Here is a 113,699-nt window from a genome sequence, read left to right on the forward strand (position 1 = left end):
CGGTACGGGTGCCGAAGGTCGTGTCGTCGCGGGAGATGCCGACGCCCTTGCGGCCGATGGCGTCCCGGGCGCCGGGCGCCTCCGCGACGCCGGGGATCCGCGCCGCCGCCCGGTAGAGCGCGGCGGCCGTCCTCGGCGGCATCACCGTGCCGACCAGGGAACCGATCTGGTCGAAGACGGCCTGGTCCCGCTCCTCGCCGCGGAACTTCGGCGTCTTGGCGTACAGGTAGGCGAGCAGCTTGTCGGGGTCGGTGGGCAGGGAGGCCAGCCAGGTGTAGGTGGGGCGGCTGAGACCGGCGGGGGTGCCGTGGGTGTCGCCCAGCTCGGCGTTGACGGGAAGCGTCCGGCCGTCGGTCCTGGTGATCCCGAGCCGGTGCAGCGGGCCCGGCTGCTGCGCGGTCCACGACTCGGTCTCCTCCAGGGGGCCGACGACCGCCTTGCCGCTGGTCAGGTCGGCGCCCGTGGTCCGGGACCGGACGTAGACGAACTGGTCGTCCCGCACCTCCAGCGCGTCGCCCCTGCCCGCGGCGAGGGAGATCCGGTCCAGCAGCGCCGTCGCGGCCGGGGTGCGGGCGGTGCCGTGCTGCCGGGTCGCCGTGGTGGCGGGCGCGTCGTCGCCGCCCGCGACGACGACACCCGCGACGAGCACGGCGCCGAGGGCGAGCGCCGACAGCGGCACCAGGAGGGCGGGGCGCGGCAGGCGCCGGGCGGGGCGGGGGCGGGCGGTGTGCCGGTCCTGGTCGGTGCGCCGGTCCTGGTCGATGCGCTGCATCAGTCGTTCCTCGTGCCGGAGGTACTGCTCGCGGGAGAGGTCCTGGCGGGCCGGGGCCGGCAGCAGTCGCGCGATCTCCGCGACGTCGCTGTCACGCTCCCCCGGTGCGGCGGCGCCGCGCTCGTGGTCCACGTTCCGGTCGTTCATGCCGTTTCCTCCCTCACGGGCAGGGCCGCGAGTGCGGCTTCATCCGTCATCTCTCCGCGGGCGGGGCCGGGTTCCGGTCCTTTCCGCGCCCTCTCCCGGCGCTGCTCCTCGTCGGCGAACCGGGCGAGCTTCGCCCGGGCCCGCGACAGCCGCGAGCGCACGGTGCCGACGGGGATCCCGAGGGCCTCGGCGGTCTGCCGGTAGTCGAGGCCCGACCACACGCACAGGGTGAGCACCTCGCGCTCGGGGCGGCGCAGCCGGTCGAGGGAGTCGCGCACGGCGTCGAGTCGGCGCGCGTCGTCGATGCGGGCGGCGGTCTCGGGGGCGAAGTCCGCGACCACCCCGGTCTCCCGCTGCCGGGCGAGGAAGGCGCTGCGGCGGCGCCGTCCGCGCCGGGCGTTCTCCGCCTTGTGGGTGGCGATCCCCAGCAGCCAGGGGCGCAGGGAGCCGCCCTCGGCGTGCAGCCGCTCCCGTGCCCGCCACGCGGTCAGGAACGTCTCCGACATGATGTCCTCGGCCGTCGACCAGTCCCCCGTCAGCCACAGGGCGTGCTGGTACACGGGCCGGGCGCACTGCTCGTACAGCTCCGCGAACGCACCGCGTTCCCCGGCCCGTACGCGTCCGCGCAGATCGTTCTCTGAGTCGCTCACACCGAACACCTCTCCGCCGCCCCGGCGGAGTTCCTGTGATCTGCGCCATGTCCGTGTCCGAGGGTCCGTGCCGGCCGGCCGCCCACCCCGCTGAGCTGCCCCTCGGTTCGGAGCCGACCCTGTCAGGCGGAACCCTGTGCGGCTAGCATGTTCCAGCTGTCACGACCCGTTGCGTCATCTGTTCTTCACCAGAACCTCATGCCCGCCGCCCGCACCCGATGAGCCGGACCATTGACGACCTCACCCTCTCGAATACCCCCGTCCGATCACCCCGGACCGCCGTGGCGGCGCCCGCGCTTCGTGCTGTGGACCGCGGCCGGGGTGGCGACCGCCGGGTTCCTCCTCGCGCTGGAGTTCGCGGCCCGCCGCTACGGCCAGCCGGGCCCGCTGACGGTCGAGGCGCAGGAGCTGGTCCTCGCCCCGCACTCGGGTCCGCTGCTGTACGCCGGGCTCGCGCTGGCGATGGTGGTGCTCACCTGGCGCGAGCGCGTGATCGCGGCAATCACCGCGGTCGCCGTCGACGTCGTGTTCCTGCTCGTGCGCCTGCTGGTCGGCGCCGATCTGAACTTCGGCAACGGCGCGCTGTGGGTGGTCCTCGGCCTCGCGGTCGTCGCCCTCACGCGCCGCACCGGTGCGGACCGCTCCCTGCTGCTCAAGGGCTGCGGTCTGGGCATGCTGCTGGTGTTCGGCCACAAGACGGGTGACACCTGGCTGCTCATCACCGCCAAGGAGCACCCGCAGGTCCTCGACCCGTACGTGGCCCTCGCCGACCACGCGCTCGGCAACCCGTCCTGGGTGGCGGGCCGGATCCTGGAGGCGATCGGGCCGGCCGGCAGCCACCTCCTCGACCTGGTCTACGGTCAGCTCCCCCTCGCGGCCGCCCTGGTGGGCCTCTACCAGCTGCGCAACGTGGCGGCGGAACGCCGCTTCCCGGCCCACCACCTGGTGCGTACGTTCCTGGTCATCGGCCTCGTCGGCCCCGCGATCTACATGATCTTCCCGGTCGTCGGCCCGGTCTACGCGTACGGCGCCGAGGGCGGGGCCTGGGCCGTCTCGCACGGGTGGCCCGACGTGCTCCCGGCGATCGGCACGCCGCACCCGGTCCTGTTCGACGGGATCACCCCGCGCAACTGCATGCCCAGCCTGCACACGGCCTGGGCCACCTCGCTGTTCATCCACACCCGCAAGGGCGCGCGCCCCATGCGGTACGCGGGCGCGTTCTGGCTGGTGGCGACGCTCAGCGCGACCCTCGGCTTCGGCTACCACTACGGGGTGGACCTGGTCGCGGGTGTGGTGTTCGCGCTGACGATCGAGGCGGCGATGCGTGCCTTCGCCCGCGGCTGGGACCTGTCGGCGGTCCGGCTGGTCTCGTACGGCACGGTGGTCTTCGCCGCGCTCCTGACGGCCTACCGGCTGCTGCCCCGCGAGCTGGCCGCCCACCCGTGGCTGTCCGGCCCGCTGCTGCTGCTGGCGATGGCCTCGGTGATCGTGTACTTCGTCCGCACCACCCGGTCCTGGGAGCCGGGACCGGCCCTGCCGCGCCAGCGCGAGCCCCGGGCGCCGGAGCCGCAGCCGGAACCGGCACCGGAACCGGCCTGAGGTGCCGTCCCGGCGATCTCAGCGAGTTGTCCGCCCGACCGGAGCAGGGAGTTGAACGTGCGGCACGACGAGGTGGACCCGGTCGCCCACAACCGGGCGGCCTGGGACAGGTACGTCCACGAGGGCAACGAGTGGTCGAGGCCGGTGAGCACCGAGGTGGTCGAGCGCGCCCGCACGGGCGACTGGTCGGTCGTCCTCGTCGGGCGCGAGCCGGTCGACCGCTCCTGGCTGCCGGCGGACCTGACCGGCAGCGACGTGCTGTGCCTGGCCTCCGGCGGCGGCCAGCAGGGTCCGGTCCTCGCCGCCGCGGGGGCGCGGGTCACCGTGTTCGACAACTCGCCCCGCCAGCTCGGCCAGGACCGGATGGTGGCGGCCCGCGACGGGCTCGAACTGCGCACCGTCCTCGGTGACATGCGCGACCTCGGCGCCTTCGGCGACGCGGCGTTCGACGTCGTGTTCCAGCCGGTCTCCAACCAGTTCGTCCCGGACCTGGACGCGATGTGGCGCGAGTGCTTCCGCGTGCTGCGGCCGGGCGGCACGCTGCTGGTGGGCTTCCTCAACCCCGACGCCTACCTCTTCGACCACGAGGCGCTCGACGAGCGCGGCGAGCTGATCGTCGTGCATCGGCTGCCCTACAGCGATGTGGCGCGGTACTCCGCCGAGGAGCGGGCCGCGAAGTTCGGCGCGGACGCCGCCCTGGAGTACAGCCACACCCTCGCCGGGCAGATCGGCGGGCAGCTCGCCGCGGGGTTCGTCGTCACCGGCTTCGCGGAGGCGCCGCACCAGTCCAACGCCTCCGCCGCCTACCTGCCGGGCTACTTCGCGACCCGGGCGGTCAAGCCGGGCTGAGCCGGCCGCGGGGCCGTCCGTCCTACAGCCCCGCGATCGCGTTCCACCGCTTGGCGAACCCGGTGCGCTCCTCGGAGGTGATGTCGCGGGCGATCGCCAGCCGGGAGCGCATCGCGTCGTCCGGGAAGATCAGGGGGTCCTCCGCCAGGGCCGCCGTCTCCTTGTCCTTGGCGTCGGCGAGGATGTCGCGGGCGGCCGGGACCGGACAGACGTAGTTGACCCAGGCGGCCAGTTCGGCGGCGACCTCGGGGCGGTAGTAGTAGTCGATCAGCCGCTCGGCGTTGGCCTTGTGGTCGGCGAGGTTGGGGATCATCAGGGACTCCGCCCACAGCTCCGCGCCCTCCTCGGGCACGACGAACTCGATGTCGGGGTCGTCGGCCTGGAGCTGGATGATGTCGCCGCTGTAGGCCTGGCAGGCGAGGACGTCGCCGCTGGAGAGGTCCTTGATGTAGTCGTTGCCGGTGAAGCGGCGGATGTGCTTCGAGCGCACGAGCTTCTCGACCTGGTCGCAGATCCGGTCGAAGTCGGCGGCGGTCCACCGGGTGATGTCGACGCCGTTGCCCTGCATGAGCAGCGCGAACGACTCGTCGAGTCCGGAGAGCAGCGTGACGCGGCCGGCGAGGTCGTGCGCCCAGAGGTCCGAGACGTGCTTGATCTCGCGGCCCAGGCGCCGCTTGTTGTACGCGATGCCGGTGATGCCGGACTGCCACGGCACGGTGTACTTGCGGCCCGGGTCGAAGGCCGGGGAGCGCAGCAGCGGGTCGAGGTACTCGGCGACGTGGGGCTGGCGGGCGCGGTCCATCTCCTGGACCCAGCCGAGCCGCACGAAGCGGGCGCACATCCAGTCGGAGATGACGATGAGGTCCCGGCCGGTCTTCTGGTGGTTCATCAGCGACGGGCTGATCTTGCCGAAGAACTCGTCGTTGTCGTTGATCTCCTCGGTGTACTTGACCCGGATGCCGCTGCGCTTCTCGAACGCGTCGAGGGTCGGCCGCTTCGAGGTGTCGTCGTCGTCCACGTCGATGTAGAGCGGCCAGTTCGCCCAGGTGAGCCGGTTGTCGGCGGAGGACAGGTCGCGGGCGCCGCGGTCGCCCGGCGCGACGTAGGCGGCGGGCACCCCGCAGCCGGTGGCGAGGGCGCCGACCGCCGTGGCCGTGGCGCCGCCGCCGAGGGCGCGCAGCAGGGATCGACGGGTGACTGCGGGGCTGCTCATGTTGGCTCGCACCACCGAAGGATGCCGCCGCGGCACGGGCGCGGACAATGGACGCTGCGTCGAGCGCGGCGGTCCGCGGCCGGTCACCCTGTCGATGGTCCCCGGCCGGGTGGGCGTCACCCGGTCCCGGAGCGCTCCACGGCTTGTACGAGCGCCCGCAGATAGCGCCGGGTCACCGCTCGCTGCACGGCGCGGGCCACCGGGCCGCCGGCCCGCACGAACCAGCGTCCGGGGCGGGAGAACGCCCGGATCCGGAACCACACCGTGCCGTCGGCGTCCCGTTCGGCGAGGAACGCCTCCTCGCCGCACTCGGGGTGCCCGGGCAGTGTCCCGTAGGCGAATCCGATCCGGTCCGCCGCGCGCACGACCCGCACCACCCGGCAGGGGATCCGCAGCAGGGGCGCGGTGACCAGGACGTCGACGCCCTCCCGGGCGGGTCCGTCCGGCGTCACGGTGAAACCGGCGCCCCGGTGCGCCGCCCACGACAGGACCGCCGCGCCCGCCCGCTCGAAGCAGTCGCTGCCCGAGCCGAGACGGACGCGGCGGTCCAGGTGGTGGTACCCCGGCGGCAGGTCGCCGTCCGCCAGGGTCGCGCCGGCCTCCCGATAGGTGAGCGGCGCCGCGGGACTCACGCGTCCAGCGCCGTCATCACGTGCTTGATGCGGGTGTAGTCCTCGAAGCCGTAGCCGGAGAGGTCCTTGCCGTAGCCGGACTTCTTGAAGCCGCCGTGCGGCATCTCGGCGACCAGCGGGATGTGGGTGTTGATCCACACGCAGCCGAAGTCGAGCACCTTGGACATCCGCATGGCGCGGCCGTGGTCTTTGGTCCACACCGACGACGCCAGCGCGTAGTCCACGCCGTTCGCGTACGCCACGGCCTGCGCCTCGTCCGTGAAGGACTGGACGGTGATGACCGGGCCGAAGACCTCGTTCTGGATGATCTCGTCGTCCTGCTGGAGGCCCGAGACGACGGTCGCGGCGTAGAAGTAGCCCTTGTCGCCGACGCGGTGGCCGCCGGCCTCGACCTTGGCGTGGGCCGGAAGGCGCTCGATGAACCCGGAGACCTGCCGGAGCTGGTTCGGGTTGTTCAGCGGGCCGTACAGCACGTCCTCGTCGTCCGGCTGCCCGGTCTTCGTCTCGGCGGCGATCTTGGCGAGCGCGGTGACGAACTCGTCGTGGACCGAGGCGTGGACCAGGACGCGGGTGGCGGCGGTGCAGTCCTGTCCCGCGTTGAAGTACCCGGCCTCCGCGATGCCCTCGGCGGCCTTGGCGATGTCGGCGTCCTCGAAGACGACGACGGGGGCCTTGCCGCCCAGCTCCAGGTGGACCCGCTTGAGGTCCTTGGAGGCGGACTCGGCGACGGCCATGCCGGCCCGCACGGAACCGGTGATGGAGGCCATCGCCGGGGTCGGGTGCTCGACCATCAGGCGGCCCGTGTCGCGGTCGCCGCACACGACGTTGAAGACGCCCTTGGGCACGATGGAGCCGATGATCTCGGCGAACAGCACGGTCGAGGCGGGGGTGGTGTCCGACGGCTTGAGCACCACCGTGTTGCCCGCGGCGAGGGCCGGGGCGAACTTCCACACGGCCATCATCATCGGGTAGTTCCAGGGCGCGACCTGGGCGCAGACGCCGATCGGCTCACGGCGGACGATGGAGGTGAGGCCCTCCATGTACTCGCCCGCGGAGCGCCCCTCCAGCATGCGCGCGGCGCCCGCGAAGAAGCGGATCTGGTCGACCATCGGCGGAATCTCCTCGCTCCGCGTCAGGCCGATCGGCTTGCCCGTGTTCTCCACCTCGGCGGCGATGAGCTCCTCGGCGCGCTCCTCGAACGCGTCGGCGATCTTGAGGAGGTGGCGCTGGCGCTCGCCCGGGGTCAGGTCGCGCCACGCCGGGAAGGCGGCCTCGGCGGCGGCCATGGCGGCGTCGATGTCGTCCTGCCCGGACAGCGGCGCGGTCGCGTACGCCTCGCCCGTCGCGGGGTTGACCACCTCGGTGGTCCGTCCGTCGGCGGCGTCCCGGAACTCGCCGTCGATGTAGTTCCGCAGTCGACGCAGCTCACTGGTGCTCACTGCCGGCCCTCCTGAGTAGGTGTAGCTGAAGCTCTGGCTGTCCAAGGTTTGAGACACCCACCCTAGTCCGAGCACCGACGTTTTCGACACCCCCCGGCACCCCACACCTACGGAATCCGTGAGTATTGAAGACGTAAACAACGAATTACATCGATCCAGGGTTGCGAAAGCGACGACTCCTCATGCAGAGTGAGAGCGTGGCCAGTCGCAGTGCAGACCCCAAGGGATCCAGTTCGAAGAACGGCAGCGGCGCCCCGTCGCTGGACTCCGTCTCCCTCGCGATCATCGAGCAGCTCCAGGAGGACGGCAGGCGTCCGTATGCGGCCATCGGGAAGGCCGTGGGCCTGTCCGAGGCGGCCGTGCGCCAGCGCGTGCAGAAGCTGCTCGACCAGGGCGTGATGCAGATCGTCGCCGTCACCGACCCGCTCACCGTGGGATTTCGGCGGCAGGCGATGGTCGGGATCAACGTCGAGGGCGTCCTGGACCCCGTGGCGGATGCGCTGACGGCCATGCCGGAGTGCGAGTACGTCGTGATGACGGCGGGCTCGTTCGACCTGATGGTGGAGGTCGTCTGCGAGGACGACGACCACCTTCTGGAAGTGATCAACCAACGCATCCGGGCCCTGCCCGGAGTGCGCTCCACCGAGAGCTTCGTCTACCTCAAGCTCAAGAAGCAGACCTACATGTGGGGAACCCGATAGCCGTGAGCAAGGACCTCAGCCAGAGCGCGTACGACCACCTGTGGATGCACTTCACCCGCATGTCGTCGTACGAGAACGCACCCGTTCCCACCATCGTGCGTGGCGAGGGAACCTACATCTACGACGACAAGGGCAAGAAGTACCTCGACGGCCTCGCCGGCCTGTTCGTGGTGCAGGCCGGCCACGGCCGCCGCGAGCTCGCCGAGGTCGCCGCCAAGCAGGCGGCCGAGCTGGCCTTCTTCCCGATCTGGTCGTATGCCCACCCCAAGGCCGTGGAGCTGGCCGAGCGCCTGGCCCACTACGCTCCGGGCGACCTGAACAAGGTCTTCTTCACCACCGGTGGCGGCGAGGCCGTCGAGACCGCGTGGAAGCTGGCGAAGCAGTACCACAAGCTCACCGGCAACCACACGAAGTACAAGGTCATCTCGCGCGCGGTCGCCTACCACGGCACCCCGCAGGGCGCCCTGTCCATCACCGGCCTGCCGGCCCTCAAGGCCCCCTTCGAGCCGCTCGTCCCGGGCGCGCACAAGGTGCCGAACACGAACATCTACCGCGCCCCGATCCACGGCGACGACCCGGAGGCCTTCGGCCGCTGGGCCGCCGACCAGATCGAGCAGGAGATCCTGTTCGAGGGCCCGGAGACGGTCGCGGCCGTCTTCCTGGAGCCGGTGCAGAACGCCGGCGGCTGCTTCCCGCCCCCGCCCGGCTACTTCCAGCGGGTGCGCGAGATCTGCGACCAGTACGGCGTGCTGCTCGTCTCGGACGAGGTCATCTGCGCCTTCGGCCGCCTCGGCACGATGTTCGCCTGTGACAAGTTCGGCTACGTGCCCGACATCATCACCTGCGCCAAGGGCATGACGTCCGGCTACTCGCCGATCGGTGCCGCCATCGTGTCCGACCGGATCGCGGAGCCGTTCTACAAGGGCGACAACACGTTCCTGCACGGCTACACCTTCGGCGGCCACCCGGTCTCCGCGGCCGTGGGCCTCGCCAACCTCGACATCTTCGAGCGCGAGGGCCTCAACCAGCACGTGCTGGACAACGAGGCGAACTTCCTCAACACGTTGCAGAAGCTCAACGACCTGCCGATCGTCGGCGACGTCCGCGGCAACGGCTTCTTCTACGGCATCGAGCTGGTGAAGGACAAGACCACCAAGGAGTCCTTCACGGACGAGGAGTCGGAGCGGATCCTCTACGGCTACGTCTCGAAGAAGCTCTTCGAGTACGGCCTGTACTGCCGCGCCGACGACCGTGGCGACCCGGTCATCCAGCTCTCGCCGCCGCTGATCTCGGACCAGGCCACGTTCGACGAGATCGAGGGGATCATCCGCCAGGTCCTCACGGAGGCCTGGACGAAGATCTGATCCCGCTCCGCGCCACGGCCCGGCTGCCCCATCCGAGTGAGATGGGAGCGGCCGGGCCGCGTCCTTTTCCTCCGCTCCGCCCACGCGTACCTACGGTGCCCAGTGACCGATCGGCCCCGCCTTCGTTCCCTCGTACGGGGGAAGGCAACTGATCTGAACCGAGGTGTACGCCATGGTGGCCCCACCGGACAACGACGTGCTCTGGGCGCGCGCCCTGCACTTCTCCCACAGCGGCTCGCCCGCGCTCACCGGGGTCTCCCTCGGTGTCCGCGAGGGCGAGATCCTCGCCGTCACCGGCCCGCGCGGCGCCGGCAAGACGACGCTCCTGCAATGCCTGTCGGGCCAGCTGCTGCCCGACCCGGGCGGGGAGGTGTGGTTCAACAGCGCCCCCGTGCACACCATGGGGGCGCTCGTGCGCGAACGGCTGCGCCGGGACCGGTTCGGCTGGATCGACCCGGAGCCGGTCCTCGTCCCGGAGCTGAACGTCTGGGAGAACACCGCGCTGCCGCTGATGCTGCGCGGCACCGGCCGCCGCCCCGCCAAGGCCGCCGCCCACGAGTGGCTGGACCGGCTCGACGTCGGCCGGCTCGCCCGCAAGCGCCCGCACACCCTGGCCATGGCCGAGCGCCAGCGCGTCGCCATCGCCCGCGCCCTGGTGCACGGACCCGACGTGGTCTTCGCCGACGAGCCGACGGCGACCCTGCACCGCGCCGACCGCGCGCACGTGCTGCGCACCCTGACGGCGGCGGCCCGCTCGCACTCCGTCACCGTCGTCCTCGCCACGCACGACAGCGAGGTCAGCGCGCTCGCCGACCGCACGGTGTCGCTGCTCGACGGGCGCCGGGTCACCACCGTGCACCTGCCGGCCGCGCCCGCCGACCCGAAGAACCCCGAAGAGACGGGGGGCCGGGCCGCGTGCTCAGTCTCCGTCTAGCCCGCGGCGCCCATCCCCTGGTCCAGCTGCGCAGACTGCTGGTGGCCGCCGCGTCCGCCGGCACCGGCTTCCTGCTGCTGTGCACGCTGGGCCACGCGATGGGCCACCCCGACGCCTCCGGCGGCTCCCTGCTGCGGCTCGCCTGGTGCGCGGTCCCGCTGGCCGCCACGGTCTACTTCGCGGTCGCCGTGGCCCGCTCCGACCCGGGCACGAAGCCGCGCACCGGCCTGTCGGCGGTCGGCCTCGGCCCGGCCCGGCTCACCCTGCTCTCGGCGATCTCCACCGCCATCGCCTGCACCCTGGGCTCGATGCTGGCGCTGCTGTTCTTCCTGCACCTGCGGGGCGATCTGTCGGGGCTGCCCTTCGACGGCGCGGCCCGCGACCTGCTCGCCGCCGGCAAGCCGCTGCCGCTGGCCGCCGCGCTGACCCTGCTCACCTTCGTGCCGCTCGCCGCGTCGGCGGCCTCCGCCGTCGTGCTGCGCCCGCGGCCCAGGAAGGCGGGCGAGGCCGAGGAGGCGCCGCGCGAGCCGTCCCCCGCGCCCACCGGACTGCCCTGGGGCATCGCGCTGCTCGCCGCGGGACTCGCCGTGGAGACCTACGCCTCGCACGCGCGCGGCGACCGCGGCTTCCCCATGCCGGGCGGCCTCGGCGGCTCCTCCTCCGGGGTGCTGGCCGGCTGGGCGCTGACCGCGCTCGGCCTCGCCCTCGCCGGGCCCGCCCTCACCTACCACTGCGGACGGGCCCTCCAGGCGGTGCGGCCCGGCGCGGTGCGGCTGCTCGCGGGGCGCGTGCTCCAGGAGGAGGCGCGGCGCATCGGAGCACCGATCGGCGTGCTGTGCGCCGTCGCCTCCGGCGCGTACGCGGCGGTCGTGCTGTACGCGGGCCTGGGCCCCGATCCTGGTCCGCTCTCCACGCTCGGCTCGGTCCTGGTGGTCGGCTGCGCCGTCGCCACCCTCGTCACGGCGGCGGTCGAGTCCCGGCAGGAGCGCCACGAGACGACGGCGGCGCTGCTGCGCCTCGGCGCCCCCGCGACGATGCTGCGCGGCGCCGCGGCCCTGCGCGCGGGCGCGCTGTTCGCCCTGTTCGCCCCACTGACCTGGGCCGTCGCGGAAATCTCGGCGATTCCGCTGATCCCGCGATGAGTTTCACCCCCGGGGTGCGTCTAACTCTGCGTACGGCAGGAACCGACCTCCTCCGACCGACTCAGAAGGCGACGGACACCCCATGTACCAGCAGATGATCTTCGTGAACCTGGCCGTGAGCGACCTGGACGCCGCCAAGAAGTTCTTCACGGAGCTGGGCTTCACCATCAACCAGCAGTTCACGGACGAGACGGCCTCCGCGGTGGTCGTCAGCGACACCATCGTCCTCATGGTGATGACGAAGGAGAAGTACGGCAGCTTCACCCACAAGGCCATCGTCGACTCGACCACCAGCAGCGAGGTGCTGCTGTGTCTGAGCGCGGAGAGCCGCGAGAAGGTCGACGAGCTGGTCGAGAAGGCGCTCGCGGCGGGCGGCACCGAGACCGGCGAGAAGCAGGACCACGGATTCATGTACGGCCGCGCCTTCGACGACATCGACGGCCACACCTTCGAGATCACGTGGATGGACCCCTCGGTGGTCGAGGGCTGACCGTCGCGGACCGGCCGTCGAGGGCGCCCAATTCGCCTGCGGACAGCGGTGCTTAAGCTGGGCGGGTGCCGACACCCACTGATCCCGCCACGCCCAGCACCACGACCGACCACGAGATCGAGACGCTCACCGAGTTCGACCGGGTCGTCGGGGACGCCGGCAGCCTGACCGGACACCGCGTCCAGGCCGTCGACCTGACGGCCCGGACCGCGGAGCTGCTCGACGTCGACGTCCAGGGCGCCATATTCCTCGGCTGCCCGATGGAGCCCGAGGCCGCCGCGCGCGTCAGAGCGCGCGGCGCCCTCGTCTTCCCGCCCGTCCCCGGCCTGCCCTTCGACCCGTACCGCGGCCATGTCTACGCGCCCGGCGAGCTCTTCGACGGCCTGACGACGGACGAGGGCTACGAGGCGACGCCGGACGCGCGCGCCTACCGGTGGTTCCAGCGGACCAAGGCCGACGGCGACGTGTTCGCCTCGATGCTGCGGGCCGTGCACGACGACTCGGTCTCCGACGCCCTGGACGAACTCCTCGTCGGCGCCCGGGTGGTGGGCGTCATGGGCGGTCACGCCATGGCACGCGGCACGGAGGCGTTCGCGGGTGCCGCCCGGCTGGGCCGGACGCTCGCGCGCGCCGGACTCACCGTGGCGACCGGCGGCGGCCCGGGCGCCATGGAGGCGGCGAACCTGGGCGCGTACGCGGCGCCCTTCGCCGACACCATGCTCGCCGAGGCGCTGCGACTCGTCGCGAAGGCACCGTCGTTCACGCCGTCGGTGACGGAGTGGGCGCGGGCGGCCTTCGCCGTCCGGGACCGCTGGCCGGACGGCGGCTCCTCGGTCGGCATCCCGACCTGGTTCTACGGCCACGAGCCGCCCAATCCGTTCGCCTCGCACCTCGCCAAGTACTTCGCGAACGCCACCCGCGAAGACGGGCTCCTCGCCCGCTCCAACGCGGGCGTCATCTTCCTGCCCGGCGCGGCCGGCACCGTCCAGGAGATCTTCGACAACGCCACGCCGAACTACTACGAGTCGCGGGGCGGGCCCACGCCGATGGTTCTGGTCGACCGGGCGCACTGGACACAGGAGTTGCCGGCGTGGCCGCTGTTGCAGGCGCTCGCGCGGGGGCGCTCCATGGAGTCGCGGATCGCGCTCGTCGACACCGTCGAGGAGGCCGGAGAGGCGTTGAAACGGATCACCGGGTCAAGTGAGGGTCAAGACTGACCACTGTGCCCAGTTTGTGCATTGACGTTGCGTCACGTGCACTTGTAAACGTGAGGTGACCGTGGGGGTTCAGTGGCGAGAGCCATGTGCGTCCCACAGCACCCCCCTTCATCTCCACGAGATCCCGTGAAGGACAACAGTGTCCGTACCCCCCTCCCTTTCCTCCCGCATATCCGGCCGCGCCGGACGTCTCGCCGGTGTCACGTGCGCCGCGACCGTGCTGGCCCTCGGTGCCGCGGGCACCGCGTCGGCGTGCAACATCTCGGAGTTCACCGCCGCGGCGAGCTGCAACGGCGACAAGGGTGTCATCACTGTCACCGACAAGGACAGCTCGGGCACCCCGGCGCTCGTCACCGTCTACCTCCAGTCGAACGGCGCGGAGAAGCAGATCGGTGCGAAGACCGTGAACGGCACCCGTGAGGGCGCCACCCTCACGTTCGAAGAGAACTGGGCGCCGAACGCGACGTACCGCATCCACGTCAAGACGGACAAGTACGACGTCGACGAGGACATCAAGGGCGGCGTCACCACGCCCGCCACGGCGTGCGCCACCGAGAAGCCGACCGAGAAGCCGACCCCGACCGCGACGCCGACCTCGCCGGCGCCGAGCACCCCGGCCGAGACGGCCGAGCCGAGCGCTTCGACGTCCACCTCGGCGGCGGCCCCGGCCCCCGCCAACTCGGCCTCCCCGGCCGGTGACTCGAACCTGGCGGAGACCGGAGCCAGCTCCAACACCGGTCTGTTCGCGGGCATCGCGGCGGCGCTGGTCGTCGCGGGCGGCGGCGTGGTGTTCGCGCTGCGCAAGCGCGGCGCCAAGGCCTGATCCACACGCGCGGCCGTACGCGGCGCCGGCGGAGCGGTATCGCCGGTGCCGGGTGCGGCCGCATCTGTGTGGAGCGGCCCCTCCGGGCGACGGGACGGTCAGCCGGTCAGCCGGTCAGCGCGACGATCTCCTCCGCGGCGAAGGCGACGCCCACCTCGTGACCCACGTCGGGAGCCTCCCGCAGCGCGCACGCCGCTTCGAGCCGGGGCGCGTCCGCGGGCTGGAGGTGCAGCGCGACATGGGTGCCCCGGAAGGTGCGGGCGGCGACGGTGCACGTCACCTGCGCCTCGTCGGCGGGCACCAGGCGCACCCCGGCCGGCCGGACGAGGAGGTGCCCCGCCCCCTGCGCCGTGCCGGCGGGCACCGGCAGCTTGCCCCACGGCGTGTCGGCGACCTCCCCGGAGACGCTCGCCGCGACGACGTTGTCGAAGCCGAGGAACCGCGCCACGAACTCGTCGGCGGGCCGCTGCCACACGTCGAGGGGCGTCCCGGACTGGGCGATCCGCCCGTCCCGCATCACCACGACCCGGTCGGCCAGCGCGAACGCCTCCCCCTGGTCGTGGGTGACGGCGAGCACGGTGGTCCCCAGCTCGCCGAACAGCTCACGGAGTTCGACCACCAGCCGCTCCCGCAGCGACCGGTCGAGCTGCCCGAGCGGCTCGTCCAGCATGAGCAGCCGGGGCCGCGGCGCGAGCGCCCGGGCCAGGGCGACGCGCTGCTGCTCGCCGCCGGAGAGCGCGGCGACGGCCCGCCGTTCGGCGCCGGGCAGCCCGACGAGGGCGAGCAGTTCCCGTACCCGGTCGGCCTGTTCGGACCTCGGGGCGCCGTGCATGCGCAGCCCGAAGGCGACGTTGCCGCCGACATCGCGCTGCGGGAACAGCTGGTGGTCCTGGAACATCAGGCCCACGCCCCGCTTGTGCGCGGGCACCCCGCGCTGGTCCCGCCCGCCGAGCAGCACCCGCCCCGCGTCGAGGTCCTGGAGGCCCGCGACGGCCCGCAGCAGCGTCGACTTCCCGCTGCCGCTCGGCCCGAGGACACAGACGATCTCGTGCTCGGCGACCTCCAGGCCGACGGTATCGAGCACGGCGCGCCCGCCGAACCGCACGGTGGCGTCGCCCAGTTCCAGCAGTGGCGGCAGTGGCGGCAGTGGCGGCATCAGAACTCCCCGGTCGTGGCCCGCGCGGGCCGGATGCGTTCGAGCAGCAGCAGGCAGACGGCGCAGACGAGCATCAGGATCGTCGAGAGGGCCATCGCCTGCCCGTAGTTGAGGTCGCCGGCCCGCCCGAGGAGGCGGGCCACGGCGACGGGCAGGGTCGGGTTGTCGGGCCGCGCGATGAACACGGTCGCCCCGAACTCGCCCAGCGACACGGCGAAGGCGAAGCCCGCGGCGACCAGCAGCGCCCGCCGCACCATCGGCAGGTCGACCTCGCGCCAGGCCCGCAGCGGCGAGGCGCCCAGGACGGCGGCGGCCTCGCGCAGCCGCCCGTCGACGGCGCGCAGCACCGGCAGCATGGTCCGGACGACGAAGGGCACGCCGACGAGCGCCTGCGCGAGCGGCACCAGGATCCAGGAGGCCCGCAGATCGAGCGGCGGCCTGTCGAGGGTGATGAGGAACCCGAATCCGACGGTCACCGCGGACACGCCCAGCGGGAGCATCAGCAGGGCGTCGAACCCGCGCACGAGCCGCCCGGCCCTGCGGGTGAGCGCCGCCGCGGCGAGGCCGCCGATCAGCAGCGCGATGGCGGTGGCGGCGAGCGCGTACTCCAGGGAGTTGCCGATGGCGTCGATGGGCGGGACGAGGAAGGTGCCGCCGTCGGACGACAGCAGCGCCCGGTAGTAGCCGAGGCCGAACCCGTCCGCCGTGTCGAACGACCGCGCCACCAGCACGCCCAGCGGCAGCAGGACCAGCACGACGACACATCCCAGCACCCCGCCCAGCAGGGCCCACTGCCCGGCGCCGCGCGGCCTGCGGGCCGTCTGCGCGGCGTCGACGAGCCGCAGGGCGCTCTCCCGGCGGCGCACGGTCCAGGCGTGCACGGCGAGGATCAGCCCGACGGCGGCGAACTGCACGAGGGTGAGCACGGCGGCGGTCGGCAGGTCGAAGATCTGCGCGGTCTGCCGGTAGATCTCGACCTCCAGCGTCGAGAACCCGGGCCCGCCGAGGATCTGCACGACGCCGAACGAGGTGAAGGTGAACAGGAACACCATCAGCGCGGCGGCGGCCACGGCGGGCCCGAGCGCGGGCAGGGTGACCCGGCGCCAGGCGGCGAGCCGCGAGGCGCCGAGCATCCGCGCGGCCTCCTCCTGGCGGGGGTCGAGCTGCGCCCACAGACCGCCCACGGTCCGCACGACGACCGCGTAGTTGAAGAAGACGTGGGCGAGCAGGATCGCCCACACCGTGGTGTCGAGCCGCACGCCCCACAGCTCGTCGAGCAGCCCGCCGCGCCCGAGGAGGGCGAGGAAGGCGGTGCCGACGACGACGGTCGGCAGCACGAAGGGCACGGTGACGACGGCCCGCAGCACCTGCTTGCCGGGGAAGTCGAGGCGGGCGAAGACGTAGGCGCCGGGCAGCGCGAGCAGCAGGGTCAGCGCGGTGGACGCGAGCGCCTGCCACACGGTGAACCACAGCACGTGCCGGATGTCGGACTGTCCGAGCACCTCGGTGATCCGCCCGAGCTGCCAGCCGCCGTCCACGTGCAGCCCGCGCCCGACGATCGCGACGACGGGGTAGGCGAAGAAGACCCCGAAGAACACGACGGGCAGGACCATCAGGCCGAGCCGCGCCGCGTTCCGCGAGGGCGCCTTCGCGGCTACTTCAGTACGAGCGAGGTCCACGACTTGACCCAGTCGTCGCGGTGGTCCGCGATGGCGCGCGGTGCCAGCGTCTCGGGGTCGTCGACCGGGACCGCGTACTTGGTGTACGCGGCGGGCGCGGTGGCGTTCTTCGTCACCGGGTCGACGAACATGTTGAGCGGCATGTCCTCCTGGAACTTCTTCGAGATCAGGAAGTCGACGAGCGCCTGCCCGCCCTTCGCGTTCTTCGCGCCGTCGAGCAGCCCGGCGAACTCGATCTGCCGGAAGCAGGTCCCCTTCGCCACGCCGACCGGCGAGGTCTTCGGCTGCGGGTCGGCGTAGATGGCCTCGACCGGCGGCGAGGACGCGTAGCTCACGACGAGCGGCCGGTCGCCGCCGGCCTTCTTCCCGCCGGCGCTCCCGCTGAACTCCTCGTTGTAGGCCTGCTCCCAGCCGTCGACGACCTTCACGCCGTTGGCCTTGAGCTTCTTCCAGTACGCCTGCCAGCCGTCGTCGCCGTACCGCGCGGCCGTACCGAGCAGGAAGCCGAGGCCGGGCGAGGAGGTGGACGCGTTCTCGGTGACGAGGAGGTTCTTGTACGCGGGCTCGGCCAGGTCGGCGAAGGAGGCCGGCGGGGTCAGCCGGTGGTCGGCGAAGTACTTCTTGTCGTAGTTGACGCAGATGTCGCCGGTGTCGATCGGCGTGACCCGGTTCCTGCCCGCGTCGAGCTGGTAGCGGCGCTCGACCTGGTCCAGGCCCTTGGCCTTGTACGGGGCGAAGACGCCGTTGTCGAGGGCGCGGGAGAGCAGGGTGTTGTCGACGCCGAAGAAGACGTCGCCCTGCGGGTTGCCCTTGGACAGGATGGCCTTGTTGACGGCCTGCCCGGCGTCGCCGTCCTTGAGGACCCTGACCCGGTAGCCGGACGACTTCTCGAAGTCGGCGAGCACGTCCTTGGAGACGGCCCACGAGTCGTGGCTGACGAGCGTGACGGTCTTGGAGCCGCCGCCCCCGCCCGCGGTGTCCGAGGACGACCCGCACGCGGACAGCGAGACCAGGCCGAGGCCGACCGCCACGGCCACGTATGTCTTCTTGCTCACTTGGTTTTCCTCCTGGGGGTGTCCAGGAAGAGACGCGGCCCTGCCCGGGGACCTCGACGGTCCCGGGGCAGGGCGCAACAGCTTGAGTGGTGACCGAACTTCCTACCCAGAATGACCTGGGCAAGGTTCAGAGGGTCTGCGGCCCGCCATGTGTCTGGCTACCGCACTCTCAGCGCTGTGGCGCTCCCCTGTCGGAATATGAAGATGTGTGTACGGGTCCCAGGCTACCGCTCGGTCGCGGCGAGCTGGCCACACGCCCCGTCGATCTCCTGACCGCGGGTGTCGCGGACGGTCACGGGCACCCCGTGCGCGGCGATGGCCTCGACGAACGCCTTCTCGTCCTCGGGCCGCGACGCCGTCCACTTCGACCCGGGCGTCGGGTTCAGCGGGATGAGGTTGACGTGCACCGGCTTGCCGCGCAGCAGCCGGCCGAGCCGGTCACCGCGCCACGCCTGGTCGTTGATGTCCCGGATGAGCGCGTATTCGATGGAGAGCCGGCGCCCGGACTTGGCCGCGTACTCCCATCCGGCGTCGAGGACCTCGCGCACCTTCCACCGGGTGTTGACCGGTACGAGGGTGTCGCGCAGCTCGTCGTCGGGCGCGTGCAGCGAGATGGCGAGCCGGCACTTGAAGCCCTCGTCGGAGAACCGGTGGATCGCGGGCACGAGCCCCACGGTCGACACGGTGATCCCGCGCTGGCTCAGCCCGAGGCCGTCCGGCTCGGGGTCGGTGAGCGCGCGAATGGACTGCACGACCCGCTTGTAGTTGGCGAGCGGCTCGCCCATCCCCATGAACACGATGTTGGACAGCCGCGCGGGACCGCCCGGGATCTCCCCGTCGCGCAGGGCGCGCATCCCGTCGACGATCTGGTGCACGATCTCGCCGGTCGACAGGTTCCGGTCGAGGCCGGCCTGCCCGGTGGCGCAGAACGGGCAGTTCATCCCGCACCCGGCCTGCGACGAGATGCACATCGTCACCCGGTCCGGGTACCGCATGAGGACCGACTCGACGAGCGTGCCGTCGAACAGGCGCCACAGCGTCTTGCGCGTGGTGTCCTGGTCGGTCGACAGGTGCCGCACGACGGTCATCAGCTCGGGCAGCAGCGCCTCCCGCAGCTTCTCGCGCGACGCGGCGGGGATGTCGGTCCACTGCTCGGGGTCGTGCGCGTACCGCGCGAAGTAGTGCGTCGACAGCTGCTTGGCACGGAACGGCTTCTCGCCGACAGCGGCGACAGCCTCCTTCCGCTCCGCAGGAGTCATATCGGCAAGGTGCCGCGGCGGCTTCTTGGCTCCGCGGGGGGCGACAAAGGTGAGTTCTCCGGGCTTAGGCATGGCTGTACCAGTGTCGCAGATGGATGGGGGTGACCTGGGGCCGTCGCGCTGGGGGCCGGTCACTGTCGGTCGCCGGTGGTCGCGGACGCACGACTTCGGAGTCCCGACCCGCTCGGCTCATCCATGCTCGGACCAGCCGGCATCGCGGTCGACGGCACGACGTACCGCTAACGCCTGCGCGGCCGGCCGACGACGTACAGCCGGGGCCTTCGGGGGTCGCGCGGCCCCCGAAGACGGCAGGGCCCGGACCACGCGTCGTGGTCCGGGCCCTGCCCCGTGCGCTGCCGTCCCGCGGCGGGGGCGCGTCAGCTCTGTGCGGTGTCGTCGTCCGCCGGTGCGGCACCCTCGGCCGCGCCCGCCTTCTCGCGCATCTTGCGCACCAGCTCCGCCTTCTGGTCGGCCGCGCGCTGGCGGTCGAGGTTGCGGTGCGGGCCGTTGTTCTGGCGTTCGGCGCGCGACTGCTTCTTGCGCTGGCCGCCGCCCTGGCCCACGGGGTTGTTGATGTTCTTGCTGTCGGTCACGGGGTCTCCCGGCGGTGAGGTGAGGTGGTCTACGGATTCAGCTGTGGAGGACGGTCGCCGACGCCGGGGCATCGAGACGGCGCAGGACGTCGGCGGCGGGTGCGGTGAGGGGCGGGCACCCGACCGGGTGCCCGCCCCTCAAAGTCCGCTCAGGCCGATCCGACGAACAGGACGAGCAGCAGCCACACCACCGGCGCGGTGGGCAGCAGGGAGTCCAGGCGGTCCATGATGCCGCCGTGGCCCGGGAGCAGGGTTCCCATGTCCTTGATGCCCAGGTCACGCTTGATCATGGACTCGCCGAGGTCGCCCAGGGTGGCGCTGGCCGCGACGCAGGCGCCGATCACCAGGCCCTGCCACCAGGTCCCGTCGTCGATCAGGAACTGCATGCACAGCACGCCCGCCACCATCGCGAACAGCACGGCGCCGAAGAGCCCCTCGCGGGTCTTGCCGGGGCTGATGCGCGGCGCCAGCTTGTGCTTGCCGAAGCGCCAGCCGATCGCGTACGCGCCGGTGTCGCTGACCACGGTCAGGATCAGGAAGGTCAGGACCCGCCAGGCCCCGTCGTCGGCGGTGAGCATCATCGCGACGAACGTCGCGAGGAACGGGACGTAGAACGCCGCGAAGACCCCGGCCGTCACGTCCTTCAGATAGCCGTCGGGCGGCTCGGTCATCCGCCACACCAGGACCGCGAGCGCGGTCAGCGCCATCGCCACCCACGCGCCCTCGGGCCCGCGGACGTAACCGGCGACGACCATCGCCGCGCCACCGACGGCCAGCGGCACGAGCGGCGCCCTGATGCCCTTGCGCTCGTCGAGCCGCGAGGTGAGCTCCCACAGCCCCACCACGACGGCGACCGCTATCACCCCGACGAACACCGCCTTGACGATGAACAGCGACGCGATGATCACGGCGCCGAGCCCGACGCCGACCCCTATGGCCGCACCGAGGTCCCGGCCCGCACTCTTCTTCTGCTGAGGCTGAGGCTGAGGCTGGAGGTGCGGCTGGGGCTGGGGCTCGGGCTCGGGCTCGGACGGGGACGCTGCGCCGGTCATGGGCTCCTGTGGGCCGGTCCGCGGCTCGGGCGACGCCTGCGGAGCGGCCGCCTCGTCGCGGAACAGGGGACCGCTCAGCCGAGCAGCCCCCCGGTCGTCCTGGTTGTCACCGCCACCGGCGGGCACGTCGGGCATATCGGGCACGATGGGCATGGGCCGAGTCTCCTCAACCGCGTGCCGTTCGTACGCGGGACCCGCCGGAGCGCGTCCCTGGTCGTACGAGGGGCCCTGACCGTATGCGGGACCTGCCGGGGCGCGATCCTGATCAGCGGGCCCCCAGTACCCGGGCCCGGTCTGCGGCGCCCCCCAGGAAGAGTCGTTCACGGATTCCTCGAACCTCGATGTTCCGTGCTCGCTCAGACTTCGAGCAGCTCGGCTTCCTTGTGCTTGAGCAGCTCGTCCACCTGGGTCACGTACTTGGCGGTGGTGTCGTCCAGCTCCTTCTCGCCGCGACGGCCCTCGTCCTCGCCGATGTCGCCGTCCTTGATCGCCTTGTCGATGGCTTCCTTGGCCTTGCGACGGACGGAACGGATGGACACCTTGCTGTCCTCCGCCTTGCCCTTGGCGACCTTGATGTAGTCGCGGCGGCGCTCCTCGGTGAGCTCGGGGAACGTCACACGAATGATGTTGCCGTCGTTGCTCGGGTTGACGCCCAGGTCCGAGTCACGGATCGCCTGCTCGATGTTGCGCAGCGCGCTCTTGTCGAACGGGGTCACCACGGCCATCCGCGGCTCCGGCACCGAGAACGAGGCCAGCTGGTTGATCGGCGTCAGCGCGCCGTAGTAGTCCGCCACGATCTTGTTGAACATCGCCGGGTGCGCACGGCCGGTGCGGATCGCGGCGAAGTCCTCCTTGGCGACCACGACGGCCTTCTCCATCTTCTCCTCGGCCTCGAGGAGGGTCTCTTCGATCACCACTTGCTCCTGCGTGTCTTGAGTGAGGCCCGGCGTGCACGGGGCGGCCGGCTGCGTCGCGTCTGTTGCTTCCCGCGCGGTGGGCCCACGCGGTTTCCTGCGGTGTCCTGCGGTGTCCTGCGATACCGAGCGGTGTCGTGCGGTGTCGTGCGGTGTCCTTGCACGGTGTCCGACCGGCAGGACATTGTCCATCCCCCGCGGGGTGTCACGGACCTGAGGGTCAGGCGCGGGTGCCCTGCTCGCCCACCAGCGTCCCGATCTTCTCACCCTTGACGGCGCGCGCGATATTGCCGGACGTGAGGAGCTCGAAGACGAGGATCGGCAGCTTGTTGTCGCGGCACAGGGTGATGGCGGTCATGTCGGCGACCTTGAGGTCGCGGGTGATGACCTCGCCGTAGCTGAGCGCGTCGAACTTCACGGCCCCGGGGTTGGTCTTCGGGTCCGAGTCGTAGACGCCGTCGACACCGTTCTTGCCCATCAGCAGCGCCTCGGCGTCGATCTCCAGGGCGCGCTGCGCGGCGGTGGTGTCGGTGGAGAAGTACGGCATGCCCATGCCGGCGCCGAAGATCACGACGCGCCCCTTCTCCAGGTGGCGCACGGCGCGCAGCGGGATGTACGGCTCGGCGACCTGGCCCATCGTGATGGCGGTCTGGACGCGGCTGTCGATGCCTTCCTTCTCCAGGAAGTCCTGGAGGGCCAGGCAGTTCATGACCGTGCCGAGCATGCCCATGTAGTCGGAGCGGGCCCGGTCCATGCCGCGCTGCTGGAGCTCGGCACCGCGGAAGAAGTTGCCGCCGCCGATGACGACGGCGATCTGCCACCCGTCGCGGACCACGGCCGCGATCTCCCGGGCGATGGCATGCACCACGTCGGGGTCGACACCCAGACCCCCGCCCCCGGCGAACGCCTCACCGGAGAGCTTCAGCAGAAAGCGCCCCGCGCCTTTGCCGACGTCGCTCTTGTCGCCCTTGTCTGCAGCCTGGGTGCTGGTCATGGATTCTCGCCTCTTCTTGCTTGGCACACATACGAAGAAGACCATTGCCGATGGGGTGTTTCGCATCCCATGTGCGGCAATGGCCTCCTCGTCACATCTGCGGTCGTCCGGTGCGTACCCGGACGACTGCTGTCGACCCTAGCCGGGTCTCGCGTCGGGCGCGGTACGGACTCAGATGCCGACCTTGATGCGCGAGAAGCGCTTCAGGGTGACACCGGCCTCCTGGAGGACCTTCTCGACCGACTTCTTGTTGTCGAGCGCGTACGGCTGACCGAGGAGGGTGGCCTCCTTGAAGAAGCCGTTGACGCGACCCTCGACGATCTTCGGGAGCGCGGCCTCGGGCTTGCCCTCGGCGCGGGTGGTCTCCTCGGCGACGCGACGCTCGGACTCGACGACCTCGGCCGGGACGTCGTCCTTGGTGAGGTACTTCGGCGCGAAGGCGGCGATGTGCTGCGCGACACCCTTGGCGAGGTCGGCGTCGGCCTTGTCGAGCTCGACCAGCACACCGATCTGCGGGGGCAGGTCGGGCATGGTGCGGTGCATGTAGGCCGTGACGTACGTGCCGGAGAACTGGGCGAAGCGCTCCAGGACGATCTTCTCGCCGAGGGTGGCGTTGGCCTCGTCGACGTACGCCTGGACGGTCTTGCCGGCCTCGATCTCGGAGCCGAGCAGGGCGTCGATGTCGGCGGGCGACGTCTTGGCGATGTGCGCGGCCAGCTCGTTGGCGACGGCCTGGAACTTCTCGCCCTTGGCGACGAAGTCCGTCTCGCACTTCAGCTCGACGATGACGCCGGTGGAGTTGTCGTCCGCGATGAGGGAGACGACAGCGCCGTTCTCGGCGGAGCGGCCCTCGCGCTTGGCAACGCCCTTCTGGCCCTTGATGCGCAGCGCCTCGACGGCCTTGTCGACGTTGCCCTCGGCCTCGTCGAGCGCCTTCTTGCAGTCCATCATGCCGGCGCCCGTGAGCTCACGGAGCTTCTTGACGTCAGCGGCGGTGTAGTTCGCCATGATCCTGGTTTTCTCTCTACGAAGTCTGGAGTGTCTGACGACGGAAGGTCGTACGGAGGACGGTCACGGGTGAACGGCGGGGGCCTTGTGGGCCCCCGCCGTCACCTCACGAAACCGGATCCCGTACGGGTCAGGCCTGGTCGGCGTCCGTGGCCGGGGCCTCGGCGGCCGGCGCCTCGGCGGCGGGGGCCTCAGCGGCCGGCGCCTCCGCGGCGGGGGCCTCGGCAGCGGCCGGAGCCTCCTCAGCCTTCTCGTCGGCCTTGTCGTCGGCCTTCTCGTCGGCCTTCTTCTCGCCCTCGAGCAGGTCGCGCTCCCACTCGGCCAGCGGCTCGCCCTGGGCCTTCTCGCCCGGCTTCGAGTCACCGGTGGCCACGCCGGAGCGGGCGATGAGGCCCTCGGCGACGGCGTCGGCGATCACGCGGGTGAGCAGGGTGACGGAGCGGATCGCGTCGTCGTTGCCCGGGATCTTGTAGTCGACCTCGTCGGGGTCACAGTTCGTGTCGAGGATCGCGACGACCGGGATGTTGAGCTTCCGGGCCTCGCCGACAGCGATGTGCTCCTTCTTGGTGTCCACGATCCAGACGGCGCTGGGAACCTTGGACATCTCGCGGATACCGCCGAGGGTCTTCTCCAGCTTGGCCTTCTCGCGCGAGAGCACGAGAAGCTCCTTCTTGGTGAGACCGGACGCGGCGACGTCCTCGAAGTCGATCTGCTCGAGCTCCTTGAGGCGCTGCAGACGCTTGTAGACGGTCGAGAAGTTGGTGAGCATGCCGCCCAGCCAGCGCTGGTTCACGTAGGGCATGCCGACGCGGGTCGCCTGCTCGGCGATGGCCTCCTGCGCCTGCTTCTTCGTGCCCACGAACATGACCGTGCCGCCGTGGGCGACGGTCTCCTTGACGAACTCGTAGGCGCGGTCGATGTACGACAGCGACTGGAGCAGGTCGATGATGTAGATGCCGTTGCGCTCCGTGAAGATGAAGCGCTTCATCTTCGGGTTCCAACGACGGGTCTGGTGACCGAAGTGGACGCCGCTCTCCAGCAGCTCCCGCATCGTGACGACGGCCATGGCCGTACTCCTCTGAGTGTTCTCGGTTGTTTCCTGACGCCCCGAGCGCGCCTGCCTCGTGCGTGAGCACGGGACCGAAAGGCGCTGACACGAACCCGAAAGGGCCCGGTGTCGGGGCGTGCGAAGTCGATCCGGTGGCCCGGATCGCCACATGAAGTGTACGGGACCCTGGAGGTACCGGGTGACGCCGCTGTCCACAACCGACGGGTAGTCCACGGTTCCCGGCCAAGATCCCCCGGGACGGGCCCGCTGCCGGATCATCTCCGGCATGCGACGACTACTGTGCGTGATGCTCTTCCTGGCCGCTTCGACCCTCGGACCAGCGGTCGGGACAGCCGTCGGGACGGCCACCGGAACAACCTCAGGAACGGCTCCGGGACCAGCCTCGACGACGACCGCGGGAACAGCCCCGGGACCAGCCACAGCGACGGCCGCGGGACCAGTTCCGGCGACGACCGCGGGAACCGCCGCACCGGCCGCCGGCCCACCGGTGCGTACGGCCGCCCGCTGGCCGGTGGGCGACCCGCCCGCGGTGGTACGCGCCTGGTCCCCACCGGCGTCGCCCTACGGCGCCGGTCACCGGGGCGTGGACCTCGCGGCCCCGATCGGCGCCCCGGTGCGGGCCCAGGCCGCCGGCCGGGTCTCGTTCGCGGGCCGGGTGGCGGGCCGCGGCACGGTCTCCGTCGAACTGGCCGGCACCGGGGACCCGCCACTGCGGACGACGTACGAGCCGGTGTCGGCGACCGTGCGTCCGCACGACGAGGTGGCACCGGGTCAGGTGATCGGCACCCTGGAACTCCCGACGGGCCACTGCCCGCCCGTGGCGCCGTCGTGCCTGCACTGGGGTCTGCTCAGAGGACGTACGTACCTGGACCCGCTGTCACTGCTGGATCCCGCGCTCCTGCGCCGCGCCCCGGCCCGCCTGCTCCCGGTCTGGGAGGTCGGTCCCGCCACCGCCACCGCTCCGCCGCGTCAGCCCTCGACGCCGCGCAGCACCATGCTCACGGCGGCGTCCACGATCGCACCCGGCTCCTCGGCGGCGCCGAGTTCGATCCGTCGCACCGCCGCGTCCACGACACCCTGCACCAGCATCGCGGCCAGCCGCGGCTGGCCGTGGCCCATCTCCCCGAGCGCCTCGACGATCATCGCGACGAGCCCGCCGTGCGCGGCTCGGATCTTCTCCCGCGCGCCCGCGTCCAGCTCGCTGGCGGAAATGGCGACGACGGCCCGGTGCCGCCGGTCCCCGACCAGCGCCAGCTGCTCCCGCACATACGCCTCGACCTTGCCCTGCGGCGTCGCGGCCCGCGCCATTCCGGCCTCGACCTCGGCGGCCCACACCGGGAAGTCGACGGCGCACAGCTCCTCGACCACACCCGCGCGGGACTTGAAGTACTCGTACACGGACGACCGCGCGAGCCCCGTCCGCTCCGCGAGCGCGGGGAACGTCAGCGCGTCCGTCCCCCCCTCGGACAGCAGGGAACGCGCGGCATCCAGAAGGGCCGCGCGCTGCATCGACCGGTGCTCGGCCACAGAGGCCGCTCGAATCCTTGGCACACATCCACTGTACGGACACACCGCGCGCAGCGGGAGCCTCGGCGGGCCCGGCCGCCCGGCACCGGCCCGTGGACGGGCCGCCCCAGAACACGGCAGGGACGATTCGCCACCGCCCGCCACCGAGCGCCGTCAGCGCCCGAAACTCGCCAGCTTCGCCCGCAGCTGCAACACCGACTTCGTATGGATCTGACTGACCCGGCTCTCCGTCACGCCCAGCACGTTGCCGATCTCGGCGAGCGTCAGTCCCTCGTAGTAGTAGAGCGTGACGACGGTCTTCTCCCGGTCGGGCAGCGTATTGATCGCCCGCGCCAGGAAGCGTCGCAGCTCACGGTCCTCGGCGACCTCCACCGGGTTGTCGGCGGCCTGGTCCTCCAGGGTGTCCATGAGGCTGAGCCGGTCCCCGCCCTCGCCCCCGACGTGCAGCAGCTCCTCGAGCGCCACGACGTTCGCCAGGGACAACTGGCTGAAAACCGCGTGCAGTTCCTCCAGCGCCACCCCCATCTCCTCGGCGACCTCGCTCTCCGAGGGGGAGCGCCGGAGCTTGGCCTCCAGCGTGGCGTAGGCCCGCTCCACATTGCGCGCCTTCTGCCGCACGGAGCGAGGGATCCAGTCCAGGGCCCGCAGTTCGTCGATCATGGCGCCGCGGATCCGGGTGATCGCGTACGTCTCGAACTTGATCTCCCGCTCGATGTCGAACTTCTCGATCGCGTCGATCAGCCCGAACACCCCGGACGACACGAAGTCGGCCTGCTCGACATTGGGCGGCAGCCCGACGCTCACCCGGCCGGCGACGTATTTCACCAGCGGCGAGTAGTGCAGGATCAACTGCTCCCGCAGCCGCTCGTCGCCCGTGCTCTTGTACGACCTCCACAGTTCCTCCAGCGAGGAGGGGGCCGGAGGCCGCACGCTGGAGCCGCGGGCTGCGGGGGGAGCCGCCGCCCGGTCGGATCCGGAGGTGTGCTGTGGCATGCGCCGCCTTGTGCCGTTCTGCTGCTTGCCGAGTGAGTCGGAGAGGGTGCCCCGGGTCGCGGCCGGGGCCTGGGCCTGAGTGCGTCCGGTGGTCTGGGTCGTGGGGGCCGCTGGGATCTTTTTGCTGGTGAAGATGGAGTCTTGCCCGTCTAGTGAGGATTGAGGTGACGAACCCGAATCCTGGTGAGCGTAGCGTGACTGTGGCGTCGCAGTGTGCGAGGGGCAGGGGATCGTACGCGCGCAGATACGTTCCCTTGGGGGACTCGCGCAGACGGTTCCGGAGCCGGTCGCGAGCGGGCCGGAGCGTCAACTGCCGGAATTGCCAAGGTCATCGAGGGGTCATCCGGACGGCGCAACACCGTGACTCAGCCGCCCCCTCCGTCCCCGGAGACCGACCGGATCGCCTGGCGTGTCAACTTCCAGCCCTCGCCGTGTCGTTCGACGAACCCCAACGAGCGCAGTTCGTACAACCGACCGGTCGTGTCGTCGTCGGTCGCGCCGGCCTCCCGGGCGATCTCCGCGGGGGTCCGTGTCCCGCGGGCCGGCAGCGCCGCGAGCACCCGCGCGGTGGCCGGGGCCAGCAGATCGCGCGGCACCACCGGTCCGCGCCGCTCGGGTGCGAGCTCCCCCATCTCGCCGACCAGCTCGACCACTTCCTCCGCGTCCGTCACCAGCACCGCCTCCTTGCGCAACAGTTCGTGGACCCCGGCGGAGACCGCGCTGGTCGCGGGGCCCGGCACGCCCATCGCGTGCCGCCCCAGGCGCAGCGCCCAGCGGGCCGTGCCGAGCGCCCCGCTGCGATAGGCCGCCTCGACGACGACCGTGCCCCGGGTGAGCGCGGCGATCACCCGGTTCCGCAGGATGAAGCGGCCCGGCGTGGGGTGGGCCCCCGGGGGCAACTCCCCCACCAAGAGTCCCTGTTCCGCGACCCGGCCGATCAACTGCTCGTGGCCGCGCGGATAGGTGCGGTCGATGCCGCAGGCCAGGACGGCCACCGTGGCCCCGGTGGCGCCGAGCGCCCCGCGATGGGCGGCGGCGTCGATCCCGTACGCGCCGCCCGAGACCACCACCCAGCCGCGCTCGGCGAGCCCGGCGCCCAGGCTCGCGCTCATCCGGACCCCGTAGTCCGTGCAGGCCCGCGCCCCCACGACGGCCACCGAGCGCAGCGCCCACATCCGCAGGGAGGGTCCGCCCCGCACCCACAGCCCGAGGGGGCGCGCGTCCCCCAGGTCGTCCAGCTGCCCGGGCCACTCGGGGTCCCCCGGGCACACGAAGCGCGCCCCGAGCCGCTCGGCCCGCGCCAGGTCGAGGTCCGCCGCAGGTGCCTCCCGGGCCCGCGCCACCAGCCCCGCCCAGCGCGCCTCGCGCACCCCGGGCAGCGCCGGCACAGCCGCCCCTTCGTCGGCCTCGTCGATGCGCCGCACCGTCTCCACGGCCCCGAACTCCCGCAGCCAGCGCCCGGCCGGCTCCCACCCCGGCTCGACGATCCGGGACAGCCGGGCCCGCGCGCGCCGCACCTGGTCCGGGGCGCCGTGCCCGGTCATGCGCCGGACCCGATCGTCATCGGCACCCCGCGCGAGATGCCGGTCCGCAGGTGCAGGGCGAGCGCCACGTCCTGGGCGCAGGGCCGGTCGCGGCCGGCGAGGTCGGCCACGGTCCAGGCCACCCGCAGCACCCGGTCCAGCCCGCGCGCGGTCAGGAATCCGCGCTCCAGGTCCAGCTCGGCCTCGTCCAGGGCGCCGGGGGCCGCCGGCCAGCGGGTGCGCAGCGCGTGCCCGGGCACCTCGCTGTTGGTCCGCCACGGGGTCTCCGCGTACCGCGCCGCCGCCCGCTCCCTGGCCTGGCGCACCCGGTCGGCGACGAGGCGGGTGGAGTCGCCGCGCGGCCCGTACCCGGCCAGTTCGTTGCGCGTGACGGGGTCCACCTCGACCCGCAGGTCGACCCGGTCGAGCAGCGGTCCGGAGAGCCGGGCCTGATAGCGCCGGACCGCGGCGGGCGGGCAGTCGCACTCGCCGCCGTGGACCCGGAACTGCCCGCAGGGGCAGGGGTTCGCGGCGAGCGCCATCAGGAAGCGGGCGGGCAGCCGCACCACTCCCGCGCTCCGGGCGATGACCACGTGCCCGGCCTCCAGCGGCTGGCGCAGGGCGTCGAGCGCCCGCCCGCTGAACTCCGGCGCCTCGTCCAGGAAGAGCACGCCGCGATGGGACAACGAGACCGCTCCCGGCCGCGCCACCCCCGGCCCGCCGCCGACGAGCGACTGCATGGTCGCCGAGTGGTGGGGGGCGCAGTACGGCGCGACGTCGATCATCGACCTGCCCGGCGGCAGCATGCCCGCCACCGAGTGGATCGCCGTGACCTCCAGCGACTCCTCGCGGGTGAGCGGGGGCAGGATCGCGGGCAGCCGCTCGGCGAGCATGGTCTTGCCCGCGCCCGGCGGCCCCGACAGCATCACGTGGTGGCCGCCCGCGGCGGCGACCTCGATCGCGGTGCGGGCCGAGAGCTGGCCGACGACGTCGGCGAGGTCGAGGCCCTGTCCGTCGTACTGTGAGCCGCCGATGCCGGTTCCCGCCCCGCTGCCGGGCATGCTCAGTCCCGCGAGCATCGCGTCGGGCCGGCCGTGCGTCTCCGGCTCCTCCTCCGGCACCGGCTCGTCGGCCAGGACGGCGATGAGCTGGCGCAGACTGCGCACGCCGAGGACGGAGACGCCCGGGACGAGGGCGGCCTCGCCCGCCGTCGCCTCGGGCACCACCACCTGCTCGTACCCCGCGGCGGCCGCGGCGAGCACGGCCGGGAGCACCCCGCGCACCGGCCGGACCCGGCCGTCGAGCCCCAGCTCCCCGATCATCACGATGTCGGCGAGGATCCGCGGGTCGATCCGCTCGGCGGCGCCGAGGATCGCGCAGGCGACGGCGAGATCGAATCCCGAGCCGCCCTTCGGCACGGACGCCGGGCTGAGCCCCACGGTGAGCTTCTTCTGCGGCCAGTCCGCGCCCGAATTGACCACGGCGGCCCTGACCCGGTCCCGGCTCTCCACCAGGCTCTTGTCGGGCAGTCCGACGAGGGTGAACGCGGCGACCCCCGGCTCCAGGTCGGCCTGCACCTCGACGACGACGCCCTCGACTCCGACCAGGGCCACGGAACATGTGCGTGCGAATCCCATCAGGACACCCCCCGCGCGTGCTCGACGCGGGGTGCGCCGCGCTCCGGCAGCAGGACGCCGACGAGGTCGATGCGCACCCCGCCGGGTGGCGCTCCGCCGTGTTCCTGCACCCATCGCTCGGCGAGATCCCGCAGCCGTCGCGCCTTGACCGGCGTGATGGAGGCCATCGGGTCCTCGAAGGCCCGGCCCCGGCCCGCGCCGCCCACGGCCCTGCGGGTCTTGACCTCGCAGACGACGATCGCGTCGCCGTCCCGCGCCACGATGTCGATCTCGCCCGACCGGCCCGCCCGCCAATTGCGGGCGAGCACCGTCATCCCGGCCTCGGCCAGCCGCCTCGCGGCCAGGTCCTCGCCGTACTTTCCCAGTGCGCGCTGTGCGTTCACGTCGGCACCACCTCCGACGCCCACGGTGGCGCGGCGCCGAGAAGGAAGTGGATCTTGGTGAACTACCGGCCGGTTGTGGACAACTCCGTCACCCGCCGGTGTGGCAGCACGCAGGGCACCCCCGGTGCCGACACATCAGGCTCAGCTCCCCGGGAGCTCCAAGTCGGTCTTGTTCAGCTCTTCGATGTTCACGTCCTTGAACGTGAGGACGCGGACCTGCTTCACGAACCTGGCCGGCCGGTACATGTCCCACACCCAGGCATCCGCCATCGACACCTCGAAGAACACCTCACCCTGGACCGAGTGCACCTGCATCTCATAGTCGTTGGTGAGGTAAAAACGCCGCTCGGTCTCAATCACGTATTTGAACAGACCGACGACGTCGCGGTACTCCCGGTAGAGCTTCAGCTCCATCTCGGTCTCGTACTTCTCGAGGTCCTCGGCGCTCATGGCATGTTCCCCTTCAGCCGTGCGTCCCCCTATTGTGCGCCAGTCTCCGGGGCCTCTAGACGATTTCCGTGTCGAGGACCAGCGGCCGGCGCGGGGGACCTTCGTCGAACAGCCGGTTCAGCAGCTCGGCGAGTCTGGTCGGATACACCGTCTCATGCGCCTCGGCCAGTTCCCGGTACGTCCACCAGCGCGCTCCGACGACGCTGCGCCGTTCCAGGTCGGTCAGGCCCGTCTCATTCAGCCGCGCTCCGGCCTCCGAGGCCGCCGGGCCCCGGGTGCGGGCCAGGAAGTACCACTCGTCCTGCTCCCAGCGCCGCCCGTCGAACGGGAAGGAGCAGATGCGCTCCCACAGCACCGGGCCCAGCTCGACGTCCGTCAGGCCGGTCTCCTCGGCGAGTTCCCGCAGGGCCGCCTGCCGTCGCGTCTCGTCGCCCTCCAGGCCGCCGCCCGGGGTGAACCACCAGTCGTCGGAGGGATCGCCCGGCTCGTGCCCGTGCAGCAGCAGGACGCGGTCCTGCGGATCGAGCAGCACGACCCGGGACACCTTGCGGGGTCCGCTCCCCGGCTCAGGCACGGACCGGTTCCGTCCGGGTCCGCGAACGGCGCGAGCGCTTCGCGATCGGGCCGTAGGCGGCCCCGCCGAGCACCAGCACCGCCCCGCCCACCACCGCGTACACCATCCACTTCAGGGGCCCGGGGTGCGAGATCCCGCCGGGCAGGTCCTCGAAGCCGGTGGGCTTGGCCAGCATGCCGTTCAGGGGCCAGGCCACGGCGTCCACCCGGGCCTGCACGGCGCCGCGCTCCACCGACCCCTTCTCCGAGTCGCCGAGATGGACGCTGGAGTCCAGGGAACCGCTGCGCTCGTCACCGAGGAGGAAAAGACGGCCCCGCGGCACCGTCGTGGACTTGATGCCGGAGAGCGAGGCGTTCTTGCCGGCCGGCAGATACGATTCGTCGATCTTCTTGCCGTTGACGGTCAGCTGACCGTCGGTGCAGCAGGCGATCCTGTCGCCGCCGATGCCGACGACGCGCTTCACCATCGGCAGGTCGCCCCAGGTCGCCTCCTGGAAGACGACGACGTCGCCCCGCTTGACCACGCTGCCGTCGATGCGCTGCGCGAGGACCCGGTCGCCCGCGCCGATCGTCGGCGTCATCGAGTCGGTGGGCACCGTGTACGGCTGGTACACGAAGGCACCCCACACGAATCCGCCGAGGAACAGCACACAGCCGAGGGCCACGGCTATGCCCGACAGCACGCTGCCGGCCTTGCCGTGGCCCTCGCCCGTACGACGTGTCCTGCTCATCCCAGTTGCTCCCCCGCGTCGGAGAAATCGATCTCGCGGGCCGGCCCCGCACGGGCACGGACCACGGAAGATCGGCGATCTGGGACGGCACCCTACCTGTCGGTACCAGTCGCAGAAACCTTGGTGTTCCCGTCGGTAAGACCCTGGGTGAGGCGGCGCCTGCGCCAGATGACCAGCGGCACCGCGCCCGCGAGACCGACCGCGCCCGGGGCCACGCTCGCCGCCGTGTTGATACCGGACTGGTCGAAGGTGTCCGGCACCGGCAGCGTGGACCAGTGCGTGGGCGGCCAGGCGACGACGATCGCGCGGCCCACGACGTTGTCGACCGGGACGAAGCCGTCGTTCTTGTCGTTCTGGTGGTAGCGGGAGTCCATGGAGTCCTGGCGGTGGTCACCCATGACCCAAACTTTGCCCGCGGGTACCTTCACCTTGAACGTTCCGCCCGCGTTGTCCGCGCTGCACGGGGTGTTGCCCGCGTACACGTACGGCTCGTCGAGCGCCTTGCCGTTCACCTTGAGCGGGCCCGTGCCCGAGCACTCGACGGTGTCGCCCCCGACGCCGATGACGCGCTTGATGAGGTCCTTCTCATCGGCCGACGGCATCAGGCCGACCCAGCTGAGGACCTGCTGGATCGCGTTCGGATCCGCGGTCGGCTCGCCCTTCAGCCAGTCCGCCGGGTCGTGGAAGACGATGACATCGCCGCGCTCCGGCTTCGAGCCGAACCAGGGCGTGAGCTTGTCGACGAGCACCCGGTCGCCGATCTTCAGCGTGTTCTCCATCGACGCCGACGGGATCGAGAACGCCTGGACCAGGAACGTCTTGATCAGCAGGGCGAGAACGAGCGCGATGCCGATGAGCAGCGGCAACTCCTTCCAGAAGGAGCGGGGCTTCTTCTGCTGCCTGCCGGTGTCGTCACCGCCTCCGCCGTCCCCCGGTCCGCCGTCACCGGCTGCGGGCCCCTGGTCCGTCACGGCCGGGTTCGCCGCGTCGTCGGATCGCCCGGGCTGCTCTTCGGGCCCCTGCCCTGACCGTGCGCCGACCGCCAAGTCCCCCACATCCACTCCTCACTCCGTGCCGCTGCCTGATCCCTACGCGATGCAGGCCCACCACTCCCATAACGAGCGGGAGTTCCGCAGGGGTCGGGAGGGGGATCATTCCGTCCGAATCCGATGCGTTCGAACTCATGACGGCGCTGTTCGTGGTGGCCACCTTATGCGACGCGCCGGACGCGGCGGTCGATCCGTCACCTTGCGCGTCGGCGACGGCCGCGAACGTGCCGGGCTCGCCCAGGGTGCTCCAGCTGCCGATCGGCCACACGATCGCCCGGGCCCGTCCGACCACCGAGTCCTCGGAGACCGTGCCGTGGTGCGCGTCGGTGAGGTGGTAGCGGGAGTCCGCCGAGTTGGCGCGGTGGTCCCCCATGACGAACAGCCGGCCCTCGGGAACCTTCACCGAAAAATCGAACTTGGAGGGGGTGTTGCCGGGGTGGATGTACGAAGTCTCGTTCAGCGGGGTGCCGTTCACGGTGACGCGGCCCTGCTTGTCACAGCACTTCACGGTGTCGCCGCCGACACCGACGACCCGCTTGATCAGATCGCGGTCGTTGTCGGAGGGCAGCAGTCCGATCCAGGTCAGCCCCTCCTTGACCTGCTTGACGCCGACCGGCGGATCCGTCTTCTGGCCCGTCTCCGCCGTCAGCCAGTTGCCGGGGTCCTTGAAGACGACGACGTCGCCGCGGTGCACCTCGGCGCCGAACCAGGGGGTGAGCTTGTCCACCACGACCCGGTCGCCGATCTTGATCGTCTGCTCCATGGAGCCCGACGGGATCACGAAGGCCTGGACGAGGAACGTCTTGAGGACCAGGGCTATCAGCAGGGCCACGCCGACGAGGAGCGGTATCTCCCGCAGGGCCGAGCGCCTGCGCCTGCGCTTCACCTTGCGCGCGAGCCTGCGCCGCTCCGCCCGGCCGGGGCGCGCGGGCCCGCTGGTGCGCCGGCTCCCCGTCGGCAGCCGTTCGTCGCCGTCACCGCCCGGCGCCCGGCCCCGCCTACCCATGGGCGGCGTCGGGTGCGGGCACGCGCGCGTAGACGTCGGGCCGGGACAGTGATCGCCAGTGCCCGGTGGGCCAGGCGACCCACTCGGCCTTGCCGATCACGTGGTCGAGGGGGAGGAAGCCGCCGCCGGGCGCGCCCAGGAGTTCGCGGGAGTCGCGGGAGTCGCCGCGGTGGTCACCGAGCAGGAACAGGGTGCCGTCGGGAACCCGGATGTCGAAGGCCACCTCGGAGGGCGCGTCCCCGGCGTGCAGCAGGGAGCGCTCGTCGACGGACCGCCCGTTCACCTCGACCCTCCCCCTGCTGTCGCAGCAGACCACGTGGTCTCCCCCCACACCCACGACCCGCTTGATGTAGTCGGCCTCACCGAAGTATCCGTCGCCGTCGAAGACGACCACGTCGCCCCGCTCCGGTTCGGCACCGAAACGGTACGCCAACTTGTTGACGAGGACGCGGTCCCCGACCCTCAACGTGCTCTCCATGGAGCCGCTGGGGATCTGGAACGGCTGCATCACCAGGATGCTGAAGGCGAGCAGGAACGCCAGGCAGCTGAGCAGCGCGAGCGTCACCCGCCCACCGGGCAGCCAGGCGGCGGCCGCGTCGATGCCCCGGGACAGGGCGCGGGGAGAACGCAAAGAGGAGCGCGACCGGTCCTCCTCGCCCTCGGGAAGGTCTTTCCCGGGCCGGGAGGAGCGGTCGCGCTCCCCATGCTGTGCTTCGGTGTCCATCGGGGCCAGATGCTATCCGGCGACGCGACGAGCCCGGACGCGAGATCAGTTCTCGCGCTTCTCCTTGATCTTCGCGGCCTTGCCGCGCAGCTCACGGAGGTAGTACAGCTTGGCGCGACGGACGTCGCCCTTGGTGACGAGCTCGATCTTCTCGACGATCGGCGTGTGCACCGGGAAGGTGCGCTCGACGCCGACGGAGAAGGAGACCTTGCGGACCGTGAAGGTCTCGCGGACACCGGCACCCTGGCGGCGGATGACTACGCCCTTGAACTGCTGCACACGCGAGCGGTTGCCCTCGATGACGCGGACGTGGACGTTGACGGTGTCACCCGGGCGGAAGGCCGGGATGTCGCTGCGCAGCGACGCGGAGTCGACGGAGTCGAGCAGGTGAGACATGATCGTCTGCTTTCTTCGCCGATGCCACAGGTCATCGGCGGGAGGTATGCGATGAGATTCGGTAGCTGATCGCGTCGGGCCCTGCGTCGTTCCCCCTGTGGCAGGGGCGCAGGCCGGACGTACAGCAGCGGCCTATTCTTCCACGGCCTCGGGCGTTGGCCCAAATCGCCCGTCGGGGCCCGGGCCCCAGCCCAGGATCGAGAGCATTTCGCGGTCCTTCTTGTCGAAGGCCCCGGGGTCGGTGCGCTCGACGAGGTCGGGGCGGTTGCGCGTGGTGCGGCGCAGCGCCTCGTCCCGCCGCCAGCGGGCGATCCTGCCGTGGTGGCCGCTGAGCAGCACGTCCGGGATGTCCCGGCCGCGCCACTCGGGGGGCTTGGTGTAGACGGGCCCTTCGAGGAGGTTCGCCATGGCGCCCGGCGCGAAGGAGTCGTCCTGGTGCGAGGCCGCGTTGCCGAGGACGCCGGGCAGCAGGCGGGCCACGGCTTCCGTGATCACGAGTACGGCGGCCTCCCCGCCCGCGAGGACGTAGTCGCCGATGGAGACCTCGTAGACCGGCACGCGGGTCGCGTACTCGTCGATGACGCGGCGGTCGATGCCCTCGTAGCGCGCGGGCGTGAAGACCAGCCAGGGGCGCTCGGAGAGCTCGACCGCGAGTTCCTGGGTGAAGGGGCGCCCGGAGGGCGTGGGAACGACCAGGACGGGCCCGTGGGCCCCGTTCTCGTACCCGTCGGCGAGCACGTCGTCGAGGCAGTCGCCCCACGGCTCGGTCTTCATGACCATGCCGGGGCCGCCGCCGTAGGGGGTGTCGTCGACCGTGTTGTGGCGGTCGTGCGTCCACTGCCGCAGGTCGTGCGCGTGGACGTCGAGCTGTCCACGCGCGCGGGCCTTGCCGACGAGGGAGACGTTCAGCGGTTCCAGGTACTCGGGGAAGATCGTGACGACGTCGAGCCTCATGCGGAGCCTTCCTCCGCGGAGTCCTCCCGGGACGACACGATCTCGGCGCGGTCGTCGATCAGCCCGGGGGGCGGGTCGATGACCGCCTTCTGCTCCTCCAGGTCGATCTCGGTGACGATCTCCTCGACGAACGGGATCATGACCTCGCTGCCGTCGGGCCGCTCCACGATGAACAGGTCCTGCGAGGGCAGGTGCGAGATCTCGGTGATCCGGCCGACCTCGGTGCCGTCGGTCGTGACGACGTCGAGGTCCATGAGCTGGTGGTCGTAGTACTCGTCCTCGTCCTCCGGCAGCTCCTCCGGGTCGACCTCGGCGATCAGGAGCGTGTTGCGCAGCGCCTCGGCGCCGGTCCGGTCCCGTACGCCCGCGAAGCGCAGCATCAGCCGGCCGGAGTGGACCCGGCCGGACTCGATGGTCAGCGGCCCGGTGGAGGCGGGGTCGGTGGCGAGCACCGCACCGGGGCCGAGCCGCAGCTCAGGCTCGTCGGTGCGGACCTCGACGGTGACTTCACCCTTGATGCCGTGGGCGCGGCCGATGCGCCCGACTACCAACTGCACGTCGGAAACTCTCCTGTCATACGACTAGGGCCGGGGACGGCCCGTAAGCCCTCCCCGGCCCGAGCCGGTGTTCAACTTGTCAGCGGACCTGGTCCACGTCGACGAGGTCGACGCGGATGCCACGACCGCCGATGGCGCCCACGACGGTACGCAGAGCGCGCGCGGTGCGGCCGTTGCGGCCGATCACCTTGCCGAGGTCGTCGGGGTGGACCCGGACCTCCAGCACGCGCCCGCGGCGCAGGTTGCGCGAGGCGACCTGCACGTCGTCGGGGTTGTCGACGATGCCCTTCACGAGGTGCTCAAGAGCCTCCTCGAGCATGCTCAGGCCTCGGTCGACTCGGACGCAGCCTCAGCGGCCTCGTCCTTCTTCTCAGCCTTCTTCTTCTGGGTGATGGCCTCACCCTTGGGCTCGTCGGCCGTGGCAAGCGCCTCGAAGGAGGGGCGGGCCTGCTTGGGCTCGGCGACCTTCAGCGGCTCCGGGGCGGGCAGACCCTTGTGCTTCTGCCAGTCACCGGTGAGCTTCAGGATGGCCATGACGGGCTCGGTCGGCTGCGCGCCGACACCCAGCCAGTACTGCGCGCGCTCCGAGTCGACCTCGATGCGCGACGGGTTCTGCACCGGGTGGTACAGGCCGATCTCCTCGATGGCCCGGCCGTCACGGCGGGTACGGGAGTCGGCGACGACGATGCGGTAGTGAGGCGAACGGATCTTGCCCAGACGCTTCAGCTTGATCTTGACTGCCACGGAAGTGGTGTCTCCTGGTCTTGACGTGGGTGGGCACGGCGAGATTGCCGCGTGGGGTTGCGGTACCCGAGTGCCCGATGGACGCGTCAGCCGGAGGAGAGAGGGGTCCTGTGCGACTGTCGAGTACAGCTAGCCATTGTGCCATATGCCGAGAGGGCGGCCGCACCGGAGTACGGCCGCCCCGCACCGCCCCACCAGGAGCGAGGAACCGCAGGTCATCCGGCGGCGGCGCCCACCACTTCCGGGATCCGGAACGGCTTGCCGCAGCCGCCGCACACGATCGGCGCCTGGGCGAGCACCGACGGTACGACCCGGACGTTGCGCCCGCAGTCGCAGACGGCCTTGACGCGGACGCCGCCCCCGGAGGAGCCGTGCCGCGCGGCCGGTCCGCGGAAGCTGCGCTTGGTGTCCGCGGCGGTGGCCACCGTGTGGGCCTTCAGGGCGCGCTGGAGCCGCTCGATCGTCTGCCGGTAACGCTGCTTCGCCTCCGGGTTGAGTGTGACCAGCGAGAAACCACTGCTCGGATGCGGTTCGTCGGGGTGGTCGAGGCCCAGCTCCTCCGCGATGGCCAGGAATCTGCGGTTGTGGTATCGGCCGGCGCGTGAGGTGTCGCGGATTCCGCGCGCGGCTGCGATGCCGTGGACTGCCTCGTGAAGCAGTCGCTCGAAGGAGAGTTCGTGTCCGCAGGCGGACGACGACTCCCCGATCAGGGATTCGGGCGCGGCAAGATCCGGCAGTTCGGGGTGGTGCCGCTGAATGTCGGCCCACGCCCCTGCCAGCTCTGCGGCGAGAACAGGTGGTGTCGTGCTCACGTCGTGACAACGAGCCGGGGTGCCTCCGTGTTCCTATTCCGGGGCATCCCAAATAATTTGCACGTACCAGTCAGTTGCCGCTGATGCGTCCTGACGAGGGCGGGTGCGCTGATCTGCGGAGAAGACGCACAGCCCGCACCAAGGTGGTGCGTAGCGTCACGTACGCCCCGACGCGTAGGCGGAACTACGCGCCGGGCGCCGGTTGCGCAAGGTGCGGTTTCGGCCGCAGTGGGCCCGGTGGCCCTCGGCGGCCCGCTCGCCCGGGAGGCGTGCGCGCTCCGGTCGGGCCGGTGCGCCCTAGTAGGCGCGTGCCACGACCGCGACGTTACCGGGTGCGTCGTCCGCGTCCGGCACCGCCCCGTCCTCGGTGAGCAGGCAGCGGACGGACACGGCGTGCTCGGCGAGCTTCGCCTCGCCCGCCTCGCCCAGGGTGGCCCACGGGATGCGGGCCCAGCCGCCGGCCTTCGCCGCCTCGACCGCCTCGTCGACCGTGGCGACGTCGCTCGTGCGGGAGAGGCGCCGCTCGCGCGACTGCCGCAGCAGGAGTGCCTGGTCCGCTTCGAGGACGCCGGGCAGGAGGGCGGCCAGCCCGTCGATCGCGACGGGTTCCTTGCCGCCGGGGATGCGGCGGGCCAGCATCGCGGTCCCGTTCGCCAGGTCGCGCGGGCCGACCTCGACGCGGACCGGCACGCCCTTCAGCTCCCAGTCGACGGCCCGGCGCCCGAAGGGGGTGTCCGTGCGGTCGTCGACCTGGACGCGCAGGCCGGCCGCCCTGAGGGCGGCACCGGTCTCCCGCACCTTCGCGAGCACCGCCGGGTCGTCCTTGACGGCGAGGACGACGACCTGGGTGGGCGCGAGGCGCGGCGGGACGCGCAGACCGCTGTCGTCGCCGTGCATCATCACCAGGGCGCCGATCATGCGGGTCGTCGAGCCCCAGGAGGTCTGCCAGACGAGTTCCTGCCTGCCCTCCTTGGAGAGGTACTGCGTGTGGAACGCCTTGGCGAAGTTCTGGCCGAGTTCGTGGCTGGTGCCCATCTGGAGGGCCTTGCCGTCGCCCATCATCCCTTCGAGGGTGAGGGTGTTGACGGCGCCCGCGAAGCGCTCCTTCGGGGTCTTGCGGCCCAGGACGACGTCCATGGCGAGGACGTTCTCCATGAAGTCGGCGTACACGTCCCGGTGGATGCGGGCGGCGAAGTCGCGCGCCTCCTCGTAGGTGGCGTGCGCCGTGTGCCCCTCCTGCCAGAGGAACTCCGTCGTCCGCAGGAAGAGGCGGGGCCGCAGCTCCCAGCGGACCACGTTGGCCCACTGGTTGATGAGCAGGGGCAGGTCGCGGTAGCTCTGGATCCACTTGGCGAAGTAGTCGTTGACGATCATCTCCGAGGTGGGGCGGACGACGGCGGGCTCCTCCAGCTCCTTGCCGCCGCCGTGCGTGACCACGGCCAGTTCGGGCGCGAAGCCCTCGACGTGGTCGGCCTCCCTGGTGAGGTAGGACTGCGGGATCAGGAGCGGGAAGTACGCGTTCTGCGTGCCGGTCTCCTTGATGCGCGCGTCCATGTCCTGCTGCATCCGCTCCCACAGGCCGTAGCCGTACGGTCGGATGACCATCGTGCCGCGCACCGGTCCGTTGTCCGCCAGTTCGGCCTTGGCGACGATGTCTTGATACCAGCGCGGGAAGTCTTCCGCCTGGGGCGTGAGAACGGGTGCTTTGGGCATGGCGCGCATGCTACGGGGCGGGCTGCGGAGCACGGGAATCCTTTTCGCCCGTATGCCCCGGCGTGCACCCGTCATATGACCTCCGGGGGGCGCACGACGGAGCACACGCGCATTGTTCCCACGCCTGCCCGACACCCCCTAGACGCGGCGGACGAAGCGGAGTTTTCTGGCGTACGGGGGGAGTGCGAGCAGCGCGCGACAACGGAACGTACGCATCGGCGACAACTCTCGGCATCTCTCGGCGAATTGGGGAACTTTCCATGACACCTACGCTCGTGCAGCGGCACCCATCCCACGCGGAGTCCGTACCGCGCGCGGACCTGTGCGCACGCGCGCGTGACTGGGCGGAGATACAGGAGCGCATGCTGGTCCCGCTCTACGAAGCGGTGTATCAGCGGCTCGAGGTCGGCCCCGGCGCCCGTGTCCTCGCACTCGGCTGCGGTTCCGGGCTCGCCCTCCTCATGGCGGCGACCCGCGGCGCGGCCGTCACCGGCGTGGAGCCGGCCGAGCCCGAGCGGCTCGCGCTCGCCCGCGAGCGGCTGCGGCCCGAGGGGCGGGCGGGCCGGCGCGGCCCGCTGGCCCGGCTCACGGACGGCGCCGACGCCACCGCCGTGGCGGCACCCGGCGACGAGCCGTATGACGTCGTCACCGCGTTCGAGCCGATCGGCTGCGCGGCGGACGACGCGGACGGGCTGTCGGCGGTCCTGGGGAGCGCGGCGCCGCTCGCCGCGCGCGGCGCGGCCGTCGTCCTGGCCGGCTGGGGTCCCCCGGAGCGCTGCGCCGCGTCGTCGGTGCTGCGGGTGGCGACGAAGCTGGCCGACCCGCTGCGCACCGCGGTCAGCTGGCGCCCCGCCCTCCGTGACGACCTGGAGGAGGTGGCGCAGCGGGCCGGACTGCGGCCCGACGGCTCCGGCCGGGTGGCGTGCCCGTTCGGCTACGCGAACACGGAGAGCGCCGTCAAGGGGCTGCTGTCCACCGGTCTTTTCGACGCGGCCGTGGGCGCGACGGACGCGACGCAGGTCGACAAGGAGGTGACGGAGGCGCTCCAGCCGTACGTGCGTCAGGACGGCACGGTGTGGATGCCCAATGTCTTCCGGTACCTGATCGCCCGTACCGCCTGAGGCGTGCGGGCGGGTCAGTCCTTGGTGAACCGGGCGACGCCGGCGACCCGGTAGGCGTCGGCCTCGTCCAGCGTCTCGTTCTCCAGGAGGGCCGCCGCCAGGGCGTCCAGCTGGTCGCGGTGGTCGACCAGCTTGCGGCACGCCTCCTCGTAGCACTCGTCCACGATGCGGCGCATCTCGCCGTCGATCGTGTCCAGGGTGTCGGGGGCGGCGGCGAGGCCGTACGCCTGCTGGGCGTCGTTCGGCAGTGCGGAGAGCCGGCCGACCTTCTCGCTCATGCCCCAGCGGGCGACCATGCCGCGGGCGATGTTGGTGACCTGTTCGAGGTCGTTCTCCGCGCCGGTGGTGACGACACCATAGACGACCTGCTCGGCCGCCATACCGCCGAGCGCGCCGATGATCCGGCCCCGCAGGTACTCCTCGGTGTACGCGTACTTGTCGGAGTCGGGGGTGGACAGGGTGACGCCGAGGGCGCGGCCGCGCGGCACGATCGTGATCTTGCGGACGGGGTCGGCGCCGGGTTGCAGCATGCCGAGCAGGGCGTGGCCGCTCTCGTGGTACGCGGTGCGGCGGCGCTCCTCCTCGGGCATCACCAGCGGCCGTTCGGCGCCCAGCTGGACCTTCTCCAGGGCCTCCGAGAGGTCGCCGCGGGTGACCTGCTTCTGCTTGCGCTTGACCGCGAGGAGGGCCGCCTCGTTGGCGAGGTTGGAGAGTTCGGCGCCGGTCATGCCGGGCGTCGTCCGGGCCACCTGGGCGAGGTCCACGTCGTCGGCGAGCGGGATCTGCCGCGTGTGGATCTTGAGGATGGACTCGCGGCCGTCGCGGTCGGGCGGTGAGACGTTGACGATGCGGTCGAAGCGGCCCGGCCGGGTCAGGGCCGGGTCCAGGACGTCGGAGCGGTTGGTGGCGGCGATGACGATGACGCCCTCGGAGCCGGAGAAGCCGTCCATCTCGGTGAGGATCTGGTTCAGGGTCTGCTCGCGCTCGTCGTGGCCGCCCATGCCGCTGCCGCCGCCGCGCGCGCGGCCGATGGTGTCGATCTCGTCGATGAAGATGATCGAGGGCGCGACCTTGCGGGCCTCGGCGAACAGTTCCCGGACGCGGGAGGCGCCGACGCCGACGATCATCTCGATGAACTCGGAGGCGGAGGCCGAGAAGAACGGGACGCCCGCCTCCCCCGCGACCGCGCGCGCGAGCAGCGTCTTTCCGGTTCCGGGCGGGCCCGCGAGGAGCACGCCGCGCGGCATCTTGGCGCCCATGGCGCGGTACGCGTCGGGGTTCTTCAGGAAGTCGACGACGTCGTTGAGCTCGCCCTCGACCTCGTCGATCCCGGCGACGTCGTCGAACGTGGTGCGTTTCTTGCCGGGTTCCAGCTCGACCGGTTTCGGCGGCTGTTTGCGGCCGAGCATGCCGCCCGCGCCGCCGCCCATGCCCTGGCTCATCCGCCGCGCGATGAAGATCCACAGGACGACGAGGAGCAGCATCGGCGCCAGGGAGATGAGCAGGTTGGACAGGAAGCTGCGTTCCTGGACCACGGGTTCGGCGGTCACCGTGACGTCGTGCTTCTCCAGGTTGGCCCAGAGGTCGTCGTCGGCGAAGGAGGGCCGCTGCGTCGTGAACTTCGTGTAGTTGTCGCTGCGGCTGTCGCTGTCGTCCGGGGTGGGCTGCTCCTTCTTGAGCTGGCCCTGGATCGCGTCGCCCTTGGCGTAGATCTTGGTGACGTTGTCGTCGGCGACCTGCTTGCTGAACTCGGTGTACGAGATCGTCGGCTCGTCGCCCTGGTTGAAGAAGGACAGGACGAGGTTGGCGATGAGGTAGACGATCAGGGCCGTCAGGATGAGGCCGCCCCAGCCGCCGGGCATCTTGCGCTTGGGCGGTTGTTGCGGGGGCGGTGGCGGCGCGCCTTCCGAACGCCAGGGCTGATCGGTCCGATCGCGCGGGGGTACGGGGTTCGCCACGCCTGGTCCCTCCTGCCGGCTGCCCTGGTCCTTGATCCTTGGTTCTTGGGCCCATCAGCGCACAGATCAGGACCGGCCGCCACCGGGGAGGAGCAGCGTGAAGGGCCCGGAACCGATCCGGTTCCGGGCCCTTCACGCGCGCGTACGGGCAGGTCAGCCCATGAACTTCTTGAACTCGTCGGGGAGCTCGAAGTCCTTGCCGCCCTGCTGGCCCGCGCCGGGCAGACCGAGCGCGCCGCCGGTCTCGGCGGCGGCCGCGCGACGGGCGGCCTCGTCCTGCTCCTGCTGCTTGCGCTTCATCGGGTTGCCGGAGCGCTGCTTGCCCTTGGCCTTCTTCGGCTGCTTCTTCGTGCGGCCGGCGCCGCCGCCCATGCCCGGCATCCCGGGCATCCCCGGCATGCCGCCGCCCTGTGCCATGCGCGACATCATCTTGCGGGCCTCGAAGAACCGCTCGACCAGGTTCTTGACCGCGCTGACCTCGACGCCGGAACCCCGGGCGATACGGGCGCGGCGCGAGCCGTTGATGATCGTGGCGTCCGCGCGCTCGGCCGGGGTCATCGACTTGATGATGGCGGCGGTGCGGTCGACGTCGCGCTCGTCGAGGTTGTTGATCTGGTCCTTCATCTGCGCCATGCCGGGCAGCATGCCGAGCAGCTTGGAGATGGAGCCCATCTTCCTGACCTGCTCCATCTGCGCCAGGAAGTCGTCGAGCGTGAAGTCCTGGCCCTTCTTGGAGGCCAGCTTGGAGGCCATCTTCTCGGCCTCTTGCTGCGAGAAGGTCTGCTCGGCCTTCTCGATCAGCGTGAGCATGTCGCCCATGCCGAGGATGCGGGACGCCATGCGGTCCGGGTGGAACGCGTCGAAGTCGTCCAGCTTCTCGCCGTTCGAGGCGAACATGATCTGGCGGCCGGTGACGTGCGCGATGGAGAGCGCCGCACCACCGCGGGCGTCACCGTCGAGCTTGGAGAGGACCACGCCGTCGAAGCCGACGCCGTCGCGGAACGCCTCGGCCGTGTTGACCGCGTCCTGACCGATCATCGCGTCGACGACGAAGAGGATCTCGTCGGGGCTGACGGCGTCGCGGATGTCCGCGGCCTGCCGCATCAGCTCCTGGTCGATGCCGAGGCGGCCGGCGGTGTCGACGATGACCACGTCGAAGACCTTGGTCTTGGCGTACTCGACGGAGTCCTTGGCGACCTGGACGGGGTCGCCCACGCCGTTGCCCGGCTGGGGGGCGTAGATGCCGACGCCGGCGCGCTCGGCGACGACGCTCAGCTGGTTCACGGCGTTCGGGCGCTGGAGGTCGCAGGCGACCAGCAGCGGCGAGTGGCCCTGGGACTTGAGCCAGAGGCCCAGCTTGCCCGCGAGGGTCGTCTTACCGGCGCCCTGGAGACCCGCGAGCATGATCACGGTGGGGCCGGTCTTGGCGAAGCGCAGCCGGCGGGTCTCGCCGCCGAGGATGCCGACGAGCTCCTCGTTGACGATCTTGATGACCTGCTGCGCGGGGTTCAGCGCCTGGGAGACCTCGGCGCCGGCCGCCCGCTCCTTGACCTGCTTGATGAAGGCACGGACGACGGGCAGGGCGACGTCGGCCTCGAGCAGCGCGATACGGATCTCGCGGGCCGTGGCATCGATGTCCGCTTCGCTCAGCCGGCCTTTGCCGCGGAGGTTCTTGAATGTCGCTGCGAGGCGATCGGAAAGAGTGTCGAACACGGCGGTCGCGAATCCTCGGGTCGGTGGGCGGTAGGGACAGGTCGCCCTCCAGGGTATCGGGCCGTGGCAGCTTGGTCTGCGGCCCGGTCGTACGAGTACCCGGCGACGGCGCGCAGATCACGCCGCCCGGCCCCGCGGGCGCCGGAGCGCCCCGCTCCCGGCGCACCGGCTCAGGGTCCCGGAGCCCTGCCGGGGGCGGGCGAAACGGCTCCGCCGAAGGCGCGGGAGCATTGGCGTACGGCGTGCGTCCTACGCCCGGAGCGCTCCCTCCAGTGCCTTCGCCACCGACGCCGCTTCCCCGGCGGGCAGCGGCGCCCCGTCGGCCCCGGTGACGTAGAACGCGTCCACCGCGTTGGCCCCCAGCGTCGACACATGGGCGGAGCGCGTCTGGACGCCGGATGCCTCCAGGGCCCGGCCGATGCGGTACAGCAGGCCCGGCGCGTCCTGGGCCCGCACCTCGATCACCGTCGCCAGCCGGGAGCCGGCCGACGCCACGGCGACCCGGGCCGGCGGCGCCACCACGCCCCGGCGCCGCGGATAGGCGGCGTCGCGCTCGGCGAGCCGGGACACGACGTCGAGGGACCCGTCGAGGGCCCGGACGAGGTCGGCGCGGAGCCGGGCGGCCTGCGGCAGGGAGCCGTACTCGGCGGCGACCCGCCAGTTCAGCAGCAGGACGGCCCCCTCGACGCCCTCGGGCAGCGACAGCGACCGCAGCTCGGCCGTCCGCACGGTCAGCCGGTGCATGGCGAGCACCCCGGCCACGGCGGGCAGGACCCCCGGCTGGTCCGGTACGGCGATCAGGAGTTCCACGCCCAGCGGCTCGGGCGCGTCGGCCGGATCCGGCGCCGCCTCGGTCTGCGCGCGCAGGGAGAGGACGGGCCCGCCGGTGCGGAACGCCTCCACCGCGAGCCGCTCCTGCTCGGCCGTGGGGTCGGCGGCGTCCGGGTCGGGGGGCTCGTCCCCGGCCAGCACCGCGGAGACGCGCTTGACGAGGTCGGCGACGAGGGAGCCGCGCCAGGACGACCAGGCGGCGGGGCCGGTCGCGAGGGCGTCCGCCTCGGTCAGGGCGTGCAGCAGTTCGAGGGTGCCGACCGAACCGACCGCGTCGGCGACGGCCCGCACGGTCGCCGGGTCCTCCAGGTCCCTGCGGGTCGCCGTCTCGATGAGCAGCAGGTGGTGCCGGACGAGCGAGGCGAGCACGGCGACGTCGGCCCGGTCGAAGCCGATCCGCGCGGCCACGTCGCGGGTGATGATCTCGCCCGCGACCGAGTGGTCGCCGGGCCATCCCTTGCCGATGTCGTGCAGCAGCGCCGCGACGAGGAGCAGGTCGGGGCGGCCGACCCGGCGGGTCAGCTCGCTCGCGCGCACGGCCGTCTCGACGAGGTGCCGGTCGACGGTCCAGGTGTGCACGGCGTTGCGCTGCGGGCGGCACCGCACCCGCTCCCAGTCGGGGAGCAGCCGGGTGATGAGCCCTTCGGCCTCCAGCGCCTCCCACACGTCGACGGTGGAGCGGCCGGCGCCGAGCAGCGTGACGAGCTGTTCGCGGGCCTCGGCGGGCCAGGGGGTGGGCAGCGGGCGGGCCGCGGCGGCCATCCGGCGCACGGCGTGCAGCGACAGCGGCAGCCCGGCCTGGGCCGCCGCGGCGGCGGCGCGCAGCGGCAGGACCGGATCGCGCTCGGGCTTGGCGGCCCGCGCGAGGACGGCCTCGCCGTCCATCTCGACGACGCCCTCGGCGAGCGGCGAGCGCTCGACCGGCGCGGCCTTCGCCCCGCCGAGCATGGCGCGCAGCCGGGGCCGCACGGAGCGCGACTGGAGGACCCGGCCGACCTCGCGCCAGGTGACGTCACTCGCGTAGGCGATGGTGCGCGCGGCCTCGTAGACCTGGCGGAGCAGGGTGTCGGCGTCGAGGAGGCCCAGTTCGGCGGCGACCTGGTCCTGCTCCTGGAGGGCGAGCCGGTCGGTCGCGCGGCCGGTGGCCAGGTGCAGCGCGTCCCGGACGTCGAGCAGGCGGCGCCGCGCGTCGGCGAGCCCCTCGCGCGGGGCGTCGGCCAGCCAGGACGCGGCGACCGCCCGCAGCGCCGTCGCGTCGCGCAGGCCGCCGCGGGCCTCCTTCAGGTCGGGTTCGAGGAGGAACTGGAGCTCGCCCTGGCGTTCGCCGCGCTCCTCGCACAGCTCGCGCAGTTCGGGGAGCCGCTTGGGCGCCTGGTTGCGCCAGTCGGCGAGGATCGCGGTGCGCAGGCCCGCCGTCAGGCCCAGGTCGCCCGCGAGGTGCCGGGCGTCGAGCAGGCCCAGGTGCACCTTGAGGTCGTCGCCGGCGGTCTTGCGCGCCTCGACGGGGGTGCGCACCGAGTGGTCGAGGGCGAGCCCCAGGTCCCACACCGGGTACCAGACGCGGTCGGCGAGGGCGGCGATCTCGCCGGAGTCGGCGGTGCCGTCGTGCAGCAGCAGCAGGTCGAGGTCGCTGCGCGGGGAGAGCTCTCCCCGTCCGTAGCCGCCGACGGCCACCAGGGCGGTTCCCGGCACGCCCTTGCCGAACAGTCCGGTCAGCCAGTCGTCGGTCAGCTCGGCCAGGGCCGAACGGCGCGGCGGCCCGGACCGCGCTCCTCCTTGGAGGAGACGCAGCCGGGCCGCCGCGTAGCCGCTGGGTCGGTCGTCCGATGCTTCGGTCCGTACGTCGTTCACACTCGTCACCCAGCGACTCCAGTCCTCTGCACGGCGTCCGGCTCCTACAGCGCGTCCGGTCCGCGCTCGCCGGTCCTGACCCTCACGGCCGTCTCGACGGGAACCGCCCAGACCTTGCCGTCACCGATCTTGCCGGTCCGCGCCGCCTTCACCACGACATCGATCAGCTGATCGGCGTCGTCGTCCTCGACGAGGACCTCGACCCTGATCTTGGGCACCAGGTCGACGGTGTACTCGGCCCCACGGTAGACCTCGGTGTGGCCGCGCTGACGGCCGTAGCCGCTCGCCTCGGTCACGGTCAGCCCCTGGACGCCGAAGGCCTGGAGGGCCTCCTTGATCTCGTCGAGCCGGTGCGGCTTGACGACCGCGGTGATGAGCTTCATGCGTCCACCTTCTTCGATACCTGGGCCACCGGGGACGGCACGGCCGTGCGGGCCGCGGCGCCGCCGCCCGCTCCGCTGAAGTCGTACGCGGTCTCGGCGTGCTCGGTCTGGTCGATGCCCGTGACCTCGTCGTCCTCGCTGACCCGCATACCGATGGTCTTGTCGATGAGGAAGGCGAGGACGGCGGAGGCGATCAGCGAGTAGGCGAGGACGGCGCCGACACCGGCGCACTGCTTCCAGAACTGGGCGAGGCCGCCGCCGTAGAAGAGTCCCTGCGCGTCGGACTGGCCGCCGCCGGTGGCGAAGAAGCCGATCAGGAGCGAGCCGGCGATGCCGCCGACCAGGTGGACACCGACGACGTCGAGCGAGTCGTCGTAGCCGAACTTGTACTTGAGGCCCACGGCCATGGCGCACAGCACACCGGCGATGGCGCCGACGGCGATCGCGCCGAGCGGGGAGACCGCACCACCGGACGGGGTGATCGCGACGAGTCCGGCGACGGCACCGGAGGCGGCGCCGAGCGAGGTGAACGCGCCGTGCCGCAGCTTCTCGTAGACCAGCCAGGCGAGCATCGCGGCGGCGGTGGCGACCTGCGTGTTGACGAACATCAGCGCGCCGACGCCGTCGTCGTTGCCGAGCCACGAGCCGGCGTTGAACCCGAACCAGCCGAACCACAGCAGACCGGCGCCGAGCATCGTCCACGGCAGCGAGTGCGGCCGCATCGGGTCCTTCTTGAAGCCGACCCGCTTGCCGATGACCAGGATCACGCCGAGCGCGGCGGCACCGGCGTTGATGTGCACGGCCGTACCGCCGGCGAAGTCGATGACCCCGAGGTCGAAGGCCCAGCCGCCGGTCCCCCAGACCCAGTGCGCGACGGGGAAGTAGACGATCGTGGCCCACAGCGCGATGAACAGCGACCAGGCGGTGAACTTGACGCGGTCGGCCAGGGCACCGCTTATCAGGGCGGGCGTGATGATGGCGAACATCAGCTGGAAGACGGCGAAGACGTAGATCGGGATGGTGTAGCCGTCCCAGAGCTGGGTCAGCCCGATCCCGCTGAGGCCGACGTAGTCGCCGTCCCAGCCGAAGAGCGACCCCTTGTCCGTGCCGAACGCGATGGAGAAGCCGTACAGCACCCACAGGATCGTGATGATCCCGAGGCTGATGAAGCTCATCATCAGCATGTTCAGGGTGCTCTTGACCCGGACCATGCCTCCGTAGAAGAAGGCCAGGCCCGGCGTCATGAGCATCACCAGGGCGGAACAGATCAGCATGAAGCCTGTGTTCGCGGCAGAGAGCTTGGGCGCCTCTGCGGCGAGCGTGATGGCGGCTGGTGCCATCGGCGTCTCCTCGTCGTTGGTACGGCCCCGTGCGGGCGAAGCCTGAGCGGTCACATGAGGGGTGGGCCGGTTATGAGCCATGAGATTGGCGCAGCGCGGTTTCCGCGGGCGCCCCTCGATGTTTCGCCGCAGTGACGAAGAGGTCCTGGGTGTTACGCGTCCATGAACTGCCGGATGACGGGTTTGCCGGTCGATTTCCCGGGCGGACACGGACCGGCCGCGACCGCCGCCCCCGATGGCCTGGCGCGGGGGAACCGTGTCGGGCTGTTGTGTGGCGGGCCGGTCGCGGCCGGAGTTCCGGAGCCGCTCAGACGGCCGTCTCGGCGGTCTCGGGCAGCTGTACGGCGAGCAGGTCGGTGAGGTCGATGACTTCGGCGAGATCGCCGAAGTCGCGAACCGCGGTGTCCACGGTCTTGCGGATACGGGTGTTGACCCGCTCGGAGCGCACCTTGCGGGCGATGCCGAGCGCTTCCTTGGCCATCACGGTCGCCTGTTCCGGCTCCTTCTGGAGGAGGTGCACGGTGGCCATCCCGATCAGGTTGAGCGCGTAGGACCGCTGGTGCTCGGCGTCCTGGCCGAACAGGTCGACGGCGCGCCGCATCAGCGGCTCGGACATCGACGCGTAGGCGGGGCTGCGCCCGGCGACGTACGCCAGGTCGCGGAACGAGTGGCTGTTCTCGCCGTGCAGTTCGGCCGCCGAGAAGAAGCGGATCCAGTCGGGGTCCGGCTCGTCCCAGTCGTCGGCGTCGGTGAAGGTGTCCTCGGCCATCCGGACGGCGCGCTTGCACTTGCCGGGCTGTCCCATGTTCGCGTAGGCGCGGGCCTCCATCGCATACAGCATGGCCTGGGTGCGCGGACTGGCGCAGTCACGGCTGCCGTACTGGGCGAGGTGGATGAGTTCCAGCGCGTCGTCGGGGCGGCCGAGATGGATCATCTGGCGGCTCATGCTGCTGAGGATGTACGAGCCCAGCGGCTTGTCGCCCGCTTCTTTGGCGGCGTGCAGGGCGAGGACGAAGTACTTCTGGGCGGTGGGCTGGAGCCCCACGTCGTAGCTCATCCAGCCCGCCAGCTCGGCCAGTTCGGCGGCGACCTTGAACAGGCGTCTGGTGGTGCTGTCGGGCTGCGGCTCCTGGAGGAGGTCGGTCACCTCGTGCAGCTGGCCGACGACCGCCTTGCGGCGCAGCCCGCCGCCGCACTGGGCGTCCCACTGGCGGAACATGACGGTGGTGGACTCCAGGAGGTCCAGCTCCGGCTTCGACAGCCGGTTCGCCCGGCGGTGGCCGGCGGAGGTGGCCGCGTCCGGCTCCGGGCGGCCCGCTCCGGCGCCCGGCGTGGGCACCAGCCAGCGCTGCATCGGCTCGATGAGCGCGGGGCCCGCGGCGAGCGCCAGCGAGCTGCCGAGGAACCCGCGGCGCGCGAGCATCAGGTCGCTGCGCGAGAACTCACCGATGAGCGCGACGGTCTGCGGACCGGTCCACGGCAGGTCGACGCCGGAGACCGAGGGGGCCTGGTGCGCGGCGCGCAGGCCGAGGTCCTCGACGGCGACGACGCAACCGAAGCGCTCGGAGAACAGCTCGCTGAGGATTCTGGGGATCGGCTCGCGCGGGTTCTCCCCGTCGAGCCAGCGGCGTACGCGCGAGGTATCGGTCGAGATGTGGTTGGCCCCCAACTGGCGTGCCCGGCGGTTGACTTGGCGCGCCAGCTCGCCCTTCGACCATCCGCTGCGCAGGAACCACGAATTGAGCAGTTCGTTCGGGCGCTTCTCCGCGTTCGCCACGCTGCCGCCGCTGCCGCCCACTGGAACGCCCCCATTCCCTGAAACCATCGTCGCGATCTCTGCCGTCAAGCGATCTCTGTCGTCAAGCGATCCGTGTCGTGCGAGCCGTCCGTGACGCCCTGCGTCGTGGCCCGGCGGCCACTCCTCGTCGGCCGACCCTCCCAGGATGCCGTCAACTACAGCCTCCCGTCCGGCAGTTGTCACTCCTCGAACGGGAATCCGGCTTGCCCGCGGCATACCCACCGGTGCACGTATCCCGAGGGTTCGTGTACTCAAAGTAATCCTACGATCACCCCTCTCGCGAGGGCGAACAGCGAAACGCCACCATTCGCCACCCCTTCGAATGAACTCACTTGTGCCCGCACGCGATTCACTTGACATAGGACAGCCGCCGATGGGCGGAGCGTGGTGCGCCGGGGCGCGTGACCCCGCGGCGCACCACCCCCGGGAGCGGTTCGGCGTCGCCCGGACCGCGCGGCGGGCACATCGGGTCACCATCCGTATGCATCACGTGACCAACTGCGTAACCACTGGCGCGCGGAACCTGTTGGAGGGGGCATGGGCTTCACGATCGGCGGCATGCGCGAGATGCGTTCCGGCACCCGGCGCCGGGGGCGCGCGACCGGCCGCGCTTCCGACCGCACCACGGTGGCGGAGTTCACCGGGCTTTGGGGCTGGGACGTGGTGCCCGGCGCCCGCGCCCTGAGCGGCGTCTGCTCGTGCGGCAAGGCGGACTGCCCGGCCCCCGGCGCCCACCCGCTCGACCCGACCGCCCTGGTCCCGGCCGGCGCCACCCTCGACGAGGTGACCGCGGCCTGGGCGCAGTTCCCCGGCGCCGCGGTGCTGCTCCCCGTCGGCCGCGCGTTCGACGTCCTCGACGTGCCCGAGGCGGCGGGCCGGCGCGCCCTGACCCGGCTGGAGCGCATGGGCGTCCCCCTCGGCCCGGTCATCGCCACCCCCGAGGGCCGCGCGCACTTCTTCGTGGCCCCCGGCGCCGCCGCCGAACTGCCGACGCTGCTCTACCGCATGGGCTGGGACGGCGCCTCCCTCGACCTGCGCGCGCTCGGCACCGGCGCGCACGTCACCGCTCCCCCGTCCGACCGCGCGGGCCTGGGGGCCGCGACATGGCTGCGCGCCCCGTCCCTGGACACGGCGACGCAGCCGCCGCAGGCGCGGCTGCTGCTGGGGGCGCTGGCGTACGCGGCCCACCGCTGGCCCTGCGCCTGACCGACGCCCGCGCGCCCGACCCGACCAGCCCCCCGCGCAGACAGAAGTGCGGGGAACCGCTCCTCGCAGTTCCCCGCACCGTCCGAGCCGGCGACGCCGAATCGGTTACTCCCCGATCAGCGCGTCCACGAACGCCTCGGCCTCGAAGGGCGCCAGGTCGTCGGGGCCCTCGCCCAGGCCGATCAGCTTGACCGGCACGCCCAGCTCGCGCTGGACGGCGATGACGATGCCGCCCTTGGCCGTGCCGTCGAGCTTGGTCAGCACGATGCCGCTGATGTCGACGACCTCGGCGAAGACGCGGGCCTGGACCAGTCCGTTCTGCCCCGTCGTCGCGTCGAGCACCAGCAGCACCTCGTCGAGCGGCGCGTGCTTCTCGACGACGCGCTTGACCTTGCCGAGCTCGTCCATCAGGCCGGTCTTGGTGTGCAGCCGGCCCGCGGTGTCGATCAGGACGACGTCGGCGCCCTCCTCGATGCCCTCCTTCACGGCGTCGAAGGCGATGGACGCCGGGTCGCCGCCCTCGGGGCCGCGCACGGTGCGGGCGCCGACGCGCTCGCCCCAGGTCTGGAGCTGATCGGCGGCGGCGGCGCGGAAGGTGTCCGCGGCGCCCAGGACGACGCTTTTGCCGTCGGCGACGAGCACCCGCGCGAGCTTGCCGGTGGTGGTGGTCTTACCGGTGCCGTTGACCCCGACGACCATCACGATGCCGGGGGTGTCGAGGTTCGAGTCCGTCTTCACGGTGCGGTCGAACTCGGGTACGAGCAGCTTCAGCAGCTCCTCGCGCAGCAGGCCGCGCAGCTCCTCGGGGGTGCGGGTGCCGAGGACCTTCACGCGCTCGCGCAGGTTCTCGACCAGCTCCTGGGTGGGCTGCACGCCGACGTCGGCGGTGAGCAGGGTGTCCTCGATCTCCTCCCAGGTGTCCTCGTCGAGGTGCTCGCGCGACAGGAGCGTGAGGAGCCCCTTGCCCAGCGCGTTCTGCGAGCGGGAGAGACGGGTGCGCAGCCGCACCAGGCGGCCCGCGGTCGGCTCCGGCACCTCGATCTCGGGAGCGGCGGGCTCGTCGACCACCACGGGAGCCGTGGGCTCCGCGGTGACCGGAAGGTCGACCTCCTCGATCGTGCGCCGCGCTTCGTCGCGCGGCGTCTCTGCCTCGTCGCCTACGTGCGGCTCGGCGGGCGGGGCGGCGGTGATGTCGGGGGCCGACGGGGGCGGCGGCGGCAGCTGCTTCTTCTTGCGACCGCTGACCACCAGCCCGCTGACGGCGCCGATCACGACCACGGCGATGACTACAGCAAGGATGACGATTTCCATAACCCGTCCAGTATCAGTCATGAGCCCCGGGCGGAGCCGTTCTCGTCGCTTCCTCCAAAGGACAAAGGGCTCTGGAGGGGATGACTCGGACTAAAGTACGATGGAAGTGGTCGCGTCAACGCGCGTAGAGTCCGTCAGGACCGCCCCCCACCCCACCGGCTCTCCCGTCCCCCGCGTCAGAGCCGAGCGAGAGGCACGGAACCCCCCGCCATGAGCAAGACCGCCGCAGCCGAAGGCGCCCTCGAGACGCGCGGCCTCGAGCCCGTCCCCGACTCCGAGCGCACCGCCAGGACCCGCGACCTCTTCCCCACCTGGGTCGGTGCCAACATCAGCGTGCTGCTGCTCACGATGGGCGCGAGCCTCGTCGTGGCGTACCGGCTGAACTTCTGGCAGGCGCTCGTCGTCGCGAGCGCGGCGCCCGTCGTCTCGTACGGCCTGGTGGGCCTGATCGGCATCGCGGGCAAGCGCGGCGGCGCCCCCGGCATGGCCCTGTCCCGCGCGGTCTTCGGCCAGCGCGGCAATCTGCTGCCCGGCTCGCTCATCTGGATCGCCCGCTGGGGCTGGGAGACGATCAACGCGGTGACGGGCGCCTACGCCGTCCTGACGATCCTCGACATTCTCTTCGGCATCAAGAAGAACGACGTCCTCGTGGTCGTCACCCTGCTCGTCTTTGTGGTCGCCACCTTCGTGATCTCGGGGCTCGGGATCAACGCCGTACAGAAGTGCAACAAGTACGCGACGTACCTCTTCGGGCTCTTCTCCGTCCTGGTGCTGGTCTACCTGATCGTCGACACCGACTGGTCCGCGGTCTTCGACCGGCCCGCCGGGCAGACCTCCCTGATGGTCGCGGGCATCGGCATGATCGCCGCCGGTGGTGTCAGCTGGATCCCCTCCTCGCCCGACTTCACCCGGTACCTGCCGCGCACGGCGTCCTCCCGGGGAATCGTCGGCACCTCCATCGGCGGCGCGGGCATCGTCGTGCTGCCCATGGTCCTGATGGGCGCCGTCATGGCGGTCTCCACACCCGACCTGGCCTCGGCCGCCGACCCCGTCTCCTTCCTCGGCGAGCTGCTGCCGACCTGGATCGCGGTGCCCTACCTGCTGATCTCGCTGGTCGGCATGCTGCTGATCAACGCCATGTCGATGTACTCGGCCGGCTTCACCGCGCAGACCCTCGGCTTCAAGATCCCGCGCCACTGGGCCGTCTCGGTGAACGCGGTCATCTCGCTGGTCTTCGGCGCCGTCCTGATGCTGGTCGCCACCAGCTTCATGGGCTCGTTCATCGCCTTCCTGTCGCTGCTCGCGGTCGCCTTCTCCGCATGGGTCGGCGTCTTCGGCGCGGACATGTTCTCGCGCAGGCACTACGACGCGAAGGCCATGCTCGACACCACCCGCACCAGCGCCTACTGGTACCAGGGCGGCTTCTCCCCCGCCGCCGTCGCCTCCTGGGCCGCGGGCCTGGCCGCGGGGCTGCTCTTCACCTCCTCGGACTGGTTCTCCGGGCCGCTGGCCGCCAACAACTTCATCGGCGAGTACGGTCTCGGCTGGATCGTCACGATCGTCGTCTCGGGCCTGCTCTACCTCGTGCTGCCCAGGCCGGCCGACACCACCACCGCTCCGGACGCCGCCGACGAGGCACCCCGGGAGCCCGAGACCATGGCTATCTGACGCCCTGTCAGCTACCGTCCCCCTTCACCCGAGCCCGCTGAAGGGGGACTTCTCCATGCCTGTCTCCGTCGTACGGTTCAACCTGGTCGACCCCGACGGCACCCCGGAGTCGCTCGGCGCCCGCTACCAGGCGGCCGTGGCCATGGCGGTGTACGCCGACGAGCGGGGCGTCGACACCGTGCAGACCGAGGAGCACCACGGCGTCGCCAACAACTGGCTGTCCTCGCCGTTCACCTTCGCCGGCGCGGTCCTCGGCGCCACCCGCCGGATCGCGGTCACGGTCTCGGCGGTCATCGGCCCGCTGCACGACCCGTTGCGCCTGGCCGAGGACATCGCCGTCCTGGACCTGCTCAGCGGCGGCCGGCTGGTGACGGTCGCGGGGATCGGCTACCGCCCCGAGGAGTACGCGCACTTCGACGTGGAGTGGAAGCGGCGCGGCAAGCTCCAGGACGAGCTCCTGGAGACGCTGCTGAAAGCCTGGTCGGGCGAGGAGTTCACCTACCGGGGGCGCCGGGTCCGGGTCACCCCCCGGCCGTTCACCCAGCCCCATCCGCTGCTCCTGGTCGGCGGTTCCTCGCAGGCCGCCGCGCGCCGGGCGGCCCGGCTCGGACTGCCGCTCTTCCCGAGCGCGCACCTGCCGGAGCTGGAGGCGTACTACAAGGAGAAGCTGGTCGAGTACGGGACCGAGGGCTGGACCATGATGCCCGCCGAGACCACCCCGCTGCTGCACGTCTCCGAGGACCCGGACCGCGCCTGGGCCGAGTACGGCGCGCACTTCCTGCACGAGGCGCGCACGTACGCGTCCTGGCAGTCGGGTGACATCAAGTCGGCGGTGAAGTCGGGGGCCACGACGGTCGACGAGCTGCGCGCCGAGGGCGTCTACCGGATCCTCACGCCCGAGGAGTGCGTGGCGCAGGGGCTCGACAACTACGTACTGCACCCGCTGTCGGGCGGCATGCCGCTGGAGGAGGGGTGGCGCAGCCTGCGGCTGTTCGCCGAGCGGGTGCTGCCGGCGCTCGCCGGCGGCTGAGCCGGCCCGCGCCCGGACGACCGAACGCGCCGCCTCCGGGGATCCGGGGGCGGCGCGTTCGGCGAGGAGACGGCGGCGGGGGATGTGGCCGTCCCCCCTGGCTGTAGGGGGAGCGGGCGGGTCAGCCCATCTCCTCCAGGGACTTGCCCTTGGTCTCCTTCACGAACTTGAGCACGAAGGGGATGGAGAGCGCGGCGAAGACCGTGTAGATGATGTACGTCGCCGAGAGGTTCCAGTCCGACAGGGACGGGAAGCTCGCGGTGATCGCCCAGTTGGCGATCCACTGCGCCGAGGCGGCCACACCGAGCGCGGCGGCACGGAGCCTGTTCGGGAACATCTCGCCGAGGAAGACCCAGACGACCACACCCCACGACAGGGCGAAGAAGAGCACGAACACGTGGGCCGCGACCAGCGCCACCCAGCCCTGCGTGGCCGGCAGCTTGCCGTCCACCAGGTCGTACGAGAACGCCCACGCCTCCAGGGCGAGACCGACGACCATGCCCACGGAACCGATCAGGGCCAGCGGCTTGCGGCCGATCCGGTCCACGAAGATCATCGCGATGACCGTACCGACGATGTTGATGATCGACGTCGTGAACGAGTAGAAGAACGAGTCCGACGGGTCGACGCCGACCGACTGCCACAGCGTCGACGAGTAGTAGAACGCGACGTTGATGCCGACGAACTGCTGGAAGACGGAGAGGCCGATGCCGATCCAGACGATCGGCTTGAAGAAGAAGCCGCCGCCGAGCAGGTCCTTGAACGTCGACTTGTGCTCGCTGCGCATCGCGGTCTCGATCTCGTTCACGCGCGCGTCGAGGTCGATCCGGCTGCCTTCGACCTCTTCGAGGACCTTCTTGGCGCGGTCGGTCTTGCCGACGGAGATCAGGAAGCGCGGCGACTCGGGGATGGCGAACGAGAGCAGCCCGTAGAGGAGGGCCGGGATCACCATGACGCCGAGCATGACCTGCCAGGCTTCGAGGCCCATCAGCTTGCCGCGCTGGTCGCCGTCGGCGGCGTTCAGCAGGCCCCAGTTGACGAGCTGGGAGATGGCGATGCCGACGACGATCGCCGCCTGCTGGAAGGAGCCGAGCCGGCCGCGGTAGGCGGGCGGGGCGACCTCGGCGATGTACGCCGGGCCGATGACCGAGGCCATGCCGATGGCGAAGCCGCCGATGATCCGCCAGAAGGCGAGGTCCCACAGCGCGAAGGGCAGCGCCGAACCGACGGCGCTGATGGTGAACAGGACCGCCGCGATCTGCATGCAGCGGATGCGCCCGATGCGGTCGGCGATCCGGCCCGCGGTGGCGGCGCCGATGGCACAGCCGATCAGGGCGATGGCGATCACCTGTGCGAGCGCGGCGGAGCCGATGTCGTACCGGTCGCGGATGGCCTCGACGGCGCCGTTGATCACGGAACTGTCGTAGCCGAAGAGGAAGCCGCCCATCGCGGCCGCGGCCGCGATGAAGATGACATGGCCCAGATGCTCGGGATGAGCGTCCCGGGCTCCGGAATTGGGTGCCGCTGTATCGGTCACGTGTACTCCTCGGGCCACCGGCTTCGCTGCCGGGGGTGGGGGCGAGAGCCCTTCCAGTGGCGCACAACCTGACGTGGCCCACCACCTGAAGGTAAAAGCAACGTTGCAGAGACTATGCCTTCAAGTTTCGAAGTCAATAGTCGGGGTGCTGTGAATTTTGAGCACAACAGAGGAGCTTTGCGTTCAAGTGTTGAACACATGCAATCGGCTGCCGGAGACGTCGGAAACCGCCGCCGCTCCGCTCGGCACCGGCCCTACCGCAGCCGCTGGCTGATCACCTTCGACACCCCGTCGCCCTGCATGGAGACGCCGTACAGCGCGTCGGCGACCTCCATCGTGCGCTTCTGGTGCGTGATCACGATGAGCTGCGAGGCCTCCTGCAACTCCTGCATGATCCGGATCAGACGTTGCAGGTTGGTGTCGTCGAGGGCGGCCTCGACCTCGTCCATCACGTAGAACGGGCTGGGCCGCGCCTTGAAGATGGAGACCAGCATCGCCACCGCGGTCAGCGAGCGTTCGCCGCCGGAGAGCAGGCTCAGCCGCTTGACCTTCTTGCCCGGCGGGCGGGCCTCGACGTCCACGCCCGTGGTGAGCATGTTGTCGGGATCGGTCAGGATCAGCCGCCCCTCACCACCCGGGAACAGCCGGCTGAAGACGCCCTCGAACTCCCGGGCCGTGTCCCGGTACGCCTCGGTGAAGACCTGCTCGACCCGCTCGTCCACCTCCTTCACCACTTGAAGGAGGTCGATCCGGGTCTTCTTCAGGTCCTCCAGCTGCTCGCTGAGGAACTTGTGGCGCTCTTCGAGCGCCGCGAACTCCTCCAGCGCAAGGGGGTTGACCTTGCCCAGCTGCTGATAGGCGCGCTCGGCGGACTTGAGCCGCTTCTCCTGCTCCGAACGGACGAAGGGGCGCGGCTTGTTGCGCGGGTCCTCCGGGTCGTCCGGCAGTTCCTCGCCCTCGGCGGGGAGCGAGGGCGGCACGGGCAGGCCGGGACCGTAGTCCGCGACGAGTCCGGCCGGTTCGACACCGAGTTCCTCCAGCGCCTTGGTCTCCAGCTGCTCGATCCGCAGCCGCTTCTCCGCTCCTAGTACCTCGCCGCGGTGAACTGAATCCGTGAGTCTGTCGAGTTCCGCCTTCAGATCGCGGCCCCGCCCCCGCTCGGCGACGAGCTCCTGTTCCCGCACCGCCTTGGCGCGTTCGGCGAGGGTGCGCTCCTCGTCGGCCCGGGCGATGGAGATCTCGACGTGCGCGAGCAGCTGCCGGGCGCCGGACGCCACGGCCTCGGCGACCTCGGCCTCGTGCCGGAGCCGGGCCCGCTGCCGCTCGGCACGCGCGCGTGCCTCGCGTTCGGCGCGGGCCGCCCGGTCGAGCGAGTCGGCCCGACCCGCCAGGCCCTTGACCCGCTCCTCGTGCGTCCGCGCCTGGAGGCGGGCCTCCATCTCGGTCTGCCGGGCGTTGGCCCCGTCGGCGGAGAGCCGGTCGCGCACGGACGTGTCCGGCTCCTCGTCGCCCCCGTCGCCGTAGGCGGACTGCTCCTCGGCGACCGCGAGCCGCTCGGCCAGCTCCTCCGCGTCCACGGCGGCCTTCTCCAGCGCGTCCTGCGCCTTGGCCGCCGCGGCCGCGCTGCGCTCGGCCTCGCCCGCCGCACCCCGGGCCTGTCCGGCGAGCCGCCCGAGCTGCTGGGCCCGGCCCGATCGCTCCCGCTCAACGGCGCGCTGGGTCTGCCCCAGCTCCTCGACGAGCGCGGCGCACTCCCGGCGCCGCTCCCCCGCCGCGTGCTGCACCTCGGCCAGCTCCTCGCACTGCGCGGCCAGCCGCTCCAGCTCGGCGGCGGCCTCGTCGACGGACGCCTGGACCTCCAGGAGGCTGGGCGCCCCGGCGGAACCGCCCTGGGCGAAGTGCGCTCCGAGCAGATCGCCCTCGGCGGTCACCGCGGTCAGCTCGGGCCGCGCGTAGACCAGGTCCTCGGCGTCCTCCAGCGTTCCCACGACAACGATGCCGCGCAGCAGCCTGCGCACGGCTGGCAGCAGCTCGGACGGGCCACGGACGAGGTCGGCGGCGCGGGGCGGGGTGGTGGGACCGGCGGCGTCGTACGGGGTGGTGGGCCCGGCTGCGTCGTACGGGGTGCCGGGTCCGGTCGCGTCGGAAGGGGTGCCCGGTCCGGCGGCGCCGTACGGGGTGCCGGGTCCGGTCGCGTCGGAAGGGGTGCCGGGCCCGGCGGCTTCGTACGCGGTGGCCGGGATGGCCGGAGTGGCCGGAGTGGCCGGAGTGGCCGGAGTGGCCGGGTTGGGCGGGGTGCCGGGTGCGCTCCCCCGGACGTCGGCCAGGTCCTCCTCCTTCTCGCCGAGGGCGTCCCCCGCCAGCAGCAGGGCGGCCCGGCCGGCGTCCTGCTTGCGCAGGAGGCGGATCGCTTCGGCGGCGGCGGTCGGGGAGGTCACGGCGACGGCGTCGGCGGCGGCCCCGAAGGCCGCCGCCACGGGCACCTCGAACCCCGGCGTCACGGACAGCAGTTCGGCGGCGGGGCCGAGCAGTCCGCCCAGCCGCTCCTGCGCACCGAGCAGCGCCCCCGTCCCGTCCTTCCTGCGCAGCCCGAGCGCCAGCGCCTCGTGCCGGGCGGCGAGTGCGGCGCGCCTGCGCTCGGCCGAGGTGGCGGCCTCCCGGGCCGCGGACAGCGCCGACTCGGCGTCGGCGAGCCCGGTCTTCGCCTCGTCCAGGCGCGCCCCCAGCTCCTCGTCGCCCGCGTCGAGCCCGTCGACCTCGGCCTTGAGCTGCTCGTACTCCTCCTGCGCCGCCGCGGACCGCTGCTGCGCGCCGTCACGCGCGGCGGCCAGCCGGTCGATCTCGGCCTGGGCGGAGGCGGCCCGCGACCGCGCCGCGTTGACCTGTCCCTGCAAGCGGGCCAGGCCCTCGCGGCGGTCGGCGATGGCACGGGCGACGTCCTTGAGCCGGCGCTCCTCGACCGCCAGTTCGCGCTCCAGGTCGGCACGGTGCGAGACCGTCTCGTCGAGGGCGGTCTGCGCCGCTTCCAGGGCGGCCTCCAGTTCCGCCTCCTGTTCGCGCACCCGGGCGGCCTCGCGTTCGAGGTCCTCAGGGTCGCGGCCACGCCGCTCCTCGGCCGGCGCGGACCGGGCGCTCTGCACGCGCGCGTCGGCCAGCGAGACCGTCCCGCGTACGCGCTCGGCGAGCTGCGTCAGCCCCACCCATGTCTGCTGGGCCCGCTGGAGCCGCGGAGTGAGCTGCCGGACCTCGTCCTCCAGCTGCCCCTCGCGCAGCAGGGCCTTCTTCAGCTCGTCCTCCGCGCTCTCCTTGCGCCGCTTGAGCTCGGCCTCATCGGCCACCTCGGCGCTGAGCGCTTCCCGCAGCCGTACGAGGTCGTCGGCGAGCAGCCGCAGGCGCGCGTCGCGCAGGTCGGCCTGGATGACGGCGGCCCGGCGGGCGACGGCCGCCTGCCGGCCGAGCGGCTTGAGCTGCCGCCGCAGTTCGTCGGTGAGGTCCTGGACGCGGGAGAGATTGGCCTGCATCGCGTCCAGCTTCCGCAGCGCCTTCTCCTTGCGCTTGCGGTGCTTGAGGACGCCGGCGGCCTCCTCGATGAAGGCGCGGCGGCCCATGGGGTCGGCGTGCAGGACGGAGTCGAGCCGGCCCTGGCCGACGATGACGTGCATCTCGCGGCCGATGCCGGAGTCGGACAGCAGGTCCTGGATGTCGAGGAGGCGGCACGTGTCGCCGTTGATCTGGTACTCGCTGCCACCGTTGCGGAACATGATCCGCGTGATGGTGACCTCGGCGTAGTCGATGGGCAGCGCGCCGTCGGAGTTGTCGATGGTGAGCGACACCTCGGCGCGGCCGAGCGGCGGCCTGCCGGTGGTGCCGGCGAAGATGACGTCCTCCATCTTGCCGCCGCGCAGCGACTTGGCACCCTGCTCGCCCATGACCCAGCTCAGGGCGTCCACGACATTGGACTTGCCCGAACCGTTGGGGCCCACGACACAGGTGATGCCGGGCTCGAACCGCAGCGTGGTGGCCGAGGCGAACGATTTGAACCCGCGCAGGGTCAGAGCCTTGAGGTGCACGCCGTCGGACTTTACCGGGCGCCCCTGTCTCACTCCATGAACCCACGGTTTCACCGATGAAGGTGCAGGGCACATCAGATGATGAGAAAGCGCTTCGGTGCGCGGGGGCTCACAGACCGGAGCGGGCCGTGGTGGCCGTGCGGGCCGGGAGGGAAGAAAGAAGGGACGCCGAAGCGTCCCTTGCATATCTGTTGCGTTGCTCTGTCAAGCGGTGGTGACGAACAGCTCCGGACCGCGTGCGGTGACTGATGCGGTCAGGTGAGCGCCGGCTCCGCCTGGGGTACGTCGACCTCGATGAGAGCGTCGTGAGAAGCGGCAGCCGCGAGCGCGTCGTTCTCCGCCTGGATCCTGCCGAGCTCGGATTCCAGGTCCTGGACACGCTGCTGGAGCCGTCGCATCTCGGCGAGGAGTCGCGGGTCGCTGCCGCCGACGTAACCGAGAAGCGCCTTTGCCATGATGGATGGTCCTCCACACTGAGTGACCGACCGTAGCGATGGTGGGTCGTGAGGGTCGAGAGGGAAAACGCACCCGCAATGCCTGGCACTTGTTGTCTTGCTGGCCGTTCTCACATGCCAAACAGCTAAGGTGCGCGGGGATTCCAGAGTCTCACCAAAAAGTTTGACGGTCAACACGATCACACCCCGTATTGGCGGGCATCCCGGGGGCTCTGCGCCATGGATCGTGCGGCGCGGCCTGACCGTCGGGGCCCTGGGGGTGTGGAGATCATCCGTACCTCGGGAGCCTGCCACGCCTGCCCCGTATTGGCAACCACCAGGGCGTTTCTGCCCGGAGCAGTTGTTCGCCGCCCCTCGGGGCCCGGCGCGTCCGCGGCCTCCACGACGACGGTTCAGCGAATCGCGAACCCGTCGTAGCCGCCGCGGGGTGTGTCCCAGATCTCGGTGACACCGTCGACACGGCCGGGTGTGTCGTCGCCGTGGAGCCATTCGAGCAGCTGCCGGCAGGCCGCGCGCGGCCCCTCGGCGACCACCTGCACGCGGCCGTCGTCCAAATTGAGAGCAAAACCACTCAGGCCGCCGATCTCCAGGGCCCTCGCCCGCGTGAACCAGCGGAAACCCACACGTTGGACGCGTCCTCGCACCCACGCGACCAGGCGCACATCTTCATTCATGGCTGCACGCTAACCGGCCAAATGCTCACTGAGCACTTCGTCCCCTTGCGTTCTGGGGTACCGTCGCGGACCGATGAGCCTCACCCGTACGGGCGAGTCGCATCGACCACCGCGAGGATCGAGGAAGGCCACAAACATGGGACGCCACCGACGCTCCGACGCCGGCAGCGCCGCCACGGGCCGCGCCACGGGCACTCCGGAGGAGCAGCACTCCGAGGGCCGGTACACCGAAGAATACGGCGCGGCGTACGACGTTGATCACGCCGGGGCGTACGAGGAGCAGACCTCCGCGTACCCCTCACACCCCGGGCACGCCGCGCACTCCCCGGCGCACCCCTACGCACCGGCGCCCACCTCCTCGTACGCCGGCACTTCGTACACCTCCACCGCGCCGCACGCGCCCGCTTCCCCGTACACGTCGCGGGAGTCGTACGCGCCGCGGGAGTCGTACGCGCCGCAGGACGAGACCGTCACCGCCGAGTACGGCATCGTGTCCGCGGCCGGCGGGTCCGGCGAGGCGCCGCGCGGGCACGCCCACCGCCGCCGCAAGAAGCGGGACGGCGTCCCGCTGCGCACCGGGCTGCTCGGCGTCTCGGCGTGCGTGGCCATGGGCGCGGTCGCGGTGGCCTCGGGGCTGATCCCGGGCACGGACACCTTCAAGCTCGGCGACGACCACGGCGGCAACAAGGTGCGGGCCGCCGGCTCCTCCCCCAGCGTCGAGGCGCAGGGCGGCACCGACGGCACGGTCGAGGACCGCGCGTCGCAGTCCGCCGCGAGCCGTGACGCCCAGCGTTCGTCCTCCCCGTCCGCCGCGCCCTCGAAGTCCGCCGAGTCGGCCGAGCCGTCGGCGAAGGCGTCACAGGCGCCGCAGGAGAAGAAGACCTCCGCCACGGACGCGAAGCCGAAGCCGGCGAGCCCGTCGACGTCCGCCCCGGCGAAGCCCGCCGCTCCCGCCGCGCGGGCGGCCACGACCACCTCCGACGAGTCGGCGGCCGCGTCCCAGGTACTCACGCTCGTCAACCAGGAGCGCGCCAAGGTCGGCTGCTCCCCGGTGACGGCGGACAGCCGGCTCGCCGCGCTGGCGGGCGCCTTCAGCGAGGACATGGCCGAGCGGAACTTCTTCGACCACACGGACCCGGACGGCGCCTCGCCATGGGACCGCGCCAAGAAGGCCGGGATCACCAATCTGGGCGGCGAGAACATCGCCCGCGGGCAGGCCGACGCGCAGGCCGTGATGGATGCCTGGATGAACAGCGAGGGCCACCGGGCGAACATCCTCAACTGCGACTTCAAGACCCTCGGCGTCGGCGTCCACTTCGGTTCCGGCGGCCCCTGGTGGACGCAGGACTTCGGGTACTAGGCCCCCCTCCGCCCGTCCCCTCCTCCCACTTACTCCCGGTTAGCGCCCCCTCTGGGGGCGCGCTAACCGAGAGTATGCTGCGGGTATGACCACGACCGACAGCGCAACCGTCACGGCCGACGCGCACGACAGCGACCGCGCCTACGACGTGTTCGCCCGGGCCTGTCCGTCGCGCGGCACCCTCGAACATGTGACGGGACGCTGGGGCGCGCTCACCCTCGGGGCGCTGCACGAGGGCTCGTTCCGCTTCAACGAGCTGCGCCGCCGGGTCGACGGCGTGAGCGAGAAGATGCTGTCCCAGACGCTCCAGGCGCTGGAGCGCGACGGCCTGGTGCACCGCGAGGCGCAGCCGACGAATCCGCCGCGCGTCGACTACGAACTCACCACGCTGGGGCACGAGGTGGCCGGCCGGCTGCTGGCGCTCATCGAGTTCGTCGAGGGCCGCATGGACGACGTGCTGGTCGCGCGGGAGCGCTACGACACGACGCGCGGCGGCCGCTGACAGCGCGGGCAGAAGTAGCTGGACCGGTTCATCCACGGGCGGCGCAGCATCGGCGTGGCACACCGCCGGCAGGGCAGCCCCTCCCTGCCGTACGCGTCGAGGGACCGGTCGAAGTATCCCGACTCCCCGTTCACGTTGACGTAGAGCGAGTCGAAGCTGGTGCCGCCGACCGACAGCGCCGCGTTCATCACGTCCCTGATGTGGCCGAGGAGTTCCGCCGTGCGCGGGCGCGTGAAGGTGGCGGTGGGGCGCTCGTAGTGCAGCTTCGCGCGCCAGAGCGCTTCGTCCGCGTAGATGTTGCCGACGCCGCTGATGAGGGACTGGTCGAGCAGCGCGCGCTTGACGGTGGTGCGCTTGCGGCGCAGGGCGTCGTGGAACGCGGCGTCGTCGAAGAGCGGGTCGAGCGGGTCGCGGGCGATGTGCGCGATGACGTCGGGCAGCCCGTCGGGCGTGGTGTCGTGCAGGGACAGGCCACCGAAGGTGCGCTGGTCGACGAAGCGCAGCTCGGTGCCGAGGTCGTCGGCGAACCGGACCCGGATCCGCAGGTGCTTCTCGTCCGGGGCGTCGTGCGGCTGCACCAGCAGCTGCCCGCTCATGCCGAGGTGCGCGAGGACCGCGGTGTGGGTGGTCTCCAGCGGCAGCCACAGGTACTTGCCGCGGCGGCTCGGCTCGCCGATGCGCTGCCCCTTGAGGCGGTGTGCGAAGTCCTCGCCGCCCGCGATGTGCCGGCGCACGGCGCGCGGATGCCGCACCTCGGCATCGGCCACGGTCCGCCGTGCCACCCACCGGGCGAGCCCGCGCCGCACCACTTCGACTTCGGGCAGCTCGGGCACGGGAACCTCCAGATCGTGGGCTGGGCCGAGCGTATCGCGCCCCTCAGGAGGGGCGGAAAACCGGGATCGGCCACCACGACCGCACGGACGGCGACAACAGAAGCGCCCGCCCCCACCGGTGTGAGCCGGCGGGAACGGGCGCTCAAGGAAACGGACGACTACGCCCCGGGGGCGCTGTCGGCACCCGCCCCCTCGGACGCGGCGGCCTCGGCCCGCTCGTCCGCGGCGGCGCGAATCGCACGCCACGCGGATTCCGCGGCCTGCTGCTCCGCTTCCTTCTTGCTGCGGCCGGTGCCGGTGCCGTACGAGACGCCTCCGACGCGGGCGGCAGCAGTGAAGGTCTTCTCGTGATCCGGACCGGTCTCGGAGACCAGGTACTCGGGAACGCCGAGCCCCTCGGTCGCCGTGAGCTCCTGGAGACTGGTCTTCCAGTCCAGGCCGGCACCCAGGTTCGAGGACTTCTCGATCAGCGGGTCGAAGAGCCGGTGTACCAGCTCGCCCGCCGCGTCGAGGCCCTGGTCGAGATAGACGGCGCCGATCACCGCTTCAAGGGTGTCGGCGAGAATGGACGCCTTGTCCCGGCCGCCCGTGCCCTCTTCACCCCGGCCGAGCCGGATGAAGGAACCCAGGTCGAGCCCTCGGCTGACCTCCGCCAGCGCACGCGAATTGACCACCGCGGCCCGCAGCTTGGCCAGCTGGCCTTCGGGCAGATCGGGGTGGGTTCGGTAGAGGGTGTCCGTGACGACCAGTCCGAGCACGGAGTCCCCGAGGAACTCCAGCCGCTCGTTGGTCGGCAGGCCACCGTTCTCGTACGCGTACGAGCGGTGCGTCAGGGCACGCACCAGAAGGGCGGACTCGAGTTTGTACCCGAGCCGCCCTTCCAGAAGCGTGTGGGACGAGGCTGTGGTGTCCGCCTTCTTCTTGGCGTCCTCCGCCGATTTCTGGCTAGCCACTGTGCCTCTCACCAGCCGCTCAGACCTCGAGGACCTGGCGCTTGTTGTAGGTGCCGCAAGCGGGGCACGCGATGTGCTGCAGCTTGGGCTCCTGGCAACGCTCACACGAAACCAGGGTGGGGACCGCAGCCTTCCACTGCGACCGGCGGTGGCGCGTGTTGCTGCGCGACATCTTCCGCTTCGGAACAGCCACGGCTACTTCTCCTGCTTCTCGTCGACGCCCGCTTCGGCGCCGCTCATCTCGTCCTTCTCGCCGTCCTGGACGGTGCCAGCGAGTCCCTGCAATGCCGCCCAACGGATGTCGACGGCGTCGTGGTGGTGGCCCGGGTGGTCCGAGAGCCGCACTCCGCATTCGGAGCACAGACCCTCGCAGTCTTCCTGGCACACCGGCTGCATCGGCAGTGCGAGCACCACCGCATCACGCAGCACAGGCTCGAGGTCGAACAGTCCGTCCTCGAGAAAGAGCCTGTCCTCGTCGTCCTCGGCGTCGTCGCCCGGTTCCGCCTTCACGCGGCCCCGGTCGTCGGCGTCAGGGTACGAGAACATCTCCTGGAAGTCCGCGTCGACCTCGAGGTCGAGCGGCTCCAGACACCTTACGCACTCCCCCTCGGCCGATGCACGGGCGGTGCCTGTGACGAGCACACCATCCATGACCGACTCCAGGCGGAGCTCGATCTCCACCGGGGCGCCTTCCGGCACCGCGATGACTCCCTGGATACCGAAGTCCTTGGGAGCGTCGACCGTGCGGGCCAGCCGCTGCATGGCACCAGGACGCCGACCCAGCTCGTGTGTGTCGAACACAAGAGGGTTGCGGTGGTCGAGGTGGGTATTCAGGGCTGGTCCTGCTTTCGATCTTCGAGGCTCGTGAAGAAGCTCCGGGGAGCGGCCGCCCCCGGAGATCCGGGGAACCGTTCCGGGCAGCTCGGAACGCACGTGTACGCGCGACCGAAGAGCCAGGATACTGGACCATTCGCTCACGGCCCAATCCGGTCCCGGCCCCCTTGTGCGGCAGGGGCACGGCGGGGGCGGGGCGGGGTCGCGGCCGGGCTCAGTGGCCCTGGTCGTACTGCCGCTCGTACTCCCGCACCTGATCCATGCTGATCATGCTGGTGTCGAAGAGGCTGGTCTCGTCGAGCGCGCCGGCCTGGGGCTGCTGGGCCTCCTGCTGGTAGCCGTACGCGTACTGGTCCTGCTGGGCCTGGTGGGCCTGCTGGGCCTGCTGGGCCTGCTGGGCCGCGTACGGGTCCTGCTGCTGGTAGCCGTACGGATCCTGCTGCTGGTACACGGCATAGGGGTCCTGCTGCCCGTACGGCTGGGGCTGCTGCTGGTACCCGTACTGGTCCTGCTGGAGGTCCTGGACGTCCTGCGCGTACGCGGGCTGCTGGGCCGGGATCTGCGGGGCGGTCTGCGGGGCCTGGGGCTCCTGCGGGGCGGGCCGGACGCCCTGGCCGCCGATGTCGGCGAGGCCCGCGAGGTAGTCGGCGTCGCTGGTGTGCGCCTGCGCGCCGCCCTCGCCGTCCAGGTGCAGCGCGCCCAGGTCGTCGCTGGCGAGGCGGCCGTGCAGCTTCTGCCGGCCCTTGCCGACGGCCTCCAGGGTCTTGGCGAGCACCGCCTCGAAGGCGCCGAGCTTGACGTCCACGTAGGCGTCGGCGTCGCGGCGCAGCGTCTCGGGGTCGTGGCTGCGCTCGGGGGCGTCGTCCAGTTCGGGGTCCACGTAGCCCTGGTCGTCGGCGCCCGGGCCGGTGCCGAGCAGCTTCTCGCGGCCGCGGCCGACCGAGCCGAGGGTCTTGGTGAGGACGACCTCGAAGTTGGCGAGCTTGGAGTCGACGTAGTCGTCGGCCTCCGCGCGCACCTCCTCGGCCTCCTGCTGGGCCTCGGCGAGGATGCGGTCCGCCTCGTTCTGCGAGCGGCGGGCGATCTCGGTGTCCGAGATCAGGGTGCCGCGCTCGGCGTGCGCGGTCTCGATGATCCGGTCCGCCTCGGCGCGGGCCTGCTCGACCATCTGTTCGCGGCCGCCGATCAGCTCCTGGGCCTGCGCGAGCGAGCCGGGCAGCGCCTGGCGCACTTCTTCGAGCATCGAGAGCAGGTCGGCGCGGTTGACCACGCAGGAGGCCGACATGGGCATGGAGCGGGCGTTGCCGACCGCGGCGACGATCTCGTCGAGCTTCTTCTGCACGTCCACCGTGTGCTCGCCACTCTCTCGTCTGCTCACAGGGGTGTGAGGGGTGTTGGAGACGGACGGGACGACTGTATGCCCAACTGGTGTGTGCGTGTCACTTCTTGGGGAGGCGCTCGGTCAGTGACGCGTGCACCACCGGCGGGACCAGGTGCGACACGTCGCCGCCCCAGGCCGCGACCTCCTTGACGAGCGAGGAGGACAGGAAGCTGTAGGTGGGGTTGGTGGGGACGAAGAGCGTCTCCACGCCGGAGAGGCCGATGTTCATCTGGGCCATCTGCAACTCGTAGTCGAAGTCGCTGACGGCCCGCAGGCCCTTCACGATGGCGGGGATGTCGCGCTGCTTGCAGAAGTCGACGAGGAGGCCGTGGAAGGCCTCCACCTCGACGTTGCCGAACTCGGCGGTGACCTCGCGGATCAGCTCGATGCGCTCGTCGACGGTGAAGAGTCCCTGCTTGGACTGGTTGATCATCACCGCGACATGCACCACGTCGTACAGCTTCGAGGCGCGGGCGATGATGTCGAGGTGGCCGTTGGTGATGGGGTCGAACGACCCGGGACAGACTGCGCGGCGCACGGGAAGTCCCTCGCTCTCCGGTCCGGTCATCGTGCGTCGTCGCACGTGAGGGTGGTGTTCAAGGCGGCGCGACCGTACCAAAACGTGCCCTCGCCGTAACGCCGGGACCTCAGTCCCTCGAACCCGTCGGGCCACCGGAATTCGCCGCCTCTGGTGCTGCGTTCAACGGTGACGAGCGCTTCGTCCGCGAGCCAGCCCTGAGTCCGGAGTGTGAGCAGGATCTCCCGAAGATCGTCGTCGGAGACGGCGTACGGGGGGTCGAGAAAGACCAGGTCGTAGGGTGTGGCCGGCGGCGGGCCCGCGACGACTTGTTCCGCTTTGCCGGTCCGCGCCTCGGCGCCGGGCAGGCCGAGCGCCTTGATGTTCTCGCGGACGGTGCGGGCGGCTCGCGCGTCGGCCTCGACGAGCAGGGCGTGCGCGGCGCCGCGCGAGAGGGCTTCCAGGCCGACGGCGCCCGACCCGGCGTAGAGGTCGGCGATGCGGGTGCCGTCGAGGGTGCCGAGCAGGGCCTGCCAGGTGGAGAAGAGGCCCTCGCGCGCCCGGTCGGAGGTGGGGCGGGTGCCGTTCCCCGGCGGCACGGCCAGGCGGCGTCCGCCGGCGCGCCCGGCAATCACGCGGGTCATCTCGGGTCCCGGTCCTTGTTCGTCGTCGTGCTGGTCAGTGGGGGTCCAGTGTGTCAGGGCGGGCCGGGGGTCCGCTTCCCGGGCGGCGGCCCGGTGCGGGGCGGGCGCTGCGGGCGGCCCGTGTCCGGCCCGGGGTCACCCCTTGTCCAGGTACTGCTCCCGCTCGGCGTCCAGCAGGGCGTCCAGGGCGGTCTTCAGGCCGGGCAGCCGCTCCAGGTCGGGATCGGCGGCCACCACCTTCGTCGCCTCCTCCCGCGCCTCCGCGATGATCTCCTCGTCCTCGATGACGGTGAGCATCCGCAGCGACGAGCGCACGCCGGACTGGGCCTGGCCGAGCACATCGCCCTCGCGCCGCTGCTCCAGGTCGATCCGGGACAGCTCGAAGCCGTCCAGCGTGGAGGCGACGGCGCCCAGCCGGGCCCGCGCGGGGCTCGCCTCGGGCATCTCGGTGACCAGCAGGCACAGGCCGGCCGCCGAGCCGCGTCCGACGCGGCCGCGCAGCTGGTGCAGCTGGGAGACGCCGAACCGGTCGGCGTCCATGATCACCATGGCGGTGGCGTTCGGCACGTTCACCCCGACCTCGATGACGGTGGTGGCGACCAGGACGCCGGTCTCCCCCGCGGCGAACCGGCGCATCACCGCGTCTTTGTCGTCGGGGTGCATCCGCCCGTGCAGCACTTCGACGGTGAGGCCCTGGAGCGGCCCGTGCGCCAGCTCCTCGGCGACGTCGAGCACCGCGAGGGGCGGCCGCTTCTCGGCCTCGTCCTCGGCGGACTTCTTCTTGCCCTTCTTGGGCTTGTCGTCCTCGTCGTCGCCGATGCGGGGGCAGACGACGTACGCCTGATGCCCGTTCTCCACCTCCTCGCGCACGCGCTCCCACGCGCGTGCGAGGAAGTGCGGCTTGTCGGCGGCGGGGACGACATGGCTGGCGATGGGCGAGCGCCCGGCGGGCAGCTGGTCGAGGACCGAGGTCTCCAGGTCGCCGAAGACGGTCATCGCGACCGTGCGCGGGATCGGGGTCGCCGTCATGACGAGCAGGTGCGGGGGCTGCTTGCCCTTGGAGCGCAGGGCGTCGCGCTGCTCGACGCCGAACCGGTGCTGCTCGTCCACCACGACCAGGCCGAGGTCGAGGAACTGCACCTTGTCCTCGATCAGCGCGTGCGTGCCGATGACGATGCCCGCCTCGCCGGTGACGAGGTCGAGCAGCGCCTGTCGGCGTGCCGCGGTGCCCATGGAGCCGGTGAGCAGCACCACCTTGGTGGAGTGCTCGGCGCCGCCGAGCATGCCGCCCTGGGCCAGCTCGCCCATCATCTCGGTGATCGAGCGGTGGTGCTGCTGGGCGAGGACCTCGGTGGGCGCGAGCATGGCGGCCTGGCCGCCCGCGTCGACGACGGCGAGCATGGCGCGCAGGGCGACCATCGTCTTGCCGGAGCCGACCTCGCCCTGGAGCAGCCGGTGCATCGGGTGCTCGGTGGCCAGGTCGTCGAAGATCTCCTTGGAGACCTTCTGCTGGCCGTCGGTGAGCGTGAACGGCAGCTTGGCGTCGAAGGCGGTCAGCAGCCCGTCGGGCTTCGGCTCGCGCGCGACGGCGGTCAGCTGGGTGTCCGCGAACCGGCGTCTGGCCAGGGCGACCTGGAGGACGAACGCCTCGTCCCACTTCAGGCGGGCGCGGGCGTCGGCGATGTCCGCCTTCGTGTGCGGCCGGTGGATCTTCAGCAGTGCCTCGGGGAGCGGCACCAGGCCCCGGCCCTCGCGCAGCGACTCCGGGAGCGGATCGACGGCCTCGGGGGCGCTGGGCAGGACCAGGTCGACGGCCTTGGCGATCTTCCAGGACTCCAGCTTGGCGGTGGCCGGGTAGATCGGGAGGAGGGCGCCGGCCCAGGAGCCGACGGCCTCGGCGGCCTCGGTGGCGTCCTCGGCGGTGTCGGCGCGCAGCAATTGGTACGCGGGGTGCGCCAGTTGCATCTTGCGGTTGAACACCGAGACCTTGCCGGCGAACATCGCGCGCGTGCCCGGCAGCAGCTCCTTGTGGGGCTTGTGGATGCCCTTGCCGAAGAAGACGAGCTGGATCTGGCCGCTGCCGTCGGTGATGGTGACTTCGAGGCGCTGGCCGCTGCCGCCGTTGAACCTCAGGACGCGCGCGGTCGCGACCTGGGCGACGACCGTGACGTGCTCGTCGAGCGGCAGCTCCGCGAGCCGGGTCAGCTCACCGCGCTCGGCGTATCTGCGCGGGTAGTGGTGGAGCAGATCACCGACGGTGTGCAGGTCCAGGTGCTCGGCCATCACCTTCGCGGTGGCGGGGCCGAGCACTTTCTTCAGCGGTTCTTCGAGCACAGGCACGAGATCCATTGCACACCACGCCACTGACATTCCCGGGCAGGTTCCCGGCACCCGTGGACCGGTATCGCCGAAAACCGCTGGTCGGGAGCGGCTTGCCGGCCCTAGGATGACCGCCTTCCGTCCTTTTCGCGGCCACCTCACGCAGGGCCGCCCGACCCGCGCCGTCGTCCCCCACCGGCGCAGCGACGATGGATTCCCAGACTTCTCACGACGCCCCGCGCGCCCAGGCGCCGCACACGTTCCAGGTCGATCTGCGCGGGCTGGTCGATCTGCTCTCCCACCACCTGTACTCCAGTCCGAAGGTCTACCTGCGCGAGCTGTTGCAGAACGCCGTGGACGCCATCACCGCCCGCCGCGCGGAGCAGCCCGACGCCCCCGCCGCCGTGCGGCTGTTCGCCGAGGGCGGCGCGCTGCGGATCGAGGACACCGGTGTCGGTCTGACCGAGTCGGACGTCCACAGCCTGCTCGCGACGATCGGCCGCAGCTCCAAGCGCGGTGACGGCCTGGAGGCGGCGCGTGCCGACTTCCTCGGCCAGTTCGGCATCGGGCTGCTGGCGTGCTTCGTGGTCGCCGAGCGGATCCGGGTGGTGAGCCGCAGTTCCCGCACGCCGGACGCGCCGCCCGTCGAGTGGACGGCCCGCGACGACGGTTCGTACACGGTCCGCACGCTCCCGGACGCGGCCCGCGCCGAGCCGGGGACGACCGTGTACCTGGAGGCCCGCGCGGGCGCCGCGGAATGGCTGTCCGAGGAGCGGGTGCTGGCGCTCGCGCGGGACTTCGGTTCGCTGCTGCCGTACGACGTGGCGGTGGGCGGGAGCCCGGTGACGGATCTGCCGGCCGTCTGGAACCGCGCGTATCCGACACCGGCCGGCCGCCGGGTCGCGCTGGCCCGGCACTGCCACGAGCTGTTCGGCTTCACACCGCTGGACTCCATCGACCTGGACGTGCCGCTCGCGGGCATCCGGGGTGTCGCGCACGTCCTGCCGCAGGCGGTCAGCCCGGCCCAGCGCGCGGGCCACCGGGTCCACCTGAAGGGCATGCTGCTGACGGAGCGGGCCGAGCAGCTGCTGCCCGACTGGGCGTTCTTCGTGCGCTGTGTGATCGACACGGACAGCCTGCGCCCCACCGCCTCGCGCGAATCGCTGTACGAGGACGAGACCCTGGCCGCCGTGCGGGAGGCCCTGGGCGAGCGCATCCGGGAGTGGCTGACGACGCTCGCGGCGGGTGATCCGGACCGGCTGGCCGCCTTCCTGTCGGTGCACCACCTCGGGGTGAAGTCCCTCGCGCGGCACGACGAGGAGATGCTGCGCACGATGCTTCCTTGGCTGCCGTTCGAGACGACGGACGGGCGGCTCTCCCTGGAGGAGTTCGCCCAGCGCCACCCGGTCGTGCACTTCACGCGGACCGTGGAGGAGTTCCGGCAGGTCGCGCCGATCGCGTCGGCGCAGGGCATCGGGGTCGTCAACGGCGGCTACACGTACGACGCCGATCTGGTCCAGGCGCTGCCCTCGGTGCGTCCCGGCACGGCGGTGGCGGAGCTGGACGCGGACACCGTGACCGCGCACCTGGACTCGATCGACGCGGCCGACGAGCTGGCCCTGTCGGCGTTCCTCGCGGCGGCCCGGGCCCGGCTCGACCCGCTGGGCTGCGACGTCGTCCTGCGCGCCTTCCATCCGCTGACGGTGCCCGCGCTGCACCTGGACGACCGGGCGGCCCGCCACGAGCAGGCACGCGCGGAGGCCGAGGCGCAGGCGGACGACCTGTGGGCGGGCATCCTGGGCTCGCTGCGCGGCAGCGCCCCACGCGCGCGTCTCGTGCTCAACCACCTCAACCCGCTGATCCGCCGGGTGAGTTCCCTGACCGACGCGGACCTGATCGGGACGGCCGCCGAGGCCCTCTACGGGCAGGCGCTGCTGATGGCCCAGCGCCCCCTGCGCCCGGCCGACTCCGCACTCCTCAACCGCTCGTTCATCGGCCTCCTGGAGTGGGCCACGCACCCCGGCACCGGAAAGGACGACGCCCGATGAACGGGACCGACGAGATCACCGACCTGGACTCCCTGCGGCGCGCGATGGCGGAGAACGCCGGGCAGCCCGAGGGCCCGGCGCGCGGCGCCCGCGCGGAGCAGTTGCTCGCCGACGCCGAGAAGCTCTCCGAGCCCCTGGCGGTCATCGAGGCGCTCGGACACCAGGTGCAGATGTACAACTACAGCTCCGAGAAGGACAAGATGTTCGTCCCCTTCGCGCGGCTGCTGCGCATGTGGGACGAGCACCCCGAGGAGTTCGACGCCTACGAGGCGCACTCGCTGCACTGGGTCTTCAAGTGGATGTCGGCCGGCATGCTCCGCCAGCCGCACATCCCGCTCGCCTCCATCGAGAAGTGGCTCGGCGAGATGGAGCACCGCTACCGGGTGGCGGGCCACTCCGAACGGGCCGTGCGGATGAGCGAGTTCTTCGTCGCCGACCACCTGGGCGACGAACAGCGGGCCACGCGCGCGTACGAGGCGTGGCTGGCGGCCGACCGCGACGAGATGGCGGACTGCCACGCCTGTGAGCTGAACGGCCAGGGCGTCCGCCAGTCGGAATTGCGCGCCGACGAGCGGGCCCTGGAGCTGTGGCGGCCGGTCCTGGAGGGCGAGCACACGTGCGCCCACGAGCCGCACGCGGCGCTCGCGGCCTCGCTGCTGCCCCTGCTGCGGCTGAACCGTCCGCAGGAGGCGCGCGCGCACCACCTGCGCGGCTACCGCCTGGTCCGGCAGATGGAGTCCATGCGGGGATCGTTCGCCTCGCACGTGGAGTTCTGCGCCCTGACCGGCAACGAGGCGCGCGCCGTCGAACTCCTCGCCGAGCGGCCCGCGTACTTCACGGACAGCGGCAACCCGGCCGGGCTGATGGACTTCCTGTCCGTGACGGCTCTGGTGATGGACCGGCTGGTCGGACTCGGCCTGGGTGGGCAGAGCGTTCCGGGCCCCGCGGGGCGGACCTGGACGGCGGCCGGTCTCGCCGTCCACGCGCGCGGGGAGGCGCTGGCCCTCGCGGCCCGCTTCGACGAGCGCAACGGCACCGACCGGGTGAGCCGGCGCGTGCGGGAGCGGATGGACCAGCAACCGCTGCTCGACAGGCTCCCGCTGGGCGTGCGGGTCGTGCGACCGGCGGCGGCGCGGCGGGTGCCCGCGGCAACCGCGCCCGCCGGGCGGCCCGCCGACGCCTCGGCGCTGGTCGCCGAGGCCCGCCGGCTGTCCGCCGAGGAGGGCGGCCCGTCCGCCGGCCTGGCCTGGGAGCGGGCCGCCCGCGCGGCCGAGGCGGAGGGGCTGGAACTGACCGTCCACGACCGGGCCGAGACGGCCGACTACGGCGCGGCGGGCGCGGCCGACGGCGGCCTCGAACTGTTCGCCCGCGCGGCCGAGCTGTACGACGCCTGTGGCGACCACGGGGAGGCCAGGGCGGCCCGCGCGCGCAGGGCGTACGCGCTGGCCCGCGCGGGGCGGACGGAAGAGGCGCTGGACGCGATCCGGGAACCGTACGAGCAGGTGCTCGCGGCCCTCTCCGGTCTGGACGCCGCGTCGGCCCGCCCCGCGGCCGCCGTCCTGGCGTGCCGGGCGCGCCTCCTGCTCCAGGCGCACTCCGGGGACGCGGAGGTCGCCGAGGCGGAGCGGTGCGCGGGGCAGCTGCTCGCGCTCGTCGAGCCGTTCGCGGACGTCCCGCGGCTCGCCTCGCAGGGTGCCTCGGCCCGCTCGTTGCTGGGGGACATCGCCCTGCACCGGGGCGACCTCGCGGAAGCGGCGGCGTTGTACGAGCGGTCGGCGGCCGAGCAGGTCGCGGCGGCCCGGCCCTGGCTGGCCATCGAGTGCGAGGCGCGCCTCGCGGGCCTCGCCCGCGACCGGGAGGACGCCGAGGGCGCCGAGCGGGCGCTGCGGGCCGCGCTGGAGCACGGGGCCGGATATCTGGAGCCCCTGGGGGCGGCCCAGCTCCACCTCCAGCTGGCCGACGTCCTGGCGGCAAGCGGGCGGTTCGCGGACGCGGCGGACCACGCGCTGGAGGCGACGCACTGGGCCGACGAGGACGGTGCGGACGCGGGGCTCGGCGCCTGGGCGCGGTTCCAGCTGGGTGGTCACCTGCTGCGTGCGGAGCGGACGGCGGAGGCCGCGGAGGTGCTGGAGTCGGCGCTGCTCGACCTGTCCGCCGAGGACCATGGCGACGGAACGATCGTGCAGGCCCACTGGTGGCTCGGCGACTGTGCCCGCGCGCTCGGGGAGCACGTGCAGGCCGCGCAGGCGTGGCTGAAGGCGGCGGAGATCGCCCAGCACTGGTCCGAGCAGCGTGACCACGCGATGCTCGCGAACCTGGCGGCGGACGCCCTGGACCGGGCGGGCCGCCCGGAGGAGGCGGACCGGGCGTACGCGCGCGCGGGCGAGTTGTGGGCCTCCCTGGGGCAGGTGCCCGCCGTGGTGCGGTGTCTACGCGCGCGTGCCTGGCTGGACTCCGCGTCCGCGGACGACGAGCGGGAGCTGATGGGCGCGGCGATCCGTGCCGCCGAGGAGGCGTCGGGGCCGGACGAGGAGACCCGAACCGTCCTGCTGGCCGATCTGGGCCACACGCACCGGCAGTTCGCGGAGCTCCTGGAGCGGCGCGGCGAGATCGCGGACACGGCGACGCATCTGGAGTCCGCCGCCGCGGCGTTCGCGGAGGCCGGGGACGAGGAGCGCCGGGCCGAGGCGGAGGGGGCCCTGGCCGCGCTGCGGGCGCGCTGAGCGACCGCGGGGCGGCGGGGCTACTCGACGCCGATCAGCAGCAGCGCCGACTGCCGTCCGCCGCGGTAGACGAGGGTGTCGACGGCCAGATGGGCCTCGCGGACGTGCCGCTCCAGCGCGTCCGCGACCTCGTCGGGCACGTCGTCGCCGAGGACGAGGGTGACGAGTTCGCCGCCCGCCGCGAGCATCCGGTCCAGCACCGTGCGGGCCGTGGTCGGGACCGCGTGGCCGATGACGGCCACGTCCCCGTCGATGAGCCCGAGGACGTCACCGGCCTGGCAGATGCCGGCCATGGTCCAGGACTGCCGCTCGGCGACGGCCAGTTCGGCGTAGCGGGTGGCGCCCGCGGCCGAGGTCATGGCGACGACGTCCTCGTCGAAGCGCCGGTCGGGCTCGTGGACGGCGAGCGCGGCCAGGCCCTGGACGGCGGACCGGGTGGGGATCAGGGCGACCCGCACCCCTTCGGAGCGGGCCTGCTCGGCGGCGGCCGCGGCGGTGTGCCGCAGTTCGGCGTCGTTGGGCAGCAGGACCACTTCGCGCGCGTGGGCGCGACGAATGGCGTCGACGAGTTCGCCGCTGGCGGGCGGTTCACCGGGGCGGTCGGGCACGGTGGTCGCGCCGGCCTCCGCGTACAGCCCCGCGAGGCCGTCGCCCGGTACGACGGCGACCACGGCCCGCTGCGCCCGCTCGCGGGGCGGCGCGGAGGCCCGGTCGGCGTGCACGTCGCCGAGGCCGAAGTGCGTGATGCGGATGCGGTGCGGGCGTCCGGCCTCGACGCCCGCCTCGACGGCCGCGCCCGCGTCGTCGACGTGCACGTGCACGTTCCACAGTCCTTCCCCGCCGACGACGACCAAGGAGTCGCCGAGGGTGTCGAGCCGGCTCCTTAGCCGGGCCACGGCCCGGTCGTCGGCTTCCAGGAGGTAGATGACCTCGAAGGCGGGCCCGGCGACGACGTGCTCGTCGGGGCACTCCAGTTCGGCATCGAGGGACATCGCGTCCACGCGTGCGTGCCCGTCCACGCGGCGTTGCCGCCAGGCCGGTACGGCGTTGCCGGTCACGGCCTGGCTCAGCGCGCCCAGTACGGCGACGAGTCCCCGCCCGCCGGCGTCCACGACCCCGGCGCTGCCGAGGGCCGCGAGCTGTCCCGGTGTCGCGTCGAGCGCCGCGCACGCGCCTTCGTGGGCGGCCCGCGCCACGGCCCCGCAGTCGCCGTCCGTGCCGGCCGCGGCTTCCGCGGCTGCCGTCGCGACGGTGAGGACGGTGCCTTCCACGGGGTGGGCGACCGCCTCCCGCGCGGACGTGGCGGCCCGGCTCAGGGCCAGCCGGAGCGCCTCCCCGTCCACCGGATCCGTGTGATCCGCCTCACCGAGGGGGCCGTCGGCGAGCACCTGGGCCATGCCGCGCAGCAGCTGGGCGAGAATGGTGCCCGAGTTCCCGCGGGCCCCGATGAGGGCGCCGTGCGCCATGGCGCGCATCACGTCGGGCAGGGCGGGGGCGGCGGGTTCGAGGCCGGTGAAGACCGCCTCGACCGCCTGATGGGCGGACTCCACGGTCAGATACAGGTTGGTGCCGGTGTCCCCGTCCGCGACGGGATACACATTGATCGCGTCGATCTCCGCGCGCTCCCTGCCGAGCGCTTCCAGGGCGAGTGAGCACCAGGCGCGTACCGCGACGGCGTCGAGCACATGCGGCACCTGCGGCACCTACGCCTCCTTCGAGCGGCGGGACTGGCACGCAGAGTAGACCTCGGCGTGGAGCGGCCCGGTAAGAGGGCCTGGTCCGAGGCCCGGGGACGGGGGCCCGGGCAACCATGGTAGTTTCGTTGTATCGGAGCAGCCGTTGTATGCTGCTCCGGTTGCCCGATATCCATCGGGCCATCCCCCTGGCACCGCCACTCAGATCCCTTTCGATCTCGATCCCGGCATGCCGGGATTAACCGTAAGTGCATCTGAAGTCTTTGGAGTGACCCGTGGCTGCCAACTGCGACGTCTGCGGCAAGGGGCCGGGCTTCGGCAACAACATTTCGCACTCGCACCGCCGTACGTCCCGTCGCTGGAACCCGAACATCCAGCGTGTGCGTGCAGTGGTCGGGCGGACGCCGAAGCGGCTCAACGTCTGCACCTCGTGCATCAAGGCCGGCAAGGTCTCGCGCTGACGTTTCGCGTAGCGCGGCCACCTCGCTGGTTGCTTGAAGAAGCCGGTCCCCTCGGGGGCCGGCTTCTTCGTCTTTCCCGCGCCTTCCGGGCCGCGTCGCCCGGGGATTCGCGAGCGCGACCCCACGACTGTCAGTGGTGGCACTGTCAGTGGTGGCTGCGAGACTCTGCGCATGCGGTTCGGCATCCTCGGCTCTCTCGACGTGCGGGCCTCTGACGGCAGCCCCCTGGATCCCGGCGGGCCGCGGCCGCGTGCTCTGCTGACGCTGCTGCTCCTGGACGCGGGCCGCACGGTCTCGGTGGAGCGTCTGATCGACGGCCTGTACCGCGAGGCCCCACCGGCGGGAGCGGCGAACGCCTTGCAGTCGCAGGTCTCCCGGCTCCGCAAGCGCCTGGAGCTGGAGATCGATTCGGGTCCGGCCGGGTACCGCCTCCTGGTGGCCCGGGACGACGTGGACCTGCATCGCTTCGAACGTCTGGCCCGTGAGGGCGGGCAGGCCCTGGCCGCCGGTGATCCCGCGCGCGCGGCGGCGCTGCTGCGCGAGGGCCTGGGCCTGTGGCGCGGTCCGGCCCCGGCCGGCCTGCCGCGCCTCGACGAACTGCGGCTCGGGGCGACACAGGACCGGATCGAGGCGGATCTGGCGCTGGGCGGCGGCGCCGACCTGGTCGCCGAGGTCCGCGAACTGCTCGCCCTGCACCCTCTCAGCGAACGTCTGTACGGGCTGTTGATGCGCACGCTGCACGCGGCGGGCCGGTCCGCGGAGGCGCTGCGGGTCTACGAGGACGCGCGGCGCACGCTCGCCGACGAGCTGGGAGCCGATCCGTCCGCGGAGCTGGCGGCGCTCCACCTGGAGCTGCTGCGGGGGCAGGAGCCCGTCCGCGTGCGCGGGGTGCCCGCGCAGCTGACCCGGTTCGTGGGCCGGGCGGACGAGCTGTCCCGGATCGACGCGCTGCTGGCCGGAGCGCGGCTGGTGACGCTGACCGGCCCCGGGGGCGCGGGCAAGACCCGACTCGCCTGCGAGGCGGCACGCTCCCGCGAGAACGTCTGTTACGTGGAGCTCGCGCCGCTCACCGAGGGCACCCGGATCCCGTACGCGATCCTCACCGCTCTCGGGGTGCGCGAGGGGCTGCGCGGACCGCAGGCCGCGGACGCGACGGACCGTCTCACGGCCGCTCTGGAGGACCGGGACCTGCTGCTCGTCCTCGACAACTGCGAGCACGTGATCGCGGACGCCGCCGACCTGACCGGCCTCCTCCTGGGGGCCTGCCCGGGGCTGCGCGTCCTCGCGACGAGCCGGGAGGGGCTCGGCCTCACCGGAGAGGCTCTGTGCCCGGTGCCGCCGCTCGCCTCGGGCCCGGCGGCCCAGCTGTTCCGGGACCGGGCCGCGGCGGTCCGGCCGGACTTCGAAGCGCACGGCCACGCGCGCGGGGCAGCGATCGATGACATCTGCGCCGCCCTGGACGGACTTCCGCTCGCGATCGAGCTGGCGGCGGCCCGGCTGCGCACGCTCACCCTGGACGAACTCGCGGAGCGGCTGGGCGACCGCTTCCGCGTCCTGTCCCGGGGAGATCGCACCAAGGCGCCGCGCCACCGCACCCTGCGGGCCGTCGTCGAGTGGAGCTGGGAACTGCTCGACGAGGAGGAGCGGGATCTCGCCTGCCGGATGACGGTGTTCGCCGGCAGCGGGCTGACCGGGGGCGCGACGCTGGACGCGGTGGAGGAGGTGTGCGGCGTGCCGTATCCGGAGGATCTCCTCGCCTCCCTCGCCGAGAAGTCGTTCCTGGAGGCGTCCGACGGCCGCTATCGGATGCTGGAGACGATCCGCGCCTTCTGTGCCGAGCAGCTGGAGGACGGCACGCTCGCGGAGCTGCGGGACGCGCACGCCGCGTACTTCCTGGGTCTGGCGGAGGAGGCCGAGCCGCGGCTGCGCGGGCACGGCCAGCTCCCCTGGCTGGCCAGGCTCTCCGCCGAGCAGGGCAATCTGGACGCGGCGCTGCGCCATCTCGTCCGGGCCGCCCCGCATGACGGGCTGCGCCTGATGGCGGCCCTGTCGTGGTTCTGGCGGCTGCACGGCCTGGCGGGCGAGCGGGTGCCGCTCGCGCGTGCCCTGCTCGACGCGGTGGGGCCGACGCCCCCGCCCGGCCTGGAGGAGGAGTACGCGCTGTGCGGGCTGAACGCGGTGATGTCCGTGACCGGCGAGGACGACGAGGCCCGGCTCGCGCGCGCGGATCAGGTCCTGGCCACGATCGACCGTCAGCTGCGACTGCCGTTCACCGTGGTGCTGTGGACGCTCGCCGTCGGCCCCGAGCGGTCGCGGGACGAGCGGGTCAGGGCGCAGGTCGGGGACGACCCGTGGGGGCGGGCGCTGCTCGGCATCGGGCTCGGCTTCCAGGAGCAGTTCGCGGGCCGTCCCGCCGCCTCGGAGGCACTGTTCGCGCAGGCGCTTGAGGGGTTCCGCAGGACCGGTGACCGCTGGGGCATGGCCAACTCCCTGGACCAGCTGGGCATGTTCGCGGACTGGCGCGGGGAGCGTACGCGCGCCCTGTCCCTGCTCGACGAGGCGCTCGGCTACGCGCGGGAGCTGGCGGCGCCCGAGGAGACCGCCGACCTGTTGTGCCGGCGGGGAGCCGTCCTGCTGCGGTGCGCCCGCTACGAGGAGGCGATCGCGGACTTCACACGGGCGGCCGACCTCGCGCGGGCGGCGGGTGCGCCGGAGAAGGTGGCGGGTGCGCATTGGGGAATGGGGGACTCGGCGCGGCTGGCCGGGGACCGCGCCCGTGCGCGCGAGCACTACGAGACGGCGCTGACGACGACCGCCCGGTCCTGGTACAGCGTGGGCCAGACGGTGCACGTCTTCCTCGGCCTGGGCCGCACCGCGCTCGCCGAGGGGCGCACGGAGGAGGCCGACGACTGGTTCCGGCAGGCTCGTCGGCTGTCCGTCGACGGGGTGGGGCAGAGCCTCGAACTGGCGGCGGTGGCGGAGGCCCTGGCGTCCCGCGCGCCCGTCCCCGAGCAGGCGGTGACGCTGCTGGGCGCGGCAGCGGCGCTGCGTGGCCGTCTGATCGTCGACGACCCGGACGTGACCCCGCTCGAACAGCGCCTGCGGCGGCTGCTGGCACCCGACGTGTTCAAGAAGGCCTTCGAACTGGGCGGGACTCTGCGGGAGACCGCCATCGTGGACCTGTGACGGTGCAGCGCTCACGGACATCGAGCCTCCGGGCCTCCGGGCCTCCGGGCCTCCGGGTGGCTGAATACCCGGGCGGCTGAGCGGCGGTAAGGCGCGGTCAGCGGGCGGTCAGCGAACGGTAAGCGTCCGGCCGCAGGATCCGTGTCATGACGAAGCAGCAGCTCAACACCTCAGCCGACGCCCCCGACAACCACCGTGGCAGCGCCCACTCCGACGGCGGCGCCACCCTTCCGCACACCGGCGAGCTCCCGGCCGGCGACGCCCTCGCCCACCTCGACGTCCTCGTCTCCGGCGCCAGCGTCGCCGGACCCGCCATCGCCTTCTGGCTCTCGCGTCAGGGTGCCCGCGTCACGGTCGTCGAGAAGGCGGCGGCGCTGCGCGAGGGTGGCTTCGCGGTCGACTTCCGCGGCGACGTCCACCGCACCGTCCTCACCCGCATGGGCATCTGGGACGACCTGCACCGCATGCGCACCGACATGGGCCGCCAGACCGTCGTGAACGCGGACGACACCGCCCGGGTCGACCTGCCCGCACATCTGATGAGCGGCGACGTCGAGGTGTTCCGCGGCGACCTCTCCAAGCTCCTGTACGAGCGCACGAAGAGCACGGTCGAGTACGTCTTCGGCGACTCGATCGCCACACTCGCCGAGACGCCCGAGGGGGTCGACGTCACCTTCGGCCACGCTGCCGCCCGCACCTTCGACCTGGTCGTCGGCGCGGACGGACTGCACTCGCACACCCGCCGGCTCGTCCTCGGCGACGAGTCGCGGTACCTGCGCTTCCTCGGTTACTACGTCGCCGGCTTCGACATGCCCAACCACCTGGGCCTGGACCGCACGGCACGCCTGTACTCCGAGCCCGGACGCACCGCGATGATCAGCAACTACGACGGCGACCCCGACCGGGCCGGCGGAGGCATCGTCTTCGCGTCCGAGCAGCTCACCTACGACCGGCGGGACGTCTCCGAGCAGAAGCGGATCATCGCGGAGAAGCTGCGCGGCATGGCCTGGCCGCACGTGGCGGACCTCGTCGCCGCACTCGACTCCGCGGACGATGTGTACTTCGACGCGATCGCCCAGGTCCACATCGACCGGCTCGCCAAGGGCCGGGTCGTCCTGCTGGGCGACGCGGGACACGGCGCCACGATGGGTGGCATCGGCACCGGCACGGCTCTGGTGTCGGCGTACGTGCTGGCGGGCGAGCTGGTGGCGGCGCGGGGCGATCACCGGACCGCTTTCGCAGCGTTCGAGGCGGAGATCACCACATACGCGAAGGGCTGCCAGAAGATATCCGGCAACGCGGGCGCCTTCTTCGCCCCGCCGACCGAGAAGAAGATCCGCAGCCGCGACCGGGCGTACCGGATGCTCGGCTCACGCGTCCTGGCGGGTTTCTTCAAGCGCCTGACCGAGAAGACCGCGAGCGCGCTGGAGCTGAAGGACTACGGCCTGGCCGGAGAGGCGGCGCCCGCCGCCTCCGTGAGCCGCCAGCCGTGATCCACGGGCCCGATACCGCCGCCCAGCGCGAACCCGGCCGCGATCGCGCCGGTCACGTACTCCTTGGCCGCGCGCACGGCCTCGGGCACCGACTGCCCCTTGGCCAGCTGGGCCGCGATCGCGGAGGCGAGGGTGCAGCCCGTGCCGTGCGTGTGGCGGTTGTCGTGACGCGGCGCCCGCAGCCAGTGCTCCTCGGAGCCGTCGGTCAGCAGGTCCACCGCCTCCGCGGAGCTGCCCCCCGGTCCACCAGCCCCCGCCCCACCGCTTCCTGAACCGTCGGAGCCGAGATGACCACCCTTGATGACCACCCACTGCGGTCCGAAGCCGAGCACCGCTTCGGCGGCCCCGCGCATCTGTTCCTCCGACTCCACCTGGAAGCCGGTGAGTTGCGCGACCTCGTCGAGGTTGGGGGTCGCCACGGTGGCGGTCGGCAGCAGTGTGGTGCGGACGGCGTCCAGCGCCGAGGCGGCGAGCAGCGCGTCCCCGTGCTTGGAGACACCGACCGGGTCGACGACGACCGGCGCCCCGGTACCGGCCAGCAGCTCGGCGACGCACTCGACGAGTTCGGCAGAGGCCAGCATCCCGGTCTTGACGGCCTGTACGCCGATGTCGTCGACGACGCTGCGGTACTGGGCGCGCACCGCCTCCACGGGCAGCTCCCAGGCTCCCTGCACACCGAGGGAGTTCTGCGCGGTGACGGCGGCGATGACGCTCATGCCGTGGGTGCCGAGCGCCAGCATGGTCTTCAGGTCGGCCTGGATCCCCGCGCCGCCCCCGGAGTCGGACCCGGCGACGGTCAGCACCCGTATCGGCCCGCTGGCCTCGGCGCTCATGACTCGATCTCCCCGCCGAAGTTTCCGGAGACGTCGTCGCCGAAGTGGTCCCAGCCGCCGGTGCTCGTCCAGGGAGCGCCGTCGACGGTCACCTGGGGCAGCGCCGAGGGGGGAAGGACCTCTCCGATCACCTTCCAGCGGGCGGGCAGTTTCACGTCCTGCGGGAAGGTGGCCACGATCGCGTGGTCCTCCCCTCCGGTGAGCACCCACTGGAGCGGATCCACGCCGACGGCCTGCCCGATGTCCTTCATCTGGGACGGCACGTCCACGCCGGCGGACTTGATGTCGATGCGGCACTTGCTGGCCTCGGCGATGTGGCCCAGGTCGGCGATGAGCCCGTCGCTCACGTCGCACATGGCGGTGGCGCCCAGCCCGGCCGCGGCGGGGCCGGCGTCGTACGGCGGCTCGGGCCTGCGGTGCGCCTCGACGAAGGCGCGCGGCGAGCGGAAGCCCCGGGAGAGCACGGCGTACCCGGCCGCGGACCAGCCGAGCCAGCCGGTGACGGCGACGACGTCTCCGGGCCGGGCGCCGGCTCGGGTCACCGGGGCGTGGTCGCGCAGATCGCCGAGAGCGGTGATGGCGATGGTGATGGTGTCGCCGCGCACCACGTCACCGCCGACCACGGCGGCGCCGGCGACCTGGCATTCGTCGCGCAGCCCGTCCATCAGTTCCGAGGGCCAGGACGCGGGCAGTTCGGCGGGGACCACCAGGCCCAGGAGCAGCGCGGTGGGTACGGCGCCCATGGCGGCGATGTCGGCGAGGTTCTGGGCCGCGGCCTTGCGGCCGACGTCGTACGCCGTGGACCAGTCCCGCCTGAAGTGCCGGTTCTCCAGCAGGATGTCCGTGCTGGCGACGACCCTGCCGTCCGGTGCCGCGACCACGGCGGCGTCGTCGCCGGGCCCGATCCGTACGGCTGGAGTGGTGGTGAGCCGTGAGGTCAGCTCTCTGATGAGGCCGAACTCCCCCAGCTCGCCGACGGTGCCCTTCATGCGCGTGCTGCCCTCTCTCTTCCGACCGGTTCCCGGCCCGCTGCCGGCTCCGCCCCGACCCACTCACGATCCCGAACCCTGCCAGGACGGGCCACTCGCACTCCACCCGCCCCCGTCACAACCATCGCTGACCGCCCCCACGCGAGGCGCCCCAGCATCACGGGCCCGACCTCACTCGGGCCGACCTCGACCGCCCCCGAGCCCACCGCCCCGAAGCCCACCGACCCGAAGCCCACTGCCCCGATGACCGGCGACCCGACCTCCGCCCGCCCGGTCCCGAACCGGCCAACCTCGCACCGCACCGCACGCCGCCAAGCATCGCGCGGTCCGACCTGCCCCGGCCCAGCAGCGCCGGGTGACCCGGCCCCATGTCGCCAGATCCCCGGTCGCCCGACCGCACAACGACCGACCGCACGCGGCCCCACCGACCCGACCGCACAACGACCGACCGCACGCGGCCCGTAAGCAGGCCGCCTGCCCGCAGACCGCCTACCCGCAGGCCACCCGCCCCTCCAACAGCTCGGCGTGACGCCGACCGACCTCGCACCGCCCCACCTCGAACCGTGGGCCCGGCCCACCTCGCCCCCGCGAGTCCCCGGTCCCCCCGACACAGTCGCAATCCCCGAACTCCGCGCACTCCCCGAACCCCCCGAACTCCCCGAACTCCCCGAACTCCCCGCAGCCTGAGACCCCTCCACCGCGATCGCAGCCTCCCAGACGGACGAGGCGCTCGTGGTGCCGACGCCTTCGACCTCCACGTCCTCGGCCCGCAAAGCACCCACCGCCTCCACCAGGCCGACCCGAGAGCCCCTCGCTCCCCCGGCCCAGACCCCGCCCCCAGTCCGAACCCCCGCCCCGCCCCTCCTCCGAACGAAGTCGCGGGCGATCGGCCCCCTGGGTACCGTGGAAAGGAGGAGCGCGCCCGCGGGCGTCTCCGCGGCCGCGTCGACCGGAGTGGCGTGCGCCGCGGCACCCACGGTCCCGCCCGCGCCGACCGAGAAGCCCACGACTTCCCCGACTCCTACGACTCCCCTGTCTTCCACGACTCCCACGGACAAGCCTTCCGCTGCCCTCGCTCCGCACGAGGAGCCACCCCGGCGACCGGCGACGAACCCGTGTTCTCCCGGCCCGAACCCGGCGAGTTCGCCACAGCCACCCCGGGTCTCCCCGCGACGAGCGGTGACGCGATACCGTGGCGTCCCTTCTCCCCACATGATCCTCGTGGCCGCCCTGGAGGTTCCGTGGTACAGGCGTACATCCTGATCCAGACCGAAGTCGGCAAGGCGTCGACCGTCGCCGAACTGATCGGAAAGATCGCAGGAGTCATCCAGGCCGAGGACGTCACCGGCCCCTACGACGTGATCGTGCGCGCCCAGGCGGACACCGTCGACGAACTGGGACGCATGGTGGTCGCCAAGGTCCAGCAGGTGGACGGCATCACAAGAACCCTGACCTGCCCGGTCGTCCACCTGTAGCCCCCGTCTACCCTGTGCCGGTGAACTCTTTCCGTCACCGGCGCCGTCTCGGCCGTCTTCTCGTCGGGGCGCCCGCGCTGTCGCTGCTGGTCGCCGCCGCCGCGGGGTGCTCCGCGACGGACGATGCTCCCGAGGCCGCGGTTCCCACGCCGAAGGCGCCGGTCGCCAAGCTGTGCCGGAACCTGGACAAGGTGCTGCCGCAGAAGCTCGACGGACTCGAGCGCAACGACCCCGAACCGAGTTCCGAGCTCACCGCGGCGTGGGGAAGCTCCGCGATCATACTGCGCTGCGGTGTGCCGTGGCCCGACGCGGCGGCCGACAAGGACAGCAACCCGGCGACGGTCAACGGCGTGGAATGGATCGTGCGGGAACTGGACGGCGGCGCGCAGCAGATGACGACGGGCAGCCGCCTCGCCTATGTCGAGGTGACGATCCCCGAGGACCAGGTGCGCCGGGTCGGCGCCGGCCCGCTGGCCGACCTGGCCGAGCCGATCCGGAAGGCGATCCCCAAGGGGATCGCCGACTAGCCCCAACCAGCGGGTTCAGCGACGTACAGCGTGCTCGGCGGCGGCTATCGCAGACCGGTCGGGCGGCGCAGCGCGGCCTGGAGCAGGCGGTCCACGAGCTCCGGGTAGCTGACGCCGGTCTCCTGCCACATGCGCGGATACATGGAGATCGGGGTGAAGCCGGGCAGCGTGTTGATCTCGTTGATCACGAACTCCCCGTCCTCGGTGAGGAAGAAGTCCGCGCGGACGATCCCCTCGCAGGACACCGCCTCGAACGCCTCGACGGCGAGCCGCCGCACCTCGGCCGTCTGCTCCTCGCTCAGCGGCGCGGGCACGAGCCCGGTCGCGGAGTCGATGTACTTGGCCTCGAAGTCGTAGAAGTCGTGCGCCTGCACCGGGGGGATCTCGGCCGGGACCGAGGCGCGCGGCCCGTCCTCGAACTCCAGGACCCCGCACTCGATCTCGCGCCCGACGATGCCCGCCTCGATGATGACCTTCGGGTCGTGGGCGCGCGCCGTCTCCATCGCCTCGTCGAGACCGTCGAAGGACTCGACCTTGGTGATGCCGAACGACGAGCCGGCCCGCGCGGGCTTCACGAACAGCGGCCAGCCGTGCTCGCCCACGAAGTCGGCGACGCGGCGGCGGGCGCCCTCCTGCTCGCGCTCCCACTCGCGCGGCCGGATCACCAGGTAGGGGCCGACCTTCAGGCCGAAGGAGGTGAAGATCCGCTTCATGTACTCCTTGTCCTGGCCGACGGCCGAGGAGAGCACACCGCAGCCGACGTAGGGCGTCCCGGACAGGTCCAGGAGCCCCTGGACCGTGCCGTCCTCGCCGTACGGGCCGTGCAGCACCGGGAAGACGACGTCCACGTCGCCGAGCGCCTTGGGCACGGAGCCGGGCTCGGTGTAGACGACCTCGCGCGACGACGGGTCGACGGGGAGCACCACGCCGCCCTCGGGCGACTCGGCGAGGTCGGCGACGTCCGGCACCCGCCGGTCGCTGATCGCCATGCGCTCGGGATCGTCCGAGGTCAGTGCCCAGCGTCCCTCGCGCGTGATGCCGATCGGCAGGACGTCGTACTTGGAGCGGTCGATCGCGCGGAGCACGGCGCCCGCCGTCACGACGGAGACACCGTGCTCGGAGCTGCGGCCGCCGAAGACGACGGCCACCCGCGGCTTCTGCCCGGTCGACGAAGCGTCCGACGAGGCGCCCGAGGACGCGGCGGACGCAGGGCTCTGGGGAAGGTTCTCGCTGCTCATATCGCGTTGAGCGTACCTGCTGGTAGTACGAGAGTCAGCGCCCCCGGAGCCCCGGCCGCGCCGCGCCGCGCGGGCCGTCGCTCAGCGTCGTTCGGGCTTGGCGGAGCGCGACATCAGCTCCTTCACGGCGACCACCGGAGGCTTGCCCTCGTGGACGATCGCGACGACGGTCTCCGTGATCGGCATGTCGACGCCGTGCCGGCGTGCCAGCTCCAGCACCGACTCGCAGGACTTGACGCCCTCGGCGGTCTGCTTGGTGACCGCGATGGTCTCCTCCAGCGTCATGCCCTTGCCGAGGTTGGTGCCGAAGGTGTGGTTGCGCGACAGCGGGGAGGAGCAGGTGGCCACCAGGTCGCCGAGCCCCGCGAGGCCGGAGAAGGTGAGCGGGTCCGCGCCCATGGCCAGGCCGAGCCGGGTGGTCTCGGCGAGCCCGCGCGTGATGAGCGAGCCCTTGGTGTTGTCCCCGAGGCCCATGCCGTCGGCGATGCCGACGGCGAGCCCGATGACGTTCTTGACGGCGCCGCCGAGTTCGCAGCCGACCACGTCGGTGTTGGTGTACGGCCTGAAGTACGGGGTGTGGCAGGCGACTTGGAGGCGCTGGGCGACGGCCTCGTCGCGGCAGGCGACCACCGCGGCGGCCGGCTGCCGGGCGGCGATCTCGCGGGCGAGGTTCGGCCCGGTCACGATCGCGATGCGCTCCTGCGGGACCTTCGCGACATCGGCGACGACCTCGCTCATGCGCATCGCCGAGCCCAGCTCGACGCCCTTCATCAGCGAGACGAGCACGGTGTCGGGGGCCAGCAGCGGCGCCCAGTCGGCGAGGTTCGCGCGCAGGGTCTGCGAGGGCACCGCGAGCACCGTGAAGTCGGCTCCGGCGGCGGCCTCGGCGGCGTCCGCCGTCGCCCGCACGTTCGCCGGGAGCTGGACTCCGGGCAGGTAGTCGGGGTTCGTGCGGGTGGAGTTGATGGCGTCGGCGAGGGCGGCGCGGCGGCCCCACAGCGTGACCTCGCACCCCGCGTCCGCCAGCACCATGCCGAACGCCGTGCCCCAGGAACCGGTCCCGAAGACGGCGGCCTTCACGGGTCGGGTCACTTGCTGCTCTCCTCCGTCGTACCGCCGGATGCCGAACTCCCGCTGCTCGCCTGCGACTTGTCGCGCTCCTGGAGCTTGCGGCGCTGCGCGATGCGGGCCTCGCGCGGGTCGTACCGCTTCGGCGGGGCCTTCTCGCCGCGCAGCCGCTCCACCTCGGCGGTGATCGCGGTCATGATGACCTCGGTCACTTCCTTGAGCAGATCCGGTGTGATGTCTTTTCCGTAGAAAGCCGACAGGTCCACGGGTTCGCCCGCGAGGACGTGGTGCGTCTTTCGGGGGAAGAAGTGCGGGGTCTTCGTATAGGGCGCCAGCGCGTCGGTGGCACCCCACTGGCCGACGGGAATCACCGGGCATTTCGTCTGGAGGGCCACTCGGGCGACACCGGTCTTACCGGTCATCGGCCACAGTTCCGGATCGCGGGTGAGTGTTCCCTCCGGATAGAAGGCGACGCACTCACCGCGCTCCACGGCATCGATCGCGGCGCGGAAGGCGCTCAGTGCGTTCGTGGACTCGCGATAGACGGGAATCTGTCCGGTGCCGCGCATCGCGGCGCCGACGAACCCCTTCTTGAAGAGGCCGTGCTTGGCGAGGAAACGCGGGACTCGTCCGGTGTTGTACTGAAAGTGCGCGTAGAGGAACGGGTCCAGATGCGAATTATGGTTCACCGCGGTGATAAATCCGCCGTCGGCAGGAATGTTCTCCATTCCGCGCCAGTCCCGCTTGAACAGAACCACCAGCGGCGGTTTGCACAGGACCGCAGCGAAGCGGTACCAGAAGCCGATTCTGCGGCGGGACACTCGGACACCTTCCTCTAGACCATGCAGGCAGGGCCCGCGGGGCCGCACAAGTGTCGCCCCGGGCCACTGGTCTGTCGAGAACACCGTACGCCCGCCCGAACGGGCGCACCTCATGCACAGGTCACAATAGGCGCGTGCAGTGGACCCTGGTGATACCGCTGAAACCGTTGGCGCGTGCCAAAAGCAGGCTCGCCCCCGCGGCCGGTGACGCCCTGCGGCCCGGTCTCGCCCTGGCATTCGCCCAGGACACCGTGGTCGCCGCGACGGCCTGCGCCGCGGTGCGCGATGTGGTGGTCGTCACGGACGACGCCCTCGCCGCACGCGAACTGGCGGCCCTCGGGGCCCTGGTCGTACCCGACACGCCGCAGGCGGGACTCAACGCCGCTCTCGCCCACGGAGAGGCGGTTGTACGGGCCACGCGTCCCCGTGCGCCCCTGGCGGCGCTGAACGCCGATCTGCCGTCTCTGCGCGCCGCCGAATTGGCCCGCGTCCTCTCCTCGGCCGCCGCATTTCCGCGTGCTTTTCTGCCCGATGCGGCGGGAATCGGCACCACTCTGCTCTCCGCGGCGCCCGGCGCGGAATTGCTGCCCGCATTCGGCGTGGCCTCCCGCGCCCGCCACCGTTCGTCCGGCGCCGTGGAACTGCCGCTCGCCGGCGTCGACTCGGTCCGCCAGGACGTGGACACCGGCGACGACCTGCGTACGGCGCTGGGCCTTGGGGTCGGTCCGCGCACGGCGAAGGCCGCGGCGGGGCTCCTCCTGGTCGACTGAGGCCCGGTCGGGTGCGGCGCCCGGACCCGCCGACTGAGTACGCTGCCCGCATGCAGGCCACCGCGTACACGTACGACCCCGAGACCCGCTCCGGCAGCGTCCTTCTGGACGACGGCACCCCGGTGCCGTTCGCCGCCGACGCCTTCGACGCGGGCGGTCTGCGCCTGCTCCGGCCCGGCCAGCGGGTCCGCATCGAGGTGCGGCAGGACGCGGCCCCGGCCGGCCCGCCGACGATCACGCTCGTCACCCTGCAGACCTTCTGAGCCCTCCGCGCGGAGCTTCTGAGCCCGCCCCGCGGACCTTCCGGGCCTCCCGCCCCCCGGACACACCGCGGGCCGGGCTCCCCGAGGGGAGCCCGGCCCGGCGCGTGAGCTGCCTTGTGGCGTACGCCCAAGATGGCGACCTCCGGAGAGAAGGTCCTACTTCTTGCGGGCGGTGACCTTCTTGGCGGTGGTCTTGCGCGCAGTCGACTTCTTGGCCGGCGCCTTCTTGGCCGTGGCCTTCTTGGCGGGCGCGGTCTTCTTCGCCGTGGCCTTCTTGGCGGTGGCGGTGACCTTCTTGGCCGGGGCCGCCTTCTTCGCCGTCGCCGTGGCCGTGGCCTTCTTCGCCGTCGCCGTGGTCTTCTTCGCGGTGGCGGTGGCCTTCTTGGCGGTGGCCTTCTTCGCCGTCGCCGTGGTCTTCTTCGCGGTGGCGGTGGTCTTCTTCGCCGGGGTGGCCTTCTTGGCGGCGGCCTTCTTGGCCGTCGTCGTCTTCTTGGCCGCGGCCTTCTTGACCGTCGCGGAAGCGCCGCCGGTCAGGCTGCCCTTGGGCGCCTTCTTGACCGCAACATCGTTCTTCGGGAGCTTCTTCGAACCCGCGACGAGGTCCTTGAAGCCCTGTCCCGCACGGAAACGCGGCACGGAGGTCTTCTTGACCCGCACGCGCTCACCCGTCTGCGGGTTGCGGGCGTAACGGGCCGGACGGTCGACCTTCTCGAACGAACCGAAGCCGGTGACCGAGACGCGGTCACCACTGACCACGGCACGGACGATGGCGTCGAGGACCGCGTCAACGGCCTCCGCGGCCTGCTGACGGCCGCCGACCTTGTCGGCAATCGCTTCTACGAGCTGCGCCTTGTTCACGTCTTCCCCTTCGGAGACATTGCCGGAGCGAATCTCTTTCGACCCGGCTTTTTCGCACGTTAGGCAGATATATACCGCAAATCAAACGCGAAACGGGCTAATCACCCTTGTGCCGCAACGAACTGGGCAGTCTCAGAGTTCCTCTTCAGTGCGGGAGCCCTCGTCGAAGTCGTCGAGGTCCGCCATGAATCGCTCCAGACGCCTCGCCGCGGCAGCGAGATCGTGTTTGGCCGCGGCCGTAATGGCCAGCAGCTTCCGGGTCAGCGCCATCCGTACGCCCTCCGGGACTTGCAGTGCGCGCACTCGGGCGTGCGCTTCCTTGAGTTGGTTCGCGACCGCCGCGTACAGCTGGAGTTGGCCGTCGTGTTCCATGCACAGATTGTGCCATCTGGGGCGAGTTGTCGCCTCCGCAGGGGGTAACTCCCGCCCCGCAAGGGCCTCCTGACCCCTTCCGCAACACGTCTTCCGCATGCGCCGCCGAAACTCGCCTACCCCGGGAACGACCTTGGCATTCGCGGGAGTTGAGGCCGCGCGCGGGGGTGCGGAGAGGGCCGATCGGGGCCTTCCGGGGCCGCACACGGAAGTACCCCCAACCGATGCACGATTGGGGGTACGAGGCCTGCGGAAGTGGCCTGAATCTGCCTTGTCCGGCAGCGGGTCAGACCGGGAGCGTCCGCGGCTTGAAAGAGGGGCGCTTCGCCTCGTAAGCGGCGATGTCCGACTCGTTCTTCAGGGTGATGCTGATGTCGTCGAGCCCGTTCAGCAGCCGCCAGCGCGCATTCTCATCGAGCTCGAAGGAGGCGGTGATGCCCTCGGCGCGAACTTCCCGCGCCTCCAGGTCGACCGTGATCTCGGCCTGCGGGTCGCTCTCCACGAGCTCCCACAGCGCGTCCACCACCTTCTGGTCCAGAACGACGGTCAGCAGACCGTTCTTCAGGGAGTTGCCGCGGAAGATGTCCGCGAACCGGGCGGAGATCACGGTCTTGAAGCCGTAATTCTGCAACGCCCACACGGCGTGCTCGCGCGACGAGCCCGTACCGAAGTCGGGACCGGCGACCAGCACCGTGGCACCCGCACGCTCCGGTTTGTTGAGCACGAACTCCGGGTCCTTGCGCCAGGCCTCGAACAGACCGTCCTCGAATCCGTCCCGCGTCACCTTCTTGAGCCAGTGAGCAGGGATGATCTGGTCGGTGTCCACGTTCGAACGGCGCAGCGGGACGGCCCGGCCGGTGTGCTTGATGAATGCTTCCATGACTGATCAGACTCCAGCGGGCGTACGGTCGGCGGGCGCATCCGAGAGGTCCGCAGGGGACGCCAGGTGGCCCAGCACGGCGGTGGCGGCGGCGACCTGGGGCGAGACCAGGTGGGTGCGGCCGCCCTTGCCCTGCCGGCCCTCGAAGTTGCGGTTGGAGGTGGACGCGGAGCGCTCGCCGGGGGCGAGTTGGTCCGGGTTCATGCCCAGGCACATGGAACAGCCCGCGTACCGCCATTCGGCGCCGGCGTCCTTGAAGACCTGGTCCAGGCCCTCGGCTGCGGCCTCCAGACCGACCCGGGCCGAGCCCGGGACGACCAGCATCCGCACGCCGTCGGCGACCTTGCGGCCCTTGACGATGTCCGCCACGGCCCGCAGGTCCTCGATGCGGCCGTTGGTGCAGGAACCTACGAAGACGGTGTCGACCTTGACCTCGCGCAGCGGCTGACCGGCCGCCAACCCCATGTACTCCAGGGCCTTTTCGGCGGCGAGGCGCTCCGAAGCGTCTTCGTACGAAGCCGGATCGGGGACGTTCGCGGACAGGGGCGCGCCCTGGCCCGGGTTGGTGCCCCAGGTGACGAACGGGGAGAGGTCCTCGGCCTTGATGAAGACCTCGGCGTCGAACACCGCGTCGGCGTCGCTGCGCAGCGTCTTCCAGTACGCGACCGCGGCGTCCCAGTCCGCGCCCTTGGGGGCGTGCTCGCGGCCCTCCAGGTAGGCGAACGTGGTGGCGTCCGGGGCGATCATGCCCGCGCGGGCGCCGGCCTCGATCGACATGTTGCAGATGGTCATGCGGGCTTCCATCGACAGCTGCTCGATGGCGGAGCCGCGGTACTCCAGGACGTAGCCCTGGCCGCCGCCCGTACCGATCTTCGCGATGATGGCGAGGATCAGGTCCTTGGCGGTGACGCCGTCGGGCAGGTCGCCGTCGACCGTGATGGCCATCGTCTTGGGGCGGCTCATCGGCAGCGTCTGCGTGGCGAGCACGTGCTCGACCTGCGAGGTGCCGATGCCGAACGCCAGGCCGCCGAAGGCGCCGTGCGTGGACGTGTGCGAGTCGCCGCAGACGACCGTCATGCCCGGCTGCGTCAGGCCCAGCTGCGGGCCCACGACGTGCACGACGCCCTGCTCGACGTCGCCCAGGGAGTGCAGGCGCACACCGAAGTCGGCGGCGTTCTTGCGCAGCGTCTCCAACTGCACGCGCGAGACCGGGTCGGCGATCGGCTTGTCGATGTCGAGGGTCGGGGTGTTGTGATCCTCGGTGGCGATGGTGAGGTCGAGCCGCCGCACCTGGCGACCGGTCTTGCGCAGGCCGTCGAAGGCCTGCGGGCTGGTCACCTCGTGCAGCAGGTGCAGATCGATGAAAAGGAGGTCGGGCTCGCCCTCGGCGCGCCGGACGACGTGGTCGTCCCAGACCTTCTCCGCGAGTGTCCTACCCATCGCTTTCCCTCCGGCCGGCGAGTGTGAGCCGGCCCAACTAGAGATTCGGGGATCGCCGACATCCACCCCTCGTACCGGACGCCGACGGCCGGGCCCGCTTGGTCAGCGGACCGGTGTGGCATCCAGAGTGGCAAGTTCCACGGAAAATTGAACTTGCGTTTCACAGAGTGAGACGGGAGTATCGACGCATGGACAACAGTAGCGGCGTCGGCGTCCTGGACAAGGCAGCCCTTGTCCTGGGCGCCCTGGAGTCCGGACCCGCGACCCTAGCTGGCCTTGTCGCGGCCACCGGATTGGCAAGACCCACAGCTCACCGCCTGGCGGTGGCCCTGGAGCACCACCGCATGGTGGCCCGTGACATGCAGGGCCGTTTCATCCTCGGCCCGCGGCTCGCCGAGCTCGCGGCCGCGGCCGGCGAGGACCGCCTGCTGGCGACGGCGGGCCCGGTGCTCACGCACCTGCGGGACGTGACGGGCGAGAGTGCCCAGCTCTACCGCCGCCAGGGCGACATGCGCATCTGTGTCGCCGCGGCGGAGCGGCTGTCCGGACTGCGGGACACGGTCCCGGTCGGTTCGACCCTCACCATGAAGGCCGGGTCGTCCGCGCAGATCCTGATGGCGTGGGAGGAGCCGGAGCGTCTGCACCGCGGCCTCCAGGGCGCCCGTTTCACGGCGACGGCCCTGTCGGGCGTGCGGCGCCGCGGCTGGGCCCAGTCGATCGGCGAGCGGGAGCCGGGCGTCGCGTCCGTCTCGGCGCCGGTGCGCGGCCCGTCGAACCGGGTGGTGGCCGCCGTGTCGGTCTCCGGTCCGATCGAGCGCCTGACCCGCCACCCGGGCCGGATGCACGCCCAGGCCGTCATCGACGCGGCGGGCCGGCTGTCCGAGGCGCTGCGCCGCACGGGCTGATCCCCAACTCCCCCGTTCTCACCACTCATCCCCGGCCGGTCGCTTCAACGCCGCAGCGACCGGCCGGAGTTGTGTCCACCGGTCCCGGGCCCACCCGGACGACGCAGTCCACAAGCAGACGACAAGCAGACGACAAGAGGCCCTTCCCGCACGGGAAGGGCCTCTTCGTCTGGTGGTACCCCCGACCGGATTCGAACCGGCGCTACCGCCTTGAGAGGGCGGCGTGCTAGGCCGCTACACAACGGGGGCCTTGCGGACGGATCCGCGGATGCAGATGAGCTCTGCGAGCTGGCCTACCAGGACTCGAACCTAGAATGACGGTACCAGAAACCGTAGTGTTGCCAATTACACCATAGGCCATGGTGGTTTAGACCATTTTCAGATCTTGACCAGTACCCCCGACCGGATTCGAACCGGCGCTACCGCCTTGAGAGGGCGGCGTGCTAGGCCGCTACACAACGGGGGCCCTAGCGATCCTGCATCAAGGTCGGCGGGAGCTACCCGTACCGTCCTCGCGGGAAGGATCTGTACCCCCGACCGGATTCGAACCGGCGCTACCGCCTTGAGAGGGCGGCGTGCTAGGCCGCTACACAACGGGGGCTTTGTGGATCTGGAATCCACGGGTGCAGATGAGCTCTGCGAGCTGGCCTACCAGGACTCGAACCTAGACTAACGGAACCAGAAACCGTCGTGCTGCCAATTACACCATAGGCCACCGTGACGCCATCCCCGGGGGGATTTCGCTCGGCTTGCGCTTTCGGTTCGGGGCTTTCGGCCCGCTCCCCTCGGCGCAGGAAGAACATTACCCGAAGGTGTCCGGCGCTCCAAAACGTGTATCCCCGGCCAGCAGCGGGGGCAGCTGGTCGAGGCCCGTGATGCGGGTGAGTTCGGGCCGGCCGCCCCGTCCGGCGCGGTCCAGCCAGATGCCGGTGAGGCCCGCCGCGACCGCTCCCCCGGCGTCGGTGTCGGGCTGGTCGCCGACGTACGCGACCTCGTGCGGGGCCAGGCCGAGGCGCGTGCAGACGGCGTGGAAGGCGGCGGCCGCCGGTTTGGCGACGCCCAGTTCGGCCGCGCAGACCACGGCCTCGAAGCGGTCCCGGACGCCGAGGACGCGCAGCTTGCGGTCCTGGTTGTGCAGCGAGGAGTTGGAGAGCACCGCGTGCCGGTGGGTGCGGGCGAGGGCGTCGAGGGCGGGCACGGTGTCCGGGAAGAGCGCCCAGGCCGCCTCGTAGTGGCCCAGGTAGCGGGCGAACCAGGCGTCGGCCTCCGGGTCCGTGAGCGCGCTCCCCACGAAGGCGCGCACCCGGTCCCTGCGCTGGCCCTCCCAGTCCGTCTCGCCCGCCTCGAAGCGCGCCCAGTGCTCACGCGTCAGCGCCTGCCAGCGGGCGAGGGCGTGCCCGGCGCCCGCGTGGGCGTCGAGCAGGCGTTCGGCGGCGAGGTGGGCGCGCATGCCGGTGGTGTCGGCGGTCGCGTAGTCGAACAGCGTGTCGTCGATGTCCCAGACGACCGCCTTGATCGGCGAGGACGGGTGAGCGGGCGGCGGCATGCGACGACCGTACGTCGGCCGGGGCGCTCTCAGCCGGCGTCCGGTTCCTCGATGACGAAGAAGTCCGTGACGAAGCAGGCCACCTCGCCGCTCGCGGTGCGGCCGATCCAGGTGGGGTACGCGCCGTCGCCCCAGCCGGAGCCGAACGCGGCGACGGTGTGGCCGGTGGACGGCGAGGTGACCAGGTAGGGGCCCGGCGCGTGGTCGTGCGCCTCGAAGGCGTCCCACAGCGGGCCCTCGTCGCCCTCGCACTCGGGGAAGGAGGCGTCGGACTCGGCGTCGTAGAAGCTGCCGGTACCGGCGTCCACGCCGTAGCCGAAGTACTCGTCGTCGCTGAGGTCGGCGGTGTCCTGGCCGGGCTGGAGGGCGTGTTCCCAGGACGCCACGGGCTCGTCGCGTATGACCAGGCGGGCGGCGGCCACCCGCTCGTGGGGCTGGTCGGACGGCGGTTCGCCGGGGGTGACGAGGGTGGCGACCGCGGCGTCGACGCGGTAGCGGCCGGGCTCCACCGCGACCGCGAAGGGCTCGTACTCGCCGGAGCCGAGCGCGATGAACGGATCGCCGGCGACGACCCGGCCCGAGGGCAGCCACAGCTCTCCGGCGGTGCGGACGTCGACCGTGCCGACCAGGCCCGACGGCAGGGTGAAGGTGTGACCGGCGGTGAAGTAGCGCGCGTAGTCGCGAGCGGGCATCGGCATGGCGGGGCTCTCCGGGAGGGGCGGGGCGGGAGGTGGCGGGTGACGTCTGCACCGTAGTGTCCGGCGCCGACAACGCCGGAGGGGCGGCCCCGGATCGACCGGGTGCCGCCCCTCGGGCGCGAGATCGCTTACGCGGCGAGCTTCGCCAGGGCCGCGTCGATGCGGGCCAGCGTGCTGTCCTTGCCCAGGATCTCCAGGGACTCGAACAGGGGCAGGCCGACGGTGCGGCCGGTGACGGCGACCCGGACCGGGGCCTGGGCCTTGCCGAGCTTGAGGCCGTGGGCCTCGCCGGCGGCCAGGACCGCTTCCTTGAGGGACTCGGGGGACGTCCAGTCGGCCGCTTCGAGCTTCTCGCGGGCGGTGACGAGCAGGGCGTCGGAGCCCTCCTTCATCGCCTTCGTCCAGCTCGCCTCGTCCGTGGCGGGCTCGGGGAGGAAGAGGAAGTCGACGTTGTCCGTGATCTCGGAGAGGACCTTGAGGCGGGTCTGGGCGTGCGGGGCGATCGCCGCCCACTTGGCCTCGTCGAAGTCCTCCGGGGCCCACGGCGCGAACGGCGCCCGCAGCCAGGGCTCGCAGCGGGACGCGAAGTCCTTGGGGTCGAGCAGGCGGATGTGGTCGCCGTTGATCGACTCGCACTTCTTGAGGTCGAAGCGCGCCGGGTTCGGCTGGACGTCCGCGACGTCGAAGGCGGCCACCATCTCGTCGATGGAGAAGATGTCGCGGTCCGCCGAGAGGGACCAGCCGAGCAGCGAGAGGTAGTTGAGCAGGCCCTCGGGGAGGAAGCCGCGCTCGCGGTAGAGGTTGAGGCTGCTCTGCGGGTCGCGCTTGGACAGCTTCTTGTTGCCCTCGCCCATGACGTACGGGAGGTGGCCGAAGAGCGGGGTGTACTTGGCCAGGCCCAGCTCCTGCAACGCCTCGTAGAGGGCGATCTGGCGGGGGGTGGAGGAGAGCAGGTCCTCGCCGCGCAGGACGTGGGTGATCTCCATCAGGGCGTCGTCGACCGGGTTGACGAGCGTGTACAGCGGGGCGCCGTTGGCCCGGACGATGCCGTAGTCCGGCACGTTCTCCGGCTCGTAGGAGATGTCGCCGCGGACCAGGTCCGTGAACGTGATCGTCTTGTCGGGCATCCGGAAGCGGATGATCGGCTTGCGGCCCTCGGCCTCGTAGGCGGCCTTCCGCTCGGCGGACAGGTCGCGGCAGTGGCCGTCGTAGCCGGACGGCTTGCCGGCGGCGCGGGCGGCGTCGCGGCGGGCGTCCAGCTCCTCCGTGGAGCAGTAGCAGGGGTAGGCCCGGCCCGCGGCGATCAGCTTGTCGGCGACGTCGCGGTAGATGTCCATGCGCTGCGACTGCCGGTACGGGGCGTGCGGGCCGCCGATCTCGGGGCCCTCGTCCCAGTCGAAGCCGAGCCAGCGCATCGCGTCGAGGAGCTGCTCGTACGACTCCTCGCTGTCGCGGGCCGCGTCGGTGTCCTCGATGCGGAAGACCAGGGTGCCCTGGTGGTGGCGCGCGAAGGCCCAGTTGAACAGGGCGGTGCGGACCAGGCCCACGTGCGGGTTGCCGGTGGGCGAGGGACAGAAACGGACACGGACGGGAGACGCTGCTGCGCTAGCCACGCTTGACAACCTTGTTGGTGAGAGTGCCGATGCCTTCGATGGTGACGGCGACCTCGTCGCCGACGTGCAGGGGGCCGACCCCTTCCGGGGTGCCCGTGAGGATGACGTCGCCCGGCAGGAGCGTCATGGCCTCGGAGATGTTGACGATCAGGTCCTCGATGGACGTGATCATGTCCGACGTGCGGCCGAGCTGGCGCTGCGTGCCGTTGACCGTGCACTGGATCGTGAGGTCGGACGCCTGGGCCAGGGAGAGGTCGGTCTCGACCCAGGGGCCCAGCGGGCAGGACGTGTCGAAGCCCTTGGCGCGGGCCCACTGCTTCTCGCGCCTCTGGACGTCGCGGGCGGTCACGTCGTTCGCGGCCGTGTAGCCGAAGACGACGTCCTTGACGCGCTCGCGGGGGACCTCGCGGCACATCCGGCCGATGACCACGGCCAGCTCGGCCTCGTGGTGCAGTTCCTCGGAGAAGGCCGGGTACTGGATCTGGTCAGACGGGCCGATGACCGAGGTCGACGGCTTGAAGAAGGCGAAGGGGGTGTCCGGGACCTCGTTGCCCAGCTCCTTCGCGTGCTCCGCGTAGTTGCGCCCGAAGGCGATCACCTTGTTCGGGAGCACCGGGGGCAGCAGCCGGACCTTGTTGAGCGGGACCTTCGTACCGGAGAGCTCGAAGTCCGCGAACGGGATGCCCTTGATGATGTCGAGGACGAGTCCGTCGGTGGTCCCGGGTGGGCTGTCGCCCTCGACCGCGCCGAAGGCGACGTTCCCGTCGATGGAGAATCTGGCGATGCGCACGGGTGGCTGCGCCCCTTTTGCTTGCGTTGGGCCCGGGTGGGAGGTGACCGGTCCAGGCTAACGCGGTGGGGCCCCGCCGGGCGCGTCAGGCGGCCGGGGTGATCTCCGGGGCGACCATCAGGATCGTGCGCCGGGGGTTGGCCGTGTTCGCGGGCAGCGTGACCGAGTGTTCCGGGACGGCCGGCGCGGCCTGGATCTCGTCGGCGTCCTTGAGGTGCGCCAGGGTGGTGCGGCGCGGGTTGGCAAGGTTGAGGGAGATCATCGTCGTCTTCATGAGAGTGCTCAGGAACCTTCTCGGTTGTCGGGCGGGCCATCCCTGTAAAGCGTCAGGCTAAACATCTGATTCCCGCCGAAAGGCGGGAAGTTGTGATCCACCCCGTGTGAGTTTGCTCACGGGATGGCGGGCAAATGGGACACATCGGCCGGTCGGGGTCGCGCGGTGAAACGGACATTGCGTGACTGAAGCCATCATTCCGCTGCCGATCATGGCGACTGGGACACCCCCCGGCCGTAAGTGAAAAGTCCGGCGATGCCCGTTTTTCACTAGATCATCTTCTACGTGAGGTGACCCTTCCTGCACATGCCGTCACGACGGGTGCGCCGGATCGCTCGGCCCTTGTTGGAGATCCTGCACTGTGCTGGAATTCCCGGGACCGTCGCGGGATCGAACCGGCGCACCGGGCGCGAGACCGCGCCGGACTGCGGCGGGGAGGGGGAAGCCAGCGCCGGTCACTCACGACCAAACTGGGGGGCGTTCAGGTCGCCCCTCGAACTACGCCGACACCGCCTTGTCCGTGCTCACGGACGGGGCGCCTGGTCCAGAGGTTGCGACGCTAGTGCAGGGACGTAAGAACAGGGATGGCAGCGCTGCGGCGGAGCCGGAGCCGCGCGGCGGGACCGGCCCGATAGCCGACGGTTCCCAGCCCCCGCACGCCCAGAACCCGGGGCGCACCGCGTCCGTCGACGTCGGCGAGCGCGAGACGCGCTCGGCCACGGCCGGCGGACCCGCCGCGCCCGCTCCGCCCCAGGCCGCCAAGCCCAAGGCCCCCACCGGGCCCGGCTCCCGGGTGGCCCTGCGCAACTGGCGCATCTCGACCCGTCTGGTGTCGCTGCTCGCCCTGCCCGTCGTCGCGGCCACCTCGCTCGGCGCCCTGCGCATCGCCGAGTCCCTGAACGAGATCGATCAGCTCGACAACATGAAGTTGTTGACCGAGATGACGAAGCAGGCCACCTCGCTGGCGTCGGCGCTCCAGACCGAGCGCGACCAGTCGGCGGGCCCGCTGGCCAACGACCCGAAGGCCGCGTCGACCAACTACGACGTGAAGCAGGCGCGCCAGCAGACCGACAAGGCCAGGACCGCGTTCCTCGACGGGACGTACGCCGTCGACGGCGACGACGAGTCGAGCCTCAAGGGCGTCCGCGACCACGCCGTCCAGATCGCCACCCAGCTCAACGAGCTGAAGAAGATCCGCACCGAGGCCTACGCCAAGGGCCGGCCGACCTCGCAGACGGTCGAGGCCTACAGCCGCATCATCGACAACCTGCTCTCGCTCTCCACCGACATGGCGCAGGCGACCAGCAGCCCCGAGATGATCGACCGCACGCGTTCGCTGGCCGCGTTCTCCAACGCCAAGGAGTACGCCTCCGAGCAGCGCGCCATCATCGCGGCCGCCCTGCCGGAGAACGGCAAGACGTTCGGCTCGCTGACCGAGAGCGACCGGCTCTACGGCCAGGCCGCCCTCAGCGACCAGGTGAACGCGATCACCTCGTTCCGCACGGTGTACGGCGGGTCCGCCGCGGCGGAACTGCTCAAGCCGATCACGGACAACAACGCCACCAGGAAGGCGGCGGACAACTACGCGGACCGGGTCTTCTCCCGGACCGACGGCATCAAGACGCAGGACAAGCGCTCGTACCGGGACTGGTACGACTCCGACACCGCGCGCATCACGCAGATGTCGACCATCGAGACGACGCTGCTCAACGAGATGGAGCAGCAGGCCCGCGAGCTGCGCAGCGCCTCCGAGCGTCAGGCGATCATCAACGGTGCGCTGATCCTGCTCGTGCTCGGCGTCTCGCTCGTCGGCGCGTTCGTCGTGGCGCGGTCCATGATCCGCTCGCTGCGCCGGCTCCAGGACACCGCGACCAAGGTGGCCCAGGAGCGGCTGCCCGAGCTGGTCGCGCAGCTGTCCGAGTCGGACCCGCAGGACGTCGACACCTCCGTCGAGTCGGTCGGTGTGCACTCCCGGGACGAGATCGGCCAGGTGGCCGCGGCCTTCGACGACGTGCACCGCGAGGCCGTGCGGCTCGCCGCCGAGCAGGCCCTCCTGCGGGGCAACGTCAACGCGATGTTCACCAACCTCTCGCGCCGCTCGCAGGGCCTCATCCAGCGCCAGCTCTCGCTCATCTCCGAGCTGGAGTCCCGCGAGGCCGACCCCGACCAGCTCTCCTCCCTGTTCAAGCTCGACCACCTCGCGACCCGCATGCGCCGTAACGGTGAGAACCTGCTGGTCCTCGCCGGTGAGGAGCCCGGCCGTCGCTGGACGCGGCCCGTGCCGCTCGTCGACGTGCTGCGTGCCGCCGCGTCCGAGGTGGAGCAGTACGAGCGCATCGAGCTGGCCTCCGTGCCCGCCACGGACGTCGCGGGACGCGTCGTCAACGACCTCGTGCACCTGCTCGCCGAGCTGCTGGAGAACGCGACGTCGTTCTCGTCGCCGCAGACCAAGGTCAAGGTCACCGGTCACGCGCTGCCCGACGGCCGCGTCCTGATCGAGATCCACGACACCGGCATCGGCCTCTCCCCCGAGGACCTCGCCGCGATCAACGAGCGGCTCGCGTCGCCGCCCACCGTGGACGTGTCGGTCTCCCGCCGCATGGGTCTGTTCGTGGTCGGCCGGCTGTCGCAGCGGCACGGCATCCGCATCCAGCTCCGTCCGTCGGACTCCGGCGGTACGACGGCGCTGGTCATGCTGCCGGTCGATGTCGCCCAGGGCGGCAAGAAGCTGCCCGGCAAGCCCGGTGGCCCGGGCGGCTCCGGCGGTCCCGCCGCCGCGCAGGCGGCGGCCGGTGTCGCCGCCGCGCGCCGCGGGGTCGGTCCGGGCGGTCCCGCCGCCGGTGGTCCCGGTGGCCCCGGCTTCGGCGGTCCCGGTTTCGGTGGTCCCGGTGCGGGCGGTGCGGGCGGCGGCAACGCGGGCCGGCTCGGTGCCGGTCCCGGCGCGTCGCGGCCGCAGGTCGGCGCGGGCCAGAACGGTCCGCGCGCGGCGCTGCCCGCCCGCGACGGCGGCGCTCAGGCGCAGGGTCCGCAGACCCCGCAGCCGGTGCGCGCCCAGCAGAACGACCCGCAGGGGCCCGGCGTCTTCAACGCGCCGGCCCCGGTCCCGCCGCAGCAGCGCACCCACAGCGCCCCGGGCGACCAGGGCCGCGGCCCGGGTCAGAACCAGGGCCAGAACCAGGGCCAGGGTCAGAACCAGGGCCGCGGTGGACGTCCCGTGCTGCCCCCGCGCGGCGGTCCGCGCGCCGAGCTGCCGGGCGGCAACCCGGCGCCGCGCGTGCCGAGCTGGAGCGACGAGAACGCGCAGCCCAGCCTGGACGCGCCGCGCGGTCACGAGGAGACGGACTCCGTCGACTCCACCACGCAGTTCCCGCAGATCCAGGGCGACCTCCAGGGGCCCGGCCAGGGTCAGGCCCGGCACCCGGGCCAGGGCACCGGCCAGTTCGTCCGCTCGGACGTGTTCGGCGGCGCCCCCAACGGCGGCGCCCCGGGCTCCGGCCCGCGCCAGGGCGGCCAGCCGCAGACCAACGGCGGCGCGTACAACGGCGGGGCGTACGACGACGGCCAGGACTTCGGCGCCTTCCGGGACAACGGCCGGCAGGACCGCCAGGACCAGTCCGCGTCGACGGGCCAGTTCCCGACCGGTCAGCTCCCGGCGGGCCAGTACGACACGGGCCGGTCCCCGGCCGATCAGTACGACACGGGCCAGTTCCCGGCCGGTCAGTACGACACGGGCCAGTTCCCGGCCGGTCAGTACGACGCCGGTCAGGGCCGGGACCAGTACGGCACCGGTCAGTACGAGCGTCCGCAGGACCCCGCGAGCACCGGCCAGTTCGAGCGTCCCGACGCTCCGCACCGGCGCGACGACTACGGCAACCAGGGCTACGGCGCCGGGGACGGCACCGGCAACGGCGTCCAGGGCTTCGGCGATCAGGGCCGCGGTCAGGACCAGGGCCTTCCGGCGCAGCCCGCGCAGCAGCAGGGCTACCTGCCGCCGGCGGACCAGCCGGGCGACGGGCGTACGCCGCTGTACGACACCCTGGAGACCAACTGGTTCCACGGACAGCAGCAGGCCCAGCAGGCACAACAGGCCCAGCAGCAGGCGCCGCAGCAGGGCCGCCCGCAGGACCAGCCGCAGCGGCAGGGGCAGCAGCTCCCGCAGCGCGGCGGTCCGCAGCAGTCCGCGGCGCCGTCCCAGCCGCAGGCCCCCGTACCGCCGCAGCGGATGCGGGCGCGGGCCCCCGAGGCCGCGCCGGCCGTGCCCGACGCCGGGCAGGACCAGGCGAACTGGCGTCAGTCCCCGAACGACGAGCTGATGCGTCAGGCCGAGCGGGTGCGCAAGCCCGCCGCGGGCGGCGTCACCGTCTCGGGTCTGCCGCGCCGTGTCCCGCGGGCGAACCTCGTGGCGGGCACGGCCCAGGAACAGCAGCAGCACCAGGCCGGACCCCAGGTCTCGCGCGCGCCCGACGACGTGCGCGGACGGCTGACCAATCTCCGTCGGGGCATCCAGCAGGGCCGACAGGCCGGGACCGACGGCCAGACCGGCAGTCACCCTCGCCCCACTCACCAGCAGGAGCGTTAGTTGAGCCAGATGAGCCAGGCGGCACAGAACCTGAACTGGTTGATCACCAACTTCGTGGACAACACCCCGGGTGTCTCGCACACGGTGGTGGTGTCCGCGGACGGTCTGCTGCTCGCGATGTCGGAAGGGTTCCCGCGCGACCGCGCGGACCAACTGGCGGCCGTCGCCTCGGGGTTGACCTCGCTGACGGCCGGGGCGTCGAGAATCTTCGAGGGCGGTCCGGTGAATCAGACGGTCGTGGAGATGGAGCGCGGCTTCCTCTTCATCATGTCCGTCTCGGACGGCTCGTCGCTGGCCGTGCTCGCACACCCCGAGTGCGACATCGGCCTCGTCGGGTACGAGATGGCGCTCCTCGTCGACCGCGCGGGCGCCGTCCTCACCCCGGACCTGCGCGCCGAGTTGCAGGGCACCCTGCTGCACTGACCGGCCGAAGACCCGTGTGACGGCCGGTAACCCCGGCCTCGCGCCAAGTCTTACGCACCACCAGCCTCGAATGCCACAGCACTTACGTAACCCCCGTCCGGCCGTCACAACTCCCCCACCGGCCCACCCTCAGACGGCAGGCCCTCACCCCGCCGTCCCGCCCGGAGGATCCATGACCCCGCCCACCGCTCCTCACGATCCGTACGGCAGTGCCGCACATGCCGGTTACGGTCATGAGGGCGACCAGCCGCTGGTCCGCCCCTACGCGATGACCGGCGGCCGGACCAGGCCGCGCTACCAGCTGGCCATCGAGGCGCTCGTCTCCACCAGCGCCGACCCGGCGCAGCTGGTGACCCTGCTCCCCGAGCACCAGCGCATCTGCCACCTGTGCCGCGAGGTCAAGTCGGTGGCCGAGGTGTCGGCGCTGCTGTCGATGCCGCTCGGTGTGGCCCGGATCCTCGTCGCGGACCTCGCGGAGGCCGGGCTCGTCGCCATCCACCAGCCGGGTGGCGACGAGGCCAACGGCGGTGCGCCGGACGTGACTCTGCTCGAAAGGGTGCTCAGTGGACTTCGCAAGCTCTGACGGCGCGCTCGGCGCGGACCCCCGTCCCACCACATCGGCGAAGATCGTGGTGGCGGGCGGCTTCGGCGTCGGCAAGACCACGTTCGTGGGTGCGGTCTCCGAGATCAATCCGCTGCGCACCGAGGCCGTGATGACCTCGGCCAGCGCCGGGATCGACGACCTCACGCACACGGGCGGCAAGACGACCACGACGGTCGCCATGGACTTCGGCCGCATCACGCTCGACCAGGACCTGATCCTGTACCTGTTCGGCACCCCGGGCCAGGACCGCTTCTGGTTCATGTGGGACGACCTGGTCCGCGGCGCCATCGGCGCCGTCGTCCTCGTCGACACCCGCCGCCTCGCCGACTGCTTCCCCGCCGTCGACTACTTCGAGAACTCCGGCCTGCCCTTCGTCATCGCCCTCAACGGCTTCGACGGACACCAGCCCTACACGCCCGACGAGGTCCGTGAGGCGCTCCAGATCGGACCCGACTCGCCGATCATCACCACCGACGCGCGACACCGTGCGGATGCAAAGAGTGCCCTGATCACACTGGTCGAGCACGCGCTGATGGCCCGGCTCAAGTAGCCGGGAACTGCCGGAAACCGGCCACCAAGTGGCTGAAAACATACGGCAGTTGCGGGAGGCCCTTCGGGGGGCCCTGTGGCCTTTGACACGCGGGGCCTCTGTGTTCATAACGTTTCGACAGAGAATTGCAGGGGTCCCACCACGGGTCGCGCACACCCGGTTCCACTGCGCTCACAAGAGCCCCGCCTTTTGGCGGGGCTCGCTCTTTATGACCGTTTTATCTAGGGCATGGATCACCTGGAGGTTCCGCTTCCGACTGTTTGGAAGTGCGCCTCCTGACGTGCTGGAATGCGCTGAACTGCCCAGTAAGAACGGGCCTGGAGACATACCGCGGCACAACGTAGGTGCCGACGCCGAGAGGTTGTTGGTCGAGTGAGGCGAAGCACGAACGGCCCCGAGCCCGCGTCGGCGGCACGGGGCAACTTCACCCCGCCGCCGCGCACAGCGGCGTCGGCCGCCCCCGTGGCCGAGACCGTGGCGCCGGCTCCGTCCGGCGGACGGATGTCACCGCGCAACTGGCGGGTGCCCACCAAGCTGAACGCGATCCTGCTGATACCCGTCCTGGTCGCACTCGTGATGGGCGGCTTCCAGGTCAAGGGCTCGATCGACACCCTGAACGAGGCGCAGGACGCGGAGAAGACGGCCCGGATCGTCAAGGCCGCCGCCGCGTACGGGCAGGCGCTGCTCAACGAGCGCGACCTGTCGGCCCAGCCGATCCTGTCCGGCGAGCGCGACTCCGCGACCGTGAAGAAGCTCTACGCCGCCACGGACGACGCCAAGACCGCGTTCGCCGAGGAGGTCAGGGGCGCCCCCGACAACGCCGGGCTCCAGCGCCGGCTCGGCCTGATCGAGAAGGCCGAGCCGCAGCTCGCCGTCCTGCGCAAGAAGGCGTACGGGCGCGACATGGACCCGGTGAAGACGGAGGAGGGCTATGTCTCCGTCCAGCACTACCTCATGGAAGTCGCCAATGAGCTGAACCTCGGCAACAGCAACGTGACCGCGTACGGCCGGACCGTGTACGCGATCCAGCTGGCCAAGGCCGCCGAGTCGCTCAACCGCTCCATCGGCATGCACCTGCTGGTGCGGCCCAGCACCGACAAGGCGACGTTCCAGCGCCAGGTCGTCTCCTTCAACTCGTACACCTATCTGGAGGGCATCGCGACGCAGGAGTTCGTCTCCGGCGCCGAGCCCTCGGACGTCGCCAACCTCAAGAAGGTCTTCCAGCAGAAGGCCGCCGAGGGCGTCCAGGAGTACCCGGCGCTCGTCCGGAGCCAGGCGGCCAAGGGCAACAAGCTGCCCACGAAGCTGCCCAGCAAGGACGGCAGCGTCTACGACGGCATGGTCGCCGCGGTCGCCCAGGGCCAGAGCCCGCAGGCGCTCGCCGCCAAGGGCGTGACGCCCGAGACCTGGCAGTACGCCACCACGAGCAAGTTCGACGGGTACACCGAGGTCGAGAGCGAGCTGATCGACCGGGCCGTGACCGACGCCTCGGGCATCGCCGACGACGCCCAGCGCGACGCGTACATCACCGCGGGCGCCACCGTGCTCGCCGTCCTCGCCGCGTTCCTCATCGCCGGGCTCATGGCCCGCCAGATGTCGCGCTCGATGCGCCGGCTGCGCTCCGCCGCCTTCGACGTGGCCGAGCAGCGGCTGCCGTCGCTCGTCGACCAGCTCTCGCGCACCGAGCCGGGCCGGGTGGACACCCGCGTCCAGCCCATCCCGATCACCACCACCGACGAGATCGGCGAGGTCGCCCGCGCCTTCGACCAGGTGCACCGCGAGGCCGTCCGGCTCGCCGCCGAGCAGGCCCTCCTGCGCGGCAACATCAACGCGATCTTCACCAACCTCTCGCGCCGCAACCAGTCCCTGATCGAGGGGCAGCTGACCCTCATCACCGACCTGGAGAACAACGAGGCCGACCCGGACCAGCTGGAGAGCCTCTTCCGCCTGGACCACCTCGCGACCCGCATGCGCCGCAACGGCGAGAACCTGCTGGTCCTCGCCGGCGAGGAGCCCGGCCGCCGCTGGGACCAGCCGGTCCCGCTGGTGGACGTGCTGCGCGCCGCCACCTCCGAGGTGGAGCAGTACGAGCGCATCGAGTTGCAGGGCGTGCCGGAGGCCGACATCCACGGCCGCGCGGTCACCGACCTCGTGCACCTGCTCGCCGAGCTGTTGGAGAACGCGACCTCGTTCTCCTCGCCGCAGACCAAGGTCCGCGTCACCGCGACCCGGCTGCCCGACGGCCGCATCATGATCGAGATCCACGACAAGGGCATCGGCCTCACCGCCGAGGACTTCGCGGACATCAACCACAAGCTGGCCAACCCGCCGACCGTGGACGCCGCGATCTCCCAGCGCATGGGCCTGTTCGTGGTCGGCCGGCTCTCCGACCGGCACAGCATCCGCGTCCAGCTGCGCCCCTCGGGCGAGCAGGCGGGCACCACCTCGCTGGTGATGCTCCCGGACGTGATCACGCACGGCGGCAGCGGCGACCACCAGCACGGCGCCGGCGGCGGCGACTTCACCGTCTCCACGATGATCCCGCAGCAGCCCGCCTTCGAGAAGGCGCCGCTGCGCACCGCCGCCGAGCTCGGCTTCGACGACAGCCGCTACGAGGTCCCGGACGACGCCCGCGAGCTGGACCCGGTCGGCCGTTCCCTGATGCGCGAGGAGCGCCGGGCGGCCCTGGAGGCCCAGACGCAGGGCGCCGAGTACACCGACGAGGGCGACCGGCCGCTCTTCCGCGACGAGGTGCGGCAGCCGGGGCAGGACCAGGGCGGCTCCGGCTATCCCGAACAGGCCTCGTACGACGGTCAGCAGTTCGGGTACGACGACCAGCAGCCGGCCGCGTACGACGAACAGCAGCAGCCGGGCTACGACGGTCTGCCGCAGGGCGGGTACGCCGATGTGCAGCAGTCGGGCTACGACTACCCCGCTCCGGCGCAGGACGGCCACCCCGCCGCCGGGCCGGGCGGTTACGCCCCGGACTACGGCCCGCAGGGCGGCTATGCGGAGGACCGGCCGAACGGCTTCAGCGCCTTCCAGGAGCCGCAGCGGCAGGCCGAGTGGCAGGTCCAGGAGGGGTACCAGGACGACTTCCGCTCCTCCTACGCACCGGAAGCGGAATCCGCGCAGGACCCTGCCGCGGTGGAGCGGGACAGCGTAGGCTTCGACCCGCACACTCCCGCGTCGCCGGCCGGTCCCTCCCCCTCCGTCGCGCACGACATGACCGACGCCGGTCTGCCGCGCCGCGGATCCAGCGCCCCCCAGCGCGAGGAAACCCCGGCACCGGACAGCGGCGAAGGCGACAGTGACACCTGGCGCTCGGCCAACGACGCGCGCTGGGAGCGTGCGGAGTCGCTGAAGCGTCCGAAGGCGGGCGGAGTCACCTCCTCCGGCCTTCCGCGCCGGGTGCCCAAGGCCAACCTGGTCGAGGGCACCGCGGAGACGACCTCGCAGGGCGGTCCCCAGATCTCCCGGGCCCCCGAGGACGTCCGGGGCAGGCTGAGCAACCTGCGCCGTGGCGTGCAGCGGGGGCGCAATGAAGGCAACAGTGATACGAACGGCCAGGTCGACGGGTATCCCGACGGACCTGACAGCACCTACAACCAGGAGCGTTAGTGTGAGCCCGATGAGCCAGGCGGCACAGAACCTGAACTGGTTGATCACCAACTTCGTGGACAACACCCCCGGGGTGTCCCACACGGTGGTGGTCTCCGCCGACGGACTCCTTCTGGCGATGTCCGAAGGGTTCCCCCGCGACCGTGCCGACCAGCTGGCGGCGGTCGCCTCGGGTCTGACCTCGTTGACGGCGGGCGCGTCCCGCATCTTCGAGGGTGGCTCGGTGAACCAGACAGTTGTGGAGATGGAGCGGGGATTCCTCTTCATCATGTCCATTTCCGATGGTTCTTCGCTCGCCGTCCTCGCACACCCGGAGGCGGACATCGGCCTCGTCGGGTACGAAATGGCACTTCTCGTCGACCGCGCGGGCACCGTTCTCACGCCCGACCTGCGTGCGGAGCTTCAGGGGAGCCTTCTCAACTAACAGACAGGCGGTGCGTTTTCGCGCTCCGTGGCCGTAAGGTTTCGGGACGCGGCTCCACAGTGATGGTGCCCAGCGCAGTCGGAGGAGGAAGTACGTGTCTGGTTCAGCAACACCCCCGAGCGGTTCGTCGGCCGATTGGCCGCCCTACGGCCCTGCCCAGGGCCAGGCCGGCACGGGCGGTCGTGGTCGTGAGAACGGGTCGCCGAACCGGTACAACTTCCCTTCCGCGCCGAGCCACGCCCGGCCGACCCGGCAGCCCGGTCCCTACGACCAGCCGTCGGCGCCGCGCATCCAGCCCGTGCAGCCGCAGCCGCGCCCCCACGCGAATCCCGCACCCCCCGCGAAGAACAACCCCCTGGTGCGCCCGTACGCCATGACGGGCGGCCGCACCAGGCCGCGATACCAGCTCGCCATCGAGGCGCTGGTGCACACCACCGCGCAGCCGCACCAGTTGCAGGGCCAACTGCCCGAGCATCAGCGGATCTGCCACCTGTGCCGGGAGATCAAGTCGGTGGCCGAGATCTCGGCCCTCCTGACGATCCCTCTCGGCGTGGCCAGGATTCTCGTCGCGGACCTCGCGGAGGCGGGCCTGGTCGCCATCCATCAGCCCGGCGGCGACGAGAGCGCCGGCGGTCAGCCAGACGTGACATTGCTCGAAAGGGTGCTCAGTGGACTTCGCAAGCTCTAGCGGAGGGCCGGCAACTCCAAGTCGTTCCACCACGTCCGCGAAGATCGTGGTGGCGGGCGGATTCGGCGTCGGCAAGACGACCTTCGTCGGTGCCGTGTCGGAGATCAACCCGCTGCGCACCGAAGCCGTGATGACCTCGGCGAGTGCGGGGATCGACGACCTGACGCACACCGGGGACAAGACGACCACGACGGTCGCCATGGACTTCGGCCGCATCACGCTCGACCAGGACCTGATCCTGTACCTGTTCGGCACCCCGGGCCAGGACCGCTTCTGGTTCATGTGGGACGACCTGGTCCGCGGCGCCATCGGCGCCGTCGTCCTCGTCGACACCCGCCGCCTCGCCGACTGCTTCCCCGCCGTCGACTACTTCGAGAACTCCGGCCTGCCCTTCGTCATCGCCCTCAACGGCTTCGACGGCAGCCAGCCGTACAACCCGGACGAGGTGCGCGAGGCGCTCCAGATCGGCCCGGACACCCCGATCATCACGACGGACGCCCGGCACCGCGCAGACGCCAAGTCGACGCTGATCACGCTCGTCGAGCACGCGCTCATGGCACGGCTGCGCTAGCGGCGCCCCGCCCAGCAGACCAACGGCGTGAGCCCCGTCCCTTCAGGGACGGGGCTCACGCCGTTGGTGGCGGGGCTGCTAGCCCTGCCAGGAGTGCGGGGCGCGGAAGCCGTGCTGGCGCTCCAGGCGCCGCCACCCGGCCCGCGACTGGCGGGTCGTCGTCGGGGCGGGCGGCTGGGCGGCGGCGCGGGCGACGAGGAGGGCGGTGATGGCCGCGACCTCTTCGGGCTCGGCGTTGCCCTTCTCTACGCGGATGTCGGGCATGGACATGGGGCAGGTCTCCTACGACTAGGGGCCGCTACTGCGGCGGGTTGCCGTGCTTGCGGGACGGCAGGTCGGCGTGCTTGGTGCGCAGCATGGCCAGGGACCTGATGAGCACCTCGCGGGTCTCGGCGGGGTCGATGACGTCGTCGACCAGGCCGCGCTCGGCCGCGTAGTAGGGGTGCATCAGCTCGGCCTTGT

At 71.7% G+C, this 113,699-nt stretch carries 102 protein-coding genes, 5 tRNA genes, 1 pseudogene and 1 riboswitch (2 of these 109 cut by a window edge); of the genes and pseudogenes, 34 read left to right on the forward strand and 74 right to left on the reverse strand.

Annotation, left to right across the window (positions count from 1 at the left end; genetic code table 11):
• Nucleotides 1-919, reverse strand: the 5' portion of a protein-coding gene (locus tag ACIP5K_RS28505; RefSeq protein ID WP_401414064.1) for a CU044_5270 family protein. Its footprint begins 167 nt before the window's first position; only the first 919 of its 1,086 coding nucleotides appear in the window; it begins with the start codon at nucleotides 917-919; its stop codon lies off the left edge, out of view.
• Nucleotides 916-1,548 (reverse strand): RNA polymerase sigma factor, encoded by a 633-nt coding sequence (locus ACIP5K_RS28510; RefSeq protein WP_401414208.1) that lies wholly within the window; start codon nucleotides 1,546-1,548, stop codon nucleotides 916-918. Before ACIP5K_RS28510 ends, ACIP5K_RS28505 begins: the two co-directional genes overlap by 4 nt.
• Before the next feature lie 321 nt (nucleotides 1,549-1,869).
• On the opposite strand from ACIP5K_RS28510, the gene ACIP5K_RS28515 reads away from it, so the two are divergent.
• Complete coding sequence (locus ACIP5K_RS28515) at nucleotides 1,870-3,168, forward strand: phosphatase PAP2 family protein (protein WP_401414066.1); 1,299 nt, start codon at nucleotides 1,870-1,872, stop codon at nucleotides 3,166-3,168.
• Between the two features lie 57 nt (nucleotides 3,169-3,225).
• The gene (locus ACIP5K_RS28520; RefSeq protein ID WP_401414068.1) at nucleotides 3,226-4,017 is read left to right on the forward strand and encodes a class I SAM-dependent methyltransferase; all 792 of its coding nucleotides are present in this window, start codon (nucleotides 3,226-3,228) and stop codon (nucleotides 4,015-4,017) included.
• A gap of 22 nt (nucleotides 4,018-4,039) precedes the next feature.
• Here ACIP5K_RS28520 and ACIP5K_RS28525 read toward each other — a convergent pair whose 3' ends face one another.
• The 3 genes from ACIP5K_RS28525 to ACIP5K_RS28535 all read right to left on the reverse strand — a co-directional run bounded on the left by ACIP5K_RS28525 (nucleotide 4,040) and on the right by ACIP5K_RS28535 (nucleotide 7,301).
• Nucleotides 4,040-5,230 (reverse strand): spermidine/putrescine ABC transporter substrate-binding protein, encoded by a 1,191-nt coding sequence (locus ACIP5K_RS28525; protein WP_401414070.1) that lies wholly within the window; start codon nucleotides 5,228-5,230, stop codon nucleotides 4,040-4,042.
• A 116-nt stretch (nucleotides 5,231-5,346) separates the two neighbouring features.
• On the reverse strand, nucleotides 5,347-5,862 hold the full coding sequence (locus tag ACIP5K_RS28530; RefSeq protein WP_401414073.1) for a DUF1990 family protein: 516 nt from the start codon (nucleotides 5,860-5,862) through the stop codon (nucleotides 5,347-5,349).
• Nucleotides 5,859-7,301, reverse strand: coding sequence for a gamma-aminobutyraldehyde dehydrogenase (locus tag ACIP5K_RS28535; protein ID WP_401414074.1), 1,443 nt, complete (start codon nucleotides 7,299-7,301; stop codon nucleotides 5,859-5,861). Before ACIP5K_RS28535 ends, ACIP5K_RS28530 begins: the two co-directional genes overlap by 4 nt.
• Nucleotides 7,302-7,483: 182 nt before the next feature.
• Between ACIP5K_RS28535 and ACIP5K_RS28540 the strand changes: the two genes are divergently transcribed.
• The 7 genes from ACIP5K_RS28540 to ACIP5K_RS28570 all read left to right on the forward strand — a co-directional run bounded on the left by ACIP5K_RS28540 (nucleotide 7,484) and on the right by ACIP5K_RS28570 (nucleotide 13,972).
• Complete coding sequence (locus ACIP5K_RS28540) at nucleotides 7,484-8,002, forward strand: Lrp/AsnC family transcriptional regulator (protein WP_401414076.1); 519 nt, start codon at nucleotides 7,484-7,486, stop codon at nucleotides 8,000-8,002.
• Complete coding sequence (locus tag ACIP5K_RS28545) at nucleotides 7,987-9,366, forward strand: aspartate aminotransferase family protein (protein WP_401414077.1); 1,380 nt, start codon at nucleotides 7,987-7,989, stop codon at nucleotides 9,364-9,366. Before ACIP5K_RS28540 ends, ACIP5K_RS28545 begins: the two co-directional genes overlap by 16 nt.
• A gap of 172 nt (nucleotides 9,367-9,538) precedes the next feature.
• Nucleotides 9,539-10,300, forward strand: coding sequence for an ABC transporter ATP-binding protein (locus ACIP5K_RS28550; RefSeq protein WP_401414078.1), 762 nt, complete (start codon nucleotides 9,539-9,541; stop codon nucleotides 10,298-10,300).
• On the forward strand, nucleotides 10,282-11,442 hold the full coding sequence (locus ACIP5K_RS28555) for a hypothetical protein (protein ID WP_401414080.1): 1,161 nt from the start codon (nucleotides 10,282-10,284) through the stop codon (nucleotides 11,440-11,442). Before ACIP5K_RS28550 ends, ACIP5K_RS28555 begins: the two co-directional genes overlap by 19 nt.
• A gap of 82 nt (nucleotides 11,443-11,524) precedes the next feature.
• Nucleotides 11,525-11,932 (forward strand): VOC family protein, encoded by a 408-nt coding sequence (locus ACIP5K_RS28560; protein ID WP_401414082.1) that lies wholly within the window; start codon nucleotides 11,525-11,527, stop codon nucleotides 11,930-11,932.
• A gap of 65 nt (nucleotides 11,933-11,997) precedes the next feature.
• Nucleotides 11,998-13,149 (forward strand): LOG family protein, encoded by a 1,152-nt coding sequence (locus ACIP5K_RS28565; RefSeq protein WP_401414084.1) that lies wholly within the window; start codon nucleotides 11,998-12,000, stop codon nucleotides 13,147-13,149.
• Nucleotides 13,150-13,288: 139 nt separating this feature from the next.
• Nucleotides 13,289-13,972 carry an LAETG motif-containing sortase-dependent surface protein gene (locus tag ACIP5K_RS28570; RefSeq protein WP_401414086.1) on the forward strand — a complete coding sequence of 228 codons (684 nt, stop codon included), beginning with the start codon at nucleotides 13,289-13,291 and terminating at the stop codon, nucleotides 13,970-13,972.
• Between the two features lie 106 nt (nucleotides 13,973-14,078).
• Here ACIP5K_RS28570 and ACIP5K_RS28575 read toward each other — a convergent pair whose 3' ends face one another.
• The 10 genes from ACIP5K_RS28575 to rpsB all read right to left on the reverse strand — a co-directional run bounded on the left by ACIP5K_RS28575 (nucleotide 14,079) and on the right by rpsB (nucleotide 24,748).
• Nucleotides 14,079-15,128, reverse strand: coding sequence for an ABC transporter ATP-binding protein (locus ACIP5K_RS28575; protein ID WP_401414087.1), 1,050 nt, complete (start codon nucleotides 15,126-15,128; stop codon nucleotides 14,079-14,081).
• Nucleotides 15,128-16,807 (reverse strand): ABC transporter permease, encoded by a 1,680-nt coding sequence (locus ACIP5K_RS28580; RefSeq protein ID WP_401414089.1) that lies wholly within the window; start codon nucleotides 16,805-16,807, stop codon nucleotides 15,128-15,130. The genes ACIP5K_RS28575 and ACIP5K_RS28580 overlap by 1 nt, the downstream gene beginning before the upstream one ends.
• Nucleotides 16,783-17,862: a thiamine ABC transporter substrate binding subunit gene (locus ACIP5K_RS28585; protein WP_401414091.1), complete on the reverse strand. Its 1,080-nt coding sequence runs from the start codon at nucleotides 17,860-17,862 to the stop codon at nucleotides 16,783-16,785. Before ACIP5K_RS28585 ends, ACIP5K_RS28580 begins: the two co-directional genes overlap by 25 nt.
• Nucleotides 17,863-17,943: 81 nt before the next feature.
• A riboswitch (TPP riboswitch) is annotated at nucleotides 17,944-18,062 on the reverse strand.
• Between the two features lie 24 nt (nucleotides 18,063-18,086).
• Complete coding sequence (rlmN, locus tag ACIP5K_RS28590; RefSeq protein WP_401414092.1) at nucleotides 18,087-19,193, reverse strand: 23S rRNA (adenine(2503)-C(2))-methyltransferase RlmN; 1,107 nt, start codon at nucleotides 19,191-19,193, stop codon at nucleotides 18,087-18,089.
• A gap of 305 nt (nucleotides 19,194-19,498) precedes the next feature.
• Nucleotides 19,499-19,714, reverse strand: a complete 216-nt coding sequence (locus tag ACIP5K_RS28595) for a DUF6243 family protein (protein WP_401414093.1) — start codon at nucleotides 19,712-19,714, stop codon at nucleotides 19,499-19,501.
• A gap of 149 nt (nucleotides 19,715-19,863) precedes the next feature.
• On the reverse strand, nucleotides 19,864-21,090 hold the full coding sequence (locus ACIP5K_RS28600; protein ID WP_401414095.1) for a phosphatidate cytidylyltransferase: 1,227 nt from the start codon (nucleotides 21,088-21,090) through the stop codon (nucleotides 19,864-19,866).
• Nucleotides 21,091-21,122: 32 nt separating this feature from the next.
• A complete protein-coding gene (gene frr, locus ACIP5K_RS28605) occupies nucleotides 21,123-21,680 on the reverse strand; it encodes a ribosome recycling factor (protein ID WP_401414097.1) in 558 nt (185 codons plus the stop codon).
• A gap of 220 nt (nucleotides 21,681-21,900) precedes the next feature.
• On the reverse strand, nucleotides 21,901-22,674 hold the full coding sequence (gene pyrH, locus ACIP5K_RS28610) for a UMP kinase (protein WP_401414098.1): 774 nt from the start codon (nucleotides 22,672-22,674) through the stop codon (nucleotides 21,901-21,903).
• Between the two features lie 171 nt (nucleotides 22,675-22,845).
• Nucleotides 22,846-23,682: a translation elongation factor Ts gene (tsf, locus tag ACIP5K_RS28615; RefSeq protein WP_401414099.1), complete on the reverse strand. Its 837-nt coding sequence runs from the start codon at nucleotides 23,680-23,682 to the stop codon at nucleotides 22,846-22,848.
• Nucleotides 23,683-23,812: 130 nt separating this feature from the next.
• Nucleotides 23,813-24,748 carry a 30S ribosomal protein S2 gene (gene rpsB / locus ACIP5K_RS28620; protein WP_401414101.1) on the reverse strand — a complete coding sequence of 312 codons (936 nt, stop codon included), beginning with the start codon at nucleotides 24,746-24,748 and terminating at the stop codon, nucleotides 23,813-23,815.
• A gap of 289 nt (nucleotides 24,749-25,037) precedes the next feature.
• On the opposite strand from rpsB, the pseudogene ACIP5K_RS28625 reads away from it, so the two are divergent.
• Nucleotides 25,038-25,565: pseudogene (locus ACIP5K_RS28625) on the forward strand (peptidoglycan DD-metalloendopeptidase family protein); the annotation flags it as partial.
• 155 nt (nucleotides 25,566-25,720) lie between these two features.
• Here the strand turns inward: ACIP5K_RS28625 and ACIP5K_RS28630 are convergent.
• From ACIP5K_RS28630 to proS, 18 genes are all read right to left on the reverse strand, one after another.
• On the reverse strand, nucleotides 25,721-26,278 hold the full coding sequence (locus ACIP5K_RS28630; RefSeq protein WP_401414210.1) for a TetR/AcrR family transcriptional regulator: 558 nt from the start codon (nucleotides 26,276-26,278) through the stop codon (nucleotides 25,721-25,723).
• A gap of 153 nt (nucleotides 26,279-26,431) precedes the next feature.
• Nucleotides 26,432-27,271 (reverse strand): RNA polymerase sigma factor WhiG, encoded by an 840-nt coding sequence (gene whiG / locus ACIP5K_RS28635; RefSeq protein WP_401414102.1) that lies wholly within the window; start codon nucleotides 27,269-27,271, stop codon nucleotides 26,432-26,434.
• A gap of 365 nt (nucleotides 27,272-27,636) precedes the next feature.
• Nucleotides 27,637-28,815: a DNA-processing protein DprA gene (gene dprA, locus ACIP5K_RS28640; RefSeq protein ID WP_401414104.1), complete on the reverse strand. Its 1,179-nt coding sequence runs from the start codon at nucleotides 28,813-28,815 to the stop codon at nucleotides 27,637-27,639.
• Nucleotides 28,812-30,431: a YifB family Mg chelatase-like AAA ATPase gene (locus tag ACIP5K_RS28645; RefSeq protein ID WP_401414106.1), complete on the reverse strand. Its 1,620-nt coding sequence runs from the start codon at nucleotides 30,429-30,431 to the stop codon at nucleotides 28,812-28,814. Before ACIP5K_RS28645 ends, dprA begins: the two co-directional genes overlap by 4 nt.
• Nucleotides 30,431-30,838, reverse strand: a complete 408-nt coding sequence (locus ACIP5K_RS28650) for a YraN family protein (protein ID WP_401414108.1) — start codon at nucleotides 30,836-30,838, stop codon at nucleotides 30,431-30,433. Before ACIP5K_RS28650 ends, ACIP5K_RS28645 begins: the two co-directional genes overlap by 1 nt.
• Nucleotides 30,839-30,955: 117 nt before the next feature.
• Nucleotides 30,956-31,264: a DUF2469 domain-containing protein gene (locus tag ACIP5K_RS28655; protein WP_008737534.1), complete on the reverse strand. Its 309-nt coding sequence runs from the start codon at nucleotides 31,262-31,264 to the stop codon at nucleotides 30,956-30,958.
• A gap of 55 nt (nucleotides 31,265-31,319) precedes the next feature.
• Nucleotides 31,320-31,838, reverse strand: a complete 519-nt coding sequence (locus ACIP5K_RS28660) for an NUDIX hydrolase (protein WP_401414109.1) — start codon at nucleotides 31,836-31,838, stop codon at nucleotides 31,320-31,322.
• A complete protein-coding gene (gene lepB, locus ACIP5K_RS28665) occupies nucleotides 31,831-32,568 on the reverse strand; it encodes a signal peptidase I (RefSeq protein ID WP_401414111.1) in 738 nt (245 codons plus the stop codon). The genes ACIP5K_RS28660 and lepB (ACIP5K_RS28665) overlap by 8 nt, the downstream gene beginning before the upstream one ends.
• Before the next feature lie 92 nt (nucleotides 32,569-32,660).
• Nucleotides 32,661-33,623 carry a signal peptidase I gene (gene lepB, locus ACIP5K_RS28670; RefSeq protein ID WP_401414113.1) on the reverse strand — a complete coding sequence of 321 codons (963 nt, stop codon included), beginning with the start codon at nucleotides 33,621-33,623 and terminating at the stop codon, nucleotides 32,661-32,663.
• A complete protein-coding gene (gene lepB, locus ACIP5K_RS28675) occupies nucleotides 33,511-34,623 on the reverse strand; it encodes a signal peptidase I (RefSeq protein ID WP_401414115.1) in 1,113 nt (370 codons plus the stop codon). Before lepB (ACIP5K_RS28675) ends, lepB (ACIP5K_RS28670) begins: the two co-directional genes overlap by 113 nt.
• A complete protein-coding gene (gene lepB, locus ACIP5K_RS28680) occupies nucleotides 34,616-35,347 on the reverse strand; it encodes a signal peptidase I (RefSeq protein WP_401414117.1) in 732 nt (243 codons plus the stop codon). Before lepB (ACIP5K_RS28680) ends, lepB (ACIP5K_RS28675) begins: the two co-directional genes overlap by 8 nt.
• Nucleotides 35,348-35,392: 45 nt before the next feature.
• Entirely contained in the window at nucleotides 35,393-35,743 is a 351-nt protein-coding gene (gene rplS, locus ACIP5K_RS28685) for a 50S ribosomal protein L19 (RefSeq protein WP_037886451.1), read from the reverse strand.
• 132 nt (nucleotides 35,744-35,875) lie between these two features.
• On the reverse strand, nucleotides 35,876-36,697 hold the full coding sequence (gene trmD, locus ACIP5K_RS28690; protein ID WP_401414119.1) for a tRNA (guanosine(37)-N1)-methyltransferase TrmD: 822 nt from the start codon (nucleotides 36,695-36,697) through the stop codon (nucleotides 35,876-35,878).
• A complete protein-coding gene (gene rimM / locus ACIP5K_RS28695; RefSeq protein WP_401414120.1) occupies nucleotides 36,694-37,254 on the reverse strand; it encodes a ribosome maturation factor RimM in 561 nt (186 codons plus the stop codon). Before rimM ends, trmD begins: the two co-directional genes overlap by 4 nt.
• A 79-nt stretch (nucleotides 37,255-37,333) precedes the next feature.
• Nucleotides 37,334-37,573: an RNA-binding protein gene (locus tag ACIP5K_RS28700; RefSeq protein WP_005311361.1), complete on the reverse strand. Its 240-nt coding sequence runs from the start codon at nucleotides 37,571-37,573 to the stop codon at nucleotides 37,334-37,336.
• A 2-nt stretch (nucleotides 37,574-37,575) separates the two neighbouring features.
• The gene (rpsP, locus tag ACIP5K_RS28705) at nucleotides 37,576-37,998 is read right to left on the reverse strand and encodes a 30S ribosomal protein S16 (protein ID WP_401414122.1); all 423 of its coding nucleotides are present in this window, start codon (nucleotides 37,996-37,998) and stop codon (nucleotides 37,576-37,578) included.
• Between the two features lie 215 nt (nucleotides 37,999-38,213).
• On the reverse strand, nucleotides 38,214-38,810 hold the full coding sequence (locus tag ACIP5K_RS28710) for a hypothetical protein (RefSeq protein ID WP_401414124.1): 597 nt from the start codon (nucleotides 38,808-38,810) through the stop codon (nucleotides 38,214-38,216).
• Nucleotides 38,811-39,107: 297 nt separating this feature from the next.
• A complete protein-coding gene (proS, locus tag ACIP5K_RS28715; protein WP_401414125.1) occupies nucleotides 39,108-40,523 on the reverse strand; it encodes a proline--tRNA ligase in 1,416 nt (471 codons plus the stop codon).
• A 260-nt stretch (nucleotides 40,524-40,783) separates the two neighbouring features.
• On the opposite strand from proS, the gene ACIP5K_RS28720 reads away from it, so the two are divergent.
• Nucleotides 40,784-41,644: an SAM-dependent methyltransferase gene (locus tag ACIP5K_RS28720; protein WP_401414127.1), complete on the forward strand. Its 861-nt coding sequence runs from the start codon at nucleotides 40,784-40,786 to the stop codon at nucleotides 41,642-41,644.
• Between the two features lie 14 nt (nucleotides 41,645-41,658).
• Here the strand turns inward: ACIP5K_RS28720 and ftsH are convergent, their stop codons facing one another.
• From ftsH to ACIP5K_RS28750, 6 genes are all read right to left on the reverse strand, one after another.
• A complete protein-coding gene (gene ftsH, locus ACIP5K_RS28725) occupies nucleotides 41,659-43,602 on the reverse strand; it encodes an ATP-dependent zinc metalloprotease FtsH (RefSeq protein ID WP_401414130.1) in 1,944 nt (647 codons plus the stop codon).
• Nucleotides 43,603-43,755: 153 nt separating this feature from the next.
• Entirely contained in the window at nucleotides 43,756-45,315 is a 1,560-nt protein-coding gene (gene ffh / locus ACIP5K_RS28730; protein ID WP_401414132.1) for a signal recognition particle protein, read from the reverse strand.
• Nucleotides 45,316-45,564: 249 nt separating this feature from the next.
• Complete coding sequence (locus ACIP5K_RS28735) at nucleotides 45,565-48,006, reverse strand: [protein-PII] uridylyltransferase (protein ID WP_401414134.1); 2,442 nt, start codon at nucleotides 48,004-48,006, stop codon at nucleotides 45,565-45,567.
• A 35-nt stretch (nucleotides 48,007-48,041) separates the two neighbouring features.
• Nucleotides 48,042-48,380, reverse strand: coding sequence for a P-II family nitrogen regulator (locus ACIP5K_RS28740; protein ID WP_351450302.1), 339 nt, complete (start codon nucleotides 48,378-48,380; stop codon nucleotides 48,042-48,044).
• The gene (locus ACIP5K_RS28745; RefSeq protein ID WP_401414135.1) at nucleotides 48,377-49,720 is read right to left on the reverse strand and encodes an ammonium transporter; all 1,344 of its coding nucleotides are present in this window, start codon (nucleotides 49,718-49,720) and stop codon (nucleotides 48,377-48,379) included. Before ACIP5K_RS28745 ends, ACIP5K_RS28740 begins: the two co-directional genes overlap by 4 nt.
• 307 nt (nucleotides 49,721-50,027) lie before the next feature.
• A complete protein-coding gene (locus tag ACIP5K_RS28750; RefSeq protein ID WP_401414137.1) occupies nucleotides 50,028-51,545 on the reverse strand; it encodes a hypothetical protein in 1,518 nt (505 codons plus the stop codon).
• A 510-nt stretch (nucleotides 51,546-52,055) separates the two neighbouring features.
• Between ACIP5K_RS28750 and ACIP5K_RS28755 the strand changes: the two genes are divergently transcribed.
• The gene (locus ACIP5K_RS28755; RefSeq protein WP_401414139.1) at nucleotides 52,056-52,724 is read left to right on the forward strand and encodes a bifunctional DNA primase/polymerase; all 669 of its coding nucleotides are present in this window, start codon (nucleotides 52,056-52,058) and stop codon (nucleotides 52,722-52,724) included.
• A 105-nt stretch (nucleotides 52,725-52,829) separates the two neighbouring features.
• Here the strand turns inward: ACIP5K_RS28755 and ftsY are convergent, their stop codons facing one another.
• On the reverse strand, nucleotides 52,830-54,035 hold the full coding sequence (gene ftsY / locus ACIP5K_RS28760; protein ID WP_401414141.1) for a signal recognition particle-docking protein FtsY: 1,206 nt from the start codon (nucleotides 54,033-54,035) through the stop codon (nucleotides 52,830-52,832).
• A gap of 210 nt (nucleotides 54,036-54,245) precedes the next feature.
• Between ftsY and ACIP5K_RS28765 the strand changes: the two genes are divergently transcribed.
• Both ACIP5K_RS28765 and ACIP5K_RS28770 read left to right on the forward strand, forming a co-directional pair.
• Nucleotides 54,246-55,703, forward strand: a complete 1,458-nt coding sequence (locus ACIP5K_RS28765; protein WP_401414142.1) for a cytosine permease — start codon at nucleotides 54,246-54,248, stop codon at nucleotides 55,701-55,703.
• 55 nt (nucleotides 55,704-55,758) lie between these two features.
• Entirely contained in the window at nucleotides 55,759-56,733 is a 975-nt protein-coding gene (locus tag ACIP5K_RS28770; protein ID WP_401414144.1) for an LLM class flavin-dependent oxidoreductase, read from the forward strand.
• A 121-nt stretch (nucleotides 56,734-56,854) separates the two neighbouring features.
• On the opposite strand, the gene ACIP5K_RS28775 is transcribed toward ACIP5K_RS28770, so the two are convergent.
• The 4 genes from ACIP5K_RS28775 to ACIP5K_RS28790 all read right to left on the reverse strand — a co-directional run bounded on the left by ACIP5K_RS28775 (nucleotide 56,855) and on the right by ACIP5K_RS28790 (nucleotide 63,469).
• On the reverse strand, nucleotides 56,855-58,270 hold the full coding sequence (locus ACIP5K_RS28775) for a sugar porter family MFS transporter (RefSeq protein ID WP_401414146.1): 1,416 nt from the start codon (nucleotides 58,268-58,270) through the stop codon (nucleotides 56,855-56,857).
• 254 nt (nucleotides 58,271-58,524) lie between these two features.
• Nucleotides 58,525-62,340 carry an AAA family ATPase gene (locus ACIP5K_RS28780; RefSeq protein ID WP_401414148.1) on the reverse strand — a complete coding sequence of 1,272 codons (3,816 nt, stop codon included), beginning with the start codon at nucleotides 62,338-62,340 and terminating at the stop codon, nucleotides 58,525-58,527.
• Between the two features lie 254 nt (nucleotides 62,341-62,594).
• Complete coding sequence (locus tag ACIP5K_RS28785) at nucleotides 62,595-62,795, reverse strand: hypothetical protein (RefSeq protein ID WP_111668230.1); 201 nt, start codon at nucleotides 62,793-62,795, stop codon at nucleotides 62,595-62,597.
• A 392-nt stretch (nucleotides 62,796-63,187) separates the two neighbouring features.
• Nucleotides 63,188-63,469 (reverse strand): acylphosphatase, encoded by a 282-nt coding sequence (locus ACIP5K_RS28790; protein ID WP_401414150.1) that lies wholly within the window; start codon nucleotides 63,467-63,469, stop codon nucleotides 63,188-63,190.
• A gap of 136 nt (nucleotides 63,470-63,605) precedes the next feature.
• Between ACIP5K_RS28790 and ACIP5K_RS28795 the strand changes: the two genes are divergently transcribed.
• Both ACIP5K_RS28795 and ACIP5K_RS28800 read left to right on the forward strand, forming a co-directional pair.
• On the forward strand, nucleotides 63,606-64,829 hold the full coding sequence (locus tag ACIP5K_RS28795) for a CAP domain-containing protein (RefSeq protein WP_401414153.1): 1,224 nt from the start codon (nucleotides 63,606-63,608) through the stop codon (nucleotides 64,827-64,829).
• Nucleotides 64,830-64,914: 85 nt separating this feature from the next.
• On the forward strand, nucleotides 64,915-65,331 hold the full coding sequence (locus tag ACIP5K_RS28800) for a winged helix-turn-helix transcriptional regulator (RefSeq protein ID WP_401414155.1): 417 nt from the start codon (nucleotides 64,915-64,917) through the stop codon (nucleotides 65,329-65,331).
• On the opposite strand, the gene mutM is transcribed toward ACIP5K_RS28800, so the two are convergent.
• From mutM to recG, 8 genes are all read right to left on the reverse strand, one after another.
• Nucleotides 65,304-66,164, reverse strand: a complete 861-nt coding sequence (gene mutM, locus ACIP5K_RS28805) for a bifunctional DNA-formamidopyrimidine glycosylase/DNA-(apurinic or apyrimidinic site) lyase (protein WP_401414157.1) — start codon at nucleotides 66,162-66,164, stop codon at nucleotides 65,304-65,306. The genes ACIP5K_RS28800 and mutM overlap by 28 nt on opposite strands.
• A 158-nt stretch (nucleotides 66,165-66,322) precedes the next feature.
• The gene (rnc, locus tag ACIP5K_RS28810) at nucleotides 66,323-67,129 is read right to left on the reverse strand and encodes a ribonuclease III (RefSeq protein WP_401414158.1); all 807 of its coding nucleotides are present in this window, start codon (nucleotides 67,127-67,129) and stop codon (nucleotides 66,323-66,325) included.
• A 7-nt stretch (nucleotides 67,130-67,136) separates the two neighbouring features.
• Nucleotides 67,137-67,310 carry a 50S ribosomal protein L32 gene (gene rpmF / locus ACIP5K_RS28815; RefSeq protein WP_030361955.1) on the reverse strand — a complete coding sequence of 58 codons (174 nt, stop codon included), beginning with the start codon at nucleotides 67,308-67,310 and terminating at the stop codon, nucleotides 67,137-67,139.
• Between the two features lie 2 nt (nucleotides 67,311-67,312).
• On the reverse strand, nucleotides 67,313-67,951 hold the full coding sequence (locus tag ACIP5K_RS28820; RefSeq protein WP_401414212.1) for a YceD family protein: 639 nt from the start codon (nucleotides 67,949-67,951) through the stop codon (nucleotides 67,313-67,315).
• A gap of 214 nt (nucleotides 67,952-68,165) precedes the next feature.
• On the reverse strand, nucleotides 68,166-69,299 hold the full coding sequence (locus ACIP5K_RS28825; protein ID WP_401414214.1) for an ATP synthase F0 subunit B: 1,134 nt from the start codon (nucleotides 69,297-69,299) through the stop codon (nucleotides 68,166-68,168).
• A 91-nt stretch (nucleotides 69,300-69,390) separates the two neighbouring features.
• A complete protein-coding gene (gene coaD / locus ACIP5K_RS28830; protein ID WP_401414159.1) occupies nucleotides 69,391-69,870 on the reverse strand; it encodes a pantetheine-phosphate adenylyltransferase in 480 nt (159 codons plus the stop codon).
• Between the two features lie 26 nt (nucleotides 69,871-69,896).
• Nucleotides 69,897-70,493: a 16S rRNA (guanine(966)-N(2))-methyltransferase RsmD gene (rsmD, locus tag ACIP5K_RS28835; protein WP_401414160.1), complete on the reverse strand. Its 597-nt coding sequence runs from the start codon at nucleotides 70,491-70,493 to the stop codon at nucleotides 69,897-69,899.
• Between the two features lie 135 nt (nucleotides 70,494-70,628).
• Complete coding sequence (recG, locus tag ACIP5K_RS28840) at nucleotides 70,629-72,842, reverse strand: ATP-dependent DNA helicase RecG (RefSeq protein WP_401414161.1); 2,214 nt, start codon at nucleotides 72,840-72,842, stop codon at nucleotides 70,629-70,631.
• Between the two features lie 179 nt (nucleotides 72,843-73,021).
• Between recG and ACIP5K_RS28845 the strand changes: the two genes are divergently transcribed.
• Together ACIP5K_RS28845 and ACIP5K_RS28850 are read left to right on the forward strand one after the other, a co-directional pair.
• Entirely contained in the window at nucleotides 73,022-74,860 is a 1,839-nt protein-coding gene (locus ACIP5K_RS28845; protein ID WP_401414162.1) for an HSP90 family protein, read from the forward strand.
• Nucleotides 74,857-77,583 (forward strand): tetratricopeptide repeat protein, encoded by a 2,727-nt coding sequence (locus ACIP5K_RS28850; RefSeq protein WP_401414163.1) that lies wholly within the window; start codon nucleotides 74,857-74,859, stop codon nucleotides 77,581-77,583. The genes ACIP5K_RS28845 and ACIP5K_RS28850 overlap by 4 nt, the downstream gene beginning before the upstream one ends.
• A gap of 20 nt (nucleotides 77,584-77,603) precedes the next feature.
• Here the strand turns inward: ACIP5K_RS28850 and ACIP5K_RS28855 are convergent, their stop codons facing one another.
• Nucleotides 77,604-79,286 carry a DAK2 domain-containing protein gene (locus tag ACIP5K_RS28855; RefSeq protein WP_401414164.1) on the reverse strand — a complete coding sequence of 561 codons (1,683 nt, stop codon included), beginning with the start codon at nucleotides 79,284-79,286 and terminating at the stop codon, nucleotides 77,604-77,606.
• A gap of 266 nt (nucleotides 79,287-79,552) precedes the next feature.
• Here ACIP5K_RS28855 and rpmB point away from each other — a divergent pair, with 266 nt between their 5' ends.
• The 3 genes from rpmB (at nucleotide 79,553) to ACIP5K_RS28870 (ending at nucleotide 84,417) form a co-directional block, all read left to right on the forward strand.
• Nucleotides 79,553-79,738 (forward strand): 50S ribosomal protein L28, encoded by a 186-nt coding sequence (rpmB, locus tag ACIP5K_RS28860; RefSeq protein ID WP_003957616.1) that lies wholly within the window; start codon nucleotides 79,553-79,555, stop codon nucleotides 79,736-79,738.
• Nucleotides 79,739-79,909: 171 nt separating this feature from the next.
• Nucleotides 79,910-82,924: a BTAD domain-containing putative transcriptional regulator gene (locus ACIP5K_RS28865; protein ID WP_401414165.1), complete on the forward strand. Its 3,015-nt coding sequence runs from the start codon at nucleotides 79,910-79,912 to the stop codon at nucleotides 82,922-82,924.
• Between the two features lie 146 nt (nucleotides 82,925-83,070).
• Nucleotides 83,071-84,417, forward strand: a complete 1,347-nt coding sequence (locus tag ACIP5K_RS28870; RefSeq protein WP_401414167.1) for an FAD-dependent monooxygenase — start codon at nucleotides 83,071-83,073, stop codon at nucleotides 84,415-84,417.
• Here the strand turns inward: ACIP5K_RS28870 and thiD are convergent.
• Nucleotides 84,363-85,250: a bifunctional hydroxymethylpyrimidine kinase/phosphomethylpyrimidine kinase gene (gene thiD, locus ACIP5K_RS28875; protein ID WP_401414168.1), complete on the reverse strand. Its 888-nt coding sequence runs from the start codon at nucleotides 85,248-85,250 to the stop codon at nucleotides 84,363-84,365. The two genes, ACIP5K_RS28870 and thiD, sit on opposite strands and share 55 nt — an antisense overlap.
• Nucleotides 85,247-86,239 carry a thiamine-phosphate kinase gene (locus ACIP5K_RS28880; RefSeq protein WP_401414170.1) on the reverse strand — a complete coding sequence of 331 codons (993 nt, stop codon included), beginning with the start codon at nucleotides 86,237-86,239 and terminating at the stop codon, nucleotides 85,247-85,249. Before ACIP5K_RS28880 ends, thiD begins: the two co-directional genes overlap by 4 nt.
• A 1,241-nt stretch (nucleotides 86,240-87,480) precedes the next feature.
• On the opposite strand from ACIP5K_RS28880, the gene ACIP5K_RS28885 reads away from it, so the two are divergent.
• Together ACIP5K_RS28885 and ACIP5K_RS28890 are read left to right on the forward strand one after the other, a co-directional pair.
• Nucleotides 87,481-87,714 carry an Lrp/AsnC ligand binding domain-containing protein gene (locus ACIP5K_RS28885; protein WP_361720591.1) on the forward strand — a complete coding sequence of 78 codons (234 nt, stop codon included), beginning with the start codon at nucleotides 87,481-87,483 and terminating at the stop codon, nucleotides 87,712-87,714.
• Nucleotides 87,715-87,734: 20 nt separating this feature from the next.
• Nucleotides 87,735-88,241, forward strand: coding sequence for a DUF3515 domain-containing protein (locus ACIP5K_RS28890; protein ID WP_401414171.1), 507 nt, complete (start codon nucleotides 87,735-87,737; stop codon nucleotides 88,239-88,241).
• A 44-nt stretch (nucleotides 88,242-88,285) separates the two neighbouring features.
• Here ACIP5K_RS28890 and ACIP5K_RS28895 read toward each other — a convergent pair whose 3' ends face one another.
• The 3 genes from ACIP5K_RS28895 to ACIP5K_RS28905 all read right to left on the reverse strand — a co-directional run bounded on the left by ACIP5K_RS28895 (nucleotide 88,286) and on the right by ACIP5K_RS28905 (nucleotide 91,368).
• Nucleotides 88,286-89,479: a D-alanine--D-alanine ligase family protein gene (locus ACIP5K_RS28895; RefSeq protein WP_401414174.1), complete on the reverse strand. Its 1,194-nt coding sequence runs from the start codon at nucleotides 89,477-89,479 to the stop codon at nucleotides 88,286-88,288.
• Nucleotides 89,480-89,560: 81 nt separating this feature from the next.
• A complete protein-coding gene (locus ACIP5K_RS28900) occupies nucleotides 89,561-90,571 on the reverse strand; it encodes an NAD(P)H-dependent glycerol-3-phosphate dehydrogenase (RefSeq protein WP_401414176.1) in 1,011 nt (336 codons plus the stop codon).
• A complete protein-coding gene (locus ACIP5K_RS28905; protein WP_401414178.1) occupies nucleotides 90,568-91,368 on the reverse strand; it encodes a lysophospholipid acyltransferase family protein in 801 nt (266 codons plus the stop codon). The genes ACIP5K_RS28900 and ACIP5K_RS28905 overlap by 4 nt, the downstream gene beginning before the upstream one ends.
• A gap of 134 nt (nucleotides 91,369-91,502) precedes the next feature.
• Here ACIP5K_RS28905 and cofC point away from each other — a divergent pair, with 134 nt between their 5' ends.
• Together cofC and ACIP5K_RS28915 are read left to right on the forward strand one after the other, a co-directional pair.
• Nucleotides 91,503-92,138, forward strand: coding sequence for a 2-phospho-L-lactate guanylyltransferase (gene cofC, locus ACIP5K_RS28910; protein ID WP_401414179.1), 636 nt, complete (start codon nucleotides 91,503-91,505; stop codon nucleotides 92,136-92,138).
• A 50-nt stretch (nucleotides 92,139-92,188) separates the two neighbouring features.
• Nucleotides 92,189-92,401, forward strand: a complete 213-nt coding sequence (locus ACIP5K_RS28915) for a hypothetical protein (protein ID WP_401414181.1) — start codon at nucleotides 92,189-92,191, stop codon at nucleotides 92,399-92,401.
• A 156-nt stretch (nucleotides 92,402-92,557) separates the two neighbouring features.
• Here the strand turns inward: ACIP5K_RS28915 and ACIP5K_RS28920 are convergent, their stop codons facing one another.
• The 4 genes from ACIP5K_RS28920 to leuC all read right to left on the reverse strand — a co-directional run bounded on the left by ACIP5K_RS28920 (nucleotide 92,558) and on the right by leuC (nucleotide 95,951).
• Nucleotides 92,558-93,259: an HU family DNA-binding protein gene (locus ACIP5K_RS28920; RefSeq protein ID WP_401414182.1), complete on the reverse strand. Its 702-nt coding sequence runs from the start codon at nucleotides 93,257-93,259 to the stop codon at nucleotides 92,558-92,560.
• Between the two features lie 132 nt (nucleotides 93,260-93,391).
• A complete protein-coding gene (locus ACIP5K_RS28925; protein WP_401414183.1) occupies nucleotides 93,392-93,631 on the reverse strand; it encodes a hypothetical protein in 240 nt (79 codons plus the stop codon).
• Between the two features lie 286 nt (nucleotides 93,632-93,917).
• A complete protein-coding gene (leuD, locus tag ACIP5K_RS28930) occupies nucleotides 93,918-94,511 on the reverse strand; it encodes a 3-isopropylmalate dehydratase small subunit (protein ID WP_401414184.1) in 594 nt (197 codons plus the stop codon).
• A 6-nt stretch (nucleotides 94,512-94,517) separates the two neighbouring features.
• Nucleotides 94,518-95,951, reverse strand: a complete 1,434-nt coding sequence (gene leuC, locus ACIP5K_RS28935) for a 3-isopropylmalate dehydratase large subunit (protein ID WP_401414186.1) — start codon at nucleotides 95,949-95,951, stop codon at nucleotides 94,518-94,520.
• A gap of 188 nt (nucleotides 95,952-96,139) precedes the next feature.
• Between leuC and ndgR the strand changes: the two genes are divergently transcribed.
• On the forward strand, nucleotides 96,140-96,856 hold the full coding sequence (ndgR, locus tag ACIP5K_RS28940) for an IclR family transcriptional regulator NdgR (protein WP_055552755.1): 717 nt from the start codon (nucleotides 96,140-96,142) through the stop codon (nucleotides 96,854-96,856).
• Nucleotides 96,857-97,029: 173 nt separating this feature from the next.
• Here ndgR and ACIP5K_RS28945 read toward each other — a convergent pair.
• The 10 genes from ACIP5K_RS28945 to ACIP5K_RS28990 form a co-directional block, all read right to left on the reverse strand.
• Nucleotides 97,030-97,105, reverse strand: a tRNA-Glu gene (locus tag ACIP5K_RS28945).
• Nucleotides 97,106-97,144: 39 nt separating this feature from the next.
• Nucleotides 97,145-97,216 (reverse strand) — tRNA-Gln (locus tag ACIP5K_RS28950).
• Between the two features lie 33 nt (nucleotides 97,217-97,249).
• A tRNA-Glu gene (locus tag ACIP5K_RS28955) sits at nucleotides 97,250-97,322 on the reverse strand.
• 62 nt (nucleotides 97,323-97,384) lie between these two features.
• Nucleotides 97,385-97,457, reverse strand: a tRNA-Glu gene (locus tag ACIP5K_RS28960).
• A 42-nt stretch (nucleotides 97,458-97,499) separates the two neighbouring features.
• Nucleotides 97,500-97,571: transfer RNA gene (locus tag ACIP5K_RS28965), tRNA-Gln, on the reverse strand.
• Between the two features lie 87 nt (nucleotides 97,572-97,658).
• Nucleotides 97,659-98,402 carry an HAD family hydrolase gene (locus tag ACIP5K_RS28970; RefSeq protein ID WP_401414187.1) on the reverse strand — a complete coding sequence of 248 codons (744 nt, stop codon included), beginning with the start codon at nucleotides 98,400-98,402 and terminating at the stop codon, nucleotides 97,659-97,661.
• Between the two features lie 29 nt (nucleotides 98,403-98,431).
• Entirely contained in the window at nucleotides 98,432-99,100 is a 669-nt protein-coding gene (locus ACIP5K_RS28975; RefSeq protein WP_401414189.1) for a DUF4241 domain-containing protein, read from the reverse strand.
• Nucleotides 99,101-99,228: 128 nt separating this feature from the next.
• A complete protein-coding gene (gene gltX, locus ACIP5K_RS28980; protein ID WP_401414190.1) occupies nucleotides 99,229-100,713 on the reverse strand; it encodes a glutamate--tRNA ligase in 1,485 nt (494 codons plus the stop codon).
• Nucleotides 100,706-101,503, reverse strand: a complete 798-nt coding sequence (locus ACIP5K_RS28985) for a fumarylacetoacetate hydrolase family protein (protein WP_401414192.1) — start codon at nucleotides 101,501-101,503, stop codon at nucleotides 100,706-100,708. Before ACIP5K_RS28985 ends, gltX begins: the two co-directional genes overlap by 8 nt.
• 85 nt (nucleotides 101,504-101,588) lie before the next feature.
• Nucleotides 101,589-101,777 carry a hypothetical protein gene (locus ACIP5K_RS28990; RefSeq protein WP_401414194.1) on the reverse strand — a complete coding sequence of 63 codons (189 nt, stop codon included), beginning with the start codon at nucleotides 101,775-101,777 and terminating at the stop codon, nucleotides 101,589-101,591.
• Between the two features lie 562 nt (nucleotides 101,778-102,339).
• Between ACIP5K_RS28990 and ACIP5K_RS28995 the strand changes: the two genes are divergently transcribed.
• The 8 genes from ACIP5K_RS28995 to ACIP5K_RS29030 all read left to right on the forward strand — a co-directional run bounded on the left by ACIP5K_RS28995 (nucleotide 102,340) and on the right by ACIP5K_RS29030 (nucleotide 113,237).
• A complete protein-coding gene (locus ACIP5K_RS28995) occupies nucleotides 102,340-106,356 on the forward strand; it encodes a nitrate- and nitrite sensing domain-containing protein (RefSeq protein WP_401414195.1) in 4,017 nt (1,338 codons plus the stop codon).
• 9 nt (nucleotides 106,357-106,365) lie between these two features.
• On the forward strand, nucleotides 106,366-106,779 hold the full coding sequence (locus tag ACIP5K_RS29000; protein WP_111668161.1) for a roadblock/LC7 domain-containing protein: 414 nt from the start codon (nucleotides 106,366-106,368) through the stop codon (nucleotides 106,777-106,779).
• Nucleotides 106,780-106,951: 172 nt separating this feature from the next.
• Nucleotides 106,952-107,362, forward strand: a complete 411-nt coding sequence (locus tag ACIP5K_RS29005; protein ID WP_351450404.1) for a DUF742 domain-containing protein — start codon at nucleotides 106,952-106,954, stop codon at nucleotides 107,360-107,362.
• On the forward strand, nucleotides 107,343-107,933 hold the full coding sequence (locus ACIP5K_RS29010) for an ATP/GTP-binding protein (protein WP_111668159.1): 591 nt from the start codon (nucleotides 107,343-107,345) through the stop codon (nucleotides 107,931-107,933). The genes ACIP5K_RS29005 and ACIP5K_RS29010 overlap by 20 nt, the downstream gene beginning before the upstream one ends.
• 372 nt (nucleotides 107,934-108,305) lie before the next feature.
• Nucleotides 108,306-111,554 carry a nitrate- and nitrite sensing domain-containing protein gene (locus tag ACIP5K_RS29015; RefSeq protein ID WP_401414197.1) on the forward strand — a complete coding sequence of 1,083 codons (3,249 nt, stop codon included), beginning with the start codon at nucleotides 108,306-108,308 and terminating at the stop codon, nucleotides 111,552-111,554.
• 10 nt (nucleotides 111,555-111,564) lie between these two features.
• Complete coding sequence (locus ACIP5K_RS29020) at nucleotides 111,565-111,978, forward strand: roadblock/LC7 domain-containing protein (RefSeq protein ID WP_033321188.1); 414 nt, start codon at nucleotides 111,565-111,567, stop codon at nucleotides 111,976-111,978.
• Between the two features lie 94 nt (nucleotides 111,979-112,072).
• Nucleotides 112,073-112,666: a DUF742 domain-containing protein gene (locus ACIP5K_RS29025; RefSeq protein ID WP_401414199.1), complete on the forward strand. Its 594-nt coding sequence runs from the start codon at nucleotides 112,073-112,075 to the stop codon at nucleotides 112,664-112,666.
• Nucleotides 112,647-113,237, forward strand: coding sequence for an ATP/GTP-binding protein (locus ACIP5K_RS29030; RefSeq protein ID WP_111668156.1), 591 nt, complete (start codon nucleotides 112,647-112,649; stop codon nucleotides 113,235-113,237). Before ACIP5K_RS29025 ends, ACIP5K_RS29030 begins: the two co-directional genes overlap by 20 nt.
• 78 nt (nucleotides 113,238-113,315) lie before the next feature.
• On the opposite strand, the gene ACIP5K_RS29035 is transcribed toward ACIP5K_RS29030, so the two are convergent.
• Nucleotides 113,316-113,507: an acyl-CoA carboxylase subunit epsilon gene (locus ACIP5K_RS29035; RefSeq protein WP_401414201.1), complete on the reverse strand. Its 192-nt coding sequence runs from the start codon at nucleotides 113,505-113,507 to the stop codon at nucleotides 113,316-113,318.
• 28 nt (nucleotides 113,508-113,535) lie between these two features.
• Nucleotides 113,536-113,699: part of an acyl-CoA carboxylase subunit beta coding region (locus ACIP5K_RS29040; RefSeq protein ID WP_401414203.1), annotated on the reverse strand (this coding region is incomplete at its 5' end). The annotated region continues 796 nt past the right edge of the window; the window shows 164 of its 960 annotated nt.

The organism is Streptomyces sp. NPDC088785 (assembly GCF_044750685.1).
Lineage (GTDB): Bacteria > Actinomycetota > Actinomycetes > Streptomycetales > Streptomycetaceae > Streptomyces.

Excerpts from the sequence above, each read along its gene's own strand:
- ACIP5K_RS28525 (WP_401414070.1), bottom strand. The coding sequence starts at position 5,230 with ATGAGCAGCCCCGCAGTCACCCGTCGATCCCTGCTGCGCGCCCTCGGC.
- ACIP5K_RS28540 (WP_401414076.1), top strand. The coding sequence starts at position 7,484 with ATGCAGAGTGAGAGCGTGGCCAGTCGCAGTGCAGACCCCAAGGGATCC.
- ACIP5K_RS28550 (WP_401414078.1), top strand. The coding sequence starts at position 9,539 with ATGGTGGCCCCACCGGACAACGACGTGCTCTGGGCGCGCGCCCTGCAC.
- ACIP5K_RS28560 (WP_401414082.1), top strand. The coding sequence starts at position 11,525 with ATGTACCAGCAGATGATCTTCGTGAACCTGGCCGTGAGCGACCTGGAC.
- ACIP5K_RS28575 (WP_401414087.1), bottom strand. The coding sequence starts at position 15,128 with ATGCCGCCACTGCCGCCACTGCCGCCACTGCTGGAACTGGGCGACGCC.
- rlmN (WP_401414092.1), bottom strand. The coding sequence starts at position 19,193 with ATGCCTAAGCCCGGAGAACTCACCTTTGTCGCCCCCCGCGGAGCCAAG.
- pyrH (WP_401414098.1), bottom strand. The coding sequence starts at position 22,674 with ATGACCAGCACCCAGGCTGCAGACAAGGGCGACAAGAGCGACGTCGGC.
- tsf (WP_401414099.1), bottom strand. The coding sequence starts at position 23,682 with ATGGCGAACTACACCGCCGCTGACGTCAAGAAGCTCCGTGAGCTCACG.
- rpsB (WP_401414101.1), bottom strand. The coding sequence starts at position 24,748 with ATGGCCGTCGTCACGATGCGGGAGCTGCTGGAGAGCGGCGTCCACTTC.
- whiG (WP_401414102.1), bottom strand. The coding sequence starts at position 27,271 with ATGCCACAGCACACCTCCGGATCCGACCGGGCGGCGGCTCCCCCCGCA.
- dprA (WP_401414104.1), bottom strand. The coding sequence starts at position 28,815 with ATGACCGGGCACGGCGCCCCGGACCAGGTGCGGCGCGCGCGGGCCCGG.
- ACIP5K_RS28645 (WP_401414106.1), bottom strand. The coding sequence starts at position 30,431 with ATGGGATTCGCACGCACATGTTCCGTGGCCCTGGTCGGAGTCGAGGGC.
- ACIP5K_RS28655 (WP_008737534.1), bottom strand. The coding sequence starts at position 31,264 with ATGAGCGCCGAGGACCTCGAGAAGTACGAGACCGAGATGGAGCTGAAG.
- lepB (WP_401414111.1), bottom strand. The coding sequence starts at position 32,568 with ATGAGCAGGACACGTCGTACGGGCGAGGGCCACGGCAAGGCCGGCAGC.
- lepB (WP_401414115.1), bottom strand. The coding sequence starts at position 34,623 with ATGGGTAGGCGGGGCCGGGCGCCGGGCGGTGACGGCGACGAACGGCTG.
- lepB (WP_401414117.1), bottom strand. The coding sequence starts at position 35,347 with ATGGACACCGAAGCACAGCATGGGGAGCGCGACCGCTCCTCCCGGCCC.
- rplS (WP_037886451.1), bottom strand. The coding sequence starts at position 35,743 with ATGTCTCACCTGCTCGACTCCGTCGACTCCGCGTCGCTGCGCAGCGAC.
- trmD (WP_401414119.1), bottom strand. The coding sequence starts at position 36,697 with ATGAGGCTCGACGTCGTCACGATCTTCCCCGAGTACCTGGAACCGCTG.
- ACIP5K_RS28700 (WP_005311361.1), bottom strand. The coding sequence starts at position 37,573 with ATGCTCGAGGAGGCTCTTGAGCACCTCGTGAAGGGCATCGTCGACAAC.
- proS (WP_401414125.1), bottom strand. The coding sequence starts at position 40,523 with ATGCCCAAAGCACCCGTTCTCACGCCCCAGGCGGAAGACTTCCCGCGC.
- ACIP5K_RS28720 (WP_401414127.1), top strand. The coding sequence starts at position 40,784 with ATGACACCTACGCTCGTGCAGCGGCACCCATCCCACGCGGAGTCCGTA.
- ACIP5K_RS28740 (WP_351450302.1), bottom strand. The coding sequence starts at position 48,380 with ATGAAGCTCATCACCGCGGTCGTCAAGCCGCACCGGCTCGACGAGATC.
- ACIP5K_RS28745 (WP_401414135.1), bottom strand. The coding sequence starts at position 49,720 with ATGGCACCAGCCGCCATCACGCTCGCCGCAGAGGCGCCCAAGCTCTCT.
- ACIP5K_RS28750 (WP_401414137.1), bottom strand. The coding sequence starts at position 51,545 with ATGGTTTCAGGGAATGGGGGCGTTCCAGTGGGCGGCAGCGGCGGCAGC.
- ACIP5K_RS28755 (WP_401414139.1), top strand. The coding sequence starts at position 52,056 with ATGGGCTTCACGATCGGCGGCATGCGCGAGATGCGTTCCGGCACCCGG.
- ftsY (WP_401414141.1), bottom strand. The coding sequence starts at position 54,035 with ATGGAAATCGTCATCCTTGCTGTAGTCATCGCCGTGGTCGTGATCGGC.
- ACIP5K_RS28765 (WP_401414142.1), top strand. The coding sequence starts at position 54,246 with ATGAGCAAGACCGCCGCAGCCGAAGGCGCCCTCGAGACGCGCGGCCTC.
- ACIP5K_RS28770 (WP_401414144.1), top strand. The coding sequence starts at position 55,759 with ATGCCTGTCTCCGTCGTACGGTTCAACCTGGTCGACCCCGACGGCACC.
- ACIP5K_RS28785 (WP_111668230.1), bottom strand. The coding sequence starts at position 62,795 with ATGGCAAAGGCGCTTCTCGGTTACGTCGGCGGCAGCGACCCGCGACTC.
- ACIP5K_RS28790 (WP_401414150.1), bottom strand. The coding sequence starts at position 63,469 with ATGAATGAAGATGTGCGCCTGGTCGCGTGGGTGCGAGGACGCGTCCAA.
- ACIP5K_RS28795 (WP_401414153.1), top strand. The coding sequence starts at position 63,606 with ATGGGACGCCACCGACGCTCCGACGCCGGCAGCGCCGCCACGGGCCGC.
- ACIP5K_RS28800 (WP_401414155.1), top strand. The coding sequence starts at position 64,915 with ATGACCACGACCGACAGCGCAACCGTCACGGCCGACGCGCACGACAGC.
- rsmD (WP_401414160.1), bottom strand. The coding sequence starts at position 70,493 with ATGACCCGCGTGATTGCCGGGCGCGCCGGCGGACGCCGCCTGGCCGTG.
- recG (WP_401414161.1), bottom strand. The coding sequence starts at position 72,842 with ATGGATCTCGTGCCTGTGCTCGAAGAACCGCTGAAGAAAGTGCTCGGC.
- ACIP5K_RS28845 (WP_401414162.1), top strand. The coding sequence starts at position 73,022 with ATGGATTCCCAGACTTCTCACGACGCCCCGCGCGCCCAGGCGCCGCAC.
- ACIP5K_RS28850 (WP_401414163.1), top strand. The coding sequence starts at position 74,857 with ATGAACGGGACCGACGAGATCACCGACCTGGACTCCCTGCGGCGCGCG.
- ACIP5K_RS28865 (WP_401414165.1), top strand. The coding sequence starts at position 79,910 with ATGCGGTTCGGCATCCTCGGCTCTCTCGACGTGCGGGCCTCTGACGGC.
- ACIP5K_RS28870 (WP_401414167.1), top strand. The coding sequence starts at position 83,071 with ATGACGAAGCAGCAGCTCAACACCTCAGCCGACGCCCCCGACAACCAC.
- thiD (WP_401414168.1), bottom strand. The coding sequence starts at position 85,250 with ATGAGCGCCGAGGCCAGCGGGCCGATACGGGTGCTGACCGTCGCCGGG.
- ACIP5K_RS28880 (WP_401414170.1), bottom strand. The coding sequence starts at position 86,239 with ATGAAGGGCACCGTCGGCGAGCTGGGGGAGTTCGGCCTCATCAGAGAG.
- ACIP5K_RS28895 (WP_401414174.1), bottom strand. The coding sequence starts at position 89,479 with ATGAGCAGCGAGAACCTTCCCCAGAGCCCTGCGTCCGCCGCGTCCTCG.
- ACIP5K_RS28915 (WP_401414181.1), top strand. The coding sequence starts at position 92,189 with ATGCAGGCCACCGCGTACACGTACGACCCCGAGACCCGCTCCGGCAGC.
- ACIP5K_RS28925 (WP_401414183.1), bottom strand. The coding sequence starts at position 93,631 with ATGGAACACGACGGCCAACTCCAGCTGTACGCGGCGGTCGCGAACCAA.
- leuD (WP_401414184.1), bottom strand. The coding sequence starts at position 94,511 with ATGGAAGCATTCATCAAGCACACCGGCCGGGCCGTCCCGCTGCGCCGT.
- leuC (WP_401414186.1), bottom strand. The coding sequence starts at position 95,951 with ATGGGTAGGACACTCGCGGAGAAGGTCTGGGACGACCACGTCGTCCGG.
- ndgR (WP_055552755.1), top strand. The coding sequence starts at position 96,140 with ATGGACAACAGTAGCGGCGTCGGCGTCCTGGACAAGGCAGCCCTTGTC.
- ACIP5K_RS28970 (WP_401414187.1), bottom strand. The coding sequence starts at position 98,402 with ATGCCGCCGCCCGCTCACCCGTCCTCGCCGATCAAGGCGGTCGTCTGG.
- ACIP5K_RS28975 (WP_401414189.1), bottom strand. The coding sequence starts at position 99,100 with ATGCCGATGCCCGCTCGCGACTACGCGCGCTACTTCACCGCCGGTCAC.
- ACIP5K_RS28990 (WP_401414194.1), bottom strand. The coding sequence starts at position 101,777 with ATGAAGACGACGATGATCTCCCTCAACCTTGCCAACCCGCGCCGCACC.
- ACIP5K_RS29000 (WP_111668161.1), top strand. The coding sequence starts at position 106,366 with ATGAGCCAGGCGGCACAGAACCTGAACTGGTTGATCACCAACTTCGTG.
- ACIP5K_RS29005 (WP_351450404.1), top strand. The coding sequence starts at position 106,952 with ATGACCCCGCCCACCGCTCCTCACGATCCGTACGGCAGTGCCGCACAT.
- ACIP5K_RS29020 (WP_033321188.1), top strand. The coding sequence starts at position 111,565 with ATGAGCCAGGCGGCACAGAACCTGAACTGGTTGATCACCAACTTCGTG.
- ACIP5K_RS29035 (WP_401414201.1), bottom strand. The coding sequence starts at position 113,507 with ATGTCCATGCCCGACATCCGCGTAGAGAAGGGCAACGCCGAGCCCGAA.